Below are 114,245 nucleotides of genomic sequence, written 5' to 3'. Positions count from 1 at the left end.
CACTACTTTAGTAGCTTGGTTGAAGCCGATACCTTACATGCGATTGGCTTAACACTTTTGGTAGCCGCCCTAACCGTGCCTATTAACTTGGTCTTCGGGGTCATGTTGGCGTGGTCCGTAACACGCTTCGAATTCCCCGGCCGTAAGATATTAATGACCTTGCTAGACATCCCATTTGCCATGTCGCCCGTGGTCGCTGGTCTATTGTATCTATTATTGTACGGCAACAATGGCTGGATAGGCTCCATGCTCTACGATGCCGATATTCAACTAATGTTTGCATGGCCGGGCATTGTCATGGTGACTGTCTTTGTTACCTGTCCTTTTGTGGCCCGAGAGCTCATTCCGCTTATGCAGCAGCAAGGTCGTGAAGATGAAGAAGCAGCGGTAATTTTAGGGGCGTCTGGCTGGCAACTGTTCCGTCGAGTCACCTTGCCAAACATCAAATGGGCGCTGATTTACGGGGTGATTTTAACCAACGCTCGTGCAGTGGGAGAGTTCGGGGCGGTCTCCGTTGTCTCCGGTAATATTCGCGGAGAAACCAACACCCTACCTTTGCATGTACAGTTGCAATATGAGGACTACCAAGCCGCGGCAGCTTTTGCCAGCGCCTCTCTCTTGGCCATTATTGCCCTAATAACCCTGCTCTTTAAAGCCTTCGTCGAGTGGCGCCAAGAACGCAGTTTGAACATTGATACAGATAAATAGGTGACACCATGAGCATACTTATTGAAAACATTTCCAAGCAGTTCGGTAACTTTCAAGCCCTGTCACCTCTTTCTTTGTCGATCAATGAAGGCGAAATGATAGGACTACTTGGCCCTTCTGGGTCAGGCAAGACCACCTTGTTGCGCATTATTGCCGGCTTAGAAGGCACGAATACTGGCCGTATTCAGTTTGGTGATAGAGACGTAACTAACTTGCATGTACGAGATCGTCGAGTAGGTTTTGTGTTTCAAAACTACGCCCTGTTTCGCCATATGACAGTGGCCGATAACGTTGCCTTTGGCCTCGAAGTTCTGCCGAAAAAGCAACGCCCTAACAAAAGCGACATTCAGCAAAGGGTCAAACACTTGCTTGAAATGGTACAGCTTGGTCACCTGGCTAATCGCTACCCGTCACAGCTTTCTGGCGGCCAAAAGCAGCGCATCGCCTTAGCAAGAGCATTAGCTACAAAGCCAGAAGTATTACTGCTTGATGAGCCGTTTGGCGCGCTGGATGCGAAAGTTCGTAAAGAGCTACGCCGTTGGCTAAGAGGCCTTCATGACGAACTGGGCTTTACCAGTGTATTTGTCACCCATGACCAAGAAGAAGCCTTAGAGCTGTCTGACCGCGTTGTAGTGATGAGTAATGGTCATATTGAACAAATCGATGCACCTGGAGCCTTATACAGCGCGCCAAACAGCCGCTTTGTATTTGATTTCCTCGGTAATGCCAATGTCTTTGACGCCACAGTCAGCAATAACCAATGGCAAAACGGAGAAGCGAGTCTAGCTCTACCAGAGGGTCTTTCCCCACAGGATGGACAGGTCTACATTCGTTCCCATGAATTCACCATAGGGACAGAAGCTTCAGCGCAAGCGAACTTACCACTGAAGATCCTAGCTATTAATCCGATCGGCGCGGAAGTACGCTTTGAACTAGAGCCTGTGGGCTGGCAAAGCCAAGACGTATGGGAAATTGACCTTACCCACAAATACTGTGACCAACAGAGCTTTGAAAAAGGCCAAATTCTCTACGCTACGCCTAAGCACGGCTACTTTTTTGCCCAAGACACACAACAGCCTAAGCAGATTAGTTGGTAGAAAATCCCTCGCGACAAAAAAGCCTTATTCATCTCTCAATGAATAAGGCTTTTTTAGTTATAGGACATCGCTAGGATGCGAGGTTTTCAGGACCGAAAGAGAAAGGCAATAGCTCTTCCATGGTCATGGATTTTCGCACCCCTTGTGGGCCACAGATATGGATCATGGTGTCTGCGGAGGCGAACTCGCGAATCTTCTGGCGGCAACCACCACAAGGGGTCACAAGTTGCTCGCCTTGCCCAGTAACATAGATGTCTTTAATTTGCGTTTCCCCAGCCAGCACCATTGCAGCAATAGCGCCGGCTTCGGCACAAGTCCCTTCTGGGTAGGCAGCATTTTCAACATTACACCCTGAAAAATGATGACCATTGCTGGTTTCGATCACCGCACCAACCGAGAATTTTGAGTAAGGCACATAAGCCTTACTCATGGCTTGCTGAGCTAAATCAAGCAATTCTGTTTTAACCGCTGTCATCTTAGGCTCGCTCTTTAACATAGGGTCGACCAACAGCTTTTGGTCCAACTGCTTTACCGATAAAGCCAGCCAGTAAGAGTACTGTCAATACATAAGGTAGTACTTCAATCGCCTGTACTGGCACTTCACCAATACCAGGGATGACAACACCTTGTAAACGTACAGCAACCGCATCAAGGAAGCCAAATAGCAAACAGGCGAATAGCACAGGTACAGGACGCCACTTACCAAAGATCAAGGCAGCCAAGGCCATGTAGCCCTTACCAGCACTCATGTCTTTCAAGAAACCAGCATTATGAGCCGTAGACAAGTAAGCCCCTGCGATACCACAAAGCACACCACAGATGATCAAGGCGCGATAGCGAACCAAAGCAACTGAGATACCCGCGGTATCTACTGCATGAGGGTTTTCCCCTGTGGCACGTAGACGCAAACCGAAACGGGTTTTATAAACCACCCAGTAGGTTGCAGGTACCATCAAGAAAGCTAGATAAACCAATACGTTATGGCCACTTAACAATTCAGAGTAGATAAGCCCAATAACAGGCACATCTACCAAGGCATCTGCAAATGGGAAAGTAATAGACAGGAAGCGTGCATCACCGCTCAGTGTTGGCGTCTGGCCGCCCATACCGAACCAGTCTAACCCCAAGGTCACGGTTAAGCCCGCCACCACAGTGTTGATGGCCACACCCGATACAATGTGATCACCACGGTGGGTAATACAAGCAAAGCCATGCACCATGGCCAAGAAAACCGATGCCAGAATACCAAAACCAAGCCCGATCCAAGCGGAGCCGTATACGGCAGCACCTGCAGCCGCAGCAAACGCACTGCCAAGAATTTTACCTTCTAGGCCGATATCTACAATACCTGAACGTTCCGCGTACAAGCCAGCTAAGGCCGCTAAGATCAGTGGCGTCGATACGCGCATAGTCGCGTCTAAAATAAGTATTAATGTCTCAAACATAATTTATCTCCTATGCCACCGCTCGACGAATAAAGAAGCCTTCGATGCGGTCCTTAAACATATGTTCAAGCGCGCCTGAGAATAAGATGACCAAACCTTGAATCACCACGACAATTTCTGGGGTAATGGTCGGAATTTCAAACGCCAACTCCGCACCACCTTGATATAGAGCACCGAACAGAATCGACGCCATGATGATACCAATCGGGTGATTACGTCCCATCAATGACACAGCAATACCGGCAAAGCCGTAACCCGCAGTAAAGTTAAGCAGAAGGTTATGGTTAACCCCCATAATCTCGTTAATACCCACAAAGCCAGCTAGTCCACCTGAGATAAGCATAACCCAGATGGTCACTTTCACCGTATCGATACCCGCGTATTTAGCCGCCGTTGGGTTGGTTCCCAAGGTACGTAGTTGGTAGCCCCAGCGAGTATGCCAGATCAAGCCCCAAACTAGGACACAACACACCAAGGCCCACAAGAAGGCCATGTTCAACGGTGAATCACCGATTTCAATGCCCAGCGGAGAAAGCAACTCATGTAAATAAGGAAGCCACGCGTTTTCATCGAAAGTACGACTGTTCGGAGCCATGCGGCCATCTTCTTTTAGCCAGTTCACCATCAGGTAAACCATTAAAGAAGAAGCGATAAAGTTAAACATGATGGTCGTGATTACGATGTGGCTCCCGCGCTTGGCTTGCAAGTAGGCAGGGATATACGCCCAACCAGCACCAAACACTGCTGCACCGATAATGGCTAATGGCGCAATCACATAGATGGGTAAGGTGTGGTCAAAAGCCAAACACACTAAACCAACCCCAAGACCACCAATGTAAGCTTGGCCTTCACCACCTATGTTGAATAAGCCGGCCTTAAATGCCACAGATACAGCAAGACCAGTAAAAATGAAGTTCGTAGCGTAATAAAGGGTATAGCCTACCCCTTCATCGTAACCAAACGCACCGTAAATTAAGTAACCTGCCGCCTCAATGGGGTTCTCGCCAATGGCTAAAATCACCAGACCAGAGACCAAAAAAGCCAACATAATGTTCAAAAATGGAATTAGGGCAACATTCACCCAAGCTGGAACCTTTGCCTGACTCATGCGCTCTCTCCTACTGTTTCTTCTTCATAGGCATTCGCCATCATCAAGCCAAGCTTACGTTCATCAGCGTCTTTCGCATCAAGCTCACCAACAACCGCACCATCAAACATCACTAAAATGCGATCACTCAGTGCCATAATTTCGTCCAATTCTACTGACACTAGCAAAATGGCTTTGCCAGCATCTCTAAGTTTTACTATTTGCTCGTGAATGTTTTCAATCGCACCAATATCTACCCCACGAGTAGGTTGACCGATCAGCAACACATCAGGGTTTTGCTCTACTTCCCGGGCAATAACAATCTTTTGCTGATTACCCCCTGAAAAATTCGCAGTTTTCAAATGCGGGTTTGGTGGACGAACGTCCCAAGCGGCCATACGCTCGTTACATTCATCCAGCATCACAGTGCGGTTCATGAGGATCTTGCCATTGTAAGCATCGGAATTATGGTAACCCAGCACAGCTGCTTCATAGGCTTCGAACCCTGTAACCAAGCCCATTTTGTGACGATCTTCTGGCACATGGGCCATTTTCAAATCGCGCATTTGCGCGGCATTTTTTGGTGAGCTTGCATTGATGGTTTGGCCGCCAAATGTAATCTCACCTTCGCTCATTGTTTCAATGCCAGACAAGACATTCAACAACTCGCTTTGGCCATTACCAGAAACCCCCGCAATGCCTACAATTTCTCCAGCTCGCAGCTCAACATTGACGCTCTTCAAACGCTGCACGCCTTGGCCGTCGTATAAAGAAAGATTTTTTGCAGAAAGCATAACTTGGCTCGGTTGCGCTTCGTCTTTATCGACCACCAAACGCACTTTCTTACCGACCATCAGCTCTGCAAGCTCGTCTGTATTGGTTTGGGAAGTTTGACGGTGAGCAACCATTTGGCCCTGGCGCATAACCGAGATATTGTCGGTTGAGGCCATAATTTCTCGCAGCTTATGTGTGATCAATAAAACAGTCACACCCTGCTCTTTAAGAGATTTTAATACGCGGAATAAGTGGTCCGCTTCTTGAGGGGTCAACACACCCGTTGGTTCATCAAGAATTAGGATACGTGCGCCACGATACAAGGCTTTTAGAATTTCAACGCGTTGCTGAAGACCTACAGGTAATTCTTCCACCACCGCATCAACATCAATATCTAGGCTGTATTCTTGAGCAAGTCTTTGTAATTCAACTCGGGCTGCATCCATACCCTCTTTTAATAAAGATCCGCCTTCCGCACCCAATACGACATTTTCCAATACCGTGAAATTTTCCACCAACATAAAGTGCTGGTGAACCATACCAATTCCGGAGTGAATTGCATCTTGAGAATTACGAATATCGACGCGCTTCCCGTCTACTTCAATGTAACCCGTATCCGCTTCATAGAAGCCATAAATGATACTCATCAAGGTAGATTTTCCCGCACCATTTTCACCGATAATACCGTGAATAGTGCCAGTGGGGACTTGTAAGCAAATGTCTTTGTTGGCTTGGACTGCCCCAAAACGTTTGCTGATATCGCGCAATTCAATTGCGTATGGCGTTTTATTTGTCATATTTTAATAATGGTTCGTCTGCTATTAAATTAAGACGGACTGAATACACTGTGAACAATACACACCCAGTTCATCTGTCACTTTTTTAGTCTAATGGTAATGAAAGCAGGCAACCAAAATTCCTTTAGGTTCATTCATTTCAAAACACTAAAACAAAAAAACAGCCACTCGCCTATCATGGCGAGCAGCTGTTTTTCATACGATTAATATGCGCAGGTATTGTCTGACATGTAATCGTGAACTTTAATTTCACCGCTAATGATTTTCGCGGAAATTTCTTCCATCTTGGCTTTCATTTCAGGGGTGATCAAGTTGGCATTGTGCTCATCTTGTGCCCAATCGATACCGCCCTCAGCTAGACCAAGAACAGTAAAGCCTGCTTCCCATTCACCGGCAGCAGCTTCGCTGTAAGCATTGTAAGCTGCTTGGTCAACACGCTTAACCATAGAGCTTAGCATAGTACCTGGCTGCAAGTGGTTTTGGTTTGAATCCACACCAATAGCAAACTTGCCTTCATCTTTTGCTGCTTGGTAAACACCGATACCTGTACCGCCTGCCGCAGCGAAGACTACGTCTGCACCTTGAGAGAATTGGCTTTTCGCAAGTTCAGAACCCTTAGTCGGGTCATTAAACGCTGCGCCTGTTGAGCCTGTCATGTTTTGAATTACCGTTGCGTCTGCAGAGATGTATTTAGCACCTTGCTCATAGCCACAACCAAATTTACGAATAAGAGGAATGTCCATTCCGCCAACAAAACCAACCGTGTTAGTTTTAGAAGCCATAACAGCCAAAGCACCGACAAGGAAAGAACCTTCGTGCTCTTTAAATACAATGGATTGTACGTTTGGAAGGTCAATCACACCATCAATGATGCTGAAATGGATTTCAGGGAAATCTTTCGCAACTTTCTCAACCGCTGACGTCATAGAGAAGCCAACCGCGACAATAGGTGAGTAGCCACGTTTTGCCAAACGGCGTAAACCTTGCTCTACCTGTGCTTCATTCTTAGGTTCAAATTCACGAACTTGAATGCTGGTATCTGCTGTATAGCGTTGAACGCCATTGAAGACACCTTCGTTAAAAGATTTATCGAATTTACCTGCTTGGTCATAAACAACCGCAGGTTTACTATCTGCTGCTTGAACCATACCTGCCGAAATGGCTAGCGCTGTAGCGGACGCAAGAAAGACACCTTTCATTCCAATTCCTCTTCTCTTTTTTAATTATAGTTAGACAGTAAAAACTGTCTATTCGGTCAAAAATAAACCTATTCCAGAAATTTCGCAATGCGAATATACGATATTAATCGCATATTCTAGTGCATTTAGCACAAAAAGAAGATTAAAAATTCAACTCTTCTTTTGAAATTACGGAATAAGCCCCTTCCTCTTCAGACAGCAATTAACGTGCCTAAACTGAACGTTTAGTCAAGTTTGACATTTTGTACAATAAACCGTGCTGCGCTGGGCTTGGCGAATCTCCGTCAAAGGCTTGCTACAAACCTTGCAAGGCTTAGTTGCACGGCCATACACGGCTAATTCTTGCTTAAAGTAACCAGGCTTACCGTCACCACCAACAAAGTCTTTTAAAGTCGTACCGCCTTGCTTTATAGCGGCATCAAGCACTATTTTGATGCACTCTGCTAGCTTGATCATGCGAGCTTTGCTGATTTTACCCGCCATGCGAGACGGTGATATTCCCGCCATAAACAAGGCTTCATTTGCATAAATATTGCCCGCGCCAACCACGACTTTGCTGTCCATGATAAAGGTTTTGATTGGTACTTTTCGGCCCTTGGCCTTGGCATATAAATACTCACCAGAAAAAGATTCAGACAAAGGCTCTGGTCCTAAATGGGCGATCAATTCATGCTCTTGCCAATTTTCAGTGGTCCAGAGAATCGCACCAAAGCGTCTTGGATCTGTATATCTCAGCCATTTATCACCATCCGCTATTTGGAAATCCACATGATCATGGAATAAAGGCGGTGTTTGTTCTGGAACAAAATACAAACTACCAGACATACCAAGGTGAATAAGCATGCAACCTTTTACGGTGTGTACAATGATGTATTTGCCTCGTCGAGAAAGGTGGGTAATCTTTTCCCCAACCATATCTTCGGTGAGTTGCGAGGTAATAAGCCAACGCAGCTTAGGTTGACGAATATCGATTTGACGGAAGGTTTTGCCAACGATATGGGGCTCAATCCCCCGCAGGGTTGTTTCAACTTCTGGTAACTCTGGCACTAACAACCTCCAAAATCGCCTAGCTCAATAACGTGGACCTGTGCATGGCGTGAATATCATTTCTATAGTTTCTATTAGATACAAAAAAGCCGACTCTATATAGAGTCGGCTCCTTTGTAACAAAAAGCAAAAATTATTTAATTTTCGCTTCTTTGTACATAACGTGCTTACGTACAACAGGATCAAACTTTTTCATTTCAAGTTTGTCTGGAGTATTTCGCTTGTTCTTGTCAGTTGTGTAAAAGTGACCAGTACCAGCAGAAGATACCATGCGAATTAGATCGCGAGCGCCTTTAGAAGCCATGATTCAGATCCTTATACTTTTTCGCCGTTGGCACGAATTTCAGCAAGAACTGATTCAATACCTTTTTTATCGATAATACGCATACCTTTAGAAGATACACGTAAACGGATGTAGCGGTTTTCACCTTCGACCCAAAAACGGTGCCAGTGAAGGTTTGGAAGAAAACGACGCTTAGTACGACGCTTTGAGTGAGAAACGTTATTACCTGTAACAGGACGTTTCCCAGTAACTTGACATACGCGAGACATATTTAAATACCTTTTGCTATCCAGAAGATTATTGGAAGTGTGCTTTCACTTCCTCAGGCGGAGCATGATTCCTTATGAATCAAAAAAATCCCGTACCGAGGTTATAGCGGCGCGTATTCTCCCATAAGCTTATGGATTGGGCAAACTATTTGTTAAAAAATGATCAATTTCGCCTACATCTACAGCAACCCCCTTTCCGCCAGTGACACTGGGTCACCATCTCCCACAACAAAATGATCTAGCATTCGAACATCTACAAGCTTTAGAGCATCACCAATGCGGGCGGTGATTGCTATGTCTGCCTGACTAGGTTCTGCAACACCACTTGGGTGATTGTGTGCAAGAATAACGGCTGCGGCGTTATATTGTAATGCGGCCTTCACCACTTCTCGTGGGTAAACCGCTGCAGCATCGATCGTGCCCATAAATAACTCTTGATAGCGAATCAGCCGGTGTTGGGAGTCCAAAAACAACACAGCAAACACTTCCCTTGGTACATGACGTAATTGGGAGGAAAGATATATGCGCACTTGCTCGGCACTATTAAACACATCGGCTCGCATAAGCTCTTCCTGCAAATGCCGCTTCGACATTTCTAAAACGGCTTGCAGTTGACTGTATTTGGCATCCCCAAGCCCTAAACCCTGACAAAATTCATCTTTAGTGGCTGAAAGCAGGGAACGTAAGCCGCCAAAGTGGGTCAATAAACGGCGTGCAAGTTCTACCGCGCTAAGCCCCTGAGTGCCAGTGCGTAGGAAAATAGCTAACAGCTCCGCATCACTTAACGCCCCTGCACCATGCTGAATAAGCTTTTCTCGGGGTCGTTCTTGCTCGGGCCAATGCTTAATGCTCATGATCTACTCCTTGATCCATGATCCATGATAATCTTGCAGATATTAATTTTTTGCGTCTTGGTCTCACGCTCAATGCCCTGAGACCACGACCATCGCCATTATGAGACGCTTTTTATGTCAAACCTTACCCACAAAAAAGTTCTATTAGGGATAACTGGCGGCATCGCTGCCTATAAAAGCATAGAAGTTATTCGCCTACTTACCAAAGCCGGTGCTCAAGTTCAGGTAGTACTGACTGAAGGCGCCAAAGCATTCGTCACAGAAATGACCTTACAAGCTGTATCTGGCAACCCAGTCAGAACCACCATATTAGACCCTAGCGCTGAATCAGGTATGGGGCATATCGAGCTGGCAAAATGGGCTGACCTTATTCTTATTGCGCCAGCTTCTGCCGACTTTATGGCCCGCTACGCACAAGGCATGGCCAACGACCTATTAACCACCTTGTGCTTGGCCACGGATGCTCCGGTACTAATGGCGCCCGCCATGAACCAAGCCATGTGGCGTCACCCAGCGACACAAGACAACGCTAAAATACTCACCAACCGAGGTGTGCTAAGCGTTGGCCCCGCGGATGGTGCACAAGCGTGTGGCGATATTGGCCCTGGCCGTATGAGTGAGCCTGCAGACATATTCCAAGCCATTGAAGAACATTTTCTTGGCACACAAATTCAGCAAGATTTTTCCGGCCAGCATTGGGTGATTACGGCAGGGCCGACCATGGAAGCGATCGATCCCGTTCGCTATATCAGCAATCATAGCTCAGGTAAAATGGGTTATTCCCTCGCGAAAGCCGCCCAGAAACGTGGCGCTCACGTAACCCTCATTAGTGGCCCCGTTCAGCTCCCCCCTCCAGCAGGAATCAATCTTGTGGCGGTAAAAAGTGCGGACGATATGCTTGCGGCCTGTCAAAACGCCATGAACAAACAAGCGGATGTTTTCATTGGGGCCGCCGCCGTGGCGGACTTTAAGATGAAAGTCGAAAACACCCAAAAAATGAAGAAACAAAGTGACAGTGACGAACTGCAATTAACCCTAGTGAAAAACCCAGACATCATCGCCACTCTCGCCTCCACGCAAAGCGCAAAATGCATGGTAGGATTTGCCGCAGAAACGCAAAATGTTATTGAGTATGCTCAAGGTAAATTACAGCGCAAAGGGCTGGATATGATTATCGCCAACGACGTATCCCGTCAGGATATCGGCTTTAATCAGGACCAGAATCAGGTCACCGTCATTACCAAACAACAAACATGGGCACCCGACAAAGCATCGAAAGCTGATTTGGCCGCCCTATTAGTGCAGCACATTTATGAATACACCCAATCATCCTAAACCATTGGTGAACAAGAGTAGATTATGAAACAAGCAATTCAGTTAAAAATTCTTAACGACAAGATTGGCAAAGAAATCCCATTACCCACTTACGCAACCGAAGGTTCTGCGGGGTTAGATTTACGGGCCTGCCTTGATGAAGCCATTGAGCTTGCCCCAGGTGAAACCACTCTACTCCCTACTGGACTGGCCATTTATATTCAGGATGCCAACTTAGCGGCGACTATCTTGCCTCGTTCTGGTTTGGGCCACAAACACGGCATAGTGCTAGGTAACCTTGTGGGTTTAATCGATTCCGATTACCAAGGCGAACTGATGGTTTCTTGCTGGAACCGTGGCAACACCACTTTCACGATTGAGCCGGGTGAGCGCGTTGCACAACTTGTTTTGGTCCCAGTGGTACAAGCTGAATTTGATATCGTCAGTGAATTTGAAAGCACTGAACGTGGCGAAGGTGGTTTTGGACATACAGGAACCAAGTAACAAAAAGCCAGAAAAGGTGATTTTATTTCACCTTTTCTGGCACTTGTAACACATTCCCTCATCTATATATAAAAGATGACATTTCATTTCCACTCTTCCTACTAAATTTGGTAATTTTCATACAAATTTATATAGTTAATCCGCCAACTTCACGTTATTATTTTCGCCATAAGTGGTTGCTTACATACGCTACCCCTCAGTCGTAGCCATACATTTACCAAGCAAGCCAACACCAACGCATTAAAAATTAGCCACGCTATTTTTTTGTAAAGACGTATTTACTATCAATTACAGGAGTATCCATTTCGTGACACTTTCACGTGAACCTGCTTTAGATGTCGCTAAGGTATTAAGCGAATCGCTGCCTTATATTCAACGCTTTGCAGGCAAAACAATTGTGATCAAATATGGCGGCAACGCCATGACTGATGAAAAACTACAAGCAGGCTTTGCTCGCGACATAGTTCTTATGAAAGCCGTTGGCATTCATCCTATTGTTGTTCACGGTGGCGGCCCACAAATTGGCGACATGCTCAGCAAGCTTAATATCGAGTCAAAATTTATCAACGGTATGCGAGTAACAGACACGGCCACAATGGACGTTGTGGAAATGATTCTCGGCGGACAAGTGAATAAAGAGATCGTTAATCTGATCTGTGAAGCGGGCGGCAAAGCCATAGGTATCACAGGTAAAGATAGCCACTTTATTAAAGCTAAGAAACTCTTCGTAAAACATCAAAGTGAAGACATGGACACTCCAGAACAGGTCGACATCGGCCACGTGGGTGAAGTCTCTCATATCGACACCAGCATATTGAAACAACTAGAACACAGTGACTTTATTCCTGTCATTGCCCCAATCGGGGTGGATGACCAAGGCAATGCATACAACATCAATGCAGACCTAGTCGCGGGTAAAGTGGCTGAAGCAGTGGGCGCTGAAAAGCTCATGCTGTTGACCAATATTTCAGGGGTTCAAGATAAGTCAGGTAATGTCTTAACTGGCCTTAGCACAGCTCAAGTGGACGCATTGATCGCTGACGGCACAATTTATGGCGGCATGTTACCGAAAATTAGCTGTGCTTTGTCTGCAGTAAATGCAGGGGTTACCAGTGCCATTATTATTGATGGCCGAGTCCCACACGCCACTTTGTTAGAAATCTTCACTGACAAAGGTGTTGGCACCCTTATTTCTAATGCGAACAAAGTCTAAATCCGTAACACACGCGTTTTAAACAATTTTTTCACCTTGGCTTAAAACTGGACATAAAAATGAGCAATAAGAAAAACGATCGTCGCACTCAAATACTGCAAGCACTGGCACAAATGCTAGAAAACAGCCTTGGAGCACGCATCACGACCGCGGCTCTTGCTAAGCAGGTAGGTGTGTCTGAAGCCGCCCTTTACCGCCATTTTCCCAGCAAAGCCAAGATGTTCGAGGGTTTAATCGAGTTTATTGAAGAGAGTCTCTTTTCGCGCATCAATCGCATTCTGCAAGAAGAAAGTGACGTAAAAGTGCGCATCGAAATGATACTGACGCTAATACTTCATTTTGCTGAACAAAACCCAGGTATGTGCCGACTATTAACAGCGGATGCTTTGGCTGGCGAAACGGAACGTTTACGTGTCCGTATTGCTCAATTATTTGATCGCATTGAAACTCAATTGAAGCAACTAATGCGCGAAGCTGACTTAAAACAGGGCCTAAGACCTGCCATGGGGGTTGCCCCTTGTGCGGATTTTTTAGTGGCGGTTGCGGAAGGTAAGATTCGTCACTATGTGCGCAGTGAGTTCAAAGTGAAGCCAACAACTGCTTGGTCTGAGCAATGGGCAGTGTTGGCACAAAACTTGATGTTAAATCGTTAGGCTTTTTTAAAATCTAAAAAAGCCTAACGAAAACAATTAAATGCCGTATTGTTGACGGTAGCTTTTGACCGCCTCTAAGTGGTTGGCAAATTCAGGGGAAGCCTGTTCAGCCAAGTAGGTCATGATATCGTTCAAGCTAACAATACTGATAACAGGCATAGAGAAGTCACGTTCCACTTCTTGGATCGCTGAAAGTTCGCCTTGGCCTCTTTCTTGACGGTCAAGGGCGATAAGTACACCAGCAGGTGCCGCTTCAGCGTCTTGGATAATAGACATGACTTCACGAATGGCGGTTCCAGCGGTAATAACATCGTCAATAATCATGACGTTGCCAGCCAACGGAGCACCAACAAGAGAACCACCTTCACCGTGAGCCTTTGCTTCTTTGCGGTTGAATACGTATGGTGTATCTACTTGATGATGTTCGAACAAAGCAACCGCCGTTGTGGTCGCTAGGGGAATGCCTTTATAAGCAGGACCAAAAAGAACATCGAATGGAACATTTGCTTCCATTAATGCGGCTGCATAAAAGCGCCCTAATTTGGCCAATGCCTGCCCTGAATTAAACAGGCCAGCATTGAAAAAATATGGGCTAACACGGCCAGATTTAAGCGTAAATTCGCCAAAGCGCAATACGTTTTGTTCAATGGCGAATTCGATAAAGTCTCTTTGGTACGGTTTCATGCTGACTCCAGAAAGATAATAAAATACACAACAAAGCGCCGCCTAAAACCAGCGAAGCCATGCTAACATTGGAATAGGCGCTAATATAACACACGGCTAGGAATTGTAGGGACCAGAAATGAAGGTCATCAGCCTTAATCTAAACGGTATAAGACAAGCAGCCGATCGCGGCTTTTTTGAATGGATGGTACGTCAGGACCCTGATGTCGTCTGTTTACAAGACGTGCAAGCGGATGAACGCACTTTGAATGACAGTGTTTTCTTCCCTGCAGGTTACAACACCTATTTCTTTGACTCCATGGAGGATCCAGAGCAAGCAGGTGTAGCGATTTATTGTAAAACCATGCCAAAAGCTATTATGACTGGCATGGGGTTCCCTGAGTGCGACTTTGAAGGACGTTTTATTCAAGCGGACTTTGAAAAGGTCAGCATTGGTGCCTTTCTAACACCTCATGGTTCAAACCATGAAGAAGCACTGCAAGAGCACAAATATCGCTTCATGGAAGGCTTTAAGAATCATTTGATCAAAACCCGCCGTAAGCGCCGCGAGTTTATCTTTTGCGGCACCGCCAATGTGGCGCGCTCGCCCATTGATGTGAGCAGCTGGTTTGTGAATCAGCGCAACTCTGGTTTCTTACCAGAAGAGCGTAAGTGGATTAATGAAATCTTCAACGAGCTGGAATACATAGATGCGTTCCGTCAGGTCAATAAACAAGATAAGCAATACACTTGGTGGCCAGATTACGAGCGCGCTTGGAAGCTTGATGAAGGTGGTCGACTAGATTACCAGATCACCACGCCAGGGCTTAAAAATCTGATTCAAGGTGGTAGTGTGTACAAGGGTCAGCGTTTTTCCGATCACGCGCCGTTAATCATGGAATACAACCTAGATTAACCCGACCTTATCCGCAAAAATCAAAAAGCCGCTTCAACTTGAAGCGGCTTTTTATTATCAACTAAAACTAGATTAGGCTTGCTCGAAAGGCACCACACTCACATTTAGTTTTAACTGGTGAATACCACCAGGCTCAATCGTATAGCCGTCATCCAATGCATTAGCCGTTTCTACGCAGACGAAATGTTGGTAGTCATCGTCTTCCATATCCTTACGCTTTTTCGATAACTCAGGACCTGGATTCCACAATACAGTACTGGCGCTGCCTTTATCACTGATTAAAAGCTTACGCTGCAGAACAGGGTCATGTATCTCACATTCGTTAGGTGCAGAGAGATAAACACGATCCATATATTCACATGGGTTCACAGGCGTTTTATGGCTTTTCGTCTTACTTTCGTCGAATTTATCAACAAAGTTCACTTTTTCTAAGCCATGCACTTCCGCCATTTGGCTGCTGCCTACTTTGAAATAGGTATGCAGGGCTTCGCTAATCACCATAGGTTCAGCGGATAAGTTAGCTGCAGAGAAGTTAACGCTGAAGCCTTCACTGGAGAAACGAAACACCTGACGTAGCTCAAAGGCTTGTGGCCACATTTCTTCGATTAGCGGGTGGTCTTCCGAGGCGAGGCGCAAAACGATCTTTACATCGCCATTTTTAAATCGGCCTGTTTCGACAAACTGCCAGCGGAAATAGCGCGCCAAACCATGAGCAGGGAAATCTTCGTCGGACTGATGTGCGCCAAACCAAGGCCAGCAAACAGGCACACCAAAATGGCGGCGACCAAAGCGTCCTTTGCCACCACTGTTGTCCGACTGAAACAACAAGTCTTCCTGACCGGCAGGAACGAAGCTTTCTAAATGACCGCCCCATAATGCTATACGAGCACTAAAACCTGGCTGATCTATGACGATTTCGTCACATTTTTTAAGGCTCGCTGGATGAATTTCACCACCCAGTTCTTCCAACTCTTGTATCAGTTGGCCATTCATTCATTACTCCAAAACATTAAACTTGTAGGCACATATTAGCTTCACAAAATATGATTACAATAGTTTGTGTTTATGCTGACAATTCAGCAAGACAAATTATCACTTTTTACATAATAAAAAACTTAACGCCAAAGAGCTTTTAAGCTATAAAGCACTCCAAGATAAAGTGGCTGTTGCTTGTTGTCCATGGTATGCCACCTAACAACTGATTAAGGGTGATATTGTATGAGCTCGACCAACTCCAAAATGATTATCGGCTGTGAGGAATGGTGCGCATTTCCTTCCTTAGCAATCCCTGCAGTGAAAGCAAGGGTAGACTCAGGCGCTAAAACCTCCTCTTTACACGCCATCAATATTAAGAAGTTTAAGCGAGATGGTGAACACTGGGTTAAGTTCGATGTGCACCCTCTGCAAAAGAACCGCAAGACAAAAGTACAGTGTGAAGAAAGGATCCTAGATCATCGTGTCATCAAGAGTTCAAGTGGAGACAAGGAGAAGCGCCCTGTCATCCAAACCTTGCTTACCCTTGGGGAACATACTTGGCAGGTAGAAGTAACTCTGACAGACCGTGACAGCATGGGCTATCGCATGCTGCTAGGTCGTGAGGCTATGATTGGGCGAGTTCTCATTGACCCAGAGGGTGAATGTTTGTTTGGAGACAAAGCAGCCGAAGCACTCAGTGAGCTTTACTAACAACCGACTTTTCCCTTAACCAACCCTTAGGATGAAAGCTTATCATTCAGGGTTGTTAAGGCTATCTTGTTTGTCGCCACATCCGTCACGTCATATACCACCATACAAAGGTGCTTGGCTTTGCCATCTGGGCTTGAGATGGGACGGATAGCGACGTTCTGATACATTTTATCGGCAATGCTCGTAATAGGTCGGTAACTCTTGAATGGAAACAAATGAGGGCGCTGTTCCCAAGCGATAAAGATCGGCGTGCTTAGACCAAATACATTATCTAATTTTTGATGTAACCAGCCAGTGTTCAAGTCTGGGAATAATGAAAACAACGATTGCTGCTTGGCAATAGAAGAGCTCACTCCACTGTGATTTTCCATAAAGCTGTTCCACAGCTGTACTTTATAGTCTTTATCCAGCACCACTAAGCCCACATCAATATGATGCAGCATATCGAACATCCAATGCAGGTCAATTAGGCCTTCCGCGTCATCGCTCATTCATCTTCCTCCACTAAAAAAGACAGCAGGTTTTCTAAGGTGGGTACGGAGTCTTCTGTAAACAACAGCATCAAATCACAGCTGATTTGATAGTTTTCTACCTCATAAACGATCTCTACAGCCAGGGTACGTTTCCAAGTGGCTTTTTTCACATTAATAATATCGGGAATTTTGACATGCTGACCTAACAACACAGGATGGCTATGACTAAAATCAATATTCAATTGCTTACCAATAGCGGCCATAAAGGGGCCCACCAGCACAGAGGTTACATCCATTAATAATTCGGTTTCTATTTCTTGGGTAATCTCTTCGGTAACGCCCAGCAGCTTAGCCATGTCAGGAAAGCTGGAATCACTAAAAATCAGCAAGGTTTCAAAAGCGATACCAGAACCCACAAAGCCTTGGGATATCGCAGAACAGCTATCGCCTTTGACGCCATAATCCAGCGCCATTTGCAGCTCACCAACTTCGAGAATATTGACATTGGGGACAGGCAACTTAATGAAGACATTAAGCATGTCGGCCAATACGCTGGCAGCACGCCCCATTGCGATGTTAGAAACCTCTTGAAGGCCATCGGAAAGGCTAAAATCATCGACCACAGAGCGAGTTACTGCAGAAGAAGTCTTCTCAGTTGTCTTAGCCTTGGAATACAGACCTAATGACAACAGCGTGTCTCGTAAGGCGTCAGCAAGGGCAGGCTTTTTCATAAAAGCGACCGCCCCCATGTCTTTTACTCGTTGCACGGCTTTAGGCTGAACATCGCCAGAGACAACGATCACATTGGGCATAGAAGGGAAGTTTTGAAGTGCTTCAAGGGTTTGGTAGCCATCTTTCACTGGCATGTTCAGGTCTAGAAAAAGAATATCGACCGGATTAGATGCAATAAAATCTAAGGCCTCCTGTCCATCTTGGGCATATTCAAGCTCAATATCCCAATCAGCAGGCAGCATTTTAGTCAGCTGTTTTCGTGCTATTTTTGAATCGTCACAAATTAGTACTTTTGTACTCATGCAGCATTCCCATTCGTCTTATTAAAACTCGGCGAATTCAAGTAACAAAATACAATTTCACTAACAGCCTTGTTATTTATCGAGTCCTTTTGGTGATTTTATTTACACTGAATTTATTATGTAAGAGACAATAGGGCTTCCACCAATAATGTCTCATCGTATTCTTCAGGTTGGTCTTTGATTAGTGGGGTTTTAATAACTTGCACCCCTAATTCACTCAAATAAGTTTGATCAATGTAACCATAATCATAGCGGTCATCTATCAGTAAATAATCTAAAGCACCAAAACCTTTCTCAAGTTGAGAAGCATCTTCCAACACGATACCAGTTAAGGTTTTTACCTGTGTCATTAAAGTATAACCTAATTGCTCAGGGTCCGTACCTAAATTGGGGACATAGACTTTCGGGTTAGCGTTTTGACAAATAGCCGTGCCCACCCCTTGCGGTAATAAATTGGCAATTAAGCTACTAAAGAAACTGCCGGGTGGATAACAAATCAATTCGGCACTATTAATCAGCTCGATTCTGTCTTCTGCGATGACCTGATTAATTGGCTGCTGCCTCTTTAGTCCTTTGTTCAACCAAATACGTTGAATCGGCGCAATCAGTTCACTGGTTTCTTTAGCGGTAATGTTGTGTTGACCTAATACAATATCGCCATTTTCTAATGCCACCCCTAAATGGAAAGGCGCATCTACTGTGGTTTTCACTTCCCCAAGGGTTTGGGTTAATCGAGAAAAAAGAAACACGATGGGATCGAGCTGCTGTAAGTTATTTAGATAACCACCAGCGATAATTAGGTTACCTATACTCGCCCCTTGTAGATCAAAACTTTCATCTATTTTATCTTGCATAACAGCAAGTTGCGTTTGGATTAAAGCTTTCATTGGATTTGAAATACAAGCGATTAATGGGTGCTCCCCTACCACTAATTGCTCTAGTTCTGCTTGCAGGCTTTGCTGATCCGCTTGCTTAGCAAAACGATGAGTAAACAGATCGTACACTTCAGGCTGCCCCATCACGGTTTCATCCGCTAAGGCCATCAGTCGGCTGCGTAAATCCCCCACCGCTGGCATATCAAATTGTGCCCTCAGCTTGGCAGAGCTGCCGCCAGAGTCAAAAGGAGTGACGAGATGAATCGATTGATGACTGTACTGCTTGAGTACTCGACTAATATTGTTGAGGGCAGAACCACCACTGAAGAATAGGATTTTAGGGCCTTGCTCTGGCATGACTTGATAACGATGAAGACGGACAACATCAGGCATCATCAGACGACGCCAAATACGAGCAGAACTCGGCATATTTACCTCTAAGCATTTAATAGACGATTTGGGTCGATAGTAACCTAATTACATGGCAAGACAGTTACGCCCAGAAGCTTTCGCTTCATATAAACGGTTATCGGCCAATTTGAAACACTCTAAAGGTGTACCGTTCGCTATTTCATTACTTAGCACTATACCACCACTGACGGTGACATAGGAATGTTCCGAAATAGGGTGAGGTTCATGAAGCTCTCGGACATTCTCTAAGATTTCAGTTGCCTTTTGAACCGCCAAATCTTTGCTGTCGTTATCAAGTATTACCACAAACTCTTCACCACCATAACGTATTGCTGTGCCACTATCTTTAATGGTTGAGGCAATCACATTCGCCACGGCTTTTAAGGCTACATCGCCCTGTAAATGCCCTAGTGTATCGTTGTAACCCTTAAAATGATCAATATCAAAAAGTAAAATCGCAAAGTCTTTACCTTGCTTTTCGATCATTTCCTGATCAAATTTATTGCGATTATACAAACCCGTTAAGGCATCCTTCTTAACTTTCGTTTCGACTTCTGACAATGTCTCAAGATAAGCTTGGGCGGCTTGCTCCCGGTCGGTAACATCAATAAAGGTGACCAATAGCGCATCATTGTCACCCCAGAATATATTCACGCCAATCACGTCAAACCAACGCTCACTCGGCGCATCATAATAGGCCTTAACCAAGGTCATTGAGCCATCTTTCGTATCCACCTCAATGGCCACAGGTTTGGCTAACACTTGCAATACCTCAGGCAGATCAGCAACATTTTTAAGCTCAAGGTTAGGGAAAATATCCTCTAAGGCGGCATTACTGAACAATATTTTAGTGCCTTTAAACACGGCAATACCGGATTTAGAATGGCTCACCACAGCCTGCATTTGCTGACTCACTTGAGTCAGTTGCGTCTGCTGACGACCGATTGTGGCAAGGTAGTCTCTTAACTGATACACCAAGCTGCCAATTTCATTGCGTTGATCAAACGATTTCAACTTATCCTCAATGACATGCTCCGACGATGAAACCAGATCTTTCAGCATAGTTAGGCGCGCAAATAAATGCCGACGACAATACACATAAATGGCGATAAAAAATAACGTTTCGAGCACCAAGATCACATATAACTGCTGTTTAGTTTTATTGGTGGTTACAACAAGACCATCCGCTTGAGCAGAAACATGATCTTGAATTTCTTGATAAATTCTTTGGCTATAATCAACAATATTGCCCACAAGAATTTTGTTTTGAGTATCAATACCTGTCACTTCAGCACGTAATGAGACGAGACTTTTAGACAAGGGAATAATGCCATTCTGAGCATGTAGAAGCTTACCAAACACGAGAGCGGCTCCGCGATTGGCGCTTAAAGGCGAGTCCTCTAATGTTTCAACAAGGGTTTCTATCTGATTCAAAATACGACGCACTTCGTACTGACGAGCGCTACTGGACAAGCTGACAAATGACAACAACAAGCGACGCCACTCTTCTACTTTAATCGTATCCTGTTGGGCGGTGTAAACCGCCGTACTGTATCGAATCGCCTCTTCAACCTTACGTTTAAAGCGCTGCTCCAAATCATGATAAGCCATCTGTTTTTCGCTTAGTAATTGCATATTTGGCGATAAGCTCTGCAGCACCTTACGTAACTGCAAAACCTGTGGCGTTTGTTCAAGCATTTTTAGGCTGTAGGTTAAATCCTCAATTAACACCTGAGCATTCGTCATCACCACTCGGGTTTCAACATTAGCTTCGCTTTTCCTGATACCGCTGGATAACTCAGATAAGCGCGTTATCGTCAGCTCAATATGCGTAAAGGTTTTTAACGTTGGGATATAATTCGAAGCCTGTAACTGAGCACTTTTCTCAAAGCTTTTAATCTGGTTATAAGAAATAACGCTCACAACAACAACGCCCATCGTTAATAACAACAAGCCTAGGTTCATTTGCCATCGCAAACTATGATAAAAGCGTTTAGTCCACCTCATCATTGCGCCATCTCAGTTTTCACAGTTTGCTCCCGTAAGCGCCCTTCCAACCTCGGAGCCAGCACTTCGACCAAAGCAAGATAATCTGCCACAATATTCCAGACAAAGCGGTCTTGATTACTCATTTCTCGTGCCACTTTACTGGCATCAATGACGTAATCATCCCCACCATTTTTGATATAATCAGGAATCGCCAACCAATATTCTCGGTTTACCAAAGGACGGCCACCAGAGGTTAAAGTAAGCACACGCTTACCTACTGGACGTGATAAATCGTAGCCTACTTCGAAACCAGACACCTGTAGAAAGCGCCCAGCCTTATTCGCAACATCGCTTAATGAGTGCTCCATGATAGCCTTTAACTCTATAGGAAAGACTTTGACCTTATGCACAACACCGCCAAAAGGGAGCTCATTTTGTATATCTTTACGGCTTATTTGCTCCCCTTGGCGATACTGTCGATTTCCCCTAATTGCGCCACTATTCAGCACGGCAAAATCCGTTTTCGTGGCGCTACGTAATGCATCTGCAAATAAATTACCCAAAGCACTTTCTTGCGTTCTGATGTTATTTCGCATCGAGTCCATAGGTGCGACCAATATGCCCAATGGTTGCTCTAAAACCACGCCCAAATGACTTACATAGCGCTGAATCATTTGCTCTGTTTCAGGCATAATTTCGGCTCCAGCATACGATTCAAAATGCGCTCTCTTGCTGTCTGGTAGCCATTCTACTACCGCCACATTACCCGACGATCCTCCCCCCCATACTTCTAATAAATCATCATGTTGATGAACTTCTTCACGAATTTCTGAGGCAACAAAAAGAATATCTGCAAAGGTGAAAAGTTCTGCTGGATACAGCTTTAGTAAATCCGGCTCTGTTACAACCACAAAATGACTAATACCTTGACTGCGCATCTCACTAATAAAAGCTTCTGCTCTTTCTATCGGGTTGAGAATTAGCACATCTTCGGTCAGGTAAGTGCTGTTTACTGTCTCACTCATTAGCATTAAAAAACCCACATCCCCTATTGGAGTGGGCAAGGTGTAATAAGGCAATATACCATCGATATTAGCGGATGTTCTTTGATCAAAAACATTGGATAGAACCAAAGGAAATTCTGCTTCATTTGTACGTAATGTCAGTTGATCCAGACCTTTTGCCATTTCCCTTTGATTTACCAAAAAGACATCCGTTTGAATGGTATTCAGTACATCAATCATATGAGCACCAGAGTCATAAACAGACAGCGCATTTGGAAACAAGCTATCACCGCCATGAATAAAAAAACTCGGTGACTGGGCTCGTTTGTTTTGAATAAAGCCCCCTAAATTAGCTAACGAGCGAGTTTCATTCACCTCGGTTAGCCTCGGGATATTGGAAGCAAAAATTAAATTAAATGCATTGGCGGAAGATATGTAGCTCAATAAAAATACTACACAAATTTTTAACATTACTGGCATCATGGCCTCTTTAGGATACAAATTAGTTAGCCACTTACAGCATAGTAGAGTTTGATCTCATGGAGGCAATAACTTAGCAGACGAAAAGTTGTTAGGAATAGAGGGAATTTTACCTGAAGCTTAGAAAGTGCATAGGCGAGTTAATCGCGATCGACACAAACCATGATATAGAGCAACAAAAGCAAACATAAGCCATTTGCTTTTGTTAATAAATGTCAGTTTTTTTAGGATTTGTTAACGCTTCGTTAACAAAAGAAAATCCGCCACTTCCGCAAACCCCAAACCACCAAAAGATTGAGTAATAAAAGTCGGTGGATTTTTGAGTTTTGGCAGGTGATCAATAATATTTGCTACCCCGACACTTACTGGAAAACGGGCAAACATACTCTCATCATTTGGCGCATCACCCACATACAAAACCTGCTCGCGCATTTGTTCGGCATTCAAGCCATATTGATTCGTTAATACTCGTTCTGCCATAGAGAACTTATCATAACCTGGCTGACATAAATTAATATGAATCGAGCTGGCTTTGGCATTGAGCTCTAAGCTCTGTAAATGTGCAAGTAGTTTATCTTTCGCTTGGACGGCTGGGGGTGAAACGTCTTGAGCAAAATCAATTGCCACATCGGTCAGGCGAAAGTCCTGATCTCGCGCTAATTTTAACGGCGCATAATCTCCCAGAATAGGTGAGACTTTTGCCAGCAAGTTGTTCTTTTCTTCGCGCATTTGCGCTTCGTCTTGCCAAAACTGGTAATCTAAATGCCCTTGCTCATCTTTATGAATGTAACAGGCGCCTCCTTCTGTAATAACACCACTCACTGGAAGGGTTCTCGCCATCATGTCTGACCACCCAGCACAACCGCCAGTTACTGGAATGACTTTAACACCAGCTTGCTCTAGGGCACTCAAGGCAGACAAAGCGGCCACGGGCAAACGACCATGCCAAGTTAATGTGTCGTCCACATCCGTCAATATAAAACGTATCTTTTGGCGAGCTTCTAGTGAGAGCGATGTTAAAGGGTGAATAGCCATAAATAAAACCTACTTACAAAGTTGAAACTTCACGCCCTGAGAGGCAAGTAAACGTGACTGCTGGTCACTTAAATAATCGCTGTACAAACAATCAATTTTACTAAAAGGATGAACTCGAGCCATGGCCTTACGCCCCCACTTATGCTGATCCGCCACTAATAAACTATGGCGGCTTTGCTCAACGATCACTCGGCTAACAGCGGCTTCTTCTGGGTCAAAATCCAATAACCCTTGCACTTCATCCATGCCACCGCAGCCCAGTACACCGTAATCAAAATAGTACTGACGCAAGCTGGCAAGAGTGTCTTCCCCCACCAAGTCATGATGTCGCGGACGCAACTTGCCCGCCGTGACACGAACTCGAGACGTAGAGGTCACACTAAAAATTTTGGCAACGGTAAGGTTGTTGGTGAATATTTGCAGCTCTTTGTGGCCTAGCAAGGCTTTTGCCACATATTCCACTGTGGTGCCTATGCCCAAAAACACAGACGCCCCATCGGGAATTTCTTCGGCAACCCGAGCCGCAATGGCCGTTTTAGCATCACCGTTAAGAAACTGGCGATGATCAAAAGGCAGATTTTCAATACTGGAAACAGGAGCAATACCACCATGCGTGCGGCGCACCAAGTGGCGCTCCGCAAGCTGGTTAATATCTTTGCGAATGGTTTGTGAGGAAACCTCAAATTTGGCCACCATGTCTTCCACCAGCAAGGTATCTTCCTGCTGAACCCAGTTCAAAATTTGATGCTGCCTTTCACTCAGTGCCAAGAGGGTCACCTACTCTAAAGTTGTGTTTAGAAATATTCTGCAAATTGGCCTGGGTCATCCGTGATGACGGCGTCCATACCCCATTGCCAATGTTCTGTTACCAAATCCGCTTGGTTGGCGGTGTAGCAAAGCAATTTATAGCCAGCGGCTTTAACGGCCTGCGCTTGCGCTTGCGTGAGCACACCATAATCGCAGTTCAAGCTGTAAGCATTGATGGCTTGAAGATCAGCCAACCAATGCTCAGGAATGTCCTCATACAATTGAGCCAAATGACGGCTGTCATCTATCTCTTTGCACATAACTAAAGCTGGGTTGTTAAAGCTTGAGATCATCAATTTTTCATTGTCTTGCCAATGTTCATCCAGTACCGCCAACACCGCTGGCACTATGTTTTCAACATCTGTATCCGCGTGTTTGATCTCGAGATTCAAGCCCAACCCCAGCTCTTGGATGCAAGCCAAAGCTTCTAACAATGTCGGCACTTTCTCATTACTAAACTCAGGAGCAAACCAGCTACCGGCATCTAATTTGGCAAGCGCTTCTGGTAATGCCTGACGAGTAATACCTTGGCCGTTAGTACAACGATCTAAAGTATCGTCATGGAAGATTACCAAGCCACCTTCCGCGATCAGGCAAACATCAATTTCCACCCATTTCGCACCGGCTGCCGCCGCCGCTTTGATCGATGCCAAGGTATTTTCTGGGGCTAATATGGCTGCGCCTCGGTGGCCCATTACTCGTGTGTTTAACTGCATTTTCTCTGTTACCTATAGGGTTACAAACGTCGTTGTGTCATGGCATCGAATACATGCCAATTGGCTGTTGGAGCAGATAACCACAAAGTGCTATTCAAAGCGGGGTTATGTGGGCCAGACATACGGACAACCAAGGTTTTTCCGGCTTCTGAACCGTCTTTAAGCACACCATGAACCAGTGTTTCTGCGCCTAACGATTCTACCGCGAGAACTTCTAAAGCGAAATCAGCGTTTGCTTCTTCTACCACTAATAAATGCTCAGGACGTATACCCCAAATCACCGAACCGCGATAGTCGTGAGGCAATGGTAAGCTTAGTGTTGGCGAGAGGGTAATGCCCTTCTCGGTTAGATTCGCTTCCAATAAGTTCATTGAAGGAGAGCCAATAAACGCCGCCACAAAAGGGGTTTCTGGCTTATCGTACAACTCCATTGGCGAACCAATTTGTTCCGCAACGCCTTTGTTCAACACGACTAAGCGATCGGCCAAGGTCATGGCTTCTACTTGGTCATGGGTAACATATAAAGTGGTGGTGCCAAGCTTGCGCTGTAGTTGACGGATTTCCATGCGCATTTGCACACGTAATTTGGCGTCTAGATTCGACAAAGGCTCATCGAACAAAAACACTTTCGGGTCGCGTACCATGGCACGCCCCATGGCCACACGCTGACGCTGACCACCTGAAAGCTGTTTTGGTTTACGTTGCAACAGCTCTTCCAGCCCCAGCATTTGTGCCACGTTATTAACTTTATCAGCGATCATTTCTTTACTTTCACCGCGATTTTTCAGGCCGTAGGCCATGTTGTCATACACGGACATATGGGGGTACAAAGCGTAGTTCTGAAACACCATGGCAATGTCGCGATCAGCCGGTTCTTTATCGTTCACCTTTTGGCCTTTGATCAACAACTCGCCTTGGGTGATGCTTTCTAAACCTGCCACCATACGCAACAAAGTAGACTTACCGCAGCCAGAAGGGCCCACTAGGACAATGAATTCACCTTCTTCAATAGACAAGTTGACATCGGGTATCGCCTTGTAACCGTTTGGGTAGGTTTTACCCACATTTTTCAACACCACATCTGTCATGACTATTTCTCCGAGTCCACTAAACCTTTAACAAACAATTTCTGCATACCTAGTACCACGGCCACAGGCGGTAACATCGCCAATAAAGTTGTTGCCATGATCTGGTTCCATTCAATATCGCCATCCGTTACAGACAGCATTCTTTTAATACTCATTACCAAGGTGTAATAGGCATCATCCGTGGTGATCAACAAGGGCCACAAGTATTGATTCCACCCATAGATAAACAAGATCACAAACAAGGCCGCGATATTAGTGCGCGATAAGGGCAACAAAATATCAAAGAAAAAACGAATTGGACCGGCACCATCAATACGTGCGGCTTCTACCAATTCCCCAGGGATACTCAAAAAGCACTGACGGAACAAGAAGGTAGCCGTAGCACTGGCGATCAATGGCAAGGTCAATCCGGTGTAGCTGTTCAACAAATCAAGATTCGCAACCACCTCGTAGGTCGGCACTATACGCACCTCTACCGGCAGCATTAGGGTCATGAAAATGGTCCAAAAACATAGCGTGCGCAGTGGAAAGCGGAAAAACACAATCGCATAAGCGGATAACAAAGAGATCGCGATCTTGCCAAAAGTAATGCCCAACGCCATTATCAAAGAGTTCAGCATCATCATCCAAACTGGCTGAGAAATACCATTGCCTGCTTCTTCGAATAACACCGCCCCCCAAGTTTCTGCGGCAGCATCACCGAACCATAAAGGAATATGGCCAACCCCAAAGGCAGAGGCTTCATGAGTAGAAGCCACAATCGCTACCCAAACAGGCAAGGCAACTAAGCCAATGCCCAATAACAAAGTGGCGTGGCTAATAAAGGTTAGCCAAGGTCGATTTTCTATCATGAGTACTGCACCTTACGCTCCACAAAGCGGAACTGTATTACTGTCATTACACCGACGATGGCCATTAGCACCACAGACTGAGCGGCTGAACTACCAAGGTCTAGGCCAACAAAGCCGTCTTCAAAAACTTTATAAACCAACAAGGTGGTACTTTGCCCTGGGCCACCTTTCGTGGTGGCATCGATTACCCCGAAGGTTTCGAAGAAGGCGTATACCAGATTAATCACCAACAAGAAGAAAGTGGTAGGCGAAAGCATAGGAAAAACAATGGTCCAAAAACGCTTCGCAGGGCCAGCACCATCAATGGAAGCGGCTTCGATTAACGAGCGAGGCACAGCCTGCAAACCCGCTAAAAAGAATAGAAAGTTATAACTGATTTGTTTCCACGTGGCGGCGATAACCACCAAGATCATCGCTTGGTTGCCATTCAAATAATGGTCCCAATCAATACCGAGTTTTTGTAACCACAGGGCAATCGGCCCCATACTCGGGTCAAATAGAATCCACCACAACACACCAGCTAAGGCAGGTGCCACGGCATAAGGCCAGATCAACATGGTTTGATAAGCCAATTTCCCACGGATCACTCGGTCTGCCATCACTGCCAAAAACAGCGCGATGGCCATCCCTGCAAAGGCAACGGAAAAACTAAAAATCAACGTGGTTAAAATTGATTGGTAATAAAGAGGGTCAGTAAAGATTTCATGAAAATTATCTAAACCAACAAATTCGCGGCTAATCCCAAATGCATCTTCTTGGTAAAAAGCTTGCTCTAGTGCTTGCTCAGCGGGCCAAAGGAAGAAAATAAAAGTGATCACTAGTTGTGGCAAGACTAACAACCAAGGTAAGCCTTTATTAGGAAAAGTTACTGTCATAGAGATGATATCCGGAAAACAAAAACGGGTATCCCCCTATGGCTGAATACCATAGGGGGATGGCTTGACTAAAAGCTTAGTCGTTCGCTTTTTCAAACTTACGCAACAGGGCGTTACTACGCTCTACCGCTTTATCTAGAGCCGCTTGAGCAGTCGCTTGACCGCTCCATACAGACTCAAGTTCTTCATCGATCACACCACGAATTTGTACGAAGTTACCTAGACGCAAACCTTTGGTGTTGCCAGTAGGCGTACCAGTGGTCATTTGTGTAACCGCTGTTTCCGTACCTAGATTCGCTTCATAGAAGCCTTGACCTTTGGTTAGGTCGTAAGCCGCTTTAGTGATTGGTAGGTAACCAGAGAACTGGTGCCAATCCGCTTGTACTGCTGCGCCAGACAAGAAGCCTAGGAAAGACGCGACGCCTTTGTATTCTTCAGCAGAATGACCTTGCAGCACCCATAAAGACGCACCACCAATAATAGTGTTAGATGGTTTTTCTACCTTGCCTTCCCAGTAAGGAAGTTCCGCTACGCCAAAGTCAAACGTCGCGTTACGCTTAATGCCCGCGTAACCCGCGGAAGACTCAGTGAACATTGCACATTCTTGGCTGTAAAATTTCGCCGCGCCGTCGTTGGTACGACCAGAGTAGCTAAAGATACCGTTTTGCTGCCACTCACCCATCTTCTCGATGTGAGCAACTTGCAAAGGACCATTGAACGCCATTTCAGTTTTCAGACCACCAAAACCGTTATCCAGCGTTGCGAAAGGTGTATTGTGACGCGCACTAAAGTTCTCTAAATGTACCCAAGACTGCCAAGCGGTAGTGAAACCACAAGATACGCCAGAAGCCTGCAATTTCTTCGCCGTTGCTTCCACTTCTTGCCAAGTTTTTGGTGCTTGAGTGATGCCCGCTTTAGCAAACAAATCTTTGTTGTAATACAGCACAGGAGTCGAGCTGTTGAATGGTAAAGAAAGCATATTGCCTTCGTTATCCGTGTAATAACCCGTTACCGCACTTAGGTAAGAGCTTTCATTGAAAGACTGACCAGATTCACGCATCAGCTTGTGGACAGGATAAATAGCGCCTTTGGCCGCCATCATGCTTGCTGTACCTACTTCGAAAACTTGTACGATTGCAGGCTGCTGTTTAGCACGAAATGCAGCGATTGCAGAAGTCATTGTTTCAGAGTAGTTACCTTTATAAACCGGTTTTACTGCGTATGCATCTTGTGAATCGTTGAACGCCTGAGCGATCTCATTCACCTTCTCACCGTTTGCACCACCCATTGCATGCCACCACTCAATTTCAGTAGCCGCAAAACCAGAAGTCGCAACAGACAAACCAACCAACGCAGACGCCATCTTAAACTTATGCATTACCATGTCCCTCAGACGAGTTATTATTAAATTCGAGAAAACACTATAGACACCAAATATGTCACTTTTATGATAAACCTATTTCAAATGAAACAACAATAGCTCAAATGAAACCGAAAGCTAGCGTAAACCCCATCAAAACGAAACACTCAGGTTCAATAACCCCTGAAAAAATAACAACTTATAAAAATCCGAACATCAGCATCAGCGCACAAAAAAACTTCACATAAAGCCTAAAAAACACACCTACCACCCCACCATAAGTAGGTCCCCCTTTAGGGGGAAGCGGAAACCATGCAAACAACACCTCATACCAGCCCACCATCTGTAGGTCCCCCTTCAGGGGGAAGCGGAAACCATGTAATTTTTTATAGCACACCAGAAACAAATAAAAGTTATAGAAACCATAGCTTTCATGCAGACTTACGTAGAGTGATTATGTTGAATCGAGCGACTAAACTTGGGTATCGTAATAATACAACTGAGACTATTTTCACATTGAATAGCTATAGGAGAAACAAGGGGGGAGCTAGATGCTAATTTACTATTCTGTAGGCAAAAAAAAGCACCCTTTGAAGGATGCTTTCTGAAATTTAGAGAAACATGACATTTCAGCTCTAATTGCTTGGTGTGAGAGGCCTCTCTAAGATTAATACTATATAAAGATCGATATAAAGTAAAGTAAATAAAAGCAACAACAGTTACGAAGACTGCCAAAGAAGAAGGCCGTCTCTAGTCCATTTCAACTCAGGGTCAGGACCTTCTTTTGCGTAAACACTAGCGACCACATTATAAAACTTTCCACGACCCATTTGTTTGTTCGGATGCACAGGAATGATAATAGGGCTTGATTGATGCACCTCAATAGTTAATACCACAGCAGCCCCTTTCACATGTATAGAAGCTGATTTGAACAAGCTTTTGGGGTGCTCTAGAACACTCGGTAAACGCTTTAAAAATGAAGTAGGGATACCATGATCAAAGCATGCTTTTTCAATAACCGAGCCAGTAATTACAATAGGAAGAGGAGGGAAGTCTGCATGCTCAACTAAGTACTTTGGAGTGTCGCCAAGTAATAGTACAACTTCTTTCTTAGGTGGCGCCCCAATCATTGCGTCTTGAATGATGGTAGTCACAAGACTACTGTAGTTACTCAAATCCAAATTCCCTTTTGAATCATTTATATTGGATCTAACATGATATCACTAATCAATCTTCCGTTCACTCAGATATAACTATCTCTACTAGCAACTAGTAGTCAACCTCATTCTCGTTTATTTGGGGGATTAACACCCCACTCACTAATGAAAGCAGTTTAAACTCAGGATCTGGCCTCAAATAAAGTTGGCCACCCACCATCCACTCGAAGACAATCTCCCATTACTCAGGCCAAGCAAGCATTTGTCGAACAAGAACTTACCACGGGTCGGCTGGTAAACGTTTTAGGGGGATCTATCGGGTAGACAACGATTACTTTATCGTTCGCAAGAAAGGAGCTCATGCAAACAACTGGGTGGCGCAGGTTTGGCAGTGGCTACTGGAGGAGTTGAGTGCTTAACAGCACTCTTTATTGAATTGATACGTGCCAAATCACAAATCGCAGGCAAAAAAAAACCTGCTGTAAAAAGCAGGTTTCTTTAATAATGGTGCCCAGACGCGGAATCGAACCACGGACACGAGGATTTTCAATCCTCTGCTCTACCGACTGAGCTATCTGGGCAAGTGCGGCGTATTATATACGAGCCTCTCATGCCGTCAACACTTTTTTTTAAATTATTTTAAACAATCACTTAGAAGCTCTTTGCATCTGCTATCATGCTGCTTAAATTAAGGAGACATTGCATGCTACACATCGTTCTTTTTCAGCCAGAGATTCCCCCCAACACTGGGAATGTGATTCGCCTATGTGCCAACACTGGCTACCAGCTACATTTGATTGAACCCTTAGGCTTTGACCTAGAAGACAAAAAACTGCGTCGCGCAGGGCTGGACTATCATGAGTTCGCCAACCTAAAGCGCTACCCTAATTTTGACGCCTTCGTTGAACAAAACGAAATTGGTACTATTTATGCGCTGACCACCAAAGGCAGCCGCACTCACAGTGAAGCCGAATTTCAAGCCAATGATGTATTAGTATTTGGCCCAGAAACTCGCGGCTTGCCAGCAGAGTTTATTGAAGCCTTGCCACCTGCCCAAAGACTACGATTGCCCATGCAAGCAAACTCACGCAGTTTGAATCTCTCTAACACTGTGGCAGTCATGGTGTATGAATCATGGCGTCAACTTGGCTATGCTATGCCAGCGAACACGACTGAATAAAGTGAGCGAAGATGAATGCATTCCCGCTGTTACTAAGACGTAAGAATAACCGCCGCCAGTTTCGTAAGAAAATACATCGCCATGATGTCAAAGACCTGCAAACGCGCTTCCTGTTGTTTGCTGGCGTAATTGGCTTACACAGCATCGCCATGGTGAGCTTTGAAGACTTAAATTGGTGGCAAGCATTCTGGTTGACCATGACGTCTGCCAGTACTACAGGTTACGGTGATATTTCTGCGGCCAGCTTTTGGGGCCAGTTTTCTACCATAGTTCTGATTTACGGTATGGGCATCACCCTGCTGGCACAAATTGCCAGTGACTATGTTGAACTCAGAATCACCCGCAAAGAATTGCACATTAAAGGCCGCTTGGAGTGGACCAACATGAACGACCATATCTTAATTATCAATACCCCAAAATATAATGCCGAGAGCTATTTGGAACTGCTTATCTCTCAGATCTGTTCCACGCCCGAACTGGCCGACACACCAATCCAAATTCTGACGCCAGACTTCCCGGAAGGGCTTCCGCCTAAGCTACGTAATTTAGGTGTGGTGCATTTAACAGGGGATGCTACCGAAGAGGATATGCTGCTGAGCGCAGGGGTAAAAACGGCGAAGTACATTATTGTGCTGGCACCAGATGTACAAGACGGTCATTGCGACAGCCTAACCTTCGATATCTTGCATCGCATTAAATCCTATAACACACCGGCTTTCATCATGTCTGAGGCGATTAATGACAATAACCGCGCCCGCTTTCGTAACGCTGGGGCAAATGCTGTCATACGCCCTGTTCGAGCCTACCCTGAAATGTTGGTACGTTCGCTTATCGCACCGGGCACGGAACAAGTACTGGAAAACCTATTCCGCCATCAAGGAGACCACACTATTCGCCTTGATATACACCTAGAGCAAGTGACTTGGTCGAAAGTTGTGATTACCTTGATACAAAATGACATAGGCACAGCCCTTGGCTACGAAGACCGTGACGGCAAGATCATTACTCACCCACAGACTGGCAGCCGCATTACCACAAACTCATTGATCATTTTAGTCAATGACGATCAGCCTCTGCCTCCTGCGGACGATATTCGCAAGCTGTTTCAATAAGGCATAAAAAAACCCGTAACATTGACCCTAGAGTCGATGTTACGGGTTTCTCCGTTGCGTTAAGCGGCTCTTACAGCTGGCCGGTCAACACCAAGTACTTTTCCATTAGCTGCTCTTCTGTTTCCTTATGATTCGGATCTAAAGGAATACAATCTACAGGGCAGACTTGCTGGCACTGGGGTTCGTCAAAGTGACCCACACACTCAGTACATTTCGCAGGCTCAATGACGTAAATTTCATCACCTTGAGAAATCGCTTCGTTAGGACACTCAGGTTCACATACATCACAGTTAATGCATTCATCAGTGATGATTAGAGACATTACTCACTCCTAAAACGCTTCGCTCGAGTCCGCGTCATTCAATTAAAGGTTGCCATAGTGCTCTTTTAAAACACGTGCCACTTCTGGATTCACGAATTGACCGAAGTCGCCATTCAATGAGGCAATTTCGCGTACCAAAGTCGAAGAGATATACGAATGCTTCTCTGATGGTGTTAAAAATAAGCTTTCAACATCTGGAGCAATGGCACGGTTCATATTGGCTAACTGGAACTCGTATTCAAAGTCTGACACGGCGCGTAAACCACGCACTACAACGTTGCCATTTACTGAGCGAGTAAACTCCGTTAGCAAATTATCAAAACCAACAACCTCCACGTTAGACAAATGGCCTAACACTTTCTTTGCTAGCTCAATACGCAATTCATGAGAAAGCACAGGACGTTTCTTAGGGCTCGCAGCAACGGCTACGATAACCTTTTCAAACAGTTTCGACGCACGTTCTACCAAATCCATATGGCCGTTCGTGATAGGGTCAAATGTGCCCGGATAAACTGCAATCGTACTCATAGCTTTCATCCAAAATGATTAAGGGATCAGCGGCTGGGATTAGCCTAGGCATCACGCCTGTTTATTATATTTCCCATTGTGGGGTCGCATAATATAGGAATACGACTCTGTACTCAATTCGCCCTTATTATCGCAGTCATTGACGCACTGTATATAAGGGCGATTGATTTAGACAACAAATGGCGCCAAGAACTGCTTCAAGAAAGTAATCGCCAAGAAGATAAAGATAGGCGACAAGTCCAAACCACCAAGTGGCGGAATGAAACGCTGACAAGTTTGGTATAAAGGTGCCGTAATTTGCCCGACCAACATAGCACCCGGATGGCTTGCGCCCGGCGCAACCCAGCTTAGGATAACGGAAATCAGCATTGCCCAGAAATACAGGTCCAACAAGTGGTACAAGGTGCCGCCTAAGGTATAAATCGCATAGCTGAGGGGCGCGATAGAGACCCCTTTAATAGTGACAATTAGGATTAATGTCACCAGCTGTACCAACAAGGCCAATACCAAAGAGGCCGTATCAAGGCGCCCAATGGAAGGCACAATTTTGCGCAGAGGCAATATAAGTGGGCTTGTGGCTTTCACCACCCCTTGGCTAATAGGGTTATAAAAATCTGCTCGGGTTAATTGCAACACCATGCGCAACAGCACGACAAATAAATACAAGTTGCCCAGTGTTTTAATCAACAGAATAAATGGATCTGAATTCATGATCGGTTTTCCTTATTTCGCCGCGAAATCACGGGCCATTTCTTTCGAACGTTTCACACAAGCCGACATTGCATCGTCGACGATTTTATCAATACCTGCCGCCTCAAACGATAACACCGCTTGTTCTGTCGTCCCGTTAGGAGACGTAATATTGCGGCGTAATTGAGTAATAGGCTCATCTAGTTCTGTGACCATTTTGGCTGCCCCCAACATAGACTGGGTCGCCAACTTACGGCTGGTCGCTTCGTCCAAGCCTTGTGCCACGCCGCTTTTAATCATGGCTTCAAGGAAACGGAAGAAATACGCAGGAGAACTGCCAGACAAGCTAGTCACGCCGTGCATGTGTTCTTCGTCTGTTACCCAAGCAGAATCTCCCACTCGGCTAAATAACTCACTTACCCAGCCTTTTTGTTCGTCTGTGGTCAGTTGGTTAGCTATTAATCCGCTCATACCAGCACCAAGCTGTGATGGGGTATTTGGCATGCAACGTACCACGGCAACATCTGTGTTAAGCCATTGTTCAATGGCGCTAAGTTCAACACCTGCGGCCACGGAAATGTACATTTGGCCTTCGCGCACTTGTTCTGCAAAGCCTTCTATCACACCCTGCATTTGTGCAGGTTTCACACACAACACCACCACATCCGCCTCTGTGACGGCTTGGTTGTTATCCGCCAACATGCGAATACCATACTCTTGCTGGAAAGCCTCACGCTTTTCTGCAGTGCGAGATGTGCCGATAATGTTCTGTGCTGCATAGCCACTTGCGATCATGCCACTGATAATGGCTCTAGCCATGTTGCCTACACCAATAAAGGCGACGTTTGCTGTCATTCTATTTCCTATTACTACAATGGATTAAGGTATGAATTTTGAAACTCTGACCAAGCCTCTGTTAACGAGAGGCATAGTCGCGGGCACCAAAAATCGCGGTACCAATGCGAATCATGGTGCTCCCAGAGGCAATTGCCGCTGGCATATCTCCTGACATACCAATCGATAATGTATCTATCATATTGTCGCCTTCTTTTAATTCAAGGAAGGCTTGCTGTAAGGGCGCATAAACTTTTTGTTGTGCTTGCTGATCCGAGCATGGCGCAGGAATCGCCATTAAGCCTCTTAGGGTTAAACCCGGCAGGCTGTTTATTAATTCGACCATATCATCTAGCTCGGAAAACGCAATGCCCGCCTTGCTTTCTTCACCACTGATATTGATCTGAATACAGACGTTCAAATTCCCTAAATGACTGGGTCTTTGCTCGCTTAATCGACGGGCGATTTTTTCTCTATCTATGGTATGCACCCAATCTGCATGTTCAGCGATCTGGCGAGTTTTATTCGATTGGATAGGACCAATGAAATGCCATTCAATGTCACTCAGTTGCTCAAGCGTCTGGCATTTTTCGACCATTTCCTGCACGTAGTTCTCACCGAATAAACGCTGGCCTGTGTCGTATGCCGCTTGCAGAGCGCTAACAGGTTTCGTTTTACTTACTGCCAATAATTTTACCGCGCCCTGCGGACGGGCGAATGCTTGCTCGTACTCGCTAATTTTGGCGACGACATCCGCTAAGTTATCAGCAACTTGCTGGCTCTCGGTGGTCATTATAGGTTTTCTCCTAACAAAAAAATGGCTTAACGAATTAAGCCATTTAATACTGTGTTTCTCACAAAACTACCATTAAGCCTATCTATTACGATTGGTTTGGATAAAGCTCTGAAGTTGTTGCGTACAATTCACCGTGGAATTCAATACGAAAGCCGGTAGAAGACTTCAAAGAGTTGGCGGCGTATAAAGCGGATTTGTATAGCTCTTCCACAGACGAACATTCAGGGTAAAAGGCAACGCCAAGTGCAATACCGTCTTGTACCAAACGATTGGTTTTGTACTCAGGCTTTTGCAATGTCTTGAGTAACTTAGAGCCCACAACTTCAGCATCTTCCATATTTTGAATACGGATACCAATCACTAACTCGCGCTCTTCAAAGTGCGCCACTAGGTCATTGTCACGTACTGTTTCTGTCACCACATCGGCGAAGGTACGTAATTCATCTGGGTCTAACTTAGAAGTCGATAAGATTTTCACAGACAATAACGCCACACGCTGGAAGTGACGGCGGCAATCTTTAAGCATCAATTCGAAGCTGTTTTCAAAGCTATAACGATTCAAAAAGCCAGTGACAGCATTTCTGTGACTGTCTTCAAGTAATAGGCGATCTGCTTTATCACGAGTCAGTGCAGCTTGGATCCAGCCTGCATAGGTTTGCAAAGCCAATTCCATCAATGGTGTATTAATCGCATTTTGCGCATTCTGAAAGACTAAAATCAGCTGAATCTTACCGTCATTGCTTGGCGTGCTAACCATGGACAATGATGTAAAGCCATTTTCTTCATAAAACGCTTGCCATGTTTGCCAATGCCTAGCATCGCGCAGGTTCTCTTCATGTCGAATAGGGCAAGAAGGGCTGGCGGCAAAGGTCAATAAAGACTGAGGTATCGTTGCTAAATCACCTTGGTGATTGGCTAGTTTTTTCGACACATCATCCATCGACTTAACTTGCCACTCTAGGCAGTCTTTATCGCACTCTAAAAATAAGCAATAAGCAAACTTCATTGAAGCACGAATTTTTGCATGAATATCCACCATCAAACCTGTCAGCGCCACACCTTTTGCAATGGGCTCTAACATTTGTGATGAGTGTTCAAAGAGACTACGTATATAGTCTCTTTCTTTCTCAGCTAAGGTTGCTCTTGTTCGTAATACTTCTGTCGCATCGGGCGAAGTATTCGGTACATTTATATCCATAAAAAGAACCGTCATTAATTGATCATTTAGACAAGCTTAACTCGCCTATAGTAAAAGTAAAGTAAGACCAAGATACAACCAGACCCTTGTTCTTCCTTATCCAAGAGGAAAAATGTTAACGGTTAGCAAAAACACACTGGCCCGAAACATAAGTTGCTAATACTTTACCAGTAAAAGACTCGCCCATGTACGGCGAATTGTGCCCTTTTGTTTTCCTATGTTCTGGAGTCCATTGCCACTGTTCGTCCTCTTTATATAGCACGAAATCAGCAAAGCTACCCACTGCGAGGGAACCTGCCTCTAGACCAAAGCACGACGCAGGTCCTGCTGTAACACGACTCAAGATGGTCGCATGATCCAAACCTTGTTCCACCAGCTGTAAAGCCAATGGTAATAGCACTTCTACGTTTGCCATACCAGGAGCGGTCGCAGCAAACGGAGCCACTTTAGCCATTTTTTCATGGGGCTGATGATCCGAACAAATCGCTGAAATCACCCCATTTTTGACTCCTTCGATCAGTGCTAGGCGATCCGCCTCGCTACGTAGCGGAGGGATGACATGGTAATGACCATCAAATTGATTCAGGACACTGTCGGTTAACAATAGGTTATGGATGGCCACATCGGCGGTGACATCGAGACCCGCCGCACGTGCATTAGCGATCATTTCAACGGATTTTGCGCAGGAGATACGTGCGAAGTGAGCTCGCACACCGGTTTTCTCGATTAACAGTAAATCGCGCATTAGAGCGATGGTTTCCGCAGTTTCAGGAATACCAGCCAAACCGTGAGCGGTCGACATCAAACCTTCATGGGCGCAACCGCCTTCAGATAAACTCGCTTCATCCGAGTGAAAAACCACCAATAAATCATTGGACGCAGCGTACTCTAACGCTCGGGTCAGAATTTTACTGCTGGCCATCGGGTGACGATGGTTCGATAACGCAATACAACCCGCATCCGTCAAAGACACCATGTTACTTAAGTGCGCACCGTCTAGACCTTGAGTTAAAGCGCCTAACGGAAACACATTAGCCATACCTGCTTCATCGGCTTTATCTTGGATGAGAGCCGCCACAGAAGGCGTATCCACGATTGGTTTAGTATCTGGTGGACAGATCAAGGTTGTCACACCACCAGCTACTGCGGCACGGCCTTCACTGGCGATGCTGCCTTTTTGAGAAAAGCCAGGTTCACGGAGGGACACTGCCAAATCGACTAGTCCAGGTAGTACCCAAAGGCCGCTGGCATCCACTTCTTGTGCATCGTCAAAATCCGCTGGGGCTTCGCCAATCGCAACAATTTTTTGGTTATCGATAAACAGGTCGGCCTGTGTATCCAAACCTTGGCTAGGGTCCATCAGTCGACCATTACGAATTCGTAATTTCATTTAGACATTCTCCCCCGCTGAATTGCTGTCTTCTATTGTTTGTAACTGGCCGCTCATCGCCATGGACAAGACCGCCATGCGCACGGCGATACCGTTGGTTACTTGGTTCAAAATTACTGAATGCTCACCGTCTGCCACTTCCGAAGAAATTTCCACGCCACGGTTTATTGGCCCTGGGTGCATGACAATGGCATCTGGTTTAGCCCAAGATAAGGCTTCTTCTGTCAGACCGTATAATCGGTAAAATTCACTTTCACTTGGCAGCAAACCACCTGCCATACGCTCTTTTTGCAAGCGCAGCATCACGACAACGTCCACATCACGTAGGCCCGCTTCTAGGTCATGACAAATGGTCGCGCCCATTTCGGAGAAGTAACTCGGCACTAGGGTTTTTGGCCCCACTAAGCGGACTTCGTCTACCCCTAACGTGGTGAGCGCATGCAATTGGGAGCGCGCCACTCGCGAATGCAGAATGTCGCCAACAATTGCTACTTTCAGCCCTTCAAATTGGCCTTTATGTCGACGGATAGTCAACATATCCAGCATCGCCTGCGTCGGGTGGGCGTGTCGTCCATCTCCCGCGTTAATGATGGCAACATTCGGTGTGCAATGTTCGGCAATGAAATGGGCGGCGCCACTGTCTGAATGGCGCACCACAAACATGTCACTTTGCATGGCTTCGAGATTTTTTAAGGTATCGAGTAGAGATTCGCCTTTCGAGGTGGCCGAGGTTTCTATGTTTAGGTTGATAACATCGGCAGAAAGACGTTTCGCTGCAAGTTCGAAGGTAGTACGGGTTCGAGTGGAGTTTTCGAAGAATAAATTTACGACTGTCTTGCCGCGTAAAAGGGGGACTTTTTTAACAGATTGCTCACCCATGGATAGGAAGGAATCCGCTCTATCGAGGATTTCTGTCAGGATGGTTTTATCTAATCCATCCAAGGTTAAGAAGTGCTTTAGTTGACCGCGCTCATTTAGCTGTAGTGCCCGAGGGTCGGATCGCATCATGGTTTGCTTTCCTCAAACTGTGAAGGCTGTGTCGCCTTGCTCTGTTTCTAAATAGGGTATCCAAAGTCTAGATCATGCTAAAGGAATGCATCGTATCGATACATTCCTTTGTGGCCTTTAGCTGACCATTTTCGTTGTTTCCATCAGTGCCACAGATAAAGGCGCAGGCCCAGACAACTTAATACGCTGGTGCGCTTGTAACGACAGTGTTTCACCGACGATATCGGCACTGATAGGTAATTCATGGCGTCCCAGATCATAAAGAATCGCTAAGCTGATGCTAGCAGGACGGCCAAAGTCGAAAATCTCATTCATGGCTGCACGGATAGTACGCCCAGACATCAACACATCGTCTACCAAAATTACATGACGACCTTCGATGGAAGGTAGCAGTGTTTGGTTCACTTTAGGGTTCAAGCCAGCGCGGGTGAAGTCATCACGATAAAAAGTGATATCCAGTGTGGCTAACGGCTCTTGGGTTGGTACGGCGTCTAAGAGTTGCTTGGCAACCCATACTCCGCCAGTGTGAATACCAACGACAATAGGGTTGTAAATGTTCTTTTGCAGACAGTATTCTGCAATTTTTGTCTTCATCGACGATATCGACTGTTCTACGTCTAATTTCATTGCCACCTAGTACCTTCGTTGAATTCTCGACAAATGCCTAACATGTGCCGGTATTTTATCCTATTAGGCGAGGATATTCGCTACTTTATTGCGATTCCATAAACCAAGTTTCAACGATCATTTGGGCAGCTAAACCATCCACTGAGTTTTCCTTGAAATTACGATGACCCCCTTGGGCAATTACTTGCCCTTTCGCCTCGTAGGAGGACAAACGTTCATCCATCATGAAGTAAGGGCGATTAAAACGACCATGCAGACGTTTGGCAAATTTACGCGCACGCTGACACATTTCATTTTCTGTGCCATCCATATCCAAGGGTAATCCCACCACAAACGCATCTGGCTGCCATTCGTCCACTAATTTGGCAATTTCATCCCAGTTAGGAATACCGTCTTTGGCTTTAAGTGGCGCCAGGGGTCGTGCTGTGCCCGTAATGCTTTGGCCGATGGCTACGCCCATTCGGGTAGTACCAAAATCAAAGCCCAATACTGAGTTAACAATATTGGGCTTTTGCTGATCACTTGATGAAGGTGTTGCTGTCATTAACCATGTCCTATATCCGGTGAGAGTCGCGTCATATCAATTCCCAGCACATTCGTTGCCGCTGAAAACTGTAGTTCGCTTGGTGTATGGAATAATACGTCTAAATCCGCTTCACATACCAGCCAATCATTATTCGCGATCTCTTCTTCCAACTGGCCTCCGTCCCAGCCTGCACACCCTAACGTAACTCGAAAGTCTTTCGGCCCCTTACCTTCGGCAATGTTCTCAAGGGTTTCTAAGGAAGCTGACAAAGACACTTCATCGGTAATTTTTAAGGTGTTTCCCCAAGATTTCTCAGCCGAGTGCAAAATAAAACCTCGCTCAGCTTCTACTGGGCCGCCTGTGTAGATCAACTCGGACGCCAGTCTAGGGTTTGCCACCTGAATACCAAGATGATCCGCCAATTCCGAGAAGTCGATACTAGAAGGTCGGTTAATGATGATGCCCATAGCGCCATCGTGGTTGTGTTCGCAAAGATAAATTACGGTGTGTTCAAAGTGCGGGTCATCAAGGTGAGGCATAGAAATAAGGAAGTGATTTTTAAACGAATCGAAAAATGCAGTCATATTGTTGAGCCCTCTTTTGTATAAAGCGCAGGGTTCGCGCCAAGAATAGGTCTAGACGTTAGACCAAAAAAAACAGCTAAAAATTTCAGCTGATTCAATGCAGTATAGGCGAAGGTTGGGATTTACCCAGTCAAAACATGTTTTTTTATGTTGTACGGCTTCAAAATTAACCAATCGGGCAGTAAAATAGAAAATTCACACAGCTTGAGCTGTCGGTTATCTTGTTTAATACGGAAAATAAGTATGTTCATAGCAATGCCCCATCCGCAAACTCAATTGATGCGCAGCCATTATTGCGCTGAATCAATTGATCTGCGCTTATTTTTCCACAGTGGTTGGTCTTCCTAGCCTGCTGGTTTTATCCCTTTATCTTTTATTTTCGATAAAACTCGTAACACGCTAATTTTTAGGAGCACCACCATGAAACTTGAAGCCGTTGACTACACCAGCGCTACCGCACAGCAAGACTTTGTTAAATCCCTTCACGAAACAGGCTTTGGGGTATTAAAAAACCACCCCATCCAAAAAGCCTTGGTGAGTGCGATTTACGCAGAGTGGCAGACTTTTTTCGATGCCGATAACAAATATGACTATCGCTACAATGTCGGCACTCAGGACGGTTATTTCCCACCCGATGTTTCTGAAACGGCGAAAGGCCACACTAAAAAAGACATCAAGGAATACTTCCATTACTACCCTTGGGGCCAATGCCCAGAAGACAAAAAAGCCAAACTGGCTCAATATTACAGTGAAGCCAACACTTTGGCGGCTGAGTTGTTAACTTGGGTAGAAAAGTTCACGCCTGCCGATATCGCCCAGCATTATTCACAAGCCCTTTCGAGCATGGTTGATGGCAGTGACCAAACCCTGCTTCGAGTATTGCATTACCCACCACTTAAAGGTGATGAGGAGCTAGGCGCTATCCGCGCGGGCGCTCATGAAGACATTAACCTGCTCACTATTTTGCCTTCAGCGAATGAGCCTGGCCTGCAAGTTAAAGCCAAAGACGGTAGTTGGATGGATGTGCCTTGTGACTTCGGCACCCTGATCGTCAACATTGGTGACATGCTTCAAGAAGCCTCTGGTGGTTACTTCCCATCAACGTCCCACCGTGTCATCAATCCAGAAGGGGCAGACAAAACCAAGTCGCGTATTTCTTTGCCTTTGTTCTTACACCCTAAGTCCGAAGTGGTTTTATCGGAACGCCATACTGCCGGCAGCTACCTGCATGAAAGACTGGTCGAGCTTGGTGTTATCTAAATAACAAAACGCCCAACAGCAAACACTGTTGGGCGTTTTATTTTATGGCCTATTGGTCTACTTAGTTATAGATCAATACCCTTTGCTTTCAGTAAGTCCGCAACTTCAACGATTTTACCCGTTTTTACCGATTCCTCTGCTGCACAACCTACCACAACAGACCAGAAGCCTTCTTCTACCGTCGCGCTGTCTGTTTCTTTACCGGCCATTTGGTCCGCAAAAGCCACATGTTCAAACCAAGTGGCACCATTGTGACCAGACGCTTCGATCAGTTTTGGGTAGCTTGGCTGAGAAGTTTTAGATGGACGATTTTGACCACAGAATACTTCCATTTCCGTACGCAAACGCGCATTTTCACTAAAGTCTTCAATCTCAGCGGCTTTTACTCGGCCTTCATCGCCACACACCAGTAATTCTTCGTGGAACATTGGGGCGAACATGCACAGGTTGAAGCCAGCACGGACACCGTTTGCGTACTCTACGGTAACAAAAGCGCTGTCTAGAATGTCGGACTTCTCACCTTTAAACTCAAAATCACGGAAGTTAGTCGACTGAGAACCATTTGCGTAAACGCGCACAGGGCGAGACTGGGCAAATAAGTTCATTAGGTCAAAGTAATGACAGCATTTCTCTACCAAGGTACCACCTGAGTATTTAGAGAATTTGTTCCACTGATTAACCTTGTCTAGGAAAGGAATACGGTGCTCCATGATGTTGATCATTTTCACATCGCCCACAGCTTTACGTTCTAGCACTTCATGGATGGCTTCACTGTAAATAGACTTGTAACGGTATTGCAGACCAATTTGCAGTACAGAACCGTACTCTTTGGCCATTTTTGTGATTTCGTAAGCATCTTCTAATTTGGTTGCCATCGGCTTTTCCATGAAGATGTGCTTACCAGATTTGATCGCAACTTTTAGTACGTCTAGGTGAGTGTAGTTCGGCGTACAAATAAGAATGCCGTCTACTTCTGGGTCATTACAAGCAGCTTCTAGGCTTTCGTAAACCTTAAAGTCTTCGTCGGTGATTTTGGCAAATTCTTCTTTCGCTACTTTAATGCTGCGTTCATTAAGATCGAATACACCATGAATTGCTGAGCGGCCAACACGAGTGGCAACACGCATGTGCTCCATTCCTATCATGCCACAGCCGATTAAGCTGACTTTAAATTGAGCGGGCTCTTTGGCGAAAAAGTGGCGCTCTTCTTCATTGATGTAGTGGAAAGCTGGGCCTGTGTAGCTAAATAACTGGCCGTCGATTTTTTCTCTGCTCATGATGTCTGTCCTAACAAATTATTAGTTTTATTTTGTAGGTCTAAGATAGAAAAACAGTATCATAATGTCTAATATATCTTTCTATCATCTTTAATATAAAAAACGTCTTATGCGCTTTAGAAAATTACATTACTTCGTTACTGTCGCCGAGGAGCTACATTTTGGCCGTGCAGCCGCACGCTTACACATAGCTCAGCCGCCGCTCTCACAGCAAATCAAGGCCATCGAAGATGAAATGGGAGCAAAGCTGTTTGAACGCAGCAGCCAAAAAGTTACCCTAACCCCCGCTGGGGCAGCGTTTTTACCCCAAGCCAGAGCCATGATAGAAAACTGGGAGAAAATCCAAGAATCGGTTCGAGGCGTCGCAACAGGCAAGGCTGGTAATTTGTCACTGGGTTTTGTTTGGGCGGCGGGAACGCCACATTTTTCGGCGGGCATTGCCTCCTTTAAACAAAACAATCCAGAAATCACCCTCAACCTAGAGGAAATGACCACCAGCCAAGCTCTGGACGCTTTGCATGCGGAAAAGCTCGATATCGCTATGGTGCTTTATAACCCGCTTATGGACACTGCGGATTTAGAACACCAGCACTACGAAAGTCAGCAACATATTTTGGCGTTACCAGAACACCACCCTTTGGCTGAACTAGCGGTTGTTCCGCTCATTAAACTGCATCAGTTACCCTTTATTTCTTTCGCTCGCCAAGCTCACCCATCACTCTATGATCAGATCATGCATCATCTACACAGTGCTGGTGTAGAGCCCAACATAGTACAGGTCGCACGCCTTACCCAAACCACTAGAACATTAGTGGCCGCTGGGGTTGGCATCGCCCTAGTGCCCGACTCTACTCAGTTTGATCAACGAGAAGGACTTACCTTTCGCCCCATTGAAGGCAAGCTGCCTGAACTCGCCATTCACTTTATGTGGCGTAAAAATAGCCAAAGCCCTTTGATGAGCCGCTTAATTGACCATTTACAAGAGCATGGCGTTCGCTCGCAATAAAGCCAAAAAAAACCAGTGGCCTATGGCCACTGGTTAAACGGAACATCAAACAAATATTACGATTGGCTTTAACGCGTTATTGTTGCGCCATGTAAGCTTTGTCGATCGACGCTTCACATGCATTGACTGCATTTTGTGTGATATCCACCCACTTAGCACCGTACTCTGTGATAAACCAATCACGAACAGGTTTAGCCGCCGTTTGGAATTGCGCTTTTTCGTCTGCAGTTGGTGCGTAGATAGTACCGCCAGCCGCTTTGAAAGCATTGTAAGCTTCGATTTGGCGACGCTTAGGCATAACCGTTGTCACCATGCGTAGCGCATCAAAACCATCCATCATGATGTGCTGAAGATCTTCAGGCATATCTTTTAGAGAGTCGTTGTTCATCCACCACATAGATGCCATGTAAGCGTGACCATCTAGCGTCATGTACTTAATGTGCTCGTTAAACTTCATACCCATAATATCGGTAATACCGTTTTTAGAGCCTTCCACCAAGCCAGTTGCCAACGATGTGTAAACCTCAGGCCATGGCACTGCGGTTGGGCTACCACCCATGGCTTTTACCAATTCCATTTGGATTGGTGAGTTGATGGTACGGATTTTTAGGCCCTTCACATCAGCAGGTGTTTTGATCTGTGTATTGGTGGTCGCAAAGTTACGCCAGCCGCCGGTGTTGCCGATTGTCATTAGGCGCAAGCTGCCCGTTCTGTCCAACAGCTCTTTACGGATAGGGCCCGCTAATAATTCGCTGTTTAGCGCACATTCAGCAATACGATCGCTTGGGAACATGTAAGGAATATCTAGAGCTTGGATTTCAGGGAAGACGTTGGCTAACCCCCCTGTTGTAGTATTGAATACCTGAATGAGGTTGGCTTGTAGGGCCTCAATACATTCCGTTGGGTTACCACACAGCTGACCACCAGAATAAATATTCACTTGGATACGGCCATTAGACTGAGCTTCCACATAGTCTTTCAGTACCACGGCACCGTCGTAATCTTCATCACTGGTGTTTGAAAGGTGAACAATGTTGAACTCATAGTCTGCTGCTAGCGCAGGTAGCGCAGCAACTGCCATAGAGGCCGCAACAAGCGTTGGGGCGAATTTGCTGGCAGTAGATTTTAAGAAGGTAGTTTTTTTCATTACGAAAGCTCCGTTGTTATTTTTTTAAAGCACTCATGTTGTTGAAACATTGAAAGCAAACTTACCAAATGACACGTTTTTTTCATGGTGACATTTAATGTTTTCTTGCTATGATGGTTTTATATCTTATATAAGACACGCAGTGCAAGAAAAGAACAGTTTTTTTTCTTACCTTTAGGTATTCTTAAATGAAAAAGTGATAGGAAACGAAATGGCTAGCAGCAATAAACCCTCACCCACCTTCAAACCCCTCTATCAGCAAGTACAAGAGCTGATCACTGTTCGTATTATTGAGGGCGTTTGGAAACCAGGCGAAATGCTGCCGAGTGAATTCCAATTGGCAGACTTATTAGGCGTTAGCCAAGGTACGGTTCGTAAGGCGCTGAACGCTCTGACAGAAGACAATGTCTTATTCCGCCGCCAAGGGGTTGGTACCTTTGTTTCTGAACACACGCTACAAAAAATGCTGTTCCACTTTTTCCATTTTAAAAGCGACAATGGTGACGTGGCGGCTGAGCTGCCTAACGCCAAGCTGATCGCCACTCGCCTTATTCAGCCTAGCGACAACATTCGCCAGATTCTTGAGCTTGAAAACGATGATCAGGTAATCGAGATTCACCGAGTTCGCTTTGTCCAAGATGCCAGCAGCATTCGCGAGTTAATCTACCTTCCTGCGCGCTATTTTGCGGATCTAGAACAAGTCGAGAAGCTGCCCCATTCACTGTATAACTACTATCAACAGCAGTTCAACATTACCATCCACAAAGCCACAGACAGCATCAAGGCGGTACTCAGCACTGAGCAAGATAAGGACATACTGAATGTGGCGCTAGGTCAGCCCCTATTGGAAGTAGCTCGCACGGCAAAATCTTTGGATGGTCGTATTGTGGAGTATCGTCTCAGCCGCGCTAACACTGAAAACCTACATTATCTTGTCGAGCTAAATTAGTCCTAATTTGGCAGGCCCTATAGGCCTTGCCAAATTAAGCTCGCTCCAGACAGTAACAACAAGCTGAACGCTAGAAAACGCATGGTTCGACTGGATATTGGCAGGGGAAATTTCTTCGCAATCAGCGTCATTGCGACCACCACAGGAAAGCCCACCACACACAACCACCAAGTGGCCGTATCTACTTCTTGAGTGAGACTTACCGAGGTGACTCTAAGGGTTGCTGTACAAAAGAAAATTCCCAGCAAGGTCGCTCGTATTCTGCTTTGAGCATCAGGCTGACGATACATCATAAAGGTGATCGGCGGACCAAATGTGGCGAACATCCCCCCCATTAAGCCACCAATAACACCACTTAATGCAAATGCCCCAGCCGACGATGCTTGCCGCACATGGTGAGCTTGTATCATCATCACCAAACTGCTCACCACGATACACACGCCTAAGCTGAGCTTTAGCCAACCTATGGCATTGTCCCCAAGGTAATCCAACAACCAAACCCCAACCACAATGGCCGGAAGACAAGGCACAAGGAAACCGACAAAGGCACGGCGATTTATCTCTCGCCAATCACCGCCCCGCAAACCTAAGCCTGCGTTAATCAAGCTAAGTACACTTACCGCAAACGCTGTCACCTCTATGGGTGCTAAGCCAAGGGCTGACACACTGCTCACCACGATTAGCCCGAAGGCAAAACCTGTGGTGGCTTGTATATAGCTGCCAAGCGCGAAGAACAGCAGCAATAATAGGCTAGAACCATCGATATCCATGCTGCCTCCTGTTAAATAAAGGGCACAGCTGTGCCCTGCATAACTTTGTGAGCCGCCTCATTTAAGAGGCAAACCCAAACAGACGAGGCAGAGTCATGGTTAACGCTGGAATATAAGTAATCAACAAGATCACAAAGATGTGCACCGCCAAGTAAGGCAGCATTTCGCGGCTGATGGTTTCCACTTTTTCACCACTGACACTGGAAGCTACAAAGAGCACCAAGCCCATGGGAGGCGTCGTTAAGCCAATGGTTAAGTTGACACACATCACAATGGCGAAATGCAGCGGATCGATACCGAACTGAGTCACGATTGGCCCTAGGATAGGCCCTAGAATCAAGATGGCTGGTCCTGCATCCAAGAACATTCCCACCAACAATAATAGGATGTTGATGATCAATAGTAATAACAGTGGGTTCTCAGTCAGTGTCACCATGAACGAGGCGATCTTTTGTGGCGCCCCAGACAAACTAATCACAGAAGAGAAAGCCACCGCACTGCCCACTAGGAACAAGATGACGGCAGAGGATTTAGCGGTCGCATAAAGCAAATCTGGCAAGGAGCTCACGGACATGGTGCGAGACAGCAAACTCACCGCTAGAGCATAAGCGGCAGCAACGGCAGCTGCTTCAGTGGGTGTAAACACCCCTGAAATAATGCCACCAAGCAAGATTACAGGCGTTAGCAAAGGCCAAAAGGCTTGTTTCACCGCCGTACCACGCTCACTCCATGAAGCTTTTTCTGAAGCGACTTTATAACCACGACGACGAGCAAGGAACCAAGTCATCAGCATTAGGCTACCGCCCACCAACACACCAGGGATAAGACCTGCTGCGAACAAACCACCCACCGACACATTCATTACAAATGCGTACAAGATCATGATGCCACTTGGCGGAATGATTGGCCCAATAACAGACGATGCCGCCGTGACAGCTGCGGCAAAACGACGTGAGTAGCCGTTTTTCTCCATTGCGGGAATCAGCATTTTACCCAGAGCCGAACAGTCGGCGACGGCTGAGCCACTTAAGCCCGCAAACAACATAGACGATAAAATATTGATTTGTGCCAAACCGCCACGTAAGTGACCAATAAAGGCCTGACTTACTTGCACCAAAGACAGAGTAATACCACTTCGGTTCATGACCTCACCGGCCAACATAAAGAAGGGTATTGCCATCAGCGGAAAGCTATCGATACCGTTATACAATCGCTGCGTTAGCAGCAGGTAGAACATTTCTTTGCCTTCCAAAAACAAGCTCACCCCAGGGGCAAACAACAAGGCAAATGCCACTGGCATGCCCAAAAACATGACAGATAATAATATCCAGAAAAATGCGATGCCCATGCTCTTATCCCTCGCTCTGTATGGTGGAAGCTAACGGTGTGCTTTTCGGAGCGCCGGTGACAAGGTCAACCACAGCTTTTAAGAACAGCTCCACATACACCATCATCATGACGCCAAAGCCCACTGGCATTGCCATATAGGACCATGCCTTGGTAATCGGCAAGGCCGTGGCCAACACTCGATCCCCCTTGATGGCAAAACCTAGGCTGCGATCAAAGGCGTAGTAAAGCACGGCGCCCATCAAGACATACAAGATAAGTTCAAGGATAAGCGCGGGACGACGAGGCAGAGCACCAAGAATAATGTCCAACGCCGCATGTTGCTTCATACGAGACACCACAGGCAGGGTAAGAAAAGTCATCCACACCATCAAATAGCGCGCTAACTCTTCCGACCAAGGCAAGGAGTTATCCAGTACATAACGACAAAACACCTGCACTAGGATCGACAGGGTCATCACGGCCACCGCCGTGATCGCAAGATACTTGAAGATAAAAATTATCGAGGCGTTTAAGCGCCCCAGCCAAGTTATTATTGTTGTTAATAAAAGCATGGGGATACCTATTAATCGTTGTTCATTTGCGCCAAATGCGCCTTGCATTGATTGAGCATGTTCGCCAAATCGTTCGCCATTGAAACAAAGCTAAAGCCAATTTCTAGCGCCCACTTTGCATCTTCCGGAGACGGCATTACCGTACCCACGGGAATACCGGCCGCATTACACGCCGCTACGCACTTTTCGATTTTGGCACGTACATCTGGGTGATTCACCTGGCCCGGCATACCCATGGTCATGGATAGATCACCTGGGCCAATAAAGACGGCACTGATACCTTCTAATTGACCAATCTCTACCGCCAACTCAAGTGCTTCAGGGGTTTCCAACTGAGGGATTAAACACATTTGCTCATTGGCCGCTTGCGGGTAATCTTCACGGGTAGTGTAACGCGCCGCACGGTGCATTTTAGCGAAACCGCGCTTGCCTAAAGGTGGGTACATGCTGGCTTGAACCAGTGCTTTGGCTTCTTCTACGGATTCTACAAATGGAAAGTAAAGCGTCATGCCGCCTTGATCTAACACCTGCTTAATGGCAATGGCATCATGACTCGGCATACGAATAACCGGCGCCGTTGGCGTTTGCTCAATGGCACGCAAAATCGGCGTTGTGTCATGAATACTGGCAGGGCTGTGCTCTAGATCCACCACTAGGTAATCATAATTTAAAAAAGCCATGGCTTCGGCCACTGTCGCACTGCCCGATAGCGTCCAGCCACCGACCATTTTTTGGCCATCGATCAAACGCTGTTTAAAAGGATTTATTGTTGTACTCATTTAAAAAATCTCCGGTTCATCGATGACAGCGTCACCTTGTAAAAAGTCAAAATCACAGCCTGCATTGGCTTGGGTTACATGGCTTGAGAACATGGCGCCATAACCACGGGCAAACTTAGGCGGTGGTGGCGTCCAAGCCGCTTTACGCGCTGCCATTTCTTCATCACTAATATCAAGATTAAGGGTGCGTTGTTCCACATCCAGCTCAATCCAATCACCGGTTTTAACGAAAGCCAAAGGCCCACCAACATAAGATTCTGGTGCCACATGTAGGATACAAGTGCCATAGTGAGTACCACTCATACGAGCATCGGAGATGCGCACCATGTCACGGACACCTTTTTGCAAAAGCTTTTTCGGGATAGGTAAACCACCCCATTCAGGCATGCCCGGCCCACCAATTGGTCCAGCTTGTTTGAGGACCAAGACGGTGTTTTCATCCACATCTAACGCTGGATCATCAATTTGAGCGTTCATTTCATGATGGTTTTCAAACACCAAGGCTTTGCCGCGGTGCTTTAATAAATGGGGAGATGCTGCCGACGGTTTACATACAGCACCATCAGGGCAAAGGTTGCCGGTGATCACACCAATCGTGCCGCGATCATTCACAGGATTATCCAATGGACGAACCACGTCTTCGTTGTAGATTTCTACACCCTCCAGATTTTCCCCTAGGGTGCGACCATTTACATTAAGTTGATCCAAATGCAGATGTTCTTTAAGACGGGTTAACAGGGCGGGTAGGCCACCCGCGTAGAATAAATCTTCCATCAGGTATTCGCCGGCCGGCATTAGGTTGGCAATGACAGGAACCTTGCGTGCCCAGCGATCGAAATCGGCCATTGGCAAATCAATGCCTGCCCGCCCTGCCATGGCTATTAAATGGATAATACCGTTGGTGGAACCGCCCAGCGCCACATAGGTAACAATGGCGTTTTCAAAAGCTTCGCGAGTGGCGAGCTGTTTTGGCGTAAGGTCTTCAAAGACCATTTTGGTAATACGCTCGCCTGCTAAAGAGCAGAGTCTTTGGTGCGCAGAGTCCGCGGCAGGAATGGTGGCGGAACCCGGTAAACAAAATCCAAGCACTTCTGCCATCGAAGTTAACGAGGATGCGGTGCCCATGGTGTTACAGGTGCCCACAGAGCGGGTCATTTTGGCTTCAAGTTCCAACCAGTCTTCATCGCTTAAATTCCCAGCACGTTTTTCGTCCCAGAACTTTCGCGTGTGTGTCCCCGTACCAATCTTTTGGCCTTTAAAGTTGCCGTTTAAGCTGGCACCGGCAGGAATATAAATGGCGGGGATGTTCATACTGATCGCCCCCATTAGGAGGCCGGGGGTGGTTTTGTCACAACCGCCCATTAAGATAGCGCCGTCAATGGGATGGCTGCGCAGTAGCTCTTCGGTTTCCATGGCGAGAAAGTTGCGGTACATCATGGTGGTAGGCTTTACCATCACTTCCCCAAGGGACATGGCGGGCAACTCTAATGGATAGCCCCCAGCGCGAATAATGCCTTCTTTGACAAATTGTGCTCGCTCTCTTAAATGCGTGTGACAGGTGCTGATGTCACTCCAAGTATTGATAATGCCAATAACCGGACGCCCCATAAAATCGCTACGTTTATAGCCGGTTTGCTGGGTTCGCTGACGGTGGGCAAAAGCTCGCATGTTATCAGGAGCAAACCATCGCTGACTGCGAAGATCTTCAATCTGTTTCGCCATGTAACTATCCTGTAATTTTAACCATTGTTATTGTTGTTTCATCAAGTTAACAAACGCTTCTTATTTACGGCTTCTTGAAACTTGTGTTATAAATCTTATATAAGACATAAGACAAGTCAAGAACTATCCTATATTTGCTTTTAAATTGCGCGACTAAAAAGCCTCTTTAAAAGGTAAGATTTCTTTTATAAATGAAAGACTTGATCATTGTTTTTACGATCGAAAGCCAATAAAAACACACTGGATCATTACTGAGGTACACCATGCTCGAACTATCAAATAGTGCACTGCTACAAACCAAATGCTTAATTAACGGCAAATGGGTCAACGCTAAAAATGGAAAAACACTGGATGTCTTTAATCCTGCATCAGGTGAGCTCATTACCACTATTGCCAGTGTCGGGCCTGAAGAAACTCAAGATGCCATTGTTGCCGCTGAAGCCGCGCAAAAGACTTGGAAGAAAAAAACCGCTAAAGAGCGTGCCGCGCTATTACGTCGCTGGCACGATCTACTACTGGCCAACCAAGACGATTTAGCTAAGCTAATGACCGCTGAGCAAGGCAAGCCTTTAGCTGAGTCCCGCGGAGAAATCGGTTACGCAGCGTCCTTTATTGAATGGTTCGCAGAAGAAGGTAAGCGTATTTACGGCGATATGATCCCGACCTATGCACCTGACCGCCGTATCATGGTATTGAAAGAGCCTGTAGGGGTTTGTGCTGCCATCACGCCTTGGAACTTCCCTGCGGCTATGATCACTCGTAAAGTCGGCCCAGCTTTGGCATCGGGTTGTACCATTGTTATCAAGCCAGCTTCCGAAACCCCTTTAAGTGCATTGGCGATGGGCGTCTTGGCGCAAGAAGCAGGCATTCCGGCTGGTGTTATCAATATCGTCGTAGGCTCGGCTCGTGAAATTGCCAAGACCCTTACCGATTCACCGATTGTCCGCAAGCTGACCTTCACAGGCTCAACACCGATCGGCAAGTTGTTAATGAAAGACTGTGCCGACACCATGAAAAAAGTCTCCCTTGAACTTGGCGGCAACGCGCCTTTCGTAGTGTTTGATGATGCCAATGTTGATGATGCCGTAGAAGGCGCAATGATCTCGAAATACCGTAATGCTGGGCAAACCTGTGTCTGTGCTAACCGCATATATGTGCAAGCAGGGGTATATGATGCCTTCGTTGAAAAGTTCGCAGCAAAAGTCGCGGCTATGAAGATTGGCCACGGTACAGAGTCTGGCGTTGAGCAAGGCCCACTGATTAATAGTTCGGCGGTCGATAAAGTGGACGAGCATGTGCAAGACGCTCTCCAAAAAGGCGGCACCTTGGTCACGGGCGGTAAACGTCACGAATTGGGGGCGAACTTCTATCACCCAACCGTTATCGCTAACGCTAGCCAAGACATGCTGTTTGCCAAAGAAGAAACCTTTGGTCCGCTGGCACCTGTGTTCAAATTTGAAACAGAAGAAGATGTGATTGAGTTGGCCAACGACACAGAATACGGCCTAGCGTCTTACTTCTACTCTCGTGATATTGGCCGCATCTTCCGTGTTGCCGAAGCGCTAGAGTCTGGTCTAGTGGGCGTAAACGCCGGCGTGATCGCCACAGAAGTCGCACCTTTTGGTGGTTACAAAGAGTCAGGATTGGGTCGTGAAGGCTCTAAATACGGTATCGACGACTATGTGAATACCAAATATGTTTGTTTGGCAGGCTTGGATAAGTAAGCCCCTTTCATCTCATTTTAGGTGCTTACGCGTTCCGTAAGCACCTTGTTTTCATTTGTCGACAGGAGAATCTAATGCCGGCATTAAGCAATGTTTACCCTTCATTAAAAGACAAAGTCGTTTTCATCACTGGCGGCGGCTCTGGTATCGGTGAGTGCCTTGTTGAGAACTTTATCAAGCAAGGCGCTAAAGTCGCTTACATTGATATCGATGAAAGTGTCTCTTTGGCCCTAAATAAAAGACTAGAAGACACCTATCAAGCCACGCCTTGGTTTAAGCAAGTAGATGTGCGAGATATCGCTGAATTACAAACCGCTATCGACGAAGCCGCAGAGCAACTGGGTGGCCTTGATGTGTTGGTTAATAACGCAGGTAAAGACGATCGCCATAATATGGAAGATGTTACCCCTGAATACTGGGATAACTGCCTGAACATCAACTTACGCCCTCACTTTTTTGGTATGCAAGCAGCGGTGAAGTGGATGAAAGAAGGCGCGAGTGTCATTAATATGGGTTCTATTGGTTGGATGCGTGGTCGCCATGAAATGGTCGGCTACACCACCTCAAAAGGTGCAATCCACACTTTAACCAAAACCATGGCTCGTGATCTTGGCCCTAGAGGCATTCGAGTGAATTCCGTGGTGCCCGGTGCTATTGTGACCGAACGCCAGAAAGCCCTTTGGCTGACCCCAGAGATTGATCAGCAATTCATTGATCTACAATCATTAAAGTTTCGTATTCAACCCGAAGAAGTGGCGGCTATGACACTATTCCTTGCGTCGAATGACAGCCGCGCTTGTGCAGGCCAGAACTTTATTGTTGATGGCGGCATCGTTTAAATTCCAAACGTTAAACCACGCTTAACTTATTTCATTCGTTAATCCCTAAAGCCTATCGCTCTATTTAAACAACAGAGCGATAGGCTTTTATATTATTTTTCCCCTTTATAATCAGCCACATAAAAACTAATGACCATATATGGAATTATAGTCTCCATATTTGGCTTCACTTTTATTATTCTCTTTCCTAAGATCTTTCCACGGAGATTAATATGACATCTGAACCAGTTAGAAAAACAATAAAAGTCATCGAGCTATTTGCCATGAATGATAAAGCTGAAACATTAGCCAGCATTTCTAGGAAGTGTGATATTCCCAGAGCGACGGCCTCTCGTATCGTAACAACGCTCGAACAAGAGGGTTATTTACGACGCTGCAAAAATAAGTCCTATGTTCGTAACTTTTATTTGCAAAAGAAAATGAGTTTAAGCGAAGAGTACCTGAGTATTCTTGAACAAATACTAGAAGACATTGCGGAAAAAAGTGAGCAGTCTGGCGAAGCAATATTTATCGAAAACAGTCAGCTATATTGGCTATCAAAAAAAGAATCTAAAAATGTCGCCTTCCGTTTAAAAGCTCATGCGGGCTTTAGACGACCTCTCTATGAATTAGATGCACCCTCTCGATTAGGCTTAGCCGCTATGGGCTGGGAAACCGTTCGAAAACAATTCGACACCAGCGCTTTTTTCGAAGCGGGAAAATCACGTAATAGCGTGTCAAAAAGCACCTTAAAAGAGCAGCTGCAGACCACCTCATTAACAGATGTTCAGTACGACATTGAAGGCAATATCCGAGGCATTCGACGCTTTTCTAAAGCCATCTTTGATAAAAATGGGCAGTTTGTACACCTACTTTGTATTGCGGAAGCGGCTATATCTGTTCACGACGTTCATGAACATATTGAAAAAAATAAAAACTTACTCAATCAAGCGGTTAAAAAACTTTCCGCTTTTCTTCATAGCGAGCAGAACCAATGAAAAAACAACCTAATATACTTTTTATTATGGCGGATGATCATGCCTCAAAAGCAATTAGTTGCTATGGGCACGGCATCAATAAGACACCGAACATCGATCGCATTGCTCAAGAAGGGATGCTGTTCAATCATTGTTATGTCACCAACTCTATCTGTACTCCGAGTCGCGCCAGTATTCTTTGCGGCACGTACAATCATGTGAATGGCGTAACAACGCTGGATAGCAAAATTAATAAACACATCCCAAATGTGGCCAAACACTTGCAAACAGGTGGCTACCGAACTGCAATGATAGGCAAATGGCATTTGGGTGAAGGTAAAGATCATGAGCCTTCCGGCTTTGATTTCTGGTCTGTGCTACCAGGGCAAGGGGATTATTTTGATCCCGAACTAATAGAAATGGGCGAGCATATTCAAGAACCGGGTTATGCTACGGACATTATTACAGACAAATCCCTCGATTGGCTGAGCCAAACCAGCGACGACAAGCCTTTTTTCCTCATGTGCCATCACAAAGCCCCCCACCGCTCATGGGAAGCTCATCCAAAGAACAGACATCTATACCAAGAAGACATCAAGGTTCCAGAAACTTTTTCTGATGACTATAAGAACCGAGCCAAAGCCGCTGCAGCTGCAAAAATGAGAGTAGATGGTGACATTACGTATTTTGACCTTGGACTCGTTCAGCCAGAAGGTGGATCTGAGGTCGGAGAAATCGCAGTTGAGGGTTCGAAAGATAGAAAAATCCCCCACCCTGAAGACTTAACTGACTTCAAACTGATCGATAAAGACACAGGTGAAGTATTTACATTTGAAACCCATGAGTCTCTTTCTCACTTCAAATACCAGCGCTATATAAAGCGATATGTTCGAACCATTGCTTCAATCGATGAAAGCGTTGGACGATTACTAGACTATCTAGATGAAACAGGTCAAGCTGATAACACCATTGTCATTTACACCTCTGACCAAGGTTTCTTCTTAGGCGAGCACGGATGGTTTGATAAACGATTTATGTACGAAGAATCGTTCCAAATGCCTTTCTTAATCCGATATCCAGACGGCATCAAGCCCAGCACAGTGAATAATGAAATCATCTCCAATGTCGATTTCGCACCTACGTTTTTGGATTATGCCAATTTAACCGTACCCAATTACATGCAAGGTTTAAGTGTCCGTCCTCTATTGGAAGGCTCGACTCCTGATAATTGGCAACAAGTGGCATATCACCGTTATTGGATGCACAGCGACGAGCACCATAATGCTTATGCTCACTATGGTATACGCAACAAAAGATACAAACTGATTTTTTGGTATAACGAAGGGTTAGATATGCCTGGCACACAACCCGGCGGCGAAGAAAAAGAATGGGAGTTATTTGACTGTGAGGAAGACCCACTAGAACTTTTTAATTGCTACCACGATCCGCAATATAAAGAGATCGTAAAAGAACTAACACTTCTTCTTGATAAAAAAATGTTGGAGATTGGAGACATTCCAAGACATGACACGCGAGAGATTATGAAAGCACTGTAAGTTTCAATGGTTACCCAATTACGTCTATTAAAAAAAATAAAAGGACTGAAAAATGAAATACTCAATGTTAACGAAAGCTCTTTCATGCACATTATTAATTAGCTCATCTGCACTCACGTTTGCGGCTGATTATAACTTCACTATGGCAACGACCACCCCAGCTAATTCCCCTTGGGGCAGCACTTTAACCAGTTTTCAAAACCTTGTTAAAGAGTACACCAAGGGTCAGGTCGAAATTAACGCTAGCTTTGGCGGTGCCCTTGGTAATGACACCCAGCTATTACAAAAAACCCAATTAGGCTCAACTGTTCAAGGCGCTCAATCATCTGGAGCAAACTTAGGCTCTGTGGTGAGTGCTTTTAAAGCCTTCGATGTGCCGTACATTATCAATAGCTTAGAAACGAGCACCAAGCTCTTTTATCCAAATGGCTCCCTTGGCGGTGAAACCGTCGATGAATTACAGTCTTTAATGGCCAAAAAGAACCTAAGATTATTGTATGTCATGCCGTTTGAATTCCGTGGCATCCTGACCACCGAGAAAACAATCAATTCGCCAGCGGACATGGAAGGCTTGAAGATACGTGTTACTCCAAGTGAAGTAGAGCGAAGCATGATTACTGAGCTGGGTTCAGGGGCAACAACTCTGGGTATTTCCGAAGTCTATACAGCACTTCAAACCGGCACAGTAGACGGACTAGCCATTCCTCCGATCACTGCGGTAGCGTTTGGTCTTCATGAAGTCGCCAACAATATTAATTTGCTTAACTTCCAGCCTCATGGCTCCTTTATGACAGTGAACGCCAGAGCATGGAGTAAGCTACCTAAAGATATCCAGGCTAAAGTCCAACAGGCGGCTGATAAAGCGGTTCAAGAAAACATCCAAGTCTTCGAGTCTGAGTTAACCACTGCGCTGGCAAAATTCAAAGAGCAAGGTGTGAAGGTTATTCAGCCATCTCAACAGGTTCAAGACGAGTTTGCCGCTATTATTCAAGCGCCTGCGGCGAAGATCGCCACTCAAAATTTTAACTCTGACGAAAAGCACTTCTTTAAAACGCTTCAAACTGCGTTAGATAAAATCTAAAACTATTAAGGTAGGGTTGATAGCCAACTCTACCTTATTTTCTGAAGTTGAAATGTTATGTATAAACTTATAAAAATAATAGATCAGTATTTTGAAGAAGTATTATGTAGCGGCATGCTCGCATACATCGCGGTGTCTCTAAATGCTGAAGTGTTTAATCGTTATTTTTTAAACTCTCCTTCTGCGTTCACCGACGAAATTGCTCGTACACTTATGATTATGTTGGTTTTTCTTGGTGTGCCGTGGGCAGTTAAGCTTAATAAACATGTGATTATTGACCTTATCCCTACCACTGCCAAGTGGCAAAAAAAGCGATTCTACATAGAGTTTATTTCTCACTCTATCTTTATCTTGTTCTGCATTTTGTTCATCAGTGCGTCTTATCGAGCAGCAGAGTTTCACCATATGCTTGGCTCCATTACAGAGGGCTTAGGACTACCCTATTGGCTACTACTCGGCGCCCTCCCTGGCATTTTTACGCTGACTATTTTCAGGCTGCTACAACGTATTTATAAATTGCTTCAGACCCAAAAAGCAGTAACGACGCAAGGACCTAATAATGTCTAACTTAGAGATTTCGCTTATTGTTTGCTCGTTCTTTCTATTCATCATGTTCCAAGTGCCCGTTGCTATTGCATTAGGTTCAACGTTGTTTGTGGCTTTCTATTACATGGGGTTTGATACCATTGAGCTCGCATTAGATGCCTATCAATCACTCGACAGTTTCCCATTACTAGCCATACCTATGTTCATTTTGGCGGGTACTCTCATGGCAACAGGTGGGGTCGCGCAGCGGATTCTCGATCTAGCAGATGAGTTTGTGGGTCACTTACCAGGCGGCTTAGCGATAGTCACCATTTTTGCTTCGTTACTCTTCGGAGGGCTTTCGGGTTCTGCTCCTGCAACGGTTGCCGCGATAGGTACGATTACCATTCCAGCTATGATCAAACAGGGCTATGACAAAGGCTTTGCGGCGGGTTTAACGGCTTGTTCTGGGGTCATTGCGATACTCGTGCCACCGTCCAACCCTATGATCATCTATGCTTTGGCCCAACCTGGCACTTCCGTTTCTTCTATGTTTTTAAGCGGCTTAATCCCTGGTTTATTATTAGCTCTGGGCATCGCGATTCCAGCGTACTTTGTGTCTAAAAAGAATAATTGGGGCGGTAATCGTCAGGCGGGGACATGGTCGACTCGAATAAGAGCGGTTGCCAATGCGAAGTGGGCAATATTAACACCTGTGATCATTCTTGGAGGAATATATTCCGGCGCCTTCACTCCTACTGAGTCCGCCGCTGTAGCATCCTTGTATGCCTTTATTATTGGTGCATTTGTTCATAAGGAAATAAAGCTGAACAACGTATTTTCGGTGTTTTCTCAATCCGCCATTATGTCTGTCGTAGCCATGTTCCTCATTCCTTTTGCGGTGGTGCTTGGGAAGCTTTTATCCTCTCAGCAGATCCCCGAACTGATCACCAGCTCTATGTCGGGGGTATTAGATGGTAAGGTAATTACCATTCTTATGATCATTCTTTTCTTGCTGTTTGTCGGGTGTTTTATGGACACTCTAGCATCCATCATTGTGCTCACGCCTTTGCTTTACCCCATGTTAAGCCAATATGGTATTAGCCAATATCATTTCGGCATCATTCTGATTGTATGTTTAGGGCTTGGGTTCGTAACGCCTCCCTTAGGAGGGAACTTATTCATTGCTAACCAAATCAGTAAAACTTCGGTTCAACGGGTTTTCATCGGAGCACTACCAACGCTTGCGGGTATGTTAGTGGCGGCACTGTTGATCGCATTTATCCCAGCCTTCTCAGAAAGCTTTTTGTGATAGAAGGGACTCTACTTGGCTAAATGGTATGAAGAAGGAGTGAACCCAGATTATAGGTTCACTCTAGCAAACGAAAGAACCTTTCTGGCTTGGGTGAGAACCGGGCTGGGGTTCTTTATCAGCGCAATTTCCATAGATCAATTGCTAATCTATATGGAAACAGAGTCCTTGTTGAGAGGACTCCCTTATTGTTTGTTGGCGATTAGCACTCTGTGTATTGTGAGCGGATACATAAGGTGGAAACGAAATGAAAAACATATGCGAAATAGCGACCCACTGCATTATGGCATTGCCAGCCTCTTGCTGACATTGATTGCGATTGGAACTGTAATTGCGTTTGTGCTTTATAAATTATGGTGACTCCTCCTGAAACACAGTTTGAACGGACTCAGCTATCTTGGATTAGGACACTGTCCTTATGCCTACTGAGTCTGTTGTTTATATTGAGAGATAACATCACATTATCCTCTTTACTGTTTTGCATGCCCTTTTTGATGGGTGTGGCTTTCACTTACCTTGCCAAAAGTAAGCTGTGTTTTTGCCTTTCGATACTTTATCTAATCGCCTTTTTTCTCTTTGTAAAAATATCTTCTCTTGTTCTATAGACAGGGTTTTAATTGTGCAAATCATGCGCAACCTCAAAAGCTTTTACGAATATGGGCTTTTATTTTCCCCTTACGCCCTAAACAATGCTGTAACGACAAACTAATGAGAGAATGTTATGAAAGCAGCAATAGAGATCAAATTCGTATCCGATATCATGTGCCCTTGGTGTGTGGTTGGGCTGCGCAACCTTGAGATCGCTCTCGCTAATCTGGATGATAAGGTTAGCAGCGAGATGACGTTCCAGCCTTTTGAATTGAACCCACAAATGCCAGCAGAGGGGCAAAACTTCGCAGAGCACATTGTTGAAAAATATGGCATTACACCTGAGCAGTCCGATGAAAACCGTAAGATGATTCAAGCCCGAGGCGCAGAAGTGGATTTTGAGTTTAGCTTCAGTCCTGAGAGCCGTATGCGTAATTCCTTCGATGCTCATCGTTTATTACATTGGGCCAATCTAGAGGGTAAGCAAGCGCCCCTTAAAAATGCTTTGTTTAAAGCTCACTTCACCCATAACCAAGATGTGAGCGACCACCAAATTTTGGCCGACATTGCTGCAGATGTAGGGCTTAATCGCCAAACGGCCAAAGGGGTGCTAGAGAATGGCTATTACAGTGATGAAGTACGCCAGTTAGAAAAGTTCTGGCATGAAAACGGTATTAGCTCTGTACCAACGGTAATCATCAATAATAAGTATGCGATTTCTGGTGGTCAGCCTGCGGAGCAGTTTCAACAAGCACTAGAAGAAATTTTAGAGAAGGAAACAGCTCAGGCTTAAGCTTTTCTAATTTGATAAAAGTTACATAAAAAAAGCAGTACCATTTTCATGGTACTGCTTTTTTGTTGATGGCTAATCATTAGCCCAATAATGAGGTTACATAGTCTGCTATGTCTGGGTTCTGACAGTTTGCAAAGAAACACTCTTGGAAACGTTTACCCGTCACTGCAGTGCGCACCAACTCTTGGTCGATGGCTTTTAGCGTATCTAGGTAGTTGTCTTTCATGGTGGCCGCTTTAATGTCATTCAAAAGATTGGCATTTTCCACCTGAGGCGCTTTACGTTCAACTGGGTAGCCCTCACCACGTGGACCAGTAAAAGCTTTTTCAAACATATAACGGGCATTAAGTTCTGCCGCCCAGCCAAAGCCTTTGGCGAAAGCAAGAGCAATGGCGTTACCATTGTTAATCTGGTTGAACAAAAAAGCATCGGAAGGTTCTAGACAGTAGCCACAAACAACACCTGGATGAGCATTTAGAGACATCATCGCTCCTTGACCTGTACCACAGCCAGCCACCACAAAATCTACGGCTTTGGCATTTAGCAGTAAGCTGGCCATAATGCCCAGATGTATATAGGTTAAGTGATGGTCTTTTTCATCACTCATACCAACGTTATACACTTGGTGATCTAGTGGCTTAGCCACGTCAGTGAGTTGTTCTAGAATGATGGCATTTTTCGCCGCTTGGCTATTCTCCATCATTAATGCAATTTTCATTTTCTTCTCCAAGGGCTAATTAAGATCAGCCACCTCATTATTGTTATTTTTACGGGTCTTATCGCCTGTTAAGGCTTAGTAACCGTCTTTACCTGGAGCTTGGTTTACAAAATCTTCGCGCATTGGAGCGAATGTATCTAGCAAAACACCTTTTTTCAGGCAAACACAGCCGTGCATTACGTTAGGTACTTTATACAAGGCATCGCCAGCTTTGACGATTTTTGTTTCTTCGCCGATGGTAAATTCGAACTCACCAGACAATACATAAGTAATCTGCTCATGAGGGTGGTTATGCATCGCACCAATCGCACCTTCTTCGAAGTAAACTTCTACGCTCATAACATTGTCACTGTATGCCATGATCTTACGAGAAACGCCTGCACCCAAATCTTCTAATTTTACATCGCTGTTATATACAAACATGCTGCCCTCTTCATTTGTATGATGATTAACAAAGCGTCATATTGCCGCAAATAAATATCAGTTTCAATTGTTTCCGACATATTGAGGCCCTCAACAGAGGCTTTACCAGCGCTTTTTTCGCATCCCAGAAAAAGTCATCTTGGCAAGGCTGCGAGATATAAACGAATAACACTGTAGATAAGCCCTGAGGTTATGCACATAAAGTCTCTCTAGGAAAAAATGCCCAGTCTTACTTTTTCTGTGGATAACCCATGTTCGCTGGCTTAGCGTAGCAAAGCACTAGTAAATACTCGCCCCGAAACAAGCATTTAGAGCGTGACTGTGGGGCGAATTGATGGGTGAATGCTGAACCACTCTTGGGTCACCACTGATAATCAAGACGAACTTGCCCTGCTCTGCTTGCTCACGAAGCAAGGACAATATGTTTTGGGCACTCAGTTCATCCACTCGACCGGTTGGGTCATCTGCAATGATGATATTCGGATCCGCCACCAAGGCTCTTACTAACGCGATGCTTTGTTTCTGCCCCTGATTAAATTGATTAATATTCTTATGAATATCCTCTATTCCCAACTGTATCAACAAGTTAGTCGCTCGTTGACGAATATCTTCGCCTTCTCGCCAATTCGTAACCTGACAGGACAAGACCACATTATCTAATGCCGACAAGTGCTCGATTAACATGGTTTGTTTCGCCAACACTCCCATCTGCTCTGCGCGCCACTTTGCACGAAAAGACTCTGAGAATTCAAACAAAGGCATGTCTGACCAAAATACAGAGCCCTGTTTAGGCGCTAATAAGCCACAAATCAGGTTCAAAAAGCTGCTTTTTACAGCGTCGGATATGCCACGTAGCACATGTACTTGGCCAAAAGGAAGGATCAAATCAGGTAAACCAAACTCGACGTTGTCATCTGGTTCAATTTTGGTATCAATAATACGTAGCATACAACCGCCTTCTTCGCTTTCAGTAAAGCATCCTTGCGGAACATCCAGTCTTGTTGAACAAGCACCAGAAAAACATTTCCAAGAGATCAGCGCGATTATTAAAATGTGAGCTAGCTTGTGGAGAATGGTGCCACACCAGAAGCCTAGCTCTTCAGTTGGAATCTAACCCTGCCTAACAAGGTTATCTAGCCAATCAGCTGGAAAACTGTCTCTAAAAGAGCGTTTCCTGTGGGGCATAGTACAAGTTGAACGTGACAGATTTTGGGCGATGCTATGACGATTTTGTGTCAATCATGAGGCAAAAGAATGCTTAAGCGTCACTCAACTGTCATCTTCGCTCAATATATTGTTACCTTTGGACACTCATAATTGTAATTGTTTGTTTTGTGTGCAATATTTTTAACACCGTCACAATGACAGGAAAATCCCTATTATGAAAATGAAAGATTTACTGGATAGTATTGAGCCGGAAAAAAAGGTGAAGAAAAAGAAAAAGCTCAAGAAAGAAGCCGCCAAAAAAAAGAAACCAGCCAAAGAAAGCCCAAAGAAAAAAGCGCCCGAGGAAGCTAAAAAGCTTAAAGCAGTTAAGCCTTCCGCCCCTAAGCAACCGCCAGAAAGTGTCGAGATAGAAGCTCGTCTACCAGAAGCGACTAAGGCTGTTGATGAAAGCGCTAAAGCTGCCCCTTCTGTGAGCACCACAGAAAGTAGCAAGACCGTTGTTACCAAAACGCCGCCCCCTGAAGCTGTGAGCGCACAAACTAGTACCACGGACATTAGCCGTAATCGCGTTTCCAAAAACCTACAAGTGCCATCAGCGACAGAGCAACGACTCGCCATTAATACAATTGTTAAACAATTGATATTAGGGGAAATTACTCAAGGCTTTGCGCTTCGAGAACTGCGCGTAAAAGTCTTAGGCATTCGCCAAGAAAGTTTTGCGAATCAAGTAGGCGTGTCTCGGAAGACCTTGTCTGAAATTGAAAATAATAAGGGAAACTACACTTCGGAAATCATTAACAAGGTGTTTCAACCCTTTGAATTGCAAGTGGGTCTGGTTCCTACTTCTAGCATGGCGTTGGTTGCCATGTTTAAAAGTTAATGAGAGTTAGCTTACAAGGTTACATACTTGTTCCGCCTGAAGACTTAACAGCCGTTCGTCAGGCTCTGCCTCTGCACATATCTCTTACCCGCCAAGAGGCGGGTTGTATTCTGTTTGAGGTGACTGAAAGCCACCAGCAAACAGGTCGCTTTGATGTACATGAGCAATTTGTCGATCGACCCGCTTTTGAGGCCCACCAAGCTCGTGTGAAGAACTCCGATTGGGGAGCAATCAGTCGTCATGCTGAGCGCTTCTATCAAATCACAGAAGATGATCTTTAACCCTCGTTAGCCGTCTGTATTCCCTTACCGATAAAGGGTTCACAGGTGAATAAAAGGACATTCAATCTGTGCATGCAAAGATGAAAATTCCCCTCCTCCTCTTACTTGTCCACACCCTGGCCCATGCGTATAGTCTGCGCTCTTAATGAGGATGATGCATTTAACTTAATAGATTAGATGATAAGCACACTAAAATGTTATATTATAACAAAATATAATTTACTGGCTAATATTGATGACATCGGCAACCCCCAACTCAGCTCACAAGAATACTGCGCTAAATAGCTTTGCTCACTGCCAAGCTGCGTCGCTCCAATTGGAGTCGGTTGCTTGGTCACCCTATCGCAATAAAGCTTTGCTGGCGCCAATTAGTATTAAAATTAATGCTGGAGAATTTATCGCTGTCGTAGGCCCGAATGGTTCTGGTAAAACAAGTTTATTGCGTTGCCTCTATCGTGTTAATAAGCCCTCATCTGGCCGTGTGCTGCTCGATGGTGTCGATATTTGGTCTATGTCTCCTCGCCAATGTGCCCAACGCGTTGCCACCGTATTGCAAGATGCAGGTGGGGAATTTGGCTTAAGTGTTTTCGAGATGGTTGAGATAGGCCTTACCCCAAAGTCTCATCGTTGGGGGCGCTCAAACGAAGATGTGGCCGCTATTGAAAACGCCCTAGAGCTACTGGATGTTTCGCATTTAGCCCAGCGTCCTTTTAATGCCTTATCCGGTGGCGAACGCCAACGGGTAATGATTGCTCGCGCCATAGTACAGGGCCCAGACCTACTTATTCTAGATGAGCCAACCAATCACCTCGATATTCGACACCAATTAGAAGTGCTGGAACTATTAGCCAGTTTACCTTGTACCGTGATTGTCTCTTTACATGATTTATCTCTTGCTGCCCACGCAGATCAAGTTTTGGTGATGAAGTCAGGACAGATGCAAGATTACTCGCCACCTCAAGAAGCCTTTAAAGCACAGCAAATTAAACATGTTTTTGAGGTGAACACTGTCATCGACAAACACCCGGTGACACAACGTCCACGATTTTCTTTTTATCTTGATAAACCAGAGGACTAACCATGACAATTGCCAATCTATTCACCATAAATGCACTGCTAATCACGCCTGCGTTATTACTCAGCCCTCTGGCAGCCCATGCCCAAAATGATGGTCATTATCCGGTCGAAGTACAAAGCTGTAATAGAGTGGTTAGCTTTCAACAAGCGCCTCAGGCGGCAGTGTCAAATGATGTAAACCTCACCGAGATGATGCTTGCCCTAGGCTTAGAGCAACACATGGTTGGCTACACAGGCATATCTGGCTGGAAGACGCTTTCCCCTGAGCTAAGAGCCGGAGTGGCTGAGTTACCTGAGCTATCGCCTAAATACCCAAGTAAAGAAGTTCTGCTCGGAGCAGACGCCGACTTTTACTTTGCCGGTTGGAACTACGGTATGCGTGTTGGTGGCGGCGTCACCCCAGACACACTGGAACCTTTAGGTATCAAGGTATATGAGCTGAGTGAAAGTTGTGTTCATATTATGGATAAGCCAAAGGTCTCTATGGCTGATTTATACACCGACTTGCTTAACTTGGGTCGCATCTTTAACGTTGAGCATAAAGCTCAGACACTGGTTAAGGGTTATCAGCAGTCACTAGAGCAATTCCAGCAAAAGCTGGCACCTCTTTCCGAACCCGTAAAGGTATTTGTTTATGACTCTGGAGAAGAGCAGCCTTTCACGGCCGGTCGTTTCGGCATGCCTACAGCACTTATTGAAGCGGCAGGCGGGGTCAACATTGTGGATGACGTCGCCAAAAGCTGGACTCAAATCGGTTGGGAATCTGTGATTGATCGCAACCCTGAAGTCATCGTCATTGTGAACTATGGTGATGTGACCGCTCAACAAAAAATAGACTTCTTGCTTAGCAATCCAGCGTTTAGTGACATCCCTGCGATAAAAAACCAGCGCTTTGTTGTGCTTGAGTATGTGGCCGCTACGCCTGGCCCACGAAATATCGACGCCATTAAAACCTTAGCCGAGGCATTTAGAACGGCCCTATGATTCTCAAACAAAAACATGCTCCATCGCTGGCTAAACTGCCAATGCTCTGGCTGCTCATCAGTCTAGCTATCCTATTGATCGTGAGCATGGGCATTGCGGTGGGAGTTGGCTCGGTGGCCATTGATCAAGCAACCGTTTGGGGTGTTATTGCTCACAAAATTTCCTTGAGCAGTAGCCTGCCGAACTGGTCTATGGGTCGCGAAAATATTATTTGGGCTGTGCGCTTACCCAGAGTCATTTTAGCCGCCATAGTCGGCGCCGCATTAGCCATGGTGGGTGGCGCACTGCAATCTGTGACGCGTAACCCTTTGGCAGACCCGCACTTATTAGGAGTGTCTTCTGGGGCGGCATTAGGGGCGATTATCGCATTACTCCATACGGGTATGATTTTGGGGGTCGCGACCGTGCCTGTGTTTGCTTTTATCGGTGCATTAGTGGCTATTTTCTGTGTGCTGTTGGTCGCAAACTTCTCCGTGGCGCACAGTGCTGGCCGTCTCATCTTAGCGGGAGTTGCCATTGCCTTTATTCTCACAGCGTTAGGAAACTTGTTTATTTTTATGGGTGACCATAGGGCTTCTCATACGGTTATCTTCTGGATGCTGGGTGGCTTAGGTCTGGCCCAGTGGGATCAGCTTTGGTTTCCATGTTTAGCGCTGTTATTAGGCGCAAGCTACCTTATCTACAAAGCACGCTTTCTCAATGCCATGACACTGGGGGATGAAACTGCTAGCACCCTAGGCGTACCGGTTACACGTTTTCGCCTCATGGTGATTGTGGTGTGCGCGTTACTTACCGGAGCCGCTGTGGCTTTTTCTGGCGTGATCGGTTTTGTGGGGCTCATGGTGCCCCATATTACTCGTTTACTGGTGGGGGGAGATTATCGAAAATTACTGCCTCTTTCTGGATTATTAGGGGCGCTCTTTCTTGTTATTGCGGACATTGTCGCCAGAGTCATTATCCCACCCCAAGACATGCCTATCGGTATCTTAACTGGGTTAGTGGGTGGTATTGCCTTTGTCTTATTGATGCGCCAAAAACGCCATGTTTCTTTCTAATTCATGGTGGGGAATCTCCCTGTAAATAATGAAAAAAACACTACCTGATTTGCTCAATTCGGTTTATAAACGCAGCTTCTAACCACCCTTATTTAGGAAGCCACAGCGCATGCCAAATGATGCCTTTATAGACCTACTAAAACTGCTCATCCGCCAACCAAGTGTCGTGGGTGCCGAGCACTCATTTTTTCGTGTATTACAGCGTGAGTTAGAGGAACGTGGGGCAAAGGTCACTTGGTATGAGGGCCTTCTAGTGGCTCAAGGCAGTGACCCAATGAGCACTATGTTTTCGGCTCACATTGATCGTCACGGTCTGGTTTGCACTGGACCAAATGAATTTCAATACGCCGCATTTGTTTCCGCGAACCGTACAGATCTTTTAAACAACTCTGTATCCGAAGAGTTAATGACTAAGGTTACAGAACGCTTTAATCATGAAGAAGTGTACGCTTATGAACCTTGGTCTGGTGTTTATCGTGGTAAGGGCGTGATTAAAAGCTGCTACGTTTGTGAATACCGCAACAACTTAATTTTCGAAATTGACGGTTTAGAAAGTGTTGTGGCGGGAACGCCAATCGCCTTTAAAGACCAGCTGCATATACGCGAAGGCCGATTAGAAGGTCAATTGGACAACGTTATTTCCGCGGCCGCTCTTGTACATCTATTTGATCATGGCTTCAAAGGCACGGCGTTCTTTACCGCTCAAGAAGAAGCCGGCAAGAGTTGGCGCTACCTGTTGGAGTGGTTCCGTCGCTTTGGCGGCTCAACCAATCGTTTATTTGTCGTGGACACCAGCCCTTTCCCGAATACCGCCGCGGCTAACGAGCAACTTTTGGTATTGCGAGAGAAAGATGCCAACGCAACCTTTAATAGCCAAAGTACAGCACTGATCGAGCAACTCTGCCAACAACATGGCATGAGCTATCTGTATAAAAACCGTTATGTTGAGCAGGAGAACAGCAAACGCTTAGCTCAAGGGCTCACAGCACAGTCTTTAGGTAGTACGGAACTTGGACGTATTATTGCGGCATCAAATGGCTTAGTGGATGGCACCACTATACAGATTCCAACAATCGGCTATCACACTATGAATGAGTCGGCTGCCATTGAGTCCGTAGAAGCTTTTCTGGATATGTTAAAAATAGTTGCGGAAATTTAATAAACATTAAGTGGAGTAAGAGTGGAAAGAATCCAGCTCTTACTCTGCGTTTTCATAGGCCAGTTTATATTTTAAAACATCGTGAGCCGACATGGCTTTATTGTGATACCAACCCTGATGCAGCACCACGCCCATTTCAGTTAAGTGCAGCACATTCTCTTCACTTTCTACCCCTTCTGCAATACAAGCTATATTCAACTCTTGAGATAGAGTTTGAATTGATTTCATAATTGCATTATTTTTCGGGCTGTCCCCCATGAAAATTTTATCTGTTTTAATGATTTCAAAGTCAAATTCAGACACATAAGACAAACCCGAATATTCCATTCCAAAATCATCGATGGCAAATCGACAGCCAGCGCTGCGAAGTATCTCCATGTTCTGCTTGATCTTATTCTTATGTTTCATAAGATTTTCATCTTCTGTAATTTCTAAAATAAGGCTATTGCGCATCGCTTCACTTAATTCAGTGATTTGTCGTATAAAATCTTCACTCTCTATATGTTTACTTGATACGTTTATTTGAAAGTTGTTTTCACGAATGAAATACTCTGTAAAGCTCGTCTCCACCTCAGCAATCTGAAACAATGTGTGCTCTATATATAAGTCAAAGTCTTTGATAATTTTAGCAATTTCACCGGCACCCTGAGTGCTTTTGCTTCTCAAGAACACCTCTATAGAAAACAACTTTTTCGTCTCTACATTCACAATCGGCTGGTAAACATTATAGAAATAATTTCTATTTATCTTTCTTTTTAGATCTTTTAATTCAAACCACCGAACAAGTTTAGGTGTTAATAAAAACAAACAAATAATAAAGAACAATATGATTGTCGGAATAACATAGTAATTTATTTCTTGGCCATTCCGATCTGGAAGAGAAATATAAGATAAGTTCTTAATATAGTCTGACGTTTTGTAGAAAGTGCTGGCAGGATGAACTGAATTAAAAATAGAAAGTGTCAACAAGGATTCTTCAGGCAATAACTCTGTAATCGTACTCTCTTTAATAACCAAGTTATATTCTTGTGGGCCAATTGCCTTCTTTATAATAAAAACAGGCTCTGATAAGGATTTAATATCAAATGGGCCTATTATTACAAAGCCTTCAAATGGCAGGGGCATGTCTACTTTCTGAACGACCTTATTTCCCCATGAGTCACAAGCGATAATGGCATGATCGCCTTTTTTGTCCACTACACCGAACTCGATACCACCTTGGATAGTGAATAGCTCTTGCCGCATAGAGTAAATGAAGTTTCGAGGGCAGGACTCGCTATAACTTTTTGACAGTCTGGTCATCATTTCAGTTATATCGCCAAAATAGCTTTCGGCAACAGCAAAGGCAGATTGTCTTTGAGTTTGAACCCTAGTTTCTTCGGTGTTTTCGTGCCACCTTTTCTCTGCTGAATAAAGAAAGACAGAAAAAGCAGCTACAAGGAAAACATTAAAGAAAACTAGGAAAAATAATCTTTCCTTTTTGAACATGAAAACTATCCGACAGGCGTCTTAAAAGTATAAGGCATTATATATTTTAAAGTATCTTAAGTGAACATTAATTAAATGCTGGTTAATCGCTTAAAAACATCCATCTAAATTTTATTTTTATCAAAAAAATCTCACCTCGCTTGGCGCGGCAATCAAATAGCTATTTGGCATATTTATACACAGTGTTTCTACTCACCCCAGCTTCTTTGTGACTTGAGAATCGGCCTCCTCCCTCCAGTCACAACCTTACATGTAACCTTGACAGACTCTCATCGCCAGATGTGTGCTAAACATAGAGTAAGCATAGGCGCTACGACTAGTGCTATGCCCATAGGGAAAGCACGCATCAAGGTTAGAAACAGGTTGCATTAAAACGGTTCGTTAGCTTTTATAAATACAGGCAGTCACTATCTTATCAACTGATAAAAACGATCCATGACGGAGAGAAAGCACATGAAACTCATCATCGCGAATAAAAACTACTCATCTTGGTCACTACGGGGCTGGTTGGTACTAAAAGCTTTTCATGTGCCATTCGACGAGATCCAATTGAGCCTAGAAACGGAAGAGTTTTACCAGATTCTTGCCCAGCACACTAGCGTGGGTAAAGTCCCCGTGCTAATTGATAATGACCTGACGGTCTGGGACTCCTTAGCCATCTGCGAATATATTAATGAGGCGTATTTACAGGGCAAAGGCTGGCCTGAAGACAGAAACAAACGTGCGGTGGCTCGCTCAATCGTTTCAGAAATGCACTCTGGGTTATTTGCCATACGTAACGAAATGCCAATGAACTGCCGTGCGACACGCCGTATTGAGCCGACCGAATCCGCCCTTGCTGAAGTCGCTCATGTTGACGATATGTGGTCTACATTGCGCGCCGAAAATAGCAAAGAGGGCGACTACCTGTTTGGCGAGTTTAGCTTAGCGGACGTATTTTTTGCGCCACTTGTGTTCCGCTTCATGACTTATCGGGTGGCTGTATCTGACTCAGTAAAAGCCTATATGGACACAATGCTGGCTCATCCCGCTATGCAAGAGTGGTATCAGGCGGCGCTTGCTGAAACAGAAGTCATTGCCTCGGATGAAGCTGGTGAACCTGTGTAAATCCTCCCTAGGTCGGAGACTAACTTGGTCCTAAGAGGCACTAATTAGTTTTCGACAAAAACCAGAGTGTATGTTTTTCGAACAGGTGGTGTCAGTCTTTTGATCGCTTTTGTAATGTAATTTTAATTAAGTGTTATTTTGTATCCGTATTGAGACACGAGCAGGCAATCTAGGGATAATCCCCTCATTGCATTAACAAAACTCGACTTTATTGTTCTCAGGGAGACAAAATATGCCTTTTAATAAGAAACACTATGCATTAATGACAAGTGTTTTAGCTCTTTCAACAGTTTCTTCTCAAATCATGGCTGAAACTCAAGAAGGCTTTACGCTGACACCAAGCATCGGCTACTACAACATGGACAATAAACGTGGTGTTGATAACGAAACCGCTTTGTCCCTTGGCCTAGGTTATCAGTTCAACTCACCATGGGCGGTTGAGTTTACTTACCTAAACGCTGACAGCAGCACGCTGAGCGGTGGTACTGATGTAGATGTTGATCAATTGCGTCTTGATGCCCTTTACCATCTTGCTAGCCGCGAAGATCTTACACCTTACTTAGCAGCAGGTGTTGGTTCTACTGATTTCAGTAGTCCAATCGACTTAGACAACACACAGCTTAATGCAGGTGGTGGTGTTAAGTATGCCATCAACGACCAAGTCTCATTGCGTGGTGACTTCCGTCTACTAAAAGATACCGAAGACCATCACTTAGATAACCTGACCACTCTCGGTGTGCAGTTCACATTCGGTAATAAAGGAAGCAAGCAGGAAGAAGTTGTAGCACAGCCTGTTGCCGTTGTTGCAGAAGAGCCAGTTGAACAAGCGCCAGTCGATACCGATGGTGATGGCGTTGTAGACGCAAATGACCAATGTTTAAGCACACCAAAAGGCGCTGCCGTATACGCTAATGGCTGCGAGCTTGATGGCGATAATGATGGCGTAGTGGATCGTTTAGACCAGTGTTTAACAACACCAAATGGCGCCTCTGTAGATGCTAAAGGTTGTGCTCTAGATGGTGATAAAGATGGTGTTGCGGATTACAAAGACCAATGTTTGTACACAGCAGCAGGCGCTAAAGTAAACGAGCAGGGCTGTCATGAAACACTAAGCAGCACTAAGACGGTTAGCTTAGACGTTCAATTTGCGAACAACTCTGATGCGGTTGATGCGAAATACTTCCCACAAATCGAAGAAGTAGCAACTTTCCTAACCGAGTATCCAGAAACCAACGTTGTGATTGAAGGTCACACCGACGACCGTGGTTCTGCCGCTTACAACCAGCAGCTTTCTGAAAAACGAGCGAAAGCAATTGCCAATGTACTTGTTGAAGAATTTGCGATTGCGGAAGATCGTGTAGCGGCCATTGGTTACGGTGAGTCTCAGCCAAAAGTCGATAATGACACGGCAGCCAACCGTAACATTAACCGTCGCGTAGTCGCCGTTGTTTCTGCCACCGTTGAAGAAGCGGCTCAGTAAAACATAACGACCTACCGATCAAGCCATACCCTTTGCTAAGGGTATGGCTTTTTTATGATTGTAGATATTGCTCAACCCCTTGCGCAGCCAGGACACCTGTCGCAAAGCAAGCCGTTAATAAGTAGCCACCGGTTGGCGCTTCCCAGTCCAACATCTCTCCAGCACAAAATACTCCAGGCATATTTTTCAGCATAAGATGCTCTGTGACACTTTCCTCACACACGCCACCAGCACTCGAAATCACCTCTTCAATGGCTTTCACCTGATCAAAATGCACGACCACATTTTTCAAGCTTGAAGCAATTTTTTCAGGCGCGGATAAATCCTCTGGCCTAGTCACTTCATGCAATAACGCCACTTTTACACCACCTAGGTTCAAGGTGCGTTTGATGTACTTGGAAAACGATTCTTTGGCTTTGCGCTGGGACAGTTTTTTCACTAACTGAGAATGATCGAGCTGGGGCAACAAATCGATGACTAACTGGGCCTTGCCTTGTTTCTCGACCTGATCCCGTAGGTGTTTCGAAAACGCATAGATTAAACTGCCTTCCATCCCATCTTGGGTCAAAATACACTCACCTTTCTTTGACACCACTAGCCCTTCGGTTGTCGTACAACGAAACGACACGCCTTTAAGAGGAGAGCCAGCAAATTTTTCCTTGAGAAAATCACTCCAAGGGCTGTAAAAACCGCAATTAGCGCTTTTCAAAGGCTCAATCACCACCTTATGTTTTGCAAGTGCCAGTTGCCAACTACCATCCGAACCTAACTTTGGCCAGCTCGCACCGCCCATGGCCAAAACGAATGCATCTGCTTCTGCAATGATTTCTTGGCTTTCATGGGAAAAACGAGCACATTTAGCTTCAATACTGAGCATCTTGTGGCGCATATGAAACACCACCCCCATCTCACGTAAGCGCTTTAACCAATTTCTGAGTAAGGGAGCGGCCTTCATATCTTTTGGGAAAACGCGGCCCGAGCTGCCGACGAAAGTCTCAATTCCTAGACCATGAATCCAATCTTGCAGGGCCTCTGCATTAAACTCACGAACTGCTCGATCAAGCCAATCAGCTTTGTCGTAATATCTCTGGATGAAAGCATCATAGGGCTCTGAGTGGGTGATATTCATGCCACCCACACCCGCTAATAGGAACTTTCGGCAAGCACTGGCTTTGGCATCGTACACATGCACTTGATGCCCTTGTGCACAAATACGCTCTGCGGCCATAAGCCCAGCAGGCCCTGCGCCTATTACAATGACTTTTTTTGGCATCGATCGACTCATAAATACGGGAAAACAGGCATCATAAAGAAAAGTTTCACTCTTACCAACTCATTATCCATCAAAAGGTTCACTCGCTTTGATAGATAGCATCATTGGTGTATGAGCCGCGCTATATACCTTCCCTTTGCGAAATGCCTATTCTATAGACATTCTCTCTTCTAACTCTCTTCAAAAAGAGTTTATGTTACCAAGAGCATATTCTCGCCTTAGTTATATTAGTATAATGACGCAAACTTACTTATAGGAAATTGTCTTGCATGAAAGTTAGCCTGATTGTAGCGGTATATAAAGATATCGAAGCTCTAGATCGGATTGTCGAAGCGCTGAAACATCAAACTTATAAGAACTTCGAACTTATCGTTGCAGAAGACAATAACGCCAAAGAGATGAAAGAGTACGTTGAGTCCATTCAAGGGCTTAACGTTTTGCATACTCATCAGGAAGACCAGGGAATTAGAAAAGCACGCTCTCAGAACAATGCCATCTTAGCGGCAACTGGTGAATACCTAATATTTATTGATGGTGATTGTGTGCCGTATACGAACTTCATTGAAAATCATGTTGAAATATCTAAACGAGGTACTGTTCTGGCAGGGCGACGAGTGAATTTAGGCCCTAAGTACAGCACTCAAATACGGCAACAACAATTATCTTCAACATCTCTAGAAAAGCAGTTTTTTTGGCGTTTACCCAGCCTTTTAATAGATGGGAAAGAAAATCATATTGAAACAGGTCTTTCTTTAAACCCTAAAAGCTCTATTTTCAAACGCTACGTGTACCCAAAAAGCCCTTCAATCGTAGGTTGTAATTTTTCCTGCTTCAAATCTGATGTAATCGCAATCAATGGTTTTGATGAAAGCTATGGTGAAACATCTCTTCCAGATGACACAGATATTGAGTGGAGATTTAGAGCCTATGGCTTAAAAGTACATTCATGTAAATTTGCCGCAAACCAGTTTCATTTGCACCACTCTCGGTCATTCAGGGAGCAAATTAAAAATGACTTTGAAGACCTAATGCTCTCACGTAAAGCTAAAGGGCTTTTCAAGGCTCATATTGGTTTAGACAGCCATTAAAATCTGTGGATGATAGACAAACGCGCCTGCCCCGTGCGTTTGCCTATTTTCAACTACCCCTTCTCCCCACCCTGCACTCCCCCAGTAATGGCGATACGCATCGCTTCTTCAACACCGATATCCAACTCTGTTAAGCGGTCACGTGAGACGTAGGCGGTAATCCCACCGATTTGATAACTTAAGGGAATGTAGACACCTACTAGGTCTTTCTCTTTAAACAATCGTTGTCCCGTTTGCTCCCCGGTGACAAAGCCGATCATTTGGGCGCCGTTCATTTCCAAGGCCACCACACTTTTCATGTCATTCGCTTCAGATAGATTAAAGACCTTCATCATGTCTTTTATGGCGCCGTATAGAGATTTCACCAATGGGATACGTTCGAATAGATTATGGCTAAGCTTTACCAGATAGCGGATACCGTACAAATTTACCAACAAACCAATCAACACTAGGCTAACAAGACTGGTTAATACACCTAGTCCCAAAAAATAATAAGTCTCTGGCATCACCCATAACAATAGGGATTTAGTCACTTCCTCAGCCTTGGAAAGTAGCCAGTAGATTAAATAAACGGTTAAGCCTATTGGTAGTACCGCTGCGAGCCCTTTCAATAATAAAGACACCAATTTATTCATTTTCTCATCGCCTTATTCGCTGAATATTTCCCCATATTGTACGCTAACTAGAGAGGGGAATACGCTAGATTCCGTGGTCATTTGTACTGTGTCACAACTAAAGATTGCTCATCGACCAGTCACCTTATACTCTTTCTAACCATAAACTTTAAACAACTTGTTAGGAGCCAGCTGGTGAACTACAAACGCCTAGAAACTTTTGTGTGGGTGGCTACCTTGGGCAGTTTTCGCAAAACAGCGGAACGACTACACACCACGCAACCTGCCATCTCAGCACGCATTACCGGCTTAGAAAGCGACTTGGGAGTAAAGCTATTTGAACGAGATGGTGGCTCTAGCCCGATTATCTTGACGTCCAAGGGTAAAGAACTGCTCCCTTATGTGGAAAAAATTCTTTATCAAACTGAACAACTCAGAAAGCGTGCGGAAATCTCGACCGCTTATTCTGGCGTACTTCGGCTCGGTGTTTCTGAAACCATTGTCCATACTTGGCTACCGGATTTCCTGTCCCGTTTACACAAAAATATGCCTAATTTAGACGTCGAAATGACGGTCGATATTTCGAGTACTTTAGCGGTGGCGCTCAAGGAAAGAACGCTTGATTTGGGCCTTCTCATGGGACCAATATCTGAACCAAACATAGTAAACAGAAAACTATGTACCTTTCCTCTTTCCTGGGTGGCCAGCCCAAATTTAGACCTTCCTGATCGCCTGCTCTATCTGGAAGAGCTGACCCAATGGCCTATTATCACTTACGCTAAAGCCACCGGTCCCTATGTAGAAATCAATCAAAAATTTAGAGAGTTAGAAGGGCCTGCGGTACATTTTTTTGCCTCAACTTCCTTATCGGCTTGTCGCAGTTTAGCCATCGACGCGGTGGGGATTTCCACCTTGCCAGACGTGATCATTGGCAAAGAATTAGAGCGGGGCACACTAAAGAAATTACGCACTATTTGGTCCCCAAGCCCTTTAAAGTTTACCGCGTCCTATTCTAATGACCCTTTTAACCCATTAGCAGAAGTGGCCGTTGAGTTCGCTGTACAAGCAGCTCAGGAGTATGAAAGAAAAAACATTCGATAAATATTTTTTATCAAATAGGCAAAAAAAACACGATTAGACTTTCCACCTCCACAGCATCTACTCTTGAATGTAAGAAATGTGGCAAGAATGAGGAATAAGCAAAATGAGTCTATCGGCAGCACCACTATTGCAACAAACCTATGAATTGCGCCAAGCCATCCGTAGCAAACGCCATACTGGCCCAACCAGCGGTCTGGCTACTGGGGCAATGCAAGGTAATGTGGTGATTCTACCCGCCGATTGGGCTAACGAGTTTTTGCTGTTTTGCCAAAAGAACCCTGTATCCTGTCCTCTCATTGGCGTTTCAGAAGTCGGTAACTTCAATCTGCCGGAACTGGGACAGGATATAGATATGCGCCACGATATTCCCGAATACTTCGTTTACCGCGATGGTGAAAAAGTGGAAAGTCGTAGCGACATTCAAGATTTATGGCAAGACGATATGGTGGCCTTTGTACTAGGTTGCTCCTTCTCATTCGAACATGCCCTATCACAAGCGGGTTTGACGCCACGCAATATTGAAGAAGGCGTTAACGTATCCATGTACGAGAGCAATATTGCCACCGTACCGGCAGGGCGTTTTTACGGCAACACCGTGGTCACCATGCGCCCATATAAACCCAAAGATGCCATTCGTGCCATACAAATCACCACTCGATTTCCTAAAGCTCACGGCGCACCTTTGCATTTTGGTACCCCAGAAAGTATTGGCATTAATGACCTAACCAAACCAGACTTTGGTGACCCGGTGAGCGTTAAAGAAGGTGAAGTGCCTGTTTTTTGGGCTTGCGGTGTGACCCCACAAGTGGCACTTCGCAATGCCAAGCCGCCCATTTGCATCACTCATGCTCCTGGCAAGATGCTCATTACCGATATTCTAGATACGGATTTATCCGTTCTTTAAAACGATTGCTTTACCACCTGGCCATATCAGGTGTCGGATATACCTAAAACCATAATGAAAAGATAACCTATCATTAAGAGGAAGGAATTATGTTAAAAGTAACCAGTGCACTACTTATCGGTGGCCTTGTATCAACGGCCAGCTATGCTGACAAATGGCACATGCCAACACCTTACGGTGACGGTAACTTGCAAACGCAAATCGCTTACGAATTTGCTCAGGAAATTAAAGACAAATCTGAAGGTAACCTAGACATTACTGTGCATTCTGGCGGCTCGCTGGTTAAGCACACGGAAATTCCACGTTCCGTAAAATCTGGTCAAGTGCAAATGGGTGAATTGTTCCTAGGCATCCTAGGTAACGAAAATCCAGTTTATAAGCATGACAACATCCCTTTCCTAGCGACAACTTATGAAGAAGCTGAGAAACTGTGGGAAGCGGCTAAACCTTCTGTTGCGAAACAACTGGACAAAGATGGCATGCAACTGCTTTATGCTGTGGCATGGCCAGCACAAAGCCTTTACAGCAAGGGTTCTATCAACTCCCTAGCAGATATCCAAGGCGCTAAAATGCGTGCTTACAGCCCGTCGACTTCACGCCTAGCAGACCTAATGGGCACAACACCAACCACTATCCAAAACCCAGATATTCCGCAAGCTTTCAGTACTGGCATCATTCAAGCCATGGTGACTTCGCCTTCTACAGGTGTAGACAGCCAAGCATGGGATTATGTTACCCACTTTACCGATGTTCGAGCTTGGATCCCTAAAAACATCGTCGTGGTTAACAAACGCGCTTTCCGTCGTCTAGATAAAGCCACTCAACAAATCATTCTAGATGCCGCAAAAAATGCTGAGCAAAAAGGTTGGACTGGTGTTGCTGCACGCGCCGCGAAAGACAAAGCGACTCTAATCGAGAAGGGTATGGTGGTTACAGATCCTACCGCTAAGCTAGTTGAAGAACTGCAAGCCATTGGTAAAACAATGACCGAAGAATGGTTAGCAGAAGATCCTAAAGAAGTTGGCGCCATCTTATCTCGTTACCAGAACTAATTAGGCAATTGCTGTTGTCCTAATACACAGCGTCCTCCTTTCACCGTCTGGCTTGGTTTCTAACTCCTTCGGCCAGGCTAGACGGTGCCTTTTATTCCAAAAAGAGAACACTATGAGCCATATAAAAGAAAAATGTTACCAATGCTCTGGGTTGTTAGCCGGTTTTTTCATTGTCGCGATTACCTTGTTGCTGATCGCACAAATCGTTGGTCGACTGTTTGGTTTTATTGTCCCTTCGGCTGAAGATTTTGCCGGTTACTCCTTAGCTGCATCAACTTTTCTAGGGCTTGCTTATACCTTTCGTGAAGGTGGTCATATTCGCGTAACTCTGTTAATTCAGCGTTTCTCACCCTTGCCACGACGTATTCAAGAAGGCGTGATTTTAAGTTTAGCCTTTTTCTTACTGTGCTTTTTAAGCTACTCATGCTCCTACATGGTGTACGAGTCTTACATTTATGAAGAAGTTTCCTATGGATATATCCCAGTCCCATTATGGATTCCTCAAATCCCCGTTGCCCTCGGTGTCATTGCTTTGAATTTAGCAATTTTAGACGCTTGGATCATGGTAATACGCGGGCAAAAACCTAGTTATTCCGAGCAAGAAGACGCTTTATCCTTGGAGGAAATTTAATGGACATGATGTGGATTTCAATCCTCCTAGCGTTTGGCATGTTTGCCTTACTTTCTATGGGCGTTTGGGTGTCATTTACCCTGATCGCCATAGGCGGTCTAGGACTTATACTGTCAGAGAACTATCAAATCGACCTACTCTTCGCGACCTCTAGTTGGGGCGCAAGTACTGCATGGTCACTGACCGCTCTGCCTTTGTTTATCTGGATGGGGGAAGTACTGTTTCGTACTCGCTTATCCGAAGACCTCTTTAAAGGGTTATCCCCTTGGCTGGGAGGCGTACCGGGTAAATTGCTACACGTTAATATCTTAAGTTGTGGTATTTTCGCCGCGGTTTCAGGCTCTTCTGCCGCAACGGCCGCAACCATTGGCCGCATGACCTTACCTGAACTACGCAAGCAGGGTTACAGTGATCGCATGGCCATCGGCACCTTGGCAGGTTCGGGTACGCTTGGCCTATTGATCCCACCTTCCATCATTTTGATTGTGTATGGGGTGGCCGCAGAAGTGTCTATTGCGCGATTGTTTATCGCCGGCGCAATGCCAGGATTACTTTTAGTGTCACTGTTTATGGGTTTCACCATGATTTGGGGTTATCTGCATAAAGATGAGCTACCAAAAAGCACTGGCCATGAAACCAGCTGGAGCGCCCGTATTAAAGGTTTGCGCCAACTGCTGCCTGTCGTCGGTTTGATTGGCTTTGTACTGGGCTCTATCTATGGTGGTATTACCACGCCAACGGAAGCGGCTGCTATTGGTGTAACAGGTGCGTTAGTACTGGCCGCTTGCACGGGCTCATTAAGCCGTCACAGCTTTATGGACAGTTTGCTCGGTGCCGTAAAAAGCTCATGTATGATCGGCTTTATCTTAGTCGGAGCACACTTCCTGACTCTTGCGATGGGTTTCCTAGGCATACCTAAAGCATTAGCCGTGTGGATAGGTTCCATGTCCTTGTCGCCAATGGAATTGATCTTATACCTGACCGTATTGTTCGTGATCTTAGGTTGTTTCTTAGATGGTATTTCCGTTGTAGTACTAACGGTGGCAGTGATTTTACCCATGGTACAAGCGGCCAACATCGACCTACTTTGGTTTGGTATCTTCATCGTACTGGTCGTGGAAATGTCACAGATAACACCGCCGGTGGGCTTTAACCTCTTTGTTATCCAAGCTCTCACCGGAAAAAACATCTTATACGTAGCTAGAGCTGCACTGCCTTTCTTCCTACTCATAGGCGTCGCTATTCTATTAATCAGTTTATTCCCTGAAATAGTGACTTACTTACCAACCACCATGTCCCAAAACTAGTTAGACAGGACAAGGAGTAAATAATGAAATTAAATTGTGATATGGGTGAAGCGTTTGGCGCTTGGAAAATGGGTTTAGATGATCAAATCATGCCGTTTGTCGATTTAGCAAACGTGGCTTGTGGTTTTCATGCTTCCGATCCATACACCATGGCAAAAACCGTCGCCCTTGCTGTTGAGCATAATGTCACGATTGGAGCCCACCCAGCCTACCCAGATTTGGTAGGCTTTGGGCGCCGCAATATGGACATTGCCCCACAAGAGCTAAAAGCTATTATTCAATACCAAGTCGGTGCTTTGCAGGGCATTTGTAAAAGTTACAACACCCAAATCAGCTATGTTAAACCTCATGGTGCCCTATACAACACAATGATGGCTGACTTCTCAGTGCTGGAAACTGTGATGAAAGCGGTGAGTGAATTAGATAAAAATCTCCCCCTCATGGTGATGGCCGTACCCGAAGCAGAAGAGATTAAAGTCATGGCCGAAAAATACGGTTTAACCGTATGGTTCGAAGCGTTTTCTGACCGCCTCTATACCGACGAAGGCCGCCTGACCCCTCGCAAAGAGCCCCTTGCTGTGCATGCTTCTTTTGAGCTTATCGAACAACAAGTTACGCAACTGTGCGAAACCGGCACACTGACTACTTCATCCGGCAAGCAGCTAGCGATTCATGCCGACACCATTTGTGTTCATGGGGACGGCAGCCATGCGGTAGAAGCCGTGACACGCATTCGAGCCTTGGTCGACCAACTTAATGGTGCGGCGGTAAACTAGTCCTATGAAACAACCCAATCAGCAACCAGCGATTACTATGCCCAGCATAGAAATGGTGAGCGACCACGCCTGCTTGTTACGTTTCTCTGAGATCATTAATGAGCAGGTGTCGAATCAAATAGCCTTGGTCACAAGTTATCTTAAAGTGCTACCCGGCATTGTGGACCTTGTCCCTTCTTACACCACCTTACTAGTGGTGTTTGATGGCGATCATTTTGACCGCTACGCCATATGCAAAACCATCCGTGACACCATCACAGAGATTGACCCAGAACAAAGCCTACAGGCCGATATGCGTGAAGTGGTGATTCCTGTGTATTACGGCACGGAAGTTGGGCCAGACCTTGACGATGTCGCGGCCCATTGTCAGCTATCCGTAGAAGAGATCATTCAGCGCCATAGCCAGACCCTGTATCGAGCCTATGCCATTGGCTTTACCCCAGGTTTTGCGTTTTTGGGCAATACCCCAGATGAATTGCATGTGCCTCGTAAAACCACCCCTAGATTGAAAGTGCCTATTGGTAGTGTTGCCATTGCTGAAAATCAAACAGCTGTGTACCCAAGTGTCACGCCAGGTGGCTGGCAAATCATTGGCCGCACACCGATTAACCTGATCGATTGGGGCAGTGAAAACCTTGCCCTGATTGCCATGGGCGATGCGGTACGTTTTGAAGCCATTTCCAGAGATGAGTTTTTAGTATTAGGGGGGCAGTTAGATGGCTTTTAATGTGATAAAACCCGGCTTATTGGCATTAGTTCAAGATCTGGGCCGCCATGGCCATCAGTCTATCGGCCTAACCACAGGTGGCCCGATGGATGAAACCGCCTTTCGCTGGGGGAATGCCTTACTCGACAACCCAGCCAATGCGCCACAAATTGAAATTACTTTCGGCATGCTTGCCCTAGAGGCACAAGCCGCTACCAGTATCGCCATCACAGGTGCGGACTTAGCCGCCAAACTGAACGATAAAAGCATTGTTCCTTGGCAAACCTACGCCATTAAAAAAGGCGATGTGTTGAGTTTCCAGCAACCTGTATGGGGGCTAAGAGCTTACCTAGCAGTGAAAGGCGGTTTTATTTGTGAGCCTATTTTGGGCAGTGTGGCCACCGTCATGCGAGAAAAAGTAGGCGGTTTGACGGGCAAGGGAGACAAGTTACAAAAAGGCGATCGCCTAGCTTTTACCCCGACGACAGAACACGTGCACAGAAATGTGCCGCGCCTCGCCATTCCTGATTACAGCCAGACTGAAATCCCTGTGGTATTAGGTTATCAGTATCAGTTTTTCTCGGAACGTCAACGAGCGCACTTTTTTTCGAGCGACTATAAAGTCTCATCAAACAGTGACCGCATGGGTTACCGCATGGAAGGCGTCGCCATTCACAGTGAACAAAAAGGCATTATTTCGGAAGGCATCGCTTATGGGGCCATTCAAATCCCCAAAGATGGCCAACCTATTATTTTGCTGAGAGATAGACAAACTATTGGCGGCTATCCAAAAATGGGCTGTATCACCAGTGCTGGCGGTTCCATCTTGTCGCAACAAAAGCCAGGAGAATGCGTGCAGTTCACCCCCATCACCATAGATCAAGCAGAACAGCAAAGGCATTTACAGATGTCTCGTCTGGCACAGTGGCGCTAGCCATTTCTATGCTCACCCCAATACCTGCCTGAGTTTGCTCAGGTAGGTATGCAGCCAAACAATCCCTCCAGAACAACTAATAGTTTTTTATTATCAGAGTGTAAAAAAATAATAATTTTACCAATGCTAAAATATTCCCTACTATAGGTCCTGTTCTTAACACACTTAATTCATTTTTAGGGGAAACAAAATGATCAACACACAAATCAAACCATTTAACGCAACAGCTTATAAAAACGGTGAGTTCGTAGAGATCTCTGAAAAAGACGTTTTAGGCAAATGGTCTGTTTTCTTTTTCTACCCAGCTGACTTTACCTTTGTTTGCCCAACTGAGCTTGGCGATGTTGCTGACAAATACGAAGAGCTACAAGCACGTGGCGTAGAAGTATTCTCTGTATCTACAGACACTCACTTCACTCACAAAGCTTGGCACGACAGCTCTGAAACAATCGGCAAAATCAAATACTTCATGGTAGGCGACCAAACTGGCAACATCACTAACAACTTCAACGTAATGCGTGAAGGTCAAGGCCTTGCTGACCGTGCTACTTTCTTGATCGATCCAGAAGGTACTATCCAAGCAATGGAAATCACTGCTGAAGGTATCGGCCGTGACGCTGAAGACCTACTTCGCAAAGTGAAAGCTGCACAATACGTAGCGGCTCACCCAGGTGAAGTTTGCCCAGCTAAATGGAAAGAAGGTGAAGCGACTCTTGCTCCTTCTCTAGATCTAGTAGGTAAAATCTAATTTCGATTAGACACTAGCCTAAAGCCCCCTTCTAAGAGGGGGGCTTATTTCTAAAAATATTTTTTTACTATCTTATTTCGAAGATACTAGAAATATGAAAATACAGTAAATAACCACTCAATCATAATGGGTTACATCATGTTAGAAGCAAACTTAAAACAGCAGTTGGGCACATACCTACAAAATATCGTTAATCCGATTGAGATTACTGTGTCCACAAACGGTTCAGAAAAATCATCCGAATTATTAGCCCTAGCTCGTGAAATTACCGAGTTAGAAAGCAGCAAAATTACCTTAACCATCGAAGAAAATTCCAGCGGTCGCGCACCTCAAATGGCGATCGGTGCCAAAGGCGAAGCACCACGCGTACGTTTTGCTGGCATCCCAATGGGCCACGAATTCACTTCATTAGTATTGGCCTTATTGCAAGCGGGTGGTCACCCATCAAAAGCAGCACCAGAATTATTAGAGCAAATTAAGTCTCTGGATACAGAATTAAACTTTGAGGTGTACATTTCCCTTTCATGTCACAACTGTCCAGATATAGTTCAAGCCACTAACTTGATGGCCGTATTGAACCCGAAAGTGACAGCGACCATGATTGATGGCGCCTTGTTCCAAGACGAAGTAAACGACTTAAACATCATGGCAGTACCTTCCGTTTACTTAAACGGTGAGCACTTTGGCCAAGGTCGCATGACACTAGAAGAGATCCTAAACAAGGTTGATACTGGTGCAGCAGACAAGCAAGCGGCTGCCTTAGCAGAAAAAGAGCCATACGACGTCTTAGTAGTTGGTGGTGGTCCTGCAGGGGCTGCAGCAGCAATTTACTCTGCACGTAAAGGCATTCGTACCGGTGTTGTTGCAGAACGCTTTGGCGGCCAAGTGGCTGACACCATGGCCATTGAGAACTTCATCTCTGTAAAAGCTACTGACGGCCCGAAACTGGTCGCTGGCCTAGAACAACACGTATTAGATTACGATGTTGATGTGATGAAAACACAGAAAGCGGTGCGTTTAGAGAAAAAAGAATTCGTCGAGCTAGAGCTTGAAAATGGCGCTGTACTGAAAAGCAAGTCTGTCATTCTAGCCACTGGTGCGCGTTGGAGAGAAATGAACGTACCGGGTGAGCAAGAGTACCGCGGTAAGGGTGTTGCTTACTGCCCACACTGTGACGGTCCTTTGTTTAAAGGCAAGAAAACTGCCGTTATTGGTGGTGGTAACTCAGGTATTGAAGCGGCCATTGACCTTGCTGGTATTGTTGAGCACGTTACCGTTCTAGAATTTGGCGACACACTACGTGCCGACGATGTATTGGTGAAAAAAGCCGAATCTCTAACAAACGTAACCATCATCAAGCAAGCGATGACAACAGAAGTACTAGGCGATGGCGAGCGTGTTATTGGCTTGAAATACACTGACCGTAAGACAGATGAGTCTCATCTTTTAGATGTCGCAGGTATCTTTGTGCAAATCGGTTTGGTGCCAAACAGTGAATTCTTGCAAGACACATTAGAACTGACGAACCGTGGTGAAATTGTCATCAATGGTCACGGTGAAACTTCTCTACCAGGTGTCTTCGCAGCCGGTGATGTGACAACAACACCTTACAAGCAGATCATAATTTCTATGGGATCAGGTGCTACAGCTGCATTAGGCGCATTTGACTACCTAATCCGAAATTAAACTGGGTACCCCAGAAATGAAGTGAGAACTTCATAGTACGACAACCACCCTCAGCCTAGCTGATGGGTGGTTTTTTTTGGCTTTGTGAATTCTATGGTTGCACAAATGATAACGATTCTTAATACTATGCTGACATGAGTTATTTATGTGATAAATAGCAGCACTAGGAACTAAGGCATGCATCATCATTTAGAAAACATCGCCACCTTCGAGCATCTAAATTTGGATTTTGATACCCAGAGCTGTGTTCGCGTGGTGAATAATCGCTTTGCGGAAGATACCACGGTAGAAAACTATTTCGCTCCGGGCTTATACATTTCTATGTTAGGAAAATGCAATTGCTTTACTAATCAAGATATTGATGGTCAATCCAGTGACTATAGCTATCGCTACATTGTCGCATTAGTCGAAGAAGATATGGTCAGTAAAATACGCTTCTCTCGAAACAGTCTCTGGCAAACCTTCTCGATCCGCTTGCCGTTAAGCCAAATAAGAGACTTCTCTTTACCTAGCATCAATAATACTTCTTACTCCAATATATCACTGGACACCCTGACAGAGTCTGGTGTCATTCCTAGTGACATACTGCATTGCTGTGAATCTGTGTGGCAGTGCTCTTTCCAAGGCATGGAACGAGAACTTTTCATCAAGGCAAAAGCGCTGGAAGTACTCTCCTTGTTCCTACACAAACGTCGCCAAAAAAACCTAGAACAAGCTTCTCCGCGACTGAACCAGCTGAATGAGGCCCTTAACTACATTCAAATGCATTTAGCTGAGGACTGGTCATTAGAAGCGGTGGCTCGCCTAGCGGGTAGCAATAGAACTTATATCAAGCAGGATATCAAACAACTCAAAGGGATTAGCTTCCGCGAATGGTTAACTCAAGCAAGACTAAAAGCGGCCGCAGAGCTGCTTTCTGGTAATGAATCAATCATCCAAATAGCTTATAAAGTGGGTTTTAAAAGCCAAGCACACTTTGCCACTTTATTTAAAAGCGTACAGGGGGTTACCCCCAGTGAATATCGACAATCCATCTCGATAGAACGCTAAAACAAATCACAAAATAGCCATTTACGAAAACAACATGTCTTTATTTATAAGAGGCATGCTGATCTTTTGCATACACTCTTAAAAATCAGAATGCTTCTCAATACGATTCTTAGATTCCGTAGCATTAGCTTTCATGCATTTTAAGCCTGTTACCACACAGTTTTAATTAGGACGTCCCAATGACTCAAAGCAAATACCCTTGGCTCATGCTGGCAAGTATTTATGTTACCCAGTATATCGGTGTCGCCTTCATACTTTCTGCCGCGGTTGCGATTCTACGCCAACAAGAAGTTGCTTTAGATAAATTAGCACTGTTGAACCTAGCCGTTCTTCCCATGATGGGAAAGGTGCTATACGCCCCTTTTATTGATAAGTATCGCTTCATAATGAAAGGTAAGTACCGTAGTTGGTTAATTGCCTCTCAAACCCTAATGACTTTGCTGCTGTTCTTAGCGGGCACTTTAGACATCATTAGCAGCTTCAGCCTCGTCATTATTGTCCTTGCCTGCTACGCCCTCGCCATGAGTGTTCAAGATGTGGCGGTTGATGGCCTATCGTGCAAGTTGTTTCCTGCTGACAAACGCAAATTAGCCAGCAGCATTCAGTTTTCTGGCAATCTGTTGGGCAACATAATAGGTGGCGGCTTGATCCTAATCTTTTATGAGGATCTTGGCTGGTCAGGTTCACTGTTTTTGTTAGCAGCCCTTACAGCAATGTCCGCATTGCAAATTATTTTTTTCCAAGAACCAGAAGATGCTCTGCAATCTCCTGAACTTTCAGGAATGAATAATTCTTTATTTAGCGATCTCAAAGTTTTCATTAAACAGCATAAGCGCTGGTTTATTGTGATGGCGCTCTACCCGATTGCTTCAACCTGTGGCTTTGCGCTCCTAAACCCGCTGCTCGTAGATAACGGTTGGGCACTTGAAGATATCGGCTTTGCATTGAAAATTTACGGCTCTATGGTCGGGCTTGTATCAGCCCTGCTTGCCGCTCCCCTTATCAGTAAGATTGGGCGCTTCCACGCCTTAATTAGCGTGCTGGTTTCACAAGCCGTGGCGTTGTTACTGATTATCCCCATCACTTTGGGAGTTACCGATAAGCTCATGGTGTATAGCGCTATTACCCTGCACTTTGTTAGTTTCCCTGCGCTTCTGGTTGTGTCTGCCACCATCATCATGGACAAGGCTGCTGGCACGCACCACAGAGCTACTTTCTTTACATTGCAATTTAGCTTCGCATCATTACTTGGCTTCGCCTATTCGTCACTAAGTTTAGCCATCGCACAGCATCTAGGTTACAGCACGGTCGTCACAGTAGGCGGTGCTTTCAGCTTGCTGATTGTTGCTGGCATTTATTTTTTGCTTAGAACAGAGCAATCCCTGAGAACTGAACAATCACAAGCGTTAGCCACCAGCTAGCCCTTTCATCAAGATCATCCGCTTTTCAGCCATTATTTAAAATGAATACAGGAAACAACTAATATGAAAACTCGAGCCCAAGGATCGACGACAAACCCACTAACTTTAGTTGCTCTTTCAGTCATAGCTTTTAATAGCTTACTTGCTTCGTCTATGACTCACGCCGCACCGTTAGCCCTAGACACCATCATTGTGACTGGCGAAAAGATCGACCGAAGCTATCAGGAAACGGTAACCGCAATTACGGTTGTTTCTGAAGATGACCTCACGGCCAGTAGCGATAACCAGGTAAAGGATCTGGCGACTAAGGCTCCAAATGTTATCACCGATTCCTTTGGTCATATTGCTATCCGAGGTGTTTCCGGTGGTGGTGCAGCGACAGGTGGGGTGGCATTAATGACTGGGGCACGAGCTCGAGTTGCAACCGTTGTCGATAACTCACCTCAAGACTGGTCTGGCTACAATTTTGCGCCTGTTAATTTATGGGATGTGAAACAAGTAGAGGTGCTACGGGGCCCTCAGTCGACCACTCAAGGTGCTACGGCAATTGCAGGTGCCCTCGTTGTAAATACCAATGATCCAACATTCGAACATGAAGCCGCCATTCGAGCAGGCTTAGAAAGCTACGAAAATGGCAATATTAAACATAATCTCGCCGTTATGTCTTCAGGTGCCTTGATCGATGAAGAGCTCGCTTATCGTATTGCTCTTGATCAAACGAAGGGAGAAGGCTGGCTAAATTATGATACGTCTGGCTATTCTGACGATCTACCTAATTTAAGCGAGTCTGAAAGCCGTAATATCCGCGGTAAATTACTCTGGCAACCCAGCGCGGTTCCAGAATTGTCCGCAAAACTGACGGTAAACCGCATCACCAATACAGGTGAGCACGCAAACTTTGCTAGTAATACTGAAACAGGTATTGCGACCAGAACCATGACCATTGCCGACGCCAGTGGCGCCTTGTCTCGCCATCAAGACTCTAGCGAAAATCGTATCGCAGCCGACATTGACTACCGTATTGCTGATGGCATTACCAATGCACTTCATTTGAGTCACATTGACTCAGATATCTATGCCGACGGCTATGGTTATGCCAGCGGCACAACCAGTCATACTTATGATATTCAACAAACCACTAAGTCTGTAGAAAACCGCCTTGTGTTTAGTCAGCCAAACGCCCAGTTCTCTGGTGTTTTAGGCTTGTTTGCGTCTCGTAAAAGCTCTGTAATCGATGCCACTCAAGGTGTGATCAATATCGATACTGACTATGAAACGACAACCACAGCAGCCTACGGAGAAGGAACCTATGCACTGTCTGACACGTTGGCATTAACTTCTGGCTTACGAATTGAAAAAGAAAAGACTGACAAAACAGGTTCTTTTTTCTCAACAACCGAAGTGGATCAAAACACTGACCAGACCTATTACCTACCCAAAATCGCCCTTGCCCATAAGGTGACGGATACAACCACTCTTGGGGCCTCTATCCGCAAGGGCTATAGCCCAAGTGGCACCTACATTAATACATCTGGGGACGTATTCTCGTTCGACAGTGAGGAAGTCACAGCTTATGAGTTGAGTAGTAAAAGTGACTTTGGCCTGGGTACAACGCTAAGTGCCAACCTGTTTTATAATGACTACACGGACTATCAAGCGCTTTCTGGGTTTACCATTGTCAATGTAGAAGAAGCCTATACTTATGGCTTGGAGCTTGAAGCCAGCACCTGGGCGAATGACACCCTTGAACTTCACGGATCGGTTGGTCTGCTACGCAGCGAGATTGAACGCTACGAGGCCGCTACAACAAGCCAAGGGAATGATTTATCAAGTGCCCCTGAGTCAAACTTACGACTTGGTTTTACCCAGTTCATCGGTCACGCTTGGTCATTTGGTGCGGATATTACTTATGTTGGAGAATATTACTCAGACCTGAGCAACTCTGCGGACAACAAAGTCGGTAACTACACAGTAACAGACGCCAACGTTCAATATACAAATGGCGCTTTGACAATTAATGGTTATGTAAAAAACCTTACGGATGAAGAAAGCACCTACTATCGAGCAGACTCTTTGGCCGCTGTAGGTCAATCTCGAACCATTGGTCTTAACGCAACTTACCGTATGTAATTTTATTCTCCACAGACAATAGGCCCTATGGAAATACCCATAGGGTCTAATTAAATCAGGGTAAACATGAGTTCCTACACGCCAATTAAAGATATTGATCAGAAGCTGGATATCATTGACCACGTCAACCAAGATCATCCAGAAGAAGTGCTCGCGATAGCAAACAGTTATCAAACCTCAAGCCATAAAATTCTTGCCGCCAAAGTCTTAGATATCTTCGAAGAAGGCGTTAATATTGAAGTGCAACGGCCCCATGATACAGATCAGGTATTCGCACCATTTCAAATCAAAGGAGAGTTAGAGGATCAAATTCTCTATCTAGCCTATGCTGCGATCGTAAAAGAAGGGCGAGACGTTAGCGGCAACGGTAAACACTTTTTTGAAGTGACAAAGAAAGAAAATATAACCCAAAACATTGTACGAATCAGTGTCACCAGTGCGACACCTCTACCTGAATATTACCCAGCCTATGCGTATGCATTTTTGCTGAAAACCATGCCCGCTATACCCATGAGTCAACAAAACAACCCGCAAGGGAAATCCTGGGGAAAGAAGCTTTTCGATCGACTCTTTATTTGGCTCATGAAGCACCTATCACCGAAGAATCGAGAAAAACTGCTACAAAGCGCGAATAAAGATGTACGTCTTTATACTCTTCGTAAGTCTTGGCAAGACGAAGAGACTGAGCCGTCTGTGAACCACGGCTATATTGATATTTTCACCCATGGTAATACTGCTGGTAGCCAATGGGCCAACAGTCTCGCCATTAATGATGTCATCATGAGCCGGTCAGAATCTGCAGACAAGCATAAACACTTGGAGAGTGGTCAAGCATTGCTTATTGCAGATGAAACAGCCTACCCAGCCCTAGCCGGAATACTGGAAAAATGGCAGAACCCATTGCAGCCCCATGTGATTTTGTTTAGCTCATGCCCAGCAGAACAAGCCTATTTTGAAAAGGATTGTGTGGTGTTGCCTGAAGGACAGGTTCATCAATTAATTTGTCCTCCTCAACAACAGGCAGAGCAGGCACTTGAAATAATCCAGACACTTACATCAGTCGATGTGGTGTGGGCCGCCTGTGAAGCACAAGCCGCAAAAGAAATACGTCACTACATAAGAAATGAACGAAAAATAGAAGGCAAAAAAAATCACACGAAAGCGTATTGGAGCCTAAAAACAAAGCGTAAGGGGTAGTCAATAATCGAAGACATCAAGCTTGAAGGGTACAGTAACTAATACATTCGGCACTTTAGCCAGTGTACAAAACCTTTCACATGTATTAGTTACTAGCGTACTGAAAACCTAAGCGGATTGTTTCTTCACAAATTGTGATTTCAACATCATATCCCCTGCACCATCCACCTTACAATCGATGTCATGGTCGCCATCAACAAGACGCTTAATAGTTGCTTTGGTGCCAATTTTTAAAACCTGAGAAGAACCCTTCACTTTCAAGTCTTTGGCTAAAGTAACCTTATCGCCTTCTTGTAACAGCTTACCGCTGGCATCTTTGATGATTAAGGCATCCTCATCCACCAACACTTCATTGGGATTCCATTCGTGAGCACACTCAGGGCAGATCAATAGGTCTTGATCTTGATAAGTATATTCCGAGTTACACTGCGGGCAATTGGGTAAAGCCATTCCATTTTCCTTAAATTTATTTCTTGTATTGCCCTATTATAACCTTATTTTTATTATGGAATTAGTTTAGATTTTTTAAAAATGCGCAATTTTGTCCAATCTCTTCAAACTGCCCTGTACTAGAATAGCAACTGTTTTGAAATAAGCTCTTAGAGGAGGGTCATCGTGGCAAGTCATAGTAAGGTTGAAAACAATTTCTACTTTGCCAAGAATCGTCTAACAAACGATATAATGATTCTCGATGCTTCTATGAGCGACTTTTCTTACGCCACTCATGCCCATGAAGAATTTTCGTTTGGGGTCACATTATCAGGCCGACAAGATTTTTTTGCTCGTGGAGAATACTTTAAATGCCCTCCTAACAGTGTCATTGTATTTAATCCAGATGACGCTCATGACGGCCACGCTGGTGGCGAAGATCCTCTACATTACAAAATGCTCTACATTCACCCCAATCAGCTCCGCCCTATGCTCTTCAGTGCAGGCGTCAAACAGGCTGAACACTTTCGAGTTCAAGAATGTGTTCAATATAACACGGCTATTCGCCAACATATTTTGCGGCTAGCACATCTGGTTGAAAGCAATAATACCGAGCCATTACATTATGACTCAGCCTTGTTTGAATTCGCGCAAAGCCTAGCGGCACAACAAGGGACCTGGTCTGAGAATAAAAAATGCAACAAAGACCCTGTATTTGAACGAGTACGAGACTACCTTCACAGTCAAACCAGTCATGAAGTTACTCTGGATGACTTAAGTCGAATCGCGCATATGTCTAAGTTCCACCTCTTACGACGCTTCAAAACATATTTTGGAATGACGCCTTATAAGTATTGGCAAAACCAGCGCTTAAATAAGGCTAAAAAGGCACTAGACTTGGGTATGGCACCGAATGATGTTGCCTTTGCTTTAGGTTTTAATGACCTCAGTCACTTCAATCGAAACTTTAAGCCAGTTTTCGGTATGACACCCTACCAATACAGTCAGCTGCTCAAAAACTAACCTTTTCACTTCTTATTTACTTTATCGATTAACTATCGAGGACCTCCCATGCTCGAAATTCTTATTTTTGCTTTTAGTATTATGTACAGCCCCGGACCCGCCAATATGTTGGCCCTGTTCGCTGGATTAAATCGCCAAGGCTGGCCGGCTATACGCTATTGTTTTGGCGTGGGTAGTGCGATGTTGCTATTTTTTATAATCATTAGCTACCTTGGAGAGAACTTCATTTCTCCAGGATTACAGAAAACTTTTGCTCTAATTGGCGGGCTATATATTGCTTACTTAGCTGTGAAAATCTGGCTAGCCAGTTTTAGCAACCAAAAGACCCATGGGAAAAGCGATAAAGTCAGCTATTCCACTGGGTTAGTTTTACAATTATGTAATCCGAAATCATTAATTGCAGTTGTCCCCATTACAACCGTTTTATTTAGTAAAGCGGGCATAGAAGGAAATGCTATTTTACCTTGGTGTTTATTGCTCGCAGCCATGGCAACAGGCGCCCCTGGAATGTACTTAATGTTCGGTTCCCTGTTACAACAAGCGTGCTTAAATCCAAAGGTGATGGCCTGGATAAATAGACTAATGGCCATACTATTGAGCTACGTGGCTTACGGCTTTCTCTTCCTATAACTAAGAGGAGAAAGCTGCATACTTTAGTCTTTTGGCCATTCAACCATCAAGTCACTGCTGATTTTCTCTAGTGCTAACTCTAATGCTTCTAAAGATACGTCGCTTGGCACGGATAACTCCATGTCCGTTTTAAACAACATTTCCGAGCTCATCGGTGCTGGCTCGCAATCGGTCGAAAGGGATGTCACGTTAACCATTAAGCTGTGCAGTACTTGAGAGACTTCACGGACGATACCGGGACGATCGTTTCCAACCACAGATAAAGACACTAAAGTATTGTCGGTTTCCAACACATCGCCACTTTCAACCCGTATATGAAGGCCGAGCTTTTCATCATCTTGTAAGGCATGGATAAGGGCGTCTTTCTGCTCTAATGGCACAGATACCACCAAAATTCCGGCAAACTTATTAGCAAGGTGAGACATTTTACTTTCCAGCCAGTTGCCCTGATGCTCTACCACAGTGGCTGAAAGGCGCTCTACCAAACCAGGTTTGTCATCACCAATAAAACTTAACACTAAATGCTGTGACATAAAGTACTCCTACTCTTGTTATTATCTTGTGTGGTAAACCCTAAATAGAAACCACAGGGTTACGAAGATTACTCTGTTTCTAGCTTAGCTTTTTTTTGACGATACCACAGACCTAATGATGCCGCTAACACCCCAGAAATACTCCCCATACCGATCGACCAACGAGCACCAAAAGTATCCGCCACCCAGCCAACCAATGGTGCGCCAATTGCTGTACTGCCCAATGCAGTGGCCATTACCACCGCCATAACGCGACCACGGTAGGGTTTCTCTGTCGCCACCTGCATATAAGATGAAGTGGAGGTGGTGAATAACTGCAAACTTAAGCCCAGCAGGATCAGCAGGCCAGCAAAGGACCAGAATGAAGTTGCCATGGCAACCAGCATACAACTTAGCGCAAACATGGCGGCCACAAGAATCATAAAGTGGAAGGTCGGCGCTGAGGCTCGACTTGCTGTGACCATGGCTCCTGAAATCGAGCCAATCGCCATCATGGAAACCAGCATGCCATATTGATCTGCATGTCCTTCAAATACATGTACCGTCATGGCAGACAGATACACCGAAAAGTTCATACCTAAACTACAGATCAAGAAAGACATAAACAAAATCACAGCCATTTCTCTGTGTTGCCAAATATAGCGAAAGCCATCAAGAAACCTAGCCATACTAGGACCATTAGATGACATATCGGCTGTTCTTTTTGGCAAGCGGCTACGCAGAACGAATAGCCCTAAAAGCAGGGGAAAGAAGGTCAACACATTGATCATAAACACCCAACCACTGCCCACCAAAGCAATCAGTACACCCGCAATAGAAGGCCCTATAAGGCGTGCACTGTTAAAGGCCACAGAGTTTAACCCCACGGCGTTAGATAGCGCCTTTTCACTGACTAGATCAGAAACAAAAGCATGACGCGCTGGCGCATCGAAAGCCGCCACACAACCTAGCGCTAAGGCACAGCCACACACTTGCCATAACACAACATGACCACTGATCACCAATATCCCTAAGAGCAAAGCCAAGCCCGCCATCAGCGTTTGAGTAATAAAGAGCAATTTTCGTCGATCTACCCTATCTGCTGTCCAACCTGTAATCGGCAATAGCAGAATTTGTGGCGCAAATTGTAGAAACACCACCAAGCCAACGGCTGCGGCATTTTTATCGGACAACTCTGCAATTACCAACCAGTCTTGCGCGGTTCGTTGCAGCCAGGTGCCGATGTTTGAAATGGCTGAGCCCCAAAACCAAATTCGATAATTAGGGTTCGATAACGATCTAAATGTGCTGGCCAATCTTTTCTCCTAGTATCACTTGAACTGGCGTCCCTGTCTTGGTTTGGCCGTCTTTACGGTCTTATGGAAATTTGTGGTACGAATTTTGTTAGATGATTATCCCTATTAGCTCCTAATTTCTCATCTACTTTTACGTTGCCAGCATGGTAATAATTATGAGTATTCGTCAATGACAAGGATAGATTCTATGAAATATATAAGTTACGCATTACTCGCTTTGCTTTTAAGCGCCTGCTCTAATGCTGATTGGCGCGCTGCCAGCCGTGAGCCGGCCGGTATTGCACCGAACCCAGACGAGCACAAAGAAGCCGTGATTGAATTTTACGCAGCAGATGCTTTTAGCTGGCGTGGCTGGTTTGCTGTGCATACTTGGGTGGCCGTTAAGCCAGAAAATGCCAGCCAATATACAGTTTATGAAGTCACTGGCTGGCGAGTCAAAAGAGGTTTACCGGCACTCAATGAATATCGTACCGAAAACCCAGACCGCTATTGGTTCGGAGCAGAACCAGAAAAAGTACTGTCACTGAGTGGTGAAAAAGCCGCGCGCTTAATCCCTGAAATCACCGCTGCGGTAGCACGTTACCCATGGGCCAATGAATACACAGTTTTCCCAGGACCGAACAGCAACACCTTCCCTGCTTGGTTGGGCAAAGAAGTTCCTGAACTTGAACTAGACATGCCCTTTAGTGCCATTGGCAGTGGCTACGCAAGTCGCTAAATAAAAAAGCGGCCCACCAGTTCTGGTCGGCCGCTTGTGTTTCATCCACTTATTAGTGTTTTGTCATGCCTGGATTCGGAATAAAGTTAATCACAACTTCTTCCGCTTCTGGCGCACTCACATGAGGCTGGTTGACGCGGGTTGCCAGTTCAGGTGACTGAGCCTGTATGCTAGTGGATTGAGTATCCTCATAGCCACAAGCAATACATTCACGAAACTGTTTTTCCGCTTCATCATCACGCCAAGCGCGAATCTTATCCATCTCACTACAGCGAGGGCATACGGCTCCCGCGATAAAACGTTTAACTGTCATTAGCTCTCCACCCATATTCGGGTTAAGCGGCAATACCGCTGTGCCTTAATAGTGCATCCGTACTTGGTTCACGGCCACGGAAATCAGCGAACAATTCCGCTGCTGGGCGGGAACCACCATTGGCTAATATGGTATCACGGAAGTGGGCACCCGTTACCGTATTGAAAATGCCTTCTTCTTCAAATTTCGAGAAAGCATCGGCGGACAATACTTCAGCCCATTTATAGCTGTAATAGCCGGCGGCATAACCACCCGCAAAGATATGCGAGAAGCTATTTTGGAAGCGGTTAAAGCTCGGTGGCGCGGTAACAGCCACTTGGCTACGCACTTCGTCAATCACAGCTTGTACCGACATACCTGCTTGATACTCTTTGTGCAGGCGGAAATCAAACAGTGAAAATTCCAGCTGTCTGACCATTTGCATGCCTGATTGGAAGTTTTTAGCCGCCAGCATTTTATCCAATAAATCCGCTGGTAAAGGTTCACCAGTTTCAAAGTGGCCAGCAATATGAGCCAAGGCTTCGGGCTCGTAGCACCAGTTCTCCATAAACTGGCTTGGTAACTCTACCGCATCCCAAGCGACACCATTGATCCCAGACACGGAGGATACATCCACTTGCGTTAGCATATGGTGTAGACCATGACCAAACTCATGGAATAAAGTGGTGACTTCATCGTGAGTTAACAAAGCAGGCTTGTCACCTATAGGTGGCGTAAAATTACAAACAAGATACGCAACCGGTAGCTGTAGGCGATTATCACTTAATCTTCGACGCGTTCGGCAAGAGTCCATCCATGCACCACCACGCTTTGCTTCACGGGCGTATGGGTCAAGATAGAAGCGTGCAACATCTTCTCCTTCTTTACTGATGGTAAAGAGCTTCACATCTTTGTGATAACTATCGAAGTCTTGCTCCTCTCGGATTGCCACGCCGAATAAGGTTTGTGCCACGTGAAACAATCCAGACAATACTTTGTTCATTGGGAAGTAAGGTCTTAGCTCTTCTTGGGACAAGCTGTATTCGTGTTGGCGTAGCTTTTCCGAGTAATAGGACATATCCCAAGCATTAAGGTTTTCCACTTCATACTCTGCTTTGGCAAAGGCTTTTAGTTGTGCCAAGTCTTGCTCTGCGGAAGGTTTTGAGCGGCTGGCTAGATCATTTAGAAAATCAATCACTTGCTGACCGTTGTCGGCCATTTTCGTCGCTACAGATAACTCGGCATAGTTCTCAAACCCCAAGATTTCTGCCATTTCATGGCGTAACGCTAAAATCTCGTCGATAAGACCCGCGTTGTCGAATTTCGCCTCGCCACCTTGATCAGAAGCGCGAGTCGCATAAGCGCGATACATTTCTTCTCGTAATGGAGCGTTATCTGCATAGCTCATCACAGGGATATAAGAAGGTAAATCAAGCGTGAACAACCAGCCATCTAAGCCCTTAGCCTGTGCCATTTGTTTTGCTTGATCAAGAGCCGACTCAGGTAAGCCAGACAATTCGCTCTCATCAGTAATATGCTTGCTCCAAGCTTGCGTTGCGTCCAACACATTTTCACCAAACTGGCTGCCTAGCTCGGACAGTCGCTGACTAATTTCTGCATAACGCTGTTTTGCTGCCCCTTCTAAACCTACACCAGACAGTTCAAAATCTTTAATCGTTTGTGTTAGCGCTTCGGTTTGTGCCACCGATAAATGCTTAGCTTGATCACTTTCTGCTAAGGCTTTATAGGCTTGGTAGAGAGCTTTGTTTTGCCCCAGTTCAGTATAAAACTGAGTCAGCTTAGGTAAGCAAGCATTGTAGGCTTCACGTATTTCAGGGGAGTTTTTTACGGAATTTAAGTGACTTATAGGTGACCAAAAATTATTTAGATCATCGTGTAGCTGATCTAACGGTAACACTAAACTTTCCCATGTAGGCTGGGTATTATTCGTAACACAAGCTTCAATTGCTTGCTGGTTATGGGCCAGTATCTTGTCCAGCTCGCTTTCTATTGTCTGTACTTTAACCGCTGAAAAAACAGGTAAACTGGTCGCGTCCCAAACAGATTGTGACATAACATGATATCCTTTTTTAAATAAGTATATTGGGCACGATATAACGGGTTAATGGACTCACATCCAATGTGTGAGACAGCAGTGCTCACGTGCCAAACTGTTTTTAAACTATACCTATTAGATAGGTAGTAATTGTGTTTTTTCAATGAATAAATAACTATTAGGTTAATAACAAACAACCTTGCTCAATCAATATAGAGAAACATTATGGTGATGAGATCTTTTCGAGGCAAAACCCCTCAACTTGGCCAACGGGTTTGGATTGATGAAAACGCAGTAGTGATTGGCGATGTGCAAATTGGCGACGACAGCTCGGTTTGGCCCCTAGTAGCGATTCGTGGTGACATGCACAGTATTCGCATCGGCGCTCGTACCAGTATCCAAGATAACTCATGCTTACACATCACTCACGCCAGTAGCTACAAGCCTGAAGGTCATCCGCTCGTCATAGGTGACGACGTCACCGTTGGTCACATGGCTATGCTCCACGGCTGCCAGATTGGCAATAAAGTATTGGTTGGCATGGGTACAACCATACTAGATGGTGCAGTGATTGAAGACGAAGTTATTATCGGCGCAGGCTCCTTAGTCCCACCGGGGAAAGTGCTTGAATCTGGCTTTATGTATTTAGGCTCCCCCGCGAAAAAAGTACGTCCACTGAGCGAAAAAGAGATCGAGTACTTCCAGTACGCTGGACTTAATTATGTGAAGCTTAAAGATGAATACCTTGCCGAGCGGGAACTTTCAGCCACCAATAAGGACTGATACCCAATCGTTTTAAAATAATTCATATTTTGTGTAATAAAGTGTGAACAACGGCGTCTAATCATTGAATACTAAACCGAGGCTAGAATGAGCAATGCAAGGTCAACGTCTGATATAGAAAGTGCTCCAACAGCGGCTATCTTCCATGATGCTGTTTTTATTGAAGATCTGCGTAATCAAATGCAAAAGTTTGCGGTATTACAGGTCCGAGATGTTCAACTCGCGGAAGATGCAGTGCAAGAGGCCATGATATCGGCTTACCAAAACATTGAACGCTTTGCTCGAAAGTCCGCCTTTAAAACCTGGGTGTTTAGTATTCTAAAAAACAAGATCATTGATTTGCTTCGCAAGGAAAAACGCCATTCCGCAGCCTCCGAGCTCGAGAGTGGGAGTAATAAAAATGGCGAAGAGCTCATGGATCAATTGTTTATTGAAGATGGACATTGGCAAATGAACGAGCGCCCAAAAAAATGGGACCAACCCGATCACCATGTAGAAAATAAAGATTTCTGGGTGATTTTTGACGCTTGTTTAAATGGTTTACCGGAAAAATATGGTCGACTTTTTATGATGCGGGAGTTCCTAGAAATGGATACCGCAGAAATCTGCCACAATGAAGAAATGTCAGTCAGTAATTTGAATGTCACCCTGTATCGCGCACGCTTACGCCTTCGCGAATGCTTGGAGGACAACTGGTTTCAAGTGGAGAAATCATAGACTATGATGAAATGTAAAGAAGCTACCCAACTGCTATCGGAAAAACTGGATAGGCCGTTGGACAGAAAGGAAAAGCTCGCTTTGGCAATGCACACTGCGATGTGCCCCCCTTGCCGTCAGTTTGGTAAACAGATGGAAGATTTACGTTTTATTGCTAAAGCTTATATAGACCCTGAAACACCCCACAAAAAATAAATTTAATTTTTTGTGTAATAAATCCCGAGGGCGCCACGACTAACTCAATGTAACCATAAGACATGACTGTCTTACCTTTAAAATAAAAGAGGATATACCCATGAAAAATACTAAAACTTCTTTATCTCTTGCTCTAGGTACAGCCATCGCTCTTACAGCCGTTGCCGCACCTGCAGAAGCCGCTAGCAAAGAAAAATGTTACGGCGTTGCACTAGCAGGTCAAAACGATTGTGCAGCGGGTCCAGGTACATCTTGTGCCGGTACATCTAAAACGGACTACCAAAGCAATGCTTGGAAACTTGTTCCAGCGGGTTCTTGTGTTGAAATGGAATCTAAAACTTCTTCTACTGGCTTCGGCCAACTAAAAGCTTTCTAAGACGCTTTTATAATGAACTTAGCAACACAAGCTCTTAGACAACAAGCGCTTAATAAAGATGAGGGTGATACATCACCCTCAAGCTTTCTTTCCCAAACAGGCATTAGCCTGAAAGCCAATTATTTCCAAACTATTTTAACGGACCTTCCTAAAGTAGGTTTCTTTGAAATTCACGCCGAGAATTACTTGAGCGAAGGCGGCCCAGCACGCTTTCACTTAGAAAAAATCAGACAACACTACCCTTTGACCATCCACGGCGTAGGCTTATCTCTCGGTGGCGAGATGCCCCTTGATCAAACACACCTTAAACGCGTGGTAAAACTGGTCAATGACATGCAACCGGAAGTCTTTTCTGAACATCTAGCATGGTCTACTCACAACAACGCTTTTCTTAACGATCTGCTGCCTGTGGCATACGATCAGCAAAGCTTAGACAGGGTCTGTGAACACATAGATCAATTACAAAATGCCTTACAACGTCGGGTACTGATCGAAAACCCTTCGACTTACTTTGAGTTTACCCATAGTGATCGTAGCGAAATAGATTTCATCACCGAAATGAGCCAGCGTACTGGTTGTGGCTTATTGTTGGATGTAAACAATGTCGAGGTTTCTTGCTTCAATCGATCTGCCGACCCTTTCGAATACTTGAACGCGTTCCCTGTGGACTCGGTTGGGCAAATACACCTAGCTGGACACACACTGGATGACAACCCAACAGTGCCGTTGAAAATCGACAGCCACGATGCGGCTGTTTGTCATCAAGTTTGGGAACTCTATCGCCACACTTTGCAACTCACACAAGATTGCCCTACTTTAATAGAGCGTGACGGAAACCTACCACCACTATCAGAATTACTTGCCGAAGCACAACAAGCGGACCATATTCGCCGTAGCTTGGCCTAAGGGGATAAGTGTGAATTCAAAGTTCCAAGCGGCACTTTTAAGTGAAGATAACCAATTTTATCAAGCTGTAGACGCCCCTTCTATTACCGAAAAAGAAGCTCGCCTTAACGTCTATCGAAATAACGTTTTCGTATCTCTCATCGATGCCCTAAGCGATATTTTTCCGGTAACACAAACACTTGTCGGAGAAGATTTTTTTCGTGCAATGGCGAGAGAATACGTTCAGCAAAGCTTACCGAAAAGCCCAGTAATCAGTGAGTATGGTGAAATTTTTGCAGACTTTATTGCTCAGTTTCCACCCGCCCAAAGCCTGCCTTTTTTAGCCAATCTTGCGGCGCTGGAGCACGGTATGCTGACGCTTACTAATGAAGCCGAACAAGCTACTTTGTCGCAGCAAGACGTGGCGGAAGCATTTTCACAAGTAGAAGATCCTAGTGATTTGTTGCTTGCACTGCCCGCCAGCTCAAAAATTTTTGTTTCACCCTACGCCATAGGCTCAATATACAAAGCCCACCTCAATGATGGGGATACCCGCTTGGGTGAGGTGAAGGTGGATTCGACAGAACATTTATTTCTAGTGAAATCGCACTTATACGCCCAATTGCATATCATCACGAAAGCCGAAGCGATTTTTTTTAAAAACTTATTGCAGGGCAAGTCCTTAGCGGAAGCCGCCCCAGATGAGGAAGATTTTGACTTAGGGAGCAGTCTCGCTAAGTTAATAGAGTGGAAAGTATTAACCCAAATACAAACAGCATCCCGTTAACATTCTCAATTTAAGGTGAGCCATTATGTTGTCTTTCATACTAAAAACCAGTGAAGGAATTTTCAAAAAGATTCCAGAGTCACTGATTCTATTTATCGCACGTTTTTCCATTGCAGCGGTATTCTGGAAATCTGGCCAAACCAAAATTGAGGGCTTTTCCCTTGATTTTATCGCCATGAAATTCCAACTCGGCTGGCCTCAGTTAGCAGAAACCACGCCTTTTCTATTTGAATACGAGTACAACCTGCCCCTTATTCCGCCAATGATCGCCGCCGTGTTAGCAACTTTGGCGGAACACATTTTGCCTATTTTGGTATTAACGGGATTATTTACGCGTTTGGCGGCTTTTGGTTTAGCGGCAATGACAATGGTCATTCAACTGTTTGTTTACCCTGATGCCTACCCAACCCACGGCACATGGTTAGCCATTGCTCTTGTGCTTATGTACCGTGGCGCAGGCGCTTTTTCAGTCGATAACCTTATCGCTAAGCGTTCGGCAGCGTAAAGGTTCGTGTTGCTTTGTGAGTGAGCTCTGCTGAGCCTGATAAGGTATCAGTGAGCTCACTTAATTGTTCTGACGTTGTTTCGTTACTGCTTGTCACTTCTACAATTCGAGTCACATGCTCGGTAATATCACTCGCCTCGTTCGCTTGCTGTTGTGCTAACAAAGACAACTCATCAAGACTGCTCAAAGATTTAGCCGAATCGGCCTCAAGCTGCTGTAAAGGCGCGACGACATTCTCTATCTGCTCCACGCCCACACGCATCTTCTCTTGCCCTTGCGACATCTCAGCGGAAATCTGCTCAGAAAGGCTGGCGATACGGGTAATCACCTCATCAATGGAAGCGGTTACCTCGGCGGTGTTGGTGGCAAGGTTACGAACCTCATCCGCAACTACCGCAAAGCCTCGACCAGACTCCCCTGCCCGCGCGGCTTCAATGGATGCGTTCAGAGCTAATAGATTAGTTTGCTCGGCAATGTTTCGTATGCTGTTTACAAACTCAGTGACAGTCACTGCATTGTTGGTCAGCTGCGCCACGGAGTGGGACGTTTCATTAATGTAGGCAGCAACAGAGGTAATATCCTGCACCGCATCCGTGATCACTTGTTTACCGTGCTTAGCAAGGTCGTGGGCGGCTTCTGCCTGATTGCGAGAAACGCCTACATGCTCAGAAATCACCCCTGCCGCACCAGACAATTCCCCAACAGACTGCTGGATTTCATTAGCCATGCGGGCTTGAGTTTGTGAACCTTGCTGCACATTTTTCACGTTTTTACACATGGACTCGGTTGCATCGACCACCACGCGAACATTTTGATCAATCTTTTCAATCACATCGATCAAACTTAAGCGCATGCGTTTAACACTCGCCAATAATTGGCCAATCTCACCTTGCGGTTCGCTTTCGATCGTTTGGGATAAGTCTCCTCGGGCAAACTTGTCGAGTATGCTCACCACATAACTTAATGGCGTGACTATGCTGCGAGTAATCAGCACAGACATCACAGCACCAATGAGAATGGCCAAAACACCAACACCAATAGTTGACCAGATAGCGATATCAGCTTCGCTCAGAATTTCACTCTGGCGCTGCTGCATCATGTTTTGTTCACGAGAGGATAAAGCTTGGGTTTGATCAAGGAAGGTTTGTAGTTCTGCCCGCGTTAAGCCAGCCATAAGGGCCTTAGCATCAGCTAACTCACCGAACTCTAACGCTTCTACGGTGGATTGTAACGCCGCTTGGTACACAACTCGTTGGGCTTTGAGAGATTCCACCATCTCTTTATTGGTTGGGTCTTGAACCAGTTCAGACATGGCCGCTAGACTGTCATCTAGACGCTTATTACGCTCGTCTATTTCTTTGTAGATTGCCACGCGAGCATCACGCTCTTCAAGCACAAACAGCAGCAATAAGCGGCTGGCGAGACTTTCCGCATTAACATTTACCTCGCCGGCTAGATCTACCAGCGCGGCGTTTTCATCAACAATGCCACGAATGTTATTCGACAGTAGCTGAAAGCGTGTTGCAGACAAGCCAATGACTAAAATCAACAAGGCTAATAACACTATGTAACTTGTCGTTAGACGGCTACGAATACTTGCAAAACCCAACATAAATTACCCTCTACATCTTGTTATTGGTTCCAAACCATTAACTCGTTAGACGTCCATAATCTATTTAATCCTAACAGCTGTGCTGCTATGTCTACAATGAAGCGTTTTGCTTTAATGTCTTCAAGGTAAGGCTTTGCGTGAACGAGCAAAGGGCGTGGTATATGCGACCAAGAACAAACAGGCGGCACACACCACCACACTCGGCCCTGTCGGCGTATCCCAATGATATGATGCCCATAACCCGCCACACACAGCCAAACAGCCTATAATGCTCGCCATGCTGGCCATTTGTATGGGGGTTCGCGATAGCTTACGCGCCGTAGCCGCAGGAATGATCATTAAAGAGGTAATCAAAAGCACTCCCACGATTTTCATTGCCACGGCAATCACCAAGGCCACCAATAGCATCAACAACAAACGGATGGACTCCACTGGATAACCTTCCACTTTAGCCAGCTCTTCATTGACCGTCATGGCGAGTAAAGGTTTCCAGAAAATCACCAGAAGTGAAATAACGGCTAAGCCACCAGCATAAATCCAATATAAATCTTCCTGACTAATAGCAAGTAGGTCACCAAATAAATAGGCCATCAAATCGATGCGGATGTTATCCAAGAAGCTGACGGCAACCAAACCTAGGGATAGAGCTGAGTGGGCTAAAATCCCCAATAATGTGTCCGTAGCAATGATATGTTTTTTCTGCAAAACCACTAAAACTGCGGCCAACCCCACACAAAGCACTATGATGGCGAGGTTTAAGTTCACATCAAACAGAAAACCCAGCGCGACCCCCAGCAAAGCCGAGTGAGCTAAGGTATCCCCAAAATAGGCCATGCGTCTCCATACCACAAACGCTCCTAAAGGACCGGCAACCGCCGCGACACCCAAGCCTCCCAACAGCGCTCTGAGTAAGATTTCAAACATTCTTTAAGGTACTCCAAATCGGTAACAAGGGGATCTAATTCAGCAAATTAATGATGCTGACAATGACGATGTTCATCGCCTTGGGAAGATAAAATATCACCATGCTCATCATGAACATGATCATGTTGGTGGGCATAAATCGCGATGGATTCATCAGCGCCCGGTATCCCAAACAAGGCTTGATAAGCCGGGTGACCCGTCACATGCTGTGGCGTTCCAGAACAGCAAACATGCTGATTAATACACACCACGGTATCCGTTTTCGCCATTACGAGATGCAAATCGTGGGAGACCATCAAAACGCCGCAGTTCAATTCATTGCGTATGCTTTCGATCAGATTATAAAGCTCCACCTGACCATTCACATCTACACCTTGTACGGGCTCATCCAACACCAAAAGGTTAGGACGGTTCAATAAAGCACGGGCCAGTAACACGCGCTGAGTCTCACCACCAGAGAGCACCTGCACCTGAGATTGCAGCAAGTGCGCAATGCCCAATTTTTCTAAGGTAGGGAGGATTTGTTTTTTATCAACACCACGCACCAAGGCCAAAAAATGCTTCACAGTTAATGGCAGAGTCGGGTCAATATGCAGTTTCTGAGGCATATAGCCAATACGCAAAGACGGATGCTTTACCACCTGCCCCATAGTGGGTGTTTGTAACCCTAAAAGGGTTCGGATCAGCGTACTCTTGCCGCTACCGTTAGGGCCAATAAGCGTTACTATTTCGCCTTCATTGATGGTCATGTCAATTTGGTCGAGTAATGTTCGACCATCAAATGCGATACCAACCTGCTGAAACGCAACCAGTTGTTGAGTCATTCTATTCTTCCCCTTCTTCGGGTTGGCAGTCTTGGCATACCCCTGTCAGCTCAATCGTTTCTGAACGCAGTTCAAAGCCTTGAGTCATGGCTTTATTCTCCAAAGAGGCATGAATATCTTGATAATCAAACTCCATGACATTGTGACAGGCATCGCAAATCAAAAAGTAACCCTTGTGAGGTTTGTCCGCATGGGCACAACCCAAATAAGCATTCATGGATTCCACTTTATGAATCAGCCCTGCGGTTAATAAAAAATCGAGGGCACGATACACAGTGGGTGGCGCAGAATTAAAGCCTTCGTCGGCCAGCTTAGCTAATAATTGATACGCTCCCAGTGGTCGGTGGCTTTCCCAAATTAACTCTAGGGCGCGACGGCGTACCTTGGTTAGGCGTTGACCTTGTTGCAAGCAAAGGGTTTCTGCCGTGGCTAAGGCCTGCTTGATACAAGCATTATGATTGTGATGATCCGCTACCATTAAAATGCCCTCCCTGAATTCATCATGTAGCCCCATACCATGGAGCTACCGATTAAGATCAATGCTAAAGCGGCTGCATAAGAAAAGGTTTTGCTGAGGCGAGCACGCCATACACCCTGTGAACCACTGACCATAAAGCTGGTATCACGCACTAAGACACTAACCGCCGCCAAGGCAGACACGGTAATAGCAGTACCTAAGCCCATGGCAAAAGTTGCAGCTACGCCCCATAAAAAGATATTAGTACTCATGGCAAACAACAAGACCAATACCGCCCCAGTACAAGGACGAATACCCACCGCTAAAATCATCGCCCAGAGGCTGCGTTGTGCGGTTTTTTGCTCCGCCGCTTGATGCTCATGAACTTCGTGATTGTGCTTATGATGACAAGCAGGAGAATGTAGATGTTCGCTAGTACAATGGTGGTGTGTGTGGTCTTCATGGTCGTGGGAATGATCGTGCCCGCAACTGGATTTCCCCCGTAACAGTCGAGTTAGCATCCAAACCCCCATTAGAGTGACAGCTGCGAAGCTGGCAATCTCTAGCAAACGGCTGATCTGCATGGCTTTCCCCGCTAAGGAAAATAGTTGACCAAGCACTAGCATCAGGGCGATGGCCATTAATGCTTGAACCAATGCGCAAACAAAAGACAAGGCAACACCATGTTTAACAGAGGAACGGCTTGCTAACATATAGGCAGAAATAACCGCCTTGCCATGTCCTGGGCCCGCAGCATGAAAAACACCATACATAAAGCTGGCAAGCATTAAGCTCCACAACAAAGCGGGGCTCGCATCTTGGCTAATGGCTCGAACTAGAGTCACTAACTCACGATGCAGTTGCGCCTGTTGCGCAAGCCCCCATTGAACAAATTCTTGGTAGCCGAAAAAATCGACTGCGGCGAATGCAGGGCCTGCAAGAAAAACAAAAGATAAGGCCAAAAAAAAGGCGTGCCGGACCATAACACCTACCCATTAATAAAAATTTAATTGTTATAGTATAACACTTAACTGAGAAGGAGAAGCCGTTATCGCAACTCTCCTTCTTTCAGGCCGATAGCTGAACTAACTGACCACAGGTTGTAGAAAACCCATTACGCCACTCATGAAGATTTGTGCAGCCATGGCCGCCAAAATAAGACCGGTAATTTTCGATAAAACATTGAGTCCAGTGCGCCCTAATAGGCGCTCGATTATCGAGGAAGAGTACAGCAGTACAAGCAGAGAGCCTAGCGCCAGTAACAGCCCCATAAGACCAATCATTAAATCCCAGCCTTGTAGTTCCGCACCATACACCAGAATCGTACCAATCGTGGCAGGGCCAATAATGGTTGGAACGGCCAACGGCACCACAGACACATCATCGCGCTCTTCACTGGGCATGCCCACGGCATGATTACGAGTGCCGTCTTTTACCAAGCTTAACGCCGACATAAAGAGCAAAATACCGGAACCAATTCGAAAGGAATCGAGGGTAATGCCCAGCACTGCAAATAAGCTACTACCGAAAAACAGTAATACTAGGGCAATGGCAATTGCGGCGATAATGGCTTTATTGGCGACTTGCTTACGCGCCGCGGCGGATTCGCCTCGGGTTAAAGCTAAGAACATTGAAAGCACGAAGAAGGGAGCGAATAAAAAGAAGAATTTTATCCAAGTTGAGATCAGTAAACTCATTGAGTGGTTTCCACATAAGAGACTCGCTTAGCGTTGGCTTAACGCGAGACGAACACCAAAGCCCACCAGCAGTACGCCTGTGAGGCCATCCAAGACTTGTGCAACTTTTGGTCGCGCTAGCCAAACTCTCGCTCTATGAACCATAAGAGCCAGAAAGGTTTGCCACACCATCGCTATGATAAAGTGAAGGGAGGCCATAAAAAGTGACTGAGCCAATGCTGAATGGCTTGGGTCTATGAATTGCGGCAAAAATGCCATGTAGAAAATAATAGGCTTAGGGTTCAATACGTTAGAAAGCAAACCTTGGCGAAAGCTTCCCCATGACGTTAACGCTTTAGGGCCTTTGCTGGTATCGAAGGTCATGCCTTTCGGGCGCCAAGCACTGCGCAGCGCTTGCACACCTAGGTAGACCAAATAGGCTGCACCAAGTAATTTAAAAGCTGTAAATAAGCCCGCCGAGCCAAGTAAAATCACCGACAAACCTAAAGCGGAAACCGTAGCGTGAGCAAACAAGCCCATACAAATGCCCAAGCTGGTTAAAAACCCCAGCCGCCAGCCGCCAGTCACCGAGTTACGCATCACTATGATGGTATCAACCCCTGGACTCATGGTCAGCACCATGATGGCAGCCAAAAACGAAAACCACTGAAAATGCTCTAGCATGTTACGACTCCAACGAAAGGGGTGACATAAACCAAGGAAAAATTATGGGGAACACTGCAGATCGACCCAAGACTCAACGGCCATTTCTTCTGCTTCACGATCAATGAGTGTACAGGTCTCTGCGTAGGCACCCGACAATCTAAGCAACCCCTCTTCTAAGGGCACCATAGCAAAATATAACTCGTCATCGCCAAACGCTAAACTCAATTTATCACGTACCAAGTCGATACTTTTGGGTAGCTGAATGCGCAAGCTCACCCACAACATTTGATCTTTAATACCGAGATCCAAAATATCGACGTTTTTGGGGGTCATTGGATAACCATCCACAACCATCTTAATAAAGTAGTTGTACTGATCGAACGAGCTGAGCACTTCAATCAACTCTATTTTTTCTTGGCCGCTCAGCTGGGCATTTGCATCCACATCGTACTCAACAATCAGGCTGGTTGACGTAAATAGATCAAACGACCAAGTCGCTTGTAAATATTCCACTTGAGGTTGATCCACCGTAATCTGATATTGCGAATCTACCCATACATGAGGATGCGCTTGGCTGCTCCCCAAGTAAAAAATGCCAACAAGTGCCAACCAAAAATGTTTCATGCATTACACCATAAGCGCTGGAGTGTATCTCACTCGCGCTTCTAAAATTCGTTGAAATTCTTTTGGATCATGCTGTTGAGCCAAACGTTCTGGATCATTTTTGGCACCATGCCAAGCTTCTAAACGAGACAACCAAAAACGCAGCGCAGCGATACGGAGCATGTGTGGCCAAGCTTCTTGTTCTGCTTCGCTCGGCGCACGTTGAGCAGTGTAGGCCGCCAGCAACGCCTGATACTTCTCCATATCCAACTCACCAGTAGTACGGTCACTGCACCAATCGTTTACCACAATGGCTAGATCGTACATCACCCAAGTGTGACAAGCATTATAGAAATCAATAATGGCCGACAGTTTTTCACCGTTAAACAGGGTGTTGTTATAAAACAAATCCCCATGGATGGTCGCTTTAGGCAGATCACCATGTTGAGCAATAAAAGCATCAAATTGTGCGATCTGAGTACTTAACAAGCTAAACTGTTCAGGCTCTAACTCAGACTCTAACAAACGACTGGTTTCATGCCACCAAGCGATACCACGATGGCTCTCTCGCTGCGTTGGAAAATCCTCTCCAGCAAGGTGTAATTTCGCCAGCACTTCCCCCATTTCACGACAAGTATTGGCATTAGTCGAGGCCAATTCCTGTCCGCTAAAACAATCAACGATAATCGCGGGGCGCTCATTGACCATACGCAAACGCTCGCCTTGGCTGTCTACTAGCGCCGCAGGAACATTGAAACCTTTTTCTTGTAGATGTGCGACAACGTCTAGAAAGTACGGCACTTCCTCAAACTCAAACTCTTCGAACAAAGTTAAAACGTATTTGCCCGTAGTGGTGTTCACAAAATAGTTGGTGTTTTCAACACCACCTGAGATCCCTTGAAAAGAAACCAGCTCGCCTAAAGAATAATCAGCCACTAAGGCCCGCATGTCAGAGTCCGAAAGGGAAGTGTAAACAGCCAAGTTTGCTACCTATAAATGTCGTAAAAGGGTAATTTGAAAATCCAAAAGCCTATGCTCCACAATAAGCAGGAAAAGGTCAATTCGTTCTAAGCAAAAGCGCGATTTATTCCTTCAGATAACATCGAATTTCAAGCCATAGGGAGTTTCCACCATTAATGAGCATTAAGACTGCAAAAATAATCCCAAGCGCTTAGAATAGATAGCAATTATCGCCGATTCATTTAGAGGTCTTATTTTGGCTACGGATTCATCAACACAAACACCCCCTATGATTCTGGTAGACGGCTCGTCTTACCTTTACCGAGCATTCCATGCGATTCCCCCCATGAGTACCAGCGACGGGCACCCTACCAACGCGACTCGTGGTGTCATCAGCATGATCCGCAGCCTGATTAAAACCTATCCTGACTCTCCTATGGTGATCATCTTTGATGCCAAGGGAAAAACCTTCCGCGATGAAATTTACAGTGAGTACAAGGCGCAACGTCCGCCTATGCCGGATGACTTGCGTCCACAAATCGAACCCATTCACCGCATGGTAGAAGCCATGGGGCTTCCCTTAGTCATCATTGATGGCGTGGAAGCGGATGACGTGATCGGCACCATTGCCAAGCAAGTCGGTGAAGCGGGTCGCGAAGTGGTAGTGTCCACGGGCGATAAAGATATGGCTCAGTTGGTTACCGAGAAAGTCACCCTTGTGAATACCATGAACAATACCGTGATGGACATTCAAGGGGTCAAAGACAAGTTTGGTATTCCACCAGAACTGATCATAGATTACCTAGCTTTAATGGGTGATAAGGTGGATAACATTCCCGGTGTGCCTGGCGTGGGTGAAAAAACCGCCTTGGCATTGTTGCAAGGCTTAGGCAGCATTCAAGACATTTATCAGCGCCTTGATGACATTGCTGATTTGGGCTTTCGTGGTTCAAAAACCATGGCCAAGAAAATGGCCGAACACAAAGAAATGGCCGAGCTTTCATACACTCTGGCCACCATCAAGTGCGATGTTGAATTACCCTTCAATGCCCTTGAACTCAAAAATGGTGAAGCGGATAAAGACGTTCTTAAAGAGTGGTTCACTAAGCTGGAATTCAAAACTTGGCTGGCAGACCTAGACAAAGCGCCAAGCGTTGAAACCGCCAGTGATACGGTAGATAACGCTGGTCAAGCAGCAGCCCCTGTCGCCGCCAATATCGAGATTGAATACGACACAATTTTGGATAAAGAAAGTTTTGCTGCTTGGCTAAAAACCATTCAAGAGGCTGAATTGGTGGCCTTTGACACAGAAACCACCAGCCTAAACTATATGGTGGCAGAGCTGGTCGGCGTGTCTTTCTCCGTCTCTGCGGGTAAAGCGGCCTACGTGCCTTTTGCCCATGATTATGAAGGTGCGCCAGAGCAACTGGATCGTGACTGGGTATTGGCGCAATTGAAGCCTTGGCTTGAAGACGACAGCAAAGCAAAAGTCGGCCAACACCTTAAATACGATGCCAATGTGTTGAACAACTATGATATTGAGCTTCGCGGCATTGCTTATGACACCATGCTTGAGTCCTATGTTTACAACTCAGTGAGTTCTCGTCATGACATGGATACCCTAGCGAAAAAGTTCTTACACCACACCTGTGTCAGCTTTGAAGAGCTAGCGGGTAAGGGCAAGAAGCAAAAGACCTTTAACCAAATTGAGCTGGAACAAGCCGCTTTCTATGCCGCCGAAGACGCCGACATTACCCTGCGCTTGCATCAGGCCATTTGGCCCCAGGTGGAACAAACACCTGAGCTCGTCAGTATCTTTAAAGACATCGAATGTCCATTAGTGCCAGTACTGGCGAAAATGGAACAAACGGGGGCTCTCATCGACCCTGAGTTACTGCATCTACAAAGCACGGAGATCGGTGCCAAGCTACAAGAGCTTGAAATTAAAGCCCATGAATTGGCGGGTGAAAGCTTCAACCTGAGCTCACCGAAACAACTACAAGTTATCTTGTTTGAAAAGCAAGGTTTGCCAGTCATTAAGAAAACCCCGAAAGGCCAGCCTTCTACCGCTGAGCCGATTTTACAAGAGTTGGCGCAAGACTATGAGCTGCCACGTTTAATCATGGAGCACCGCAGCTTATCTAAGCTCAAGTCGACCTACACTGACAAGCTACCAGAAATGATACAAGCCACTGGGCGCATCCATACCTCTTACCATCAGGCAATCACTGCCACAGGTCGTTTGTCCTCTACTGATCCGAACTTGCAGAACATTCCGATCCGTACCGCAGAAGGTCGTCGCATTCGTCAAGCGTTCGTCGCACCCAAAGGCTACAAACTACTGGCTGCGGATTACTCTCAAGTGGAGCTGCGTATCATGGCGCACTTGTCGCAAGACAAAGGCTTGCTTGATGCCTTCACCCGCGATGCCGATGTCCACAAAGCCACCGCTGCGGAAGTTTTCGAAGTCAGCTTAGAGGAAGTCACCACAGAGCAACGTCGTCGTGCTAAAGCCATCAACTTTGGCTTGATCTACGGCATGTCAGCCTTTGGTCTAGCGAAGCAGCTGGATATCAGTCGACCTGAAGCGGCGAAATACATTAAACGCTACTTTGAGCGTTACCCAGGCGTACAGCAATACATGGAAAACACCCGTGAAGGCGCAAAAGAGAAAGGCTACGTAGAAACCATTTATGGTCGTCGTTTGTACCTGCCAGACATCAAAGCCAGCAACGCTATGATGCGCCAAGCTGCCGAGCGCACCGCAATCAACGCGCCAATGCAAGGCTCCGCCGCCGATATCATCAAACGCGCCATGATCAAGATGCACAGCTGGCTCGCCGACACCGACCTAGACGTGAAAATGATCCTGCAAGTACACGATGAATTGATCTTCGAAGTGGCCGAAAGTGACCTTGAAAGCGCACAAGCGAAAATCGTCGACATCATGCAGAACAGCAGCCAAATCGACGTGCCTTTATTGGTAGAAGCAGGTGTTGGGGATAACTGGGATGAGGCGCATTAAGCGCCTTGTTAAATCGATAATACTAAAAGGAGTCAGATCCTTTTTATAAGATTAGTACATCTAAGTGAAGTGCAAAAGGAGTTAACATGAATCAGCCATTGATCAATTTCTGTTACAGCGGACAAAGTGGAGAAAGTGAAATAAGAAGCATGGAAATAAATGGAATTCTTTATACATCTTTAAAAGATATAAC

At 45.4% G+C, this 114,245-nt stretch carries 119 protein-coding genes and 1 tRNA gene (2 of these 120 only partly in view); 57 read left to right on the top strand and 63 right to left on the bottom strand.

Annotation, left to right across the window (positions count from 1 at the left end; genetic code table 11):
* A protein-coding gene (gene cysW / locus ACUM5Y_RS09675; protein ID WP_445976670.1) for a sulfate ABC transporter permease subunit CysW crosses the window boundary here: on the top strand, positions 1–708 show its 3' portion. It extends 153 nt beyond the left edge of the window; the window shows 708 of its 861 coding nt (coding positions 154–861); its start codon lies off the left edge, out of view; it ends in the stop codon at positions 706–708.
* Between the two features lie 8 nt (positions 709–716).
* Positions 717–1,805, top strand: a complete 1,089-nt coding sequence (locus tag ACUM5Y_RS09670) for a sulfate/molybdate ABC transporter ATP-binding protein (protein ID WP_445976669.1) — start codon at positions 717–719, stop codon at positions 1,803–1,805.
* A 70-nt stretch (positions 1,806–1,875) separates the two neighbouring features.
* Here ACUM5Y_RS09670 and cdd read toward each other — a convergent pair whose 3' ends face one another.
* The 9 genes from cdd to radC form a co-directional block, all read right to left on the bottom strand.
* Entirely contained in the window at positions 1,876–2,280 is a 405-nt protein-coding gene (gene cdd, locus ACUM5Y_RS09665) for a cytidine deaminase (protein WP_445976668.1), read from the bottom strand.
* A 1-nt stretch (position 2,281) separates the two neighbouring features.
* Positions 2,282–3,250 (bottom strand): ABC transporter permease, encoded by a 969-nt coding sequence (locus ACUM5Y_RS09660; protein ID WP_445976667.1) that lies wholly within the window; start codon positions 3,248–3,250, stop codon positions 2,282–2,284.
* A 10-nt stretch (positions 3,251–3,260) separates the two neighbouring features.
* Complete coding sequence (locus tag ACUM5Y_RS09655) at positions 3,261–4,358, bottom strand: ABC transporter permease (RefSeq protein ID WP_445976666.1); 1,098 nt, start codon at positions 4,356–4,358, stop codon at positions 3,261–3,263.
* Positions 4,355–5,908 (bottom strand): ABC transporter ATP-binding protein, encoded by a 1,554-nt coding sequence (locus ACUM5Y_RS09650; RefSeq protein WP_445976665.1) that lies wholly within the window; start codon positions 5,906–5,908, stop codon positions 4,355–4,357. The genes ACUM5Y_RS09655 and ACUM5Y_RS09650 overlap by 4 nt, the downstream gene beginning before the upstream one ends.
* Before the next feature lie 203 nt (positions 5,909–6,111).
* Positions 6,112–7,107, bottom strand: a complete 996-nt coding sequence (locus ACUM5Y_RS09645; RefSeq protein WP_445976664.1) for a BMP family lipoprotein — start codon at positions 7,105–7,107, stop codon at positions 6,112–6,114.
* Positions 7,108–7,335: 228 nt separating this feature from the next.
* Entirely contained in the window at positions 7,336–8,154 is an 819-nt protein-coding gene (gene mutM, locus ACUM5Y_RS09640; RefSeq protein ID WP_445976663.1) for a bifunctional DNA-formamidopyrimidine glycosylase/DNA-(apurinic or apyrimidinic site) lyase, read from the bottom strand.
* Positions 8,155–8,287: 133 nt separating this feature from the next.
* On the bottom strand, positions 8,288–8,458 hold the full coding sequence (rpmG, locus tag ACUM5Y_RS09635) for a 50S ribosomal protein L33 (protein ID WP_011978459.1): 171 nt from the start codon (positions 8,456–8,458) through the stop codon (positions 8,288–8,290).
* A gap of 11 nt (positions 8,459–8,469) precedes the next feature.
* The gene (rpmB, locus tag ACUM5Y_RS09630) at positions 8,470–8,706 is read right to left on the bottom strand and encodes a 50S ribosomal protein L28 (protein WP_063332439.1); all 237 of its coding nucleotides are present in this window, start codon (positions 8,704–8,706) and stop codon (positions 8,470–8,472) included.
* A 179-nt stretch (positions 8,707–8,885) separates the two neighbouring features.
* Positions 8,886–9,560, bottom strand: a complete 675-nt coding sequence (gene radC / locus ACUM5Y_RS09625) for a RadC family protein (protein ID WP_445976662.1) — start codon at positions 9,558–9,560, stop codon at positions 8,886–8,888.
* 114 nt (positions 9,561–9,674) lie between these two features.
* Between radC and coaBC the strand changes: the two genes are divergently transcribed.
* The 4 genes from coaBC to slmA all read left to right on the top strand — a co-directional run bounded on the left by coaBC (position 9,675) and on the right by slmA (position 13,244).
* Entirely contained in the window at positions 9,675–10,895 is a 1,221-nt protein-coding gene (gene coaBC, locus ACUM5Y_RS09620) for a bifunctional phosphopantothenoylcysteine decarboxylase/phosphopantothenate--cysteine ligase CoaBC (protein WP_445976661.1), read from the top strand.
* Positions 10,896–10,919: 24 nt separating this feature from the next.
* Positions 10,920–11,378, top strand: a complete 459-nt coding sequence (dut, locus tag ACUM5Y_RS09615) for a dUTP diphosphatase (RefSeq protein WP_445976660.1) — start codon at positions 10,920–10,922, stop codon at positions 11,376–11,378.
* Between the two features lie 307 nt (positions 11,379–11,685).
* Complete coding sequence (argB, locus tag ACUM5Y_RS09610; RefSeq protein WP_445976659.1) at positions 11,686–12,591, top strand: acetylglutamate kinase; 906 nt, start codon at positions 11,686–11,688, stop codon at positions 12,589–12,591.
* A 59-nt stretch (positions 12,592–12,650) separates the two neighbouring features.
* Positions 12,651–13,244, top strand: a complete 594-nt coding sequence (gene slmA / locus ACUM5Y_RS09605; RefSeq protein WP_445976658.1) for a nucleoid occlusion factor SlmA — start codon at positions 12,651–12,653, stop codon at positions 13,242–13,244.
* Between the two features lie 36 nt (positions 13,245–13,280).
* On the opposite strand, the gene pyrE is transcribed toward slmA, so the two are convergent.
* Positions 13,281–13,928 (bottom strand): orotate phosphoribosyltransferase, encoded by a 648-nt coding sequence (gene pyrE / locus ACUM5Y_RS09600; RefSeq protein ID WP_445976657.1) that lies wholly within the window; start codon positions 13,926–13,928, stop codon positions 13,281–13,283.
* A 118-nt stretch (positions 13,929–14,046) separates the two neighbouring features.
* On the opposite strand from pyrE, the gene ACUM5Y_RS09595 reads away from it, so the two are divergent.
* A complete protein-coding gene (locus ACUM5Y_RS09595) occupies positions 14,047–14,823 on the top strand; it encodes an exodeoxyribonuclease III (protein WP_445976656.1) in 777 nt (258 codons plus the stop codon).
* A 72-nt stretch (positions 14,824–14,895) separates the two neighbouring features.
* On the opposite strand, the gene ACUM5Y_RS09590 is transcribed toward ACUM5Y_RS09595, so the two are convergent.
* Complete coding sequence (locus ACUM5Y_RS09590) at positions 14,896–15,816, bottom strand: D-hexose-6-phosphate mutarotase (RefSeq protein WP_445976655.1); 921 nt, start codon at positions 15,814–15,816, stop codon at positions 14,896–14,898.
* A 225-nt stretch (positions 15,817–16,041) separates the two neighbouring features.
* On the opposite strand from ACUM5Y_RS09590, the gene ACUM5Y_RS09585 reads away from it, so the two are divergent.
* Entirely contained in the window at positions 16,042–16,509 is a 468-nt protein-coding gene (locus tag ACUM5Y_RS09585) for an ATP-dependent zinc protease family protein (RefSeq protein ID WP_445976654.1), read from the top strand.
* Positions 16,510–16,535: 26 nt separating this feature from the next.
* Here the strand turns inward: ACUM5Y_RS09585 and ACUM5Y_RS09580 are convergent, their stop codons facing one another.
* The 14 genes from ACUM5Y_RS09580 to ACUM5Y_RS09515 form a co-directional block, all read right to left on the bottom strand.
* Positions 16,536–17,000, bottom strand: coding sequence for a PAS domain-containing protein (locus ACUM5Y_RS09580; protein WP_445976653.1), 465 nt, complete (start codon positions 16,998–17,000; stop codon positions 16,536–16,538).
* A complete protein-coding gene (locus tag ACUM5Y_RS09575) occupies positions 16,997–18,016 on the bottom strand; it encodes a response regulator (protein ID WP_445976652.1) in 1,020 nt (339 codons plus the stop codon). Before ACUM5Y_RS09575 ends, ACUM5Y_RS09580 begins: the two co-directional genes overlap by 4 nt.
* A 116-nt stretch (positions 18,017–18,132) precedes the next feature.
* Complete coding sequence (locus ACUM5Y_RS09570) at positions 18,133–19,320, bottom strand: GAK system CofD-like protein (RefSeq protein ID WP_445976651.1); 1,188 nt, start codon at positions 19,318–19,320, stop codon at positions 18,133–18,135.
* A 48-nt stretch (positions 19,321–19,368) separates the two neighbouring features.
* A complete protein-coding gene (locus ACUM5Y_RS09565; RefSeq protein WP_445976650.1) occupies positions 19,369–21,312 on the bottom strand; it encodes a diguanylate cyclase in 1,944 nt (647 codons plus the stop codon).
* Positions 21,309–22,670, bottom strand: coding sequence for a bifunctional metallophosphatase/5'-nucleotidase (locus ACUM5Y_RS09560; protein ID WP_445976649.1), 1,362 nt, complete (start codon positions 22,668–22,670; stop codon positions 21,309–21,311). Before ACUM5Y_RS09560 ends, ACUM5Y_RS09565 begins: the two co-directional genes overlap by 4 nt.
* Before the next feature lie 339 nt (positions 22,671–23,009).
* Entirely contained in the window at positions 23,010–23,810 is an 801-nt protein-coding gene (locus tag ACUM5Y_RS09555) for an HAD-IIB family hydrolase (protein ID WP_445976648.1), read from the bottom strand.
* A gap of 9 nt (positions 23,811–23,819) precedes the next feature.
* A complete protein-coding gene (locus ACUM5Y_RS09550) occupies positions 23,820–24,578 on the bottom strand; it encodes a DeoR/GlpR family DNA-binding transcription regulator (RefSeq protein ID WP_445976647.1) in 759 nt (252 codons plus the stop codon).
* Positions 24,579–24,604: 26 nt separating this feature from the next.
* Complete coding sequence (locus tag ACUM5Y_RS09545; protein ID WP_445976646.1) at positions 24,605–25,333, bottom strand: glycerophosphodiester phosphodiesterase family protein; 729 nt, start codon at positions 25,331–25,333, stop codon at positions 24,605–24,607.
* 20 nt (positions 25,334–25,353) lie between these two features.
* Positions 25,354–26,421, bottom strand: a complete 1,068-nt coding sequence (ugpC, locus tag ACUM5Y_RS09540) for a sn-glycerol-3-phosphate ABC transporter ATP-binding protein UgpC (protein ID WP_445976645.1) — start codon at positions 26,419–26,421, stop codon at positions 25,354–25,356.
* A 2-nt stretch (positions 26,422–26,423) separates the two neighbouring features.
* On the bottom strand, positions 26,424–27,272 hold the full coding sequence (ugpE, locus tag ACUM5Y_RS09535; protein WP_445976644.1) for a sn-glycerol-3-phosphate ABC transporter permease UgpE: 849 nt from the start codon (positions 27,270–27,272) through the stop codon (positions 26,424–26,426).
* Positions 27,269–28,147 carry a sn-glycerol-3-phosphate ABC transporter permease UgpA gene (ugpA, locus tag ACUM5Y_RS09530; protein WP_445976643.1) on the bottom strand — a complete coding sequence of 293 codons (879 nt, stop codon included), beginning with the start codon at positions 28,145–28,147 and terminating at the stop codon, positions 27,269–27,271. The genes ugpE and ugpA overlap by 4 nt, the downstream gene beginning before the upstream one ends.
* 76 nt (positions 28,148–28,223) lie before the next feature.
* Positions 28,224–29,525, bottom strand: a complete 1,302-nt coding sequence (gene ugpB, locus ACUM5Y_RS09525; RefSeq protein ID WP_445976642.1) for a sn-glycerol-3-phosphate ABC transporter substrate-binding protein UgpB — start codon at positions 29,523–29,525, stop codon at positions 28,224–28,226.
* A 701-nt stretch (positions 29,526–30,226) separates the two neighbouring features.
* On the bottom strand, positions 30,227–30,682 hold the full coding sequence (locus ACUM5Y_RS09520; protein WP_445976641.1) for a MuF-C-terminal domain-containing protein: 456 nt from the start codon (positions 30,680–30,682) through the stop codon (positions 30,227–30,229).
* 487 nt (positions 30,683–31,169) lie between these two features.
* Positions 31,170–31,245, bottom strand: a tRNA-Phe gene (locus tag ACUM5Y_RS09515).
* A gap of 122 nt (positions 31,246–31,367) precedes the next feature.
* On the opposite strand from ACUM5Y_RS09515, the gene trmL reads away from it, so the two are divergent.
* Together trmL and ACUM5Y_RS09505 are read left to right on the top strand one after the other, a co-directional pair.
* Positions 31,368–31,844: a tRNA (uridine(34)/cytosine(34)/5-carboxymethylaminomethyluridine(34)-2'-O)-methyltransferase TrmL gene (gene trmL / locus ACUM5Y_RS09510; protein WP_445976640.1), complete on the top strand. Its 477-nt coding sequence runs from the start codon at positions 31,368–31,370 to the stop codon at positions 31,842–31,844.
* Between the two features lie 11 nt (positions 31,845–31,855).
* Positions 31,856–32,956 carry an ion channel gene (locus tag ACUM5Y_RS09505; RefSeq protein WP_445976639.1) on the top strand — a complete coding sequence of 367 codons (1,101 nt, stop codon included), beginning with the start codon at positions 31,856–31,858 and terminating at the stop codon, positions 32,954–32,956.
* A 70-nt stretch (positions 32,957–33,026) separates the two neighbouring features.
* Here the strand turns inward: ACUM5Y_RS09505 and ACUM5Y_RS09500 are convergent, their stop codons facing one another.
* From ACUM5Y_RS09500 to ACUM5Y_RS09450, 11 genes are all read right to left on the bottom strand, one after another.
* Positions 33,027–33,278, bottom strand: a complete 252-nt coding sequence (locus ACUM5Y_RS09500) for a YfhL family 4Fe-4S dicluster ferredoxin (RefSeq protein ID WP_445976638.1) — start codon at positions 33,276–33,278, stop codon at positions 33,027–33,029.
* 42 nt (positions 33,279–33,320) lie between these two features.
* Positions 33,321–33,806: a pantetheine-phosphate adenylyltransferase gene (gene coaD / locus ACUM5Y_RS09495; protein WP_445976637.1), complete on the bottom strand. Its 486-nt coding sequence runs from the start codon at positions 33,804–33,806 to the stop codon at positions 33,321–33,323.
* Positions 33,807–33,974: 168 nt separating this feature from the next.
* The gene (locus tag ACUM5Y_RS09490; protein ID WP_445976636.1) at positions 33,975–34,517 is read right to left on the bottom strand and encodes a YggT family protein; all 543 of its coding nucleotides are present in this window, start codon (positions 34,515–34,517) and stop codon (positions 33,975–33,977) included.
* Positions 34,518–34,529: 12 nt separating this feature from the next.
* The gene (gene proC / locus ACUM5Y_RS09485) at positions 34,530–35,351 is read right to left on the bottom strand and encodes a pyrroline-5-carboxylate reductase (protein ID WP_445976635.1); all 822 of its coding nucleotides are present in this window, start codon (positions 35,349–35,351) and stop codon (positions 34,530–34,532) included.
* 61 nt (positions 35,352–35,412) lie between these two features.
* On the bottom strand, positions 35,413–36,123 hold the full coding sequence (locus tag ACUM5Y_RS09480) for a YggS family pyridoxal phosphate-dependent enzyme (RefSeq protein WP_445976634.1): 711 nt from the start codon (positions 36,121–36,123) through the stop codon (positions 35,413–35,415).
* Positions 36,124–36,211: 88 nt separating this feature from the next.
* Complete coding sequence (locus tag ACUM5Y_RS09475; protein ID WP_445976633.1) at positions 36,212–37,339, bottom strand: nucleotidyl cyclase domain-containing protein; 1,128 nt, start codon at positions 37,337–37,339, stop codon at positions 36,212–36,214.
* 100 nt (positions 37,340–37,439) lie between these two features.
* Positions 37,440–38,714, bottom strand: coding sequence for a dihydroorotase (locus ACUM5Y_RS09470; RefSeq protein WP_445976632.1), 1,275 nt, complete (start codon positions 38,712–38,714; stop codon positions 37,440–37,442).
* The gene (locus ACUM5Y_RS09465) at positions 38,715–39,722 is read right to left on the bottom strand and encodes an aspartate carbamoyltransferase catalytic subunit (RefSeq protein ID WP_445976631.1); all 1,008 of its coding nucleotides are present in this window, start codon (positions 39,720–39,722) and stop codon (positions 38,715–38,717) included.
* 117 nt (positions 39,723–39,839) lie between these two features.
* Positions 39,840–40,349: a bifunctional pyr operon transcriptional regulator/uracil phosphoribosyltransferase PyrR gene (gene pyrR / locus ACUM5Y_RS09460; RefSeq protein WP_445976630.1), complete on the bottom strand. Its 510-nt coding sequence runs from the start codon at positions 40,347–40,349 to the stop codon at positions 39,840–39,842.
* A gap of 85 nt (positions 40,350–40,434) precedes the next feature.
* On the bottom strand, positions 40,435–40,893 hold the full coding sequence (ruvX, locus tag ACUM5Y_RS09455) for a Holliday junction resolvase RuvX (protein WP_445976629.1): 459 nt from the start codon (positions 40,891–40,893) through the stop codon (positions 40,435–40,437).
* Positions 40,893–41,459, bottom strand: a complete 567-nt coding sequence (locus ACUM5Y_RS09450; protein WP_445976628.1) for a YqgE/AlgH family protein — start codon at positions 41,457–41,459, stop codon at positions 40,893–40,895. The genes ruvX and ACUM5Y_RS09450 overlap by 1 nt, the downstream gene beginning before the upstream one ends.
* Before the next feature lie 420 nt (positions 41,460–41,879).
* Here ACUM5Y_RS09450 and ACUM5Y_RS09445 point away from each other — a divergent pair, with 420 nt between their 5' ends.
* Positions 41,880–42,719: a 2OG-Fe(II) oxygenase family protein gene (locus tag ACUM5Y_RS09445; protein ID WP_445976627.1), complete on the top strand. Its 840-nt coding sequence runs from the start codon at positions 41,880–41,882 to the stop codon at positions 42,717–42,719.
* A gap of 65 nt (positions 42,720–42,784) precedes the next feature.
* Here ACUM5Y_RS09445 and ACUM5Y_RS09440 read toward each other — a convergent pair whose 3' ends face one another.
* The gene (locus tag ACUM5Y_RS09440; RefSeq protein ID WP_445976626.1) at positions 42,785–43,996 is read right to left on the bottom strand and encodes a Gfo/Idh/MocA family protein; all 1,212 of its coding nucleotides are present in this window, start codon (positions 43,994–43,996) and stop codon (positions 42,785–42,787) included.
* A gap of 109 nt (positions 43,997–44,105) precedes the next feature.
* Between ACUM5Y_RS09440 and ACUM5Y_RS09435 the strand changes: the two genes are divergently transcribed.
* Positions 44,106–45,002, top strand: a complete 897-nt coding sequence (locus tag ACUM5Y_RS09435; protein WP_445976625.1) for a LysR family transcriptional regulator — start codon at positions 44,106–44,108, stop codon at positions 45,000–45,002.
* A 76-nt stretch (positions 45,003–45,078) separates the two neighbouring features.
* Here the strand turns inward: ACUM5Y_RS09435 and ACUM5Y_RS09430 are convergent, their stop codons facing one another.
* Positions 45,079–46,149, bottom strand: coding sequence for a TRAP transporter substrate-binding protein (locus tag ACUM5Y_RS09430; protein ID WP_445976624.1), 1,071 nt, complete (start codon positions 46,147–46,149; stop codon positions 45,079–45,081).
* A gap of 211 nt (positions 46,150–46,360) precedes the next feature.
* On the opposite strand from ACUM5Y_RS09430, the gene ACUM5Y_RS09425 reads away from it, so the two are divergent.
* Positions 46,361–47,098, top strand: coding sequence for a GntR family transcriptional regulator (locus tag ACUM5Y_RS09425; RefSeq protein ID WP_445976623.1), 738 nt, complete (start codon positions 46,361–46,363; stop codon positions 47,096–47,098).
* Positions 47,099–47,115: 17 nt separating this feature from the next.
* On the opposite strand, the gene ACUM5Y_RS09420 is transcribed toward ACUM5Y_RS09425, so the two are convergent.
* The 5 genes from ACUM5Y_RS09420 to araD all read right to left on the bottom strand — a co-directional run bounded on the left by ACUM5Y_RS09420 (position 47,116) and on the right by araD (position 52,270).
* Positions 47,116–47,868, bottom strand: a complete 753-nt coding sequence (locus tag ACUM5Y_RS09420) for a TSUP family transporter (RefSeq protein ID WP_445976622.1) — start codon at positions 47,866–47,868, stop codon at positions 47,116–47,118.
* A 61-nt stretch (positions 47,869–47,929) separates the two neighbouring features.
* On the bottom strand, positions 47,930–49,216 hold the full coding sequence (locus ACUM5Y_RS09415; RefSeq protein WP_445976621.1) for a TRAP transporter large permease: 1,287 nt from the start codon (positions 49,214–49,216) through the stop codon (positions 47,930–47,932).
* 4 nt (positions 49,217–49,220) lie between these two features.
* Positions 49,221–49,769, bottom strand: coding sequence for a TRAP transporter small permease (locus ACUM5Y_RS09410; RefSeq protein ID WP_445976620.1), 549 nt, complete (start codon positions 49,767–49,769; stop codon positions 49,221–49,223).
* A gap of 11 nt (positions 49,770–49,780) precedes the next feature.
* On the bottom strand, positions 49,781–50,548 hold the full coding sequence (locus ACUM5Y_RS09405; protein ID WP_445976619.1) for an HpcH/HpaI aldolase family protein: 768 nt from the start codon (positions 50,546–50,548) through the stop codon (positions 49,781–49,783).
* A complete protein-coding gene (gene araD / locus ACUM5Y_RS09400; protein WP_445976618.1) occupies positions 50,549–52,270 on the bottom strand; it encodes an L-arabinonate dehydratase in 1,722 nt (573 codons plus the stop codon).
* Positions 52,271–52,533: 263 nt separating this feature from the next.
* On the opposite strand from araD, the gene ACUM5Y_RS09395 reads away from it, so the two are divergent.
* The 9 genes from ACUM5Y_RS09395 to ACUM5Y_RS09355 all read left to right on the top strand — a co-directional run bounded on the left by ACUM5Y_RS09395 (position 52,534) and on the right by ACUM5Y_RS09355 (position 61,644).
* Complete coding sequence (locus ACUM5Y_RS09395) at positions 52,534–53,994, top strand: NAD-dependent succinate-semialdehyde dehydrogenase (RefSeq protein ID WP_445976617.1); 1,461 nt, start codon at positions 52,534–52,536, stop codon at positions 53,992–53,994.
* 74 nt (positions 53,995–54,068) lie between these two features.
* Positions 54,069–54,833, top strand: a complete 765-nt coding sequence (locus tag ACUM5Y_RS09390) for an SDR family NAD(P)-dependent oxidoreductase (RefSeq protein WP_445976616.1) — start codon at positions 54,069–54,071, stop codon at positions 54,831–54,833.
* 212 nt (positions 54,834–55,045) lie between these two features.
* Positions 55,046–55,810 carry a helix-turn-helix domain-containing protein gene (locus ACUM5Y_RS09385; RefSeq protein ID WP_445976615.1) on the top strand — a complete coding sequence of 255 codons (765 nt, stop codon included), beginning with the start codon at positions 55,046–55,048 and terminating at the stop codon, positions 55,808–55,810.
* Complete coding sequence (locus ACUM5Y_RS09380; protein ID WP_445976614.1) at positions 55,807–57,345, top strand: sulfatase family protein; 1,539 nt, start codon at positions 55,807–55,809, stop codon at positions 57,343–57,345. Before ACUM5Y_RS09385 ends, ACUM5Y_RS09380 begins: the two co-directional genes overlap by 4 nt.
* Positions 57,346–57,397: 52 nt before the next feature.
* The gene (locus tag ACUM5Y_RS09375) at positions 57,398–58,426 is read left to right on the top strand and encodes a TRAP transporter substrate-binding protein (RefSeq protein ID WP_445976613.1); all 1,029 of its coding nucleotides are present in this window, start codon (positions 57,398–57,400) and stop codon (positions 58,424–58,426) included.
* A 57-nt stretch (positions 58,427–58,483) separates the two neighbouring features.
* Positions 58,484–58,993 carry a TRAP transporter small permease gene (locus ACUM5Y_RS09370; protein WP_445976612.1) on the top strand — a complete coding sequence of 170 codons (510 nt, stop codon included), beginning with the start codon at positions 58,484–58,486 and terminating at the stop codon, positions 58,991–58,993.
* On the top strand, positions 58,986–60,263 hold the full coding sequence (locus ACUM5Y_RS09365) for a TRAP transporter large permease (RefSeq protein WP_445976611.1): 1,278 nt from the start codon (positions 58,986–58,988) through the stop codon (positions 60,261–60,263). The genes ACUM5Y_RS09370 and ACUM5Y_RS09365 overlap by 8 nt, the downstream gene beginning before the upstream one ends.
* A gap of 39 nt (positions 60,264–60,302) precedes the next feature.
* Positions 60,303–60,623 (top strand): YidH family protein, encoded by a 321-nt coding sequence (locus ACUM5Y_RS09360; RefSeq protein ID WP_445976883.1) that lies wholly within the window; start codon positions 60,303–60,305, stop codon positions 60,621–60,623.
* Between the two features lie 361 nt (positions 60,624–60,984).
* Positions 60,985–61,644, top strand: a complete 660-nt coding sequence (locus ACUM5Y_RS09355) for a DsbA family oxidoreductase (RefSeq protein WP_445976610.1) — start codon at positions 60,985–60,987, stop codon at positions 61,642–61,644.
* Positions 61,645–61,723: 79 nt separating this feature from the next.
* Here ACUM5Y_RS09355 and ACUM5Y_RS09350 read toward each other — a convergent pair whose 3' ends face one another.
* The 3 genes from ACUM5Y_RS09350 to ACUM5Y_RS09340 all read right to left on the bottom strand — a co-directional run bounded on the left by ACUM5Y_RS09350 (position 61,724) and on the right by ACUM5Y_RS09340 (position 63,733).
* Entirely contained in the window at positions 61,724–62,362 is a 639-nt protein-coding gene (locus ACUM5Y_RS09350; RefSeq protein ID WP_445976609.1) for an RpiB/LacA/LacB family sugar-phosphate isomerase, read from the bottom strand.
* Between the two features lie 75 nt (positions 62,363–62,437).
* Positions 62,438–62,785, bottom strand: coding sequence for a cupin domain-containing protein (locus tag ACUM5Y_RS09345; RefSeq protein ID WP_445976608.1), 348 nt, complete (start codon positions 62,783–62,785; stop codon positions 62,438–62,440).
* A gap of 279 nt (positions 62,786–63,064) precedes the next feature.
* A complete protein-coding gene (locus ACUM5Y_RS09340; protein ID WP_445976607.1) occupies positions 63,065–63,733 on the bottom strand; it encodes an ATP-binding cassette domain-containing protein in 669 nt (222 codons plus the stop codon).
* A gap of 433 nt (positions 63,734–64,166) precedes the next feature.
* Here ACUM5Y_RS09340 and ACUM5Y_RS09335 point away from each other — a divergent pair, with 433 nt between their 5' ends.
* From ACUM5Y_RS09335 to ACUM5Y_RS09310, 6 genes are all read left to right on the top strand, one after another.
* Positions 64,167–64,832 (top strand): helix-turn-helix transcriptional regulator, encoded by a 666-nt coding sequence (locus tag ACUM5Y_RS09335; RefSeq protein ID WP_445976606.1) that lies wholly within the window; start codon positions 64,167–64,169, stop codon positions 64,830–64,832.
* Complete coding sequence (locus ACUM5Y_RS09330) at positions 64,832–65,113, top strand: putative quinol monooxygenase (RefSeq protein ID WP_445976605.1); 282 nt, start codon at positions 64,832–64,834, stop codon at positions 65,111–65,113. The genes ACUM5Y_RS09335 and ACUM5Y_RS09330 overlap by 1 nt, the downstream gene beginning before the upstream one ends.
* 235 nt (positions 65,114–65,348) lie before the next feature.
* Entirely contained in the window at positions 65,349–66,191 is an 843-nt protein-coding gene (locus ACUM5Y_RS09325; protein ID WP_445976604.1) for an ABC transporter ATP-binding protein, read from the top strand.
* Between the two features lie 2 nt (positions 66,192–66,193).
* Positions 66,194–67,174: an ABC transporter substrate-binding protein gene (locus tag ACUM5Y_RS09320; RefSeq protein ID WP_445976603.1), complete on the top strand. Its 981-nt coding sequence runs from the start codon at positions 66,194–66,196 to the stop codon at positions 67,172–67,174.
* A complete protein-coding gene (locus ACUM5Y_RS09315; RefSeq protein ID WP_445976602.1) occupies positions 67,171–68,229 on the top strand; it encodes a FecCD family ABC transporter permease in 1,059 nt (352 codons plus the stop codon). Before ACUM5Y_RS09320 ends, ACUM5Y_RS09315 begins: the two co-directional genes overlap by 4 nt.
* A gap of 109 nt (positions 68,230–68,338) precedes the next feature.
* Positions 68,339–69,388, top strand: a complete 1,050-nt coding sequence (locus ACUM5Y_RS09310; RefSeq protein WP_445976601.1) for a peptidase M42 — start codon at positions 68,339–68,341, stop codon at positions 69,386–69,388.
* A gap of 39 nt (positions 69,389–69,427) precedes the next feature.
* Here ACUM5Y_RS09310 and ACUM5Y_RS09305 read toward each other — a convergent pair whose 3' ends face one another.
* Positions 69,428–70,876, bottom strand: a complete 1,449-nt coding sequence (locus ACUM5Y_RS09305; protein ID WP_445976600.1) for an EAL domain-containing protein — start codon at positions 70,874–70,876, stop codon at positions 69,428–69,430.
* A gap of 453 nt (positions 70,877–71,329) precedes the next feature.
* On the opposite strand from ACUM5Y_RS09305, the gene ACUM5Y_RS09300 reads away from it, so the two are divergent.
* Both ACUM5Y_RS09300 and ACUM5Y_RS09295 read left to right on the top strand, forming a co-directional pair.
* Entirely contained in the window at positions 71,330–71,983 is a 654-nt protein-coding gene (locus tag ACUM5Y_RS09300) for a glutathione S-transferase family protein (protein ID WP_445976599.1), read from the top strand.
* Between the two features lie 232 nt (positions 71,984–72,215).
* Positions 72,216–73,463 (top strand): OmpA family protein, encoded by a 1,248-nt coding sequence (locus ACUM5Y_RS09295; protein WP_445976598.1) that lies wholly within the window; start codon positions 72,216–72,218, stop codon positions 73,461–73,463.
* Between the two features lie 52 nt (positions 73,464–73,515).
* Here ACUM5Y_RS09295 and ACUM5Y_RS09290 read toward each other — a convergent pair whose 3' ends face one another.
* Positions 73,516–74,736, bottom strand: coding sequence for a TIGR03862 family flavoprotein (locus ACUM5Y_RS09290; RefSeq protein WP_445976597.1), 1,221 nt, complete (start codon positions 74,734–74,736; stop codon positions 73,516–73,518).
* Positions 74,737–75,005: 269 nt separating this feature from the next.
* Between ACUM5Y_RS09290 and ACUM5Y_RS09285 the strand changes: the two genes are divergently transcribed.
* Complete coding sequence (locus tag ACUM5Y_RS09285) at positions 75,006–75,824, top strand: glycosyltransferase (RefSeq protein ID WP_445976596.1); 819 nt, start codon at positions 75,006–75,008, stop codon at positions 75,822–75,824.
* Positions 75,825–75,877: 53 nt separating this feature from the next.
* Here ACUM5Y_RS09285 and ACUM5Y_RS09280 read toward each other — a convergent pair whose 3' ends face one another.
* The gene (locus ACUM5Y_RS09280) at positions 75,878–76,459 is read right to left on the bottom strand and encodes a DUF502 domain-containing protein (protein ID WP_445976595.1); all 582 of its coding nucleotides are present in this window, start codon (positions 76,457–76,459) and stop codon (positions 75,878–75,880) included.
* A gap of 174 nt (positions 76,460–76,633) precedes the next feature.
* On the opposite strand from ACUM5Y_RS09280, the gene ACUM5Y_RS09275 reads away from it, so the two are divergent.
* The 14 genes from ACUM5Y_RS09275 (at position 76,634) to ACUM5Y_RS09210 (ending at position 92,081) form a co-directional block, all read left to right on the top strand.
* Positions 76,634–77,539: a LysR family transcriptional regulator gene (locus ACUM5Y_RS09275; protein WP_445976594.1), complete on the top strand. Its 906-nt coding sequence runs from the start codon at positions 76,634–76,636 to the stop codon at positions 77,537–77,539.
* 103 nt (positions 77,540–77,642) lie between these two features.
* Positions 77,643–78,443 carry a putative hydro-lyase gene (locus tag ACUM5Y_RS09270; protein ID WP_445976593.1) on the top strand — a complete coding sequence of 267 codons (801 nt, stop codon included), beginning with the start codon at positions 77,643–77,645 and terminating at the stop codon, positions 78,441–78,443.
* 89 nt (positions 78,444–78,532) lie between these two features.
* On the top strand, positions 78,533–79,495 hold the full coding sequence (locus ACUM5Y_RS09265; RefSeq protein ID WP_445976592.1) for a TRAP transporter substrate-binding protein: 963 nt from the start codon (positions 78,533–78,535) through the stop codon (positions 79,493–79,495).
* A 112-nt stretch (positions 79,496–79,607) separates the two neighbouring features.
* Positions 79,608–80,126: a TRAP transporter small permease gene (locus ACUM5Y_RS09260; protein WP_445976591.1), complete on the top strand. Its 519-nt coding sequence runs from the start codon at positions 79,608–79,610 to the stop codon at positions 80,124–80,126.
* Complete coding sequence (locus ACUM5Y_RS09255) at positions 80,126–81,433, top strand: TRAP transporter large permease (protein WP_445976590.1); 1,308 nt, start codon at positions 80,126–80,128, stop codon at positions 81,431–81,433. The genes ACUM5Y_RS09260 and ACUM5Y_RS09255 overlap by 1 nt, the downstream gene beginning before the upstream one ends.
* Positions 81,434–81,456: 23 nt before the next feature.
* Positions 81,457–82,209, top strand: coding sequence for a 5-oxoprolinase subunit PxpA (locus ACUM5Y_RS09250; protein ID WP_445976589.1), 753 nt, complete (start codon positions 81,457–81,459; stop codon positions 82,207–82,209).
* A gap of 4 nt (positions 82,210–82,213) precedes the next feature.
* Positions 82,214–82,936 carry a 5-oxoprolinase subunit PxpB gene (gene pxpB / locus ACUM5Y_RS09245; RefSeq protein ID WP_445976588.1) on the top strand — a complete coding sequence of 241 codons (723 nt, stop codon included), beginning with the start codon at positions 82,214–82,216 and terminating at the stop codon, positions 82,934–82,936.
* Entirely contained in the window at positions 82,926–83,849 is a 924-nt protein-coding gene (locus ACUM5Y_RS09240; protein WP_445976587.1) for a 5-oxoprolinase subunit C family protein, read from the top strand. The genes pxpB and ACUM5Y_RS09240 overlap by 11 nt, the downstream gene beginning before the upstream one ends.
* 190 nt (positions 83,850–84,039) lie before the next feature.
* A complete protein-coding gene (ahpC, locus tag ACUM5Y_RS09235) occupies positions 84,040–84,597 on the top strand; it encodes an alkyl hydroperoxide reductase subunit C (RefSeq protein ID WP_445976586.1) in 558 nt (185 codons plus the stop codon).
* A gap of 138 nt (positions 84,598–84,735) precedes the next feature.
* The gene (ahpF, locus tag ACUM5Y_RS09230; protein WP_445976585.1) at positions 84,736–86,283 is read left to right on the top strand and encodes an alkyl hydroperoxide reductase subunit F; all 1,548 of its coding nucleotides are present in this window, start codon (positions 84,736–84,738) and stop codon (positions 86,281–86,283) included.
* Between the two features lie 177 nt (positions 86,284–86,460).
* Positions 86,461–87,333: a helix-turn-helix domain-containing protein gene (locus tag ACUM5Y_RS09225; RefSeq protein ID WP_445976584.1), complete on the top strand. Its 873-nt coding sequence runs from the start codon at positions 86,461–86,463 to the stop codon at positions 87,331–87,333.
* A gap of 179 nt (positions 87,334–87,512) precedes the next feature.
* Positions 87,513–88,754: an MFS transporter gene (locus ACUM5Y_RS09220; protein WP_445976583.1), complete on the top strand. Its 1,242-nt coding sequence runs from the start codon at positions 87,513–87,515 to the stop codon at positions 88,752–88,754.
* 63 nt (positions 88,755–88,817) lie between these two features.
* Positions 88,818–90,884 carry a TonB-dependent receptor gene (locus ACUM5Y_RS09215; RefSeq protein ID WP_445976582.1) on the top strand — a complete coding sequence of 689 codons (2,067 nt, stop codon included), beginning with the start codon at positions 88,818–88,820 and terminating at the stop codon, positions 90,882–90,884.
* A gap of 66 nt (positions 90,885–90,950) precedes the next feature.
* A complete protein-coding gene (locus tag ACUM5Y_RS09210) occupies positions 90,951–92,081 on the top strand; it encodes a siderophore-interacting protein (protein WP_445976581.1) in 1,131 nt (376 codons plus the stop codon).
* 108 nt (positions 92,082–92,189) lie between these two features.
* Here the strand turns inward: ACUM5Y_RS09210 and ACUM5Y_RS09205 are convergent, their stop codons facing one another.
* Positions 92,190–92,531, bottom strand: a complete 342-nt coding sequence (locus tag ACUM5Y_RS09205) for a zinc ribbon domain-containing protein YjdM (protein ID WP_445976580.1) — start codon at positions 92,529–92,531, stop codon at positions 92,190–92,192.
* A gap of 165 nt (positions 92,532–92,696) precedes the next feature.
* Here ACUM5Y_RS09205 and ACUM5Y_RS09200 point away from each other — a divergent pair, with 165 nt between their 5' ends.
* Positions 92,697–93,533: an AraC family ligand binding domain-containing protein gene (locus ACUM5Y_RS09200; RefSeq protein ID WP_445976579.1), complete on the top strand. Its 837-nt coding sequence runs from the start codon at positions 92,697–92,699 to the stop codon at positions 93,531–93,533.
* Positions 93,534–93,581: 48 nt separating this feature from the next.
* Complete coding sequence (locus ACUM5Y_RS09195) at positions 93,582–94,163, top strand: LysE family translocator (RefSeq protein ID WP_445976578.1); 582 nt, start codon at positions 93,582–93,584, stop codon at positions 94,161–94,163.
* A 23-nt stretch (positions 94,164–94,186) separates the two neighbouring features.
* Here the strand turns inward: ACUM5Y_RS09195 and ACUM5Y_RS09190 are convergent, their stop codons facing one another.
* Together ACUM5Y_RS09190 and ACUM5Y_RS09185 are read right to left on the bottom strand one after the other, a co-directional pair.
* The gene (locus ACUM5Y_RS09190; protein ID WP_445976577.1) at positions 94,187–94,696 is read right to left on the bottom strand and encodes a glycine cleavage system transcriptional repressor; all 510 of its coding nucleotides are present in this window, start codon (positions 94,694–94,696) and stop codon (positions 94,187–94,189) included.
* A gap of 68 nt (positions 94,697–94,764) precedes the next feature.
* A complete protein-coding gene (locus ACUM5Y_RS09185; RefSeq protein WP_445976576.1) occupies positions 94,765–95,991 on the bottom strand; it encodes an MFS transporter in 1,227 nt (408 codons plus the stop codon).
* A 187-nt stretch (positions 95,992–96,178) separates the two neighbouring features.
* Here ACUM5Y_RS09185 and ACUM5Y_RS09180 point away from each other — a divergent pair, with 187 nt between their 5' ends.
* The gene (locus tag ACUM5Y_RS09180; RefSeq protein WP_445976575.1) at positions 96,179–96,709 is read left to right on the top strand and encodes a DUF3750 domain-containing protein; all 531 of its coding nucleotides are present in this window, start codon (positions 96,179–96,181) and stop codon (positions 96,707–96,709) included.
* A gap of 52 nt (positions 96,710–96,761) precedes the next feature.
* Here ACUM5Y_RS09180 and ACUM5Y_RS09175 read toward each other — a convergent pair whose 3' ends face one another.
* Positions 96,762–97,022 (bottom strand): YheV family putative zinc ribbon protein, encoded by a 261-nt coding sequence (locus tag ACUM5Y_RS09175; RefSeq protein WP_445976574.1) that lies wholly within the window; start codon positions 97,020–97,022, stop codon positions 96,762–96,764.
* 22 nt (positions 97,023–97,044) lie between these two features.
* Positions 97,045–99,075: an oligopeptidase A gene (prlC, locus tag ACUM5Y_RS09170; RefSeq protein WP_445976573.1), complete on the bottom strand. Its 2,031-nt coding sequence runs from the start codon at positions 99,073–99,075 to the stop codon at positions 97,045–97,047.
* A gap of 207 nt (positions 99,076–99,282) precedes the next feature.
* Here prlC and ACUM5Y_RS09165 point away from each other — a divergent pair, with 207 nt between their 5' ends.
* From ACUM5Y_RS09165 to ACUM5Y_RS09135, 7 genes are all read left to right on the top strand, one after another.
* Entirely contained in the window at positions 99,283–99,840 is a 558-nt protein-coding gene (locus ACUM5Y_RS09165) for a gamma carbonic anhydrase family protein (protein WP_445976572.1), read from the top strand.
* Positions 99,841–99,927: 87 nt separating this feature from the next.
* Complete coding sequence (locus tag ACUM5Y_RS09160) at positions 99,928–100,557, top strand: RNA polymerase factor sigma-70 (protein WP_445976571.1); 630 nt, start codon at positions 99,928–99,930, stop codon at positions 100,555–100,557.
* Positions 100,558–100,560: 3 nt separating this feature from the next.
* Positions 100,561–100,752 carry a zf-HC2 domain-containing protein gene (locus ACUM5Y_RS09155; protein WP_445976570.1) on the top strand — a complete coding sequence of 64 codons (192 nt, stop codon included), beginning with the start codon at positions 100,561–100,563 and terminating at the stop codon, positions 100,750–100,752.
* A 100-nt stretch (positions 100,753–100,852) separates the two neighbouring features.
* Positions 100,853–101,128 (top strand): BufA1 family periplasmic bufferin-type metallophore, encoded by a 276-nt coding sequence (locus ACUM5Y_RS09150; RefSeq protein ID WP_445976569.1) that lies wholly within the window; start codon positions 100,853–100,855, stop codon positions 101,126–101,128.
* A 12-nt stretch (positions 101,129–101,140) separates the two neighbouring features.
* On the top strand, positions 101,141–102,034 hold the full coding sequence (bufB, locus tag ACUM5Y_RS09145; RefSeq protein ID WP_445976568.1) for an MNIO family bufferin maturase: 894 nt from the start codon (positions 101,141–101,143) through the stop codon (positions 102,032–102,034).
* Between the two features lie 10 nt (positions 102,035–102,044).
* Entirely contained in the window at positions 102,045–102,800 is a 756-nt protein-coding gene (locus ACUM5Y_RS09140; protein ID WP_445976567.1) for an HvfC/BufC family peptide modification chaperone, read from the top strand.
* Positions 102,801–102,825: 25 nt separating this feature from the next.
* Positions 102,826–103,305 (top strand): DoxX family protein, encoded by a 480-nt coding sequence (locus ACUM5Y_RS09135; protein ID WP_445976566.1) that lies wholly within the window; start codon positions 102,826–102,828, stop codon positions 103,303–103,305.
* Here ACUM5Y_RS09135 and ACUM5Y_RS09130 read toward each other — a convergent pair.
* The 9 genes from ACUM5Y_RS09130 to ACUM5Y_RS09090 form a co-directional block, all read right to left on the bottom strand.
* Positions 103,286–104,917 carry a methyl-accepting chemotaxis protein gene (locus tag ACUM5Y_RS09130; protein WP_445976565.1) on the bottom strand — a complete coding sequence of 544 codons (1,632 nt, stop codon included), beginning with the start codon at positions 104,915–104,917 and terminating at the stop codon, positions 103,286–103,288. The genes ACUM5Y_RS09135 and ACUM5Y_RS09130 overlap by 20 nt on opposite strands.
* Before the next feature lie 120 nt (positions 104,918–105,037).
* Positions 105,038–105,841: a zinc ABC transporter permease subunit ZnuB gene (gene znuB / locus ACUM5Y_RS09125; RefSeq protein WP_445976564.1), complete on the bottom strand. Its 804-nt coding sequence runs from the start codon at positions 105,839–105,841 to the stop codon at positions 105,038–105,040.
* A 47-nt stretch (positions 105,842–105,888) separates the two neighbouring features.
* Positions 105,889–106,665 carry a zinc ABC transporter ATP-binding protein ZnuC gene (znuC, locus tag ACUM5Y_RS09120; RefSeq protein WP_445976563.1) on the bottom strand — a complete coding sequence of 259 codons (777 nt, stop codon included), beginning with the start codon at positions 106,663–106,665 and terminating at the stop codon, positions 105,889–105,891.
* Between the two features lies 1 nt (position 106,666).
* A complete protein-coding gene (locus ACUM5Y_RS09115) occupies positions 106,667–107,143 on the bottom strand; it encodes a Fur family transcriptional regulator (RefSeq protein ID WP_445976562.1) in 477 nt (158 codons plus the stop codon).
* Positions 107,143–108,105 (bottom strand): nickel/cobalt transporter, encoded by a 963-nt coding sequence (locus ACUM5Y_RS09110; RefSeq protein WP_445976561.1) that lies wholly within the window; start codon positions 108,103–108,105, stop codon positions 107,143–107,145. Before ACUM5Y_RS09110 ends, ACUM5Y_RS09115 begins: the two co-directional genes overlap by 1 nt.
* A 102-nt stretch (positions 108,106–108,207) precedes the next feature.
* On the bottom strand, positions 108,208–108,819 hold the full coding sequence (locus ACUM5Y_RS09105) for a MarC family protein (protein ID WP_445976560.1): 612 nt from the start codon (positions 108,817–108,819) through the stop codon (positions 108,208–108,210).
* A gap of 27 nt (positions 108,820–108,846) precedes the next feature.
* Positions 108,847–109,482 (bottom strand): LysE family translocator, encoded by a 636-nt coding sequence (locus tag ACUM5Y_RS09100; RefSeq protein WP_445976559.1) that lies wholly within the window; start codon positions 109,480–109,482, stop codon positions 108,847–108,849.
* Positions 109,483–109,524: 42 nt separating this feature from the next.
* The gene (locus ACUM5Y_RS09095) at positions 109,525–110,088 is read right to left on the bottom strand and encodes a DUF1007 family protein (protein WP_445976558.1); all 564 of its coding nucleotides are present in this window, start codon (positions 110,086–110,088) and stop codon (positions 109,525–109,527) included.
* 3 nt (positions 110,089–110,091) lie between these two features.
* Positions 110,092–111,048: a homoserine kinase gene (locus ACUM5Y_RS09090; protein WP_445976557.1), complete on the bottom strand. Its 957-nt coding sequence runs from the start codon at positions 111,046–111,048 to the stop codon at positions 110,092–110,094.
* A 268-nt stretch (positions 111,049–111,316) separates the two neighbouring features.
* Between ACUM5Y_RS09090 and polA the strand changes: the two genes are divergently transcribed.
* Together polA and ACUM5Y_RS09080 are read left to right on the top strand one after the other, a co-directional pair.
* Positions 111,317–114,052, top strand: coding sequence for a DNA polymerase I (polA, locus tag ACUM5Y_RS09085; protein ID WP_445976882.1), 2,736 nt, complete (start codon positions 111,317–111,319; stop codon positions 114,050–114,052).
* An 86-nt stretch (positions 114,053–114,138) separates the two neighbouring features.
* Positions 114,139–114,245: the start of a BRO-N domain-containing protein gene (locus tag ACUM5Y_RS09080; RefSeq protein ID WP_445976556.1), read on the top strand. It continues 706 nt past the right edge of the window; 107 of the gene's 813 nt are visible here — the first part of the coding sequence; the start codon lies at positions 114,139–114,141; its stop codon lies off the right edge, out of view.

The sequence above is a fragment of the Marinomonas dokdonensis genome (assembly GCF_052747885.1).
Note: the sequence above shows the minus strand (reverse complement) of the source record. Positions and strands in the feature narration are given on the sequence as shown.

Excerpts from the sequence above, each read along its gene's own strand:
- ACUM5Y_RS09670 (WP_445976669.1), top strand. The coding sequence starts at position 717 with ATGAGCATACTTATTGAAAACATTTCCAAGCAGTTCGGTAACTTTCAA.
- cdd (WP_445976668.1), bottom strand. The coding sequence starts at position 2,280 with ATGACAGCGGTTAAAACAGAATTGCTTGATTTAGCTCAGCAAGCCATG.
- ACUM5Y_RS09660 (WP_445976667.1), bottom strand. The coding sequence starts at position 3,250 with ATGTTTGAGACATTAATACTTATTTTAGACGCGACTATGCGCGTATCG.
- ACUM5Y_RS09655 (WP_445976666.1), bottom strand. The coding sequence starts at position 4,358 with ATGAGTCAGGCAAAGGTTCCAGCTTGGGTGAATGTTGCCCTAATTCCA.
- ACUM5Y_RS09650 (WP_445976665.1), bottom strand. The coding sequence starts at position 5,908 with ATGACAAATAAAACGCCATACGCAATTGAATTGCGCGATATCAGCAAA.
- ACUM5Y_RS09645 (WP_445976664.1), bottom strand. The coding sequence starts at position 7,107 with ATGAAAGGTGTCTTTCTTGCGTCCGCTACAGCGCTAGCCATTTCGGCA.
- rpmG (WP_011978459.1), bottom strand. The coding sequence starts at position 8,458 with ATGGCTTCTAAAGGCGCTCGCGATCTAATTCGCATGGTATCTTCTGCT.
- rpmB (WP_063332439.1), bottom strand. The coding sequence starts at position 8,706 with ATGTCTCGCGTATGTCAAGTTACTGGGAAACGTCCTGTTACAGGTAAT.
- radC (WP_445976662.1), bottom strand. The coding sequence starts at position 9,560 with ATGAGCATTAAGCATTGGCCCGAGCAAGAACGACCCCGAGAAAAGCTT.
- coaBC (WP_445976661.1), top strand. The coding sequence starts at position 9,675 with ATGTCAAACCTTACCCACAAAAAAGTTCTATTAGGGATAACTGGCGGC.
- dut (WP_445976660.1), top strand. The coding sequence starts at position 10,920 with ATGAAACAAGCAATTCAGTTAAAAATTCTTAACGACAAGATTGGCAAA.
- slmA (WP_445976658.1), top strand. The coding sequence starts at position 12,651 with ATGAGCAATAAGAAAAACGATCGTCGCACTCAAATACTGCAAGCACTG.
- pyrE (WP_445976657.1), bottom strand. The coding sequence starts at position 13,928 with ATGAAACCGTACCAAAGAGACTTTATCGAATTCGCCATTGAACAAAAC.
- ACUM5Y_RS09595 (WP_445976656.1), top strand. The coding sequence starts at position 14,047 with ATGAAGGTCATCAGCCTTAATCTAAACGGTATAAGACAAGCAGCCGAT.
- ACUM5Y_RS09590 (WP_445976655.1), bottom strand. The coding sequence starts at position 15,816 with ATGAATGGCCAACTGATACAAGAGTTGGAAGAACTGGGTGGTGAAATT.
- ACUM5Y_RS09585 (WP_445976654.1), top strand. The coding sequence starts at position 16,042 with ATGAGCTCGACCAACTCCAAAATGATTATCGGCTGTGAGGAATGGTGC.
- ACUM5Y_RS09580 (WP_445976653.1), bottom strand. The coding sequence starts at position 17,000 with ATGAGCGATGACGCGGAAGGCCTAATTGACCTGCATTGGATGTTCGAT.
- ACUM5Y_RS09575 (WP_445976652.1), bottom strand. The coding sequence starts at position 18,016 with ATGAGTACAAAAGTACTAATTTGTGACGATTCAAAAATAGCACGAAAA.
- ACUM5Y_RS09570 (WP_445976651.1), bottom strand. The coding sequence starts at position 19,320 with ATGCCGAGTTCTGCTCGTATTTGGCGTCGTCTGATGATGCCTGATGTT.
- ACUM5Y_RS09565 (WP_445976650.1), bottom strand. The coding sequence starts at position 21,312 with ATGATGAGGTGGACTAAACGCTTTTATCATAGTTTGCGATGGCAAATG.
- ACUM5Y_RS09555 (WP_445976648.1), bottom strand. The coding sequence starts at position 23,810 with ATGGCTATTCACCCTTTAACATCGCTCTCACTAGAAGCTCGCCAAAAG.
- ACUM5Y_RS09545 (WP_445976646.1), bottom strand. The coding sequence starts at position 25,333 with ATGCAGTTAAACACACGAGTAATGGGCCACCGAGGCGCAGCCATATTA.
- ugpC (WP_445976645.1), bottom strand. The coding sequence starts at position 26,421 with ATGACAGATGTGGTGTTGAAAAATGTGGGTAAAACCTACCCAAACGGT.
- ugpE (WP_445976644.1), bottom strand. The coding sequence starts at position 27,272 with ATGATAGAAAATCGACCTTGGCTAACCTTTATTAGCCACGCCACTTTG.
- ugpA (WP_445976643.1), bottom strand. The coding sequence starts at position 28,147 with ATGACAGTAACTTTTCCTAATAAAGGCTTACCTTGGTTGTTAGTCTTG.
- ugpB (WP_445976642.1), bottom strand. The coding sequence starts at position 29,525 with ATGCATAAGTTTAAGATGGCGTCTGCGTTGGTTGGTTTGTCTGTTGCG.
- trmL (WP_445976640.1), top strand. The coding sequence starts at position 31,368 with ATGCTACACATCGTTCTTTTTCAGCCAGAGATTCCCCCCAACACTGGG.
- ACUM5Y_RS09505 (WP_445976639.1), top strand. The coding sequence starts at position 31,856 with ATGAATGCATTCCCGCTGTTACTAAGACGTAAGAATAACCGCCGCCAG.
- ACUM5Y_RS09500 (WP_445976638.1), bottom strand. The coding sequence starts at position 33,278 with ATGTCTCTAATCATCACTGATGAATGCATTAACTGTGATGTATGTGAA.
- coaD (WP_445976637.1), bottom strand. The coding sequence starts at position 33,806 with ATGAGTACGATTGCAGTTTATCCGGGCACATTTGACCCTATCACGAAC.
- ACUM5Y_RS09490 (WP_445976636.1), bottom strand. The coding sequence starts at position 34,517 with ATGAATTCAGATCCATTTATTCTGTTGATTAAAACACTGGGCAACTTG.
- proC (WP_445976635.1), bottom strand. The coding sequence starts at position 35,351 with ATGACAGCAAACGTCGCCTTTATTGGTGTAGGCAACATGGCTAGAGCC.
- ACUM5Y_RS09480 (WP_445976634.1), bottom strand. The coding sequence starts at position 36,123 with ATGACCACCGAGAGCCAGCAAGTTGCTGATAACTTAGCGGATGTCGTC.
- ACUM5Y_RS09475 (WP_445976633.1), bottom strand. The coding sequence starts at position 37,339 with ATGACGGTTCTTTTTATGGATATAAATGTACCGAATACTTCGCCCGAT.
- ACUM5Y_RS09470 (WP_445976632.1), bottom strand. The coding sequence starts at position 38,714 with ATGAAATTACGAATTCGTAATGGTCGACTGATGGACCCTAGCCAAGGT.
- ACUM5Y_RS09465 (WP_445976631.1), bottom strand. The coding sequence starts at position 39,722 with ATGATGCGATCCGACCCTCGGGCACTACAGCTAAATGAGCGCGGTCAA.
- pyrR (WP_445976630.1), bottom strand. The coding sequence starts at position 40,349 with ATGAAATTAGACGTAGAACAGTCGATATCGTCGATGAAGACAAAAATT.
- ruvX (WP_445976629.1), bottom strand. The coding sequence starts at position 40,893 with ATGACAGCAACACCTTCATCAAGTGATCAGCAAAAGCCCAATATTGTT.
- ACUM5Y_RS09450 (WP_445976628.1), bottom strand. The coding sequence starts at position 41,459 with ATGACTGCATTTTTCGATTCGTTTAAAAATCACTTCCTTATTTCTATG.
- ACUM5Y_RS09445 (WP_445976627.1), top strand. The coding sequence starts at position 41,880 with ATGAAACTTGAAGCCGTTGACTACACCAGCGCTACCGCACAGCAAGAC.
- ACUM5Y_RS09440 (WP_445976626.1), bottom strand. The coding sequence starts at position 43,996 with ATGAGCAGAGAAAAAATCGACGGCCAGTTATTTAGCTACACAGGCCCA.
- ACUM5Y_RS09435 (WP_445976625.1), top strand. The coding sequence starts at position 44,106 with ATGCGCTTTAGAAAATTACATTACTTCGTTACTGTCGCCGAGGAGCTA.
- ACUM5Y_RS09430 (WP_445976624.1), bottom strand. The coding sequence starts at position 46,149 with ATGAAAAAAACTACCTTCTTAAAATCTACTGCCAGCAAATTCGCCCCA.
- ACUM5Y_RS09425 (WP_445976623.1), top strand. The coding sequence starts at position 46,361 with ATGGCTAGCAGCAATAAACCCTCACCCACCTTCAAACCCCTCTATCAG.
- ACUM5Y_RS09420 (WP_445976622.1), bottom strand. The coding sequence starts at position 47,868 with ATGGATATCGATGGTTCTAGCCTATTATTGCTGCTGTTCTTCGCGCTT.
- ACUM5Y_RS09415 (WP_445976621.1), bottom strand. The coding sequence starts at position 49,216 with ATGGGCATCGCATTTTTCTGGATATTATTATCTGTCATGTTTTTGGGC.
- ACUM5Y_RS09410 (WP_445976620.1), bottom strand. The coding sequence starts at position 49,769 with ATGCTTTTATTAACAACAATAATAACTTGGCTGGGGCGCTTAAACGCC.
- ACUM5Y_RS09405 (WP_445976619.1), bottom strand. The coding sequence starts at position 50,548 with ATGAGTACAACAATAAATCCTTTTAAACAGCGTTTGATCGATGGCCAA.
- araD (WP_445976618.1), bottom strand. The coding sequence starts at position 52,270 with ATGGCGAAACAGATTGAAGATCTTCGCAGTCAGCGATGGTTTGCTCCT.
- ACUM5Y_RS09395 (WP_445976617.1), top strand. The coding sequence starts at position 52,534 with ATGCTCGAACTATCAAATAGTGCACTGCTACAAACCAAATGCTTAATT.
- ACUM5Y_RS09390 (WP_445976616.1), top strand. The coding sequence starts at position 54,069 with ATGCCGGCATTAAGCAATGTTTACCCTTCATTAAAAGACAAAGTCGTT.
- ACUM5Y_RS09385 (WP_445976615.1), top strand. The coding sequence starts at position 55,046 with ATGACATCTGAACCAGTTAGAAAAACAATAAAAGTCATCGAGCTATTT.
- ACUM5Y_RS09380 (WP_445976614.1), top strand. The coding sequence starts at position 55,807 with ATGAAAAAACAACCTAATATACTTTTTATTATGGCGGATGATCATGCC.
- ACUM5Y_RS09375 (WP_445976613.1), top strand. The coding sequence starts at position 57,398 with ATGAAATACTCAATGTTAACGAAAGCTCTTTCATGCACATTATTAATT.
- ACUM5Y_RS09370 (WP_445976612.1), top strand. The coding sequence starts at position 58,484 with ATGTATAAACTTATAAAAATAATAGATCAGTATTTTGAAGAAGTATTA.
- ACUM5Y_RS09365 (WP_445976611.1), top strand. The coding sequence starts at position 58,986 with ATGTCTAACTTAGAGATTTCGCTTATTGTTTGCTCGTTCTTTCTATTC.
- ACUM5Y_RS09355 (WP_445976610.1), top strand. The coding sequence starts at position 60,985 with ATGAAAGCAGCAATAGAGATCAAATTCGTATCCGATATCATGTGCCCT.
- ACUM5Y_RS09350 (WP_445976609.1), bottom strand. The coding sequence starts at position 62,362 with ATGAAAATTGCATTAATGATGGAGAATAGCCAAGCGGCGAAAAATGCC.
- ACUM5Y_RS09345 (WP_445976608.1), bottom strand. The coding sequence starts at position 62,785 with ATGTTTGTATATAACAGCGATGTAAAATTAGAAGATTTGGGTGCAGGC.
- ACUM5Y_RS09340 (WP_445976607.1), bottom strand. The coding sequence starts at position 63,733 with ATGCTACGTATTATTGATACCAAAATTGAACCAGATGACAACGTCGAG.
- ACUM5Y_RS09335 (WP_445976606.1), top strand. The coding sequence starts at position 64,167 with ATGAAAATGAAAGATTTACTGGATAGTATTGAGCCGGAAAAAAAGGTG.
- ACUM5Y_RS09330 (WP_445976605.1), top strand. The coding sequence starts at position 64,832 with ATGAGAGTTAGCTTACAAGGTTACATACTTGTTCCGCCTGAAGACTTA.
- ACUM5Y_RS09325 (WP_445976604.1), top strand. The coding sequence starts at position 65,349 with ATGACATCGGCAACCCCCAACTCAGCTCACAAGAATACTGCGCTAAAT.
- ACUM5Y_RS09320 (WP_445976603.1), top strand. The coding sequence starts at position 66,194 with ATGACAATTGCCAATCTATTCACCATAAATGCACTGCTAATCACGCCT.
- ACUM5Y_RS09315 (WP_445976602.1), top strand. The coding sequence starts at position 67,171 with ATGATTCTCAAACAAAAACATGCTCCATCGCTGGCTAAACTGCCAATG.
- ACUM5Y_RS09310 (WP_445976601.1), top strand. The coding sequence starts at position 68,339 with ATGCCAAATGATGCCTTTATAGACCTACTAAAACTGCTCATCCGCCAA.
- ACUM5Y_RS09305 (WP_445976600.1), bottom strand. The coding sequence starts at position 70,876 with ATGTTCAAAAAGGAAAGATTATTTTTCCTAGTTTTCTTTAATGTTTTC.
- ACUM5Y_RS09300 (WP_445976599.1), top strand. The coding sequence starts at position 71,330 with ATGAAACTCATCATCGCGAATAAAAACTACTCATCTTGGTCACTACGG.
- ACUM5Y_RS09295 (WP_445976598.1), top strand. The coding sequence starts at position 72,216 with ATGCCTTTTAATAAGAAACACTATGCATTAATGACAAGTGTTTTAGCT.
- ACUM5Y_RS09290 (WP_445976597.1), bottom strand. The coding sequence starts at position 74,736 with ATGCCAAAAAAAGTCATTGTAATAGGCGCAGGGCCTGCTGGGCTTATG.
- ACUM5Y_RS09285 (WP_445976596.1), top strand. The coding sequence starts at position 75,006 with ATGAAAGTTAGCCTGATTGTAGCGGTATATAAAGATATCGAAGCTCTA.
- ACUM5Y_RS09280 (WP_445976595.1), bottom strand. The coding sequence starts at position 76,459 with ATGAATAAATTGGTGTCTTTATTATTGAAAGGGCTCGCAGCGGTACTA.
- ACUM5Y_RS09270 (WP_445976593.1), top strand. The coding sequence starts at position 77,643 with ATGAGTCTATCGGCAGCACCACTATTGCAACAAACCTATGAATTGCGC.
- ACUM5Y_RS09265 (WP_445976592.1), top strand. The coding sequence starts at position 78,533 with ATGTTAAAAGTAACCAGTGCACTACTTATCGGTGGCCTTGTATCAACG.
- ACUM5Y_RS09260 (WP_445976591.1), top strand. The coding sequence starts at position 79,608 with ATGAGCCATATAAAAGAAAAATGTTACCAATGCTCTGGGTTGTTAGCC.
- ACUM5Y_RS09255 (WP_445976590.1), top strand. The coding sequence starts at position 80,126 with ATGGACATGATGTGGATTTCAATCCTCCTAGCGTTTGGCATGTTTGCC.
- ACUM5Y_RS09250 (WP_445976589.1), top strand. The coding sequence starts at position 81,457 with ATGAAATTAAATTGTGATATGGGTGAAGCGTTTGGCGCTTGGAAAATG.
- pxpB (WP_445976588.1), top strand. The coding sequence starts at position 82,214 with ATGAAACAACCCAATCAGCAACCAGCGATTACTATGCCCAGCATAGAA.
- ACUM5Y_RS09240 (WP_445976587.1), top strand. The coding sequence starts at position 82,926 with ATGGCTTTTAATGTGATAAAACCCGGCTTATTGGCATTAGTTCAAGAT.
- ahpC (WP_445976586.1), top strand. The coding sequence starts at position 84,040 with ATGATCAACACACAAATCAAACCATTTAACGCAACAGCTTATAAAAAC.
- ahpF (WP_445976585.1), top strand. The coding sequence starts at position 84,736 with ATGTTAGAAGCAAACTTAAAACAGCAGTTGGGCACATACCTACAAAAT.
- ACUM5Y_RS09225 (WP_445976584.1), top strand. The coding sequence starts at position 86,461 with ATGCATCATCATTTAGAAAACATCGCCACCTTCGAGCATCTAAATTTG.
- ACUM5Y_RS09220 (WP_445976583.1), top strand. The coding sequence starts at position 87,513 with ATGACTCAAAGCAAATACCCTTGGCTCATGCTGGCAAGTATTTATGTT.
- ACUM5Y_RS09215 (WP_445976582.1), top strand. The coding sequence starts at position 88,818 with ATGAAAACTCGAGCCCAAGGATCGACGACAAACCCACTAACTTTAGTT.
- ACUM5Y_RS09210 (WP_445976581.1), top strand. The coding sequence starts at position 90,951 with ATGAGTTCCTACACGCCAATTAAAGATATTGATCAGAAGCTGGATATC.
- ACUM5Y_RS09205 (WP_445976580.1), bottom strand. The coding sequence starts at position 92,531 with ATGGCTTTACCCAATTGCCCGCAGTGTAACTCGGAATATACTTATCAA.
- ACUM5Y_RS09195 (WP_445976578.1), top strand. The coding sequence starts at position 93,582 with ATGCTCGAAATTCTTATTTTTGCTTTTAGTATTATGTACAGCCCCGGA.
- ACUM5Y_RS09190 (WP_445976577.1), bottom strand. The coding sequence starts at position 94,696 with ATGTCACAGCATTTAGTGTTAAGTTTTATTGGTGATGACAAACCTGGT.
- ACUM5Y_RS09180 (WP_445976575.1), top strand. The coding sequence starts at position 96,179 with ATGAAATATATAAGTTACGCATTACTCGCTTTGCTTTTAAGCGCCTGC.
- ACUM5Y_RS09175 (WP_445976574.1), bottom strand. The coding sequence starts at position 97,022 with ATGACAGTTAAACGTTTTATCGCGGGAGCCGTATGCCCTCGCTGTAGT.
- prlC (WP_445976573.1), bottom strand. The coding sequence starts at position 99,075 with ATGTCACAATCTGTTTGGGACGCGACCAGTTTACCTGTTTTTTCAGCG.
- ACUM5Y_RS09165 (WP_445976572.1), top strand. The coding sequence starts at position 99,283 with ATGGTGATGAGATCTTTTCGAGGCAAAACCCCTCAACTTGGCCAACGG.
- ACUM5Y_RS09160 (WP_445976571.1), top strand. The coding sequence starts at position 99,928 with ATGAGCAATGCAAGGTCAACGTCTGATATAGAAAGTGCTCCAACAGCG.
- ACUM5Y_RS09155 (WP_445976570.1), top strand. The coding sequence starts at position 100,561 with ATGATGAAATGTAAAGAAGCTACCCAACTGCTATCGGAAAAACTGGAT.
- ACUM5Y_RS09150 (WP_445976569.1), top strand. The coding sequence starts at position 100,853 with ATGAAAAATACTAAAACTTCTTTATCTCTTGCTCTAGGTACAGCCATC.
- bufB (WP_445976568.1), top strand. The coding sequence starts at position 101,141 with ATGAACTTAGCAACACAAGCTCTTAGACAACAAGCGCTTAATAAAGAT.
- ACUM5Y_RS09135 (WP_445976566.1), top strand. The coding sequence starts at position 102,826 with ATGTTGTCTTTCATACTAAAAACCAGTGAAGGAATTTTCAAAAAGATT.
- ACUM5Y_RS09130 (WP_445976565.1), bottom strand. The coding sequence starts at position 104,917 with ATGTTGGGTTTTGCAAGTATTCGTAGCCGTCTAACGACAAGTTACATA.
- znuB (WP_445976564.1), bottom strand. The coding sequence starts at position 105,841 with ATGTTTGAAATCTTACTCAGAGCGCTGTTGGGAGGCTTGGGTGTCGCG.
- znuC (WP_445976563.1), bottom strand. The coding sequence starts at position 106,665 with ATGACTCAACAACTGGTTGCGTTTCAGCAGGTTGGTATCGCATTTGAT.
- ACUM5Y_RS09115 (WP_445976562.1), bottom strand. The coding sequence starts at position 107,143 with ATGGTAGCGGATCATCACAATCATAATGCTTGTATCAAGCAGGCCTTA.
- ACUM5Y_RS09110 (WP_445976561.1), bottom strand. The coding sequence starts at position 108,105 with ATGGTCCGGCACGCCTTTTTTTTGGCCTTATCTTTTGTTTTTCTTGCA.
- ACUM5Y_RS09105 (WP_445976560.1), bottom strand. The coding sequence starts at position 108,819 with ATGAGTTTACTGATCTCAACTTGGATAAAATTCTTCTTTTTATTCGCT.
- ACUM5Y_RS09100 (WP_445976559.1), bottom strand. The coding sequence starts at position 109,482 with ATGCTAGAGCATTTTCAGTGGTTTTCGTTTTTGGCTGCCATCATGGTG.
- ACUM5Y_RS09095 (WP_445976558.1), bottom strand. The coding sequence starts at position 110,088 with ATGAAACATTTTTGGTTGGCACTTGTTGGCATTTTTTACTTGGGGAGC.
- polA (WP_445976882.1), top strand. The coding sequence starts at position 111,317 with ATGATTCTGGTAGACGGCTCGTCTTACCTTTACCGAGCATTCCATGCG.